This window comes from Lentzea albidocapillata (assembly GCF_000719115.1).
Taxonomy (GTDB): Bacteria; Actinomycetota; Actinomycetes; order Mycobacteriales; family Pseudonocardiaceae; genus Lentzea; species Lentzea albidocapillata.
In genome coordinates this window covers 1-111099 of record NZ_JOEA01000005.1, presented here as the reverse complement: position 1 = coordinate 111099, position 111099 = coordinate 1, and the positions used below count along the sequence as shown (strand labels likewise).

Genomic DNA, 111099 nt, shown 5'->3' with positions numbered 1-111099 from the left:
TCCTACTACACGAGGCTCGAACAGGGGCACTCCACCAGCGCCTCGCCCGAGGTGCTGGACGCGCTCGCCACCGCGTTGCGGCTCGACGAGTCCGAACGGCAACACCTGCACGTGCTGGCCAAACCGGTGAAGCAGGCACGCGTGCGCAGGCCCGCTCCCGAACGCGTCGACGAGGCGACCGGCCAGCTGCTCGCCGCGCTGCAGGGCGTCCCCGCCGTGGTGCTCGGCCTGCGCAGCGACGTCCTGGCCTGGAACAGGCTGGGCCACGCGTTGTTCGCCGGGCACCTGGACTTCGGCGCGGCAGGCCAGCCGGTACGCCCGAACATGGCGCGGCTGGTGTTCCTCGACCCGCACACCCGCGAGCTCTACGCGGACTGGCAGAGCAAGGCCAGGGCGGTCGTGGGGAACCTGCGCCTGGCGGTGGGCCGTCATCCCGATGACGCCGCGCTGCACGAACTGGTCGGGCAGCTGAGCGCGAAGAGCACCGACTTCGCCTCGATGTGGGCCGATCACCGCGTCAAAGCCTGTGCCACGGCGGTCTACGAGATGCGGCACCCGCTCGTCGGTCCGCTGACCGTGACCCAGCAGACCCTGAGCAACGGCCTGGGCCCGAGCGTCGTCGTGGCCACCGCGCTACCGGGCTCGTCCTCGCACACCGCGCTGGCGCTGCTCGCCCAGGCCACGGTCTGAACCATGCCGCGGGCCCGTCTGGTCACCTCGACCCGGCGGCCACGAGCTTTGCGGTGATGGGTTCGAGTACGGCTGTCAGCTCGTCGAGCTCGGCGGGGGAGAGGGCCTCGTAGGGTGCGGCGGCGAGTTCGTCGGTGAGGTCCTCGATGTCCTGCTGGAGCTTGCGTCCCGCGTCGGTGAACCGGCCGTCGGCATCGACGATTCCGCGCTCCCGCAAGCCGTTCATGACTTCGGCCAGCCGCTTCTCCGGCAGATGGTGGATGCGCCCGAACGACTCCGGCGGGTGGATGCCCATCGCGATCGCGGAGAGCACGTGGGCCTCGGTGCCGCCGATGCGCGCGCCGACGAGGGCGGCGATGTGCCCGTCGCCGCGGTGCTCGCGGAGCATGGTCGCGGAATGCCACAACCGGGCCACCGGGTCGCCCGGCACCTCGAGGGTGCGCATGCCGGCGTACATCATCCGGCCTTCGACGGGCGCGCTCGTCGCGGCTTTGGTGGTGAGGTCGGCGGCGCGCAGGAAACCGGGTGAGGCGGCCATCTCGTCGCCGACGATCCGGCGCAGGGAGGCCGCGCTGCCCCGTTCCCGCGCGGCGACGGACGCCTCGGGCGGGATCTTCTCCCACGCCTTCGGGATGTGCCGCGCGGCCTCACCGTCGGCGAAGCTGTAGAACGCCGCGTGCACGACCTCCGCCGGCACGCGCCCCAACGGCGCGGCGCGGCTGGCGAAGTAGCCGGACCAGTAGCCGCGGTGGCCGAGCGCGGCCAGTTCCTCGTTGCACTCGTCGGCGAAGAAGGTGACGAGGCAGATCGGCTCCAGGAGCTCGAACATGCGACGTGCCGTGCGGGTCATGGCCGCCATCGTGCCAGAGGCGCCATGACCGTTTCTCGGGTTACGCCTTGGACGTCGCGTTTGCCCGGTGCGTCACCAGCCGCGATGACGGGACCAGATCTCGCCGCCGACGACGTGGTAGCGGTCGTGCTGGGCGGCCGTCGCGCAGGCGTGGTTGGGCAGGATCCGCAGGCGCGTGCCGATCGGCAGGTCAGGTACCGGCGTGCCGTCCCGCGTACTCAGGACGCCGTGTTCCTGGCTCGCCCCCGTCATGACGAGGCCGGGGATCAGCGTGCCGCCGGCGTCGGCGACCAGGCCGTAGCCCTGGTCGACCGCCTGCGCCCGGGTGCCCCGGTCCCGCGAGGTCGCCATCCAGCCGCCGTCGGTGATCACCCAGTTGCTGTCGCGCTGGTGGCCGATCACCGTGACGGCCACGGTGAGGGCGAGGTCGTCGGTGGTGCAGACGCCGATGCCCGCCATGACGAGGTCGAAGAAGACGTAGTTGCCCGCACGGACCTCGGTGACGCCGGTCAGGTCCGTCGCGGCGTGGGCGGTGGGGGTGGAGCCGACGCTGACGATCTCGCACGGGAGGCCGGCGGCGCGCAGGACCGTGGCCGCGGCGACGGCGGTGTCACGTTCGTTCTGCGCGGCCTGGTGCAGAGCCTCTGGTGTGTAAGCGAAGTAGGACTCTCCTGCGTGGGTGAGCACACCGGCGAGGTGGTCGCCGAGTGCGCGGCCGATCTCGGGGAGCGCGGCGTCGGTGACCGCGACGCCGCCTCGGTGCCCGTCGCAGTCGATCTCGATCAACGCCGGGACGCGCAGGTTCTCCTTGTGGGCGAACGAGGTCACGGCCTCGGCCTGCGCGAGCGAGTCGAGCAGCACGGTCAGGTTCACACCACGGCGGAGGAGCTTGGCGACGCGCGGCAGCTTGTGGGGATCGATGCCCACGGCGTACAGGACGTCCCGGTAGCCGGCGTCGGCGAAGTACTCGGCCTCGGCGAGCGTCGACACGGTGATCGGCCCGCCCGCGTGCACGCGCTGCGCGACCTCGACGGACTTGGACGTCTTGACGTGCAGGCGGAGCGGGACGCCGAGTGCGGCCAGGTGGTCGCGCAGCCGTGCCGCGTTGCGGTCCAGCCGGTCGGTGTCCAGCACGGCGAACGGGGTGTCCACAGTGGTCACTGGGATGCTCCTGACGAGAGGCGGCGCAGCAGGGCGGCGGCCAGGGTGAGGTCCTGCAGGGCGAAGCCCGAGCTGTCGAACACCGTGATCTCCTCGGGTGACGTCCGGCCCGTGGCGTCACCGGCGAGCACCGCCCCGAGCGCGACGGGCGTGGCGGACTCGGCGTGCTGGAACTCGCCGATCGCACGCGACTGTTCCGGCAGGTCGCAGAACAGTGACGCGCGGCCGTACAGCGCGACGGGCAGTTCCTGCTTGCCCGGACCGTCCGCGCCCATGGCCGAGATGTGCGTGCCCGGTGCGACCCAGCTCGCGTCGAACAACGCCTGCCGGGCCGTGGTGGCGGTGACGAGCACGTCCGCCGCGGCGACTCCTGCCTCGGCGTCGGCGGGTTCGGCAGGCAGACCGGTCTGCGCGGTCACGGCGGCGGCGAACTCCAGTGCCGCGTCAGCGCGGCGGCCGACGACGAGCACTCGTTCGATCGGCCGAACCCGGCTGACAGCGCGCACCTCGTGCAGCGCCTGGTGACCGGTGCCGATGATGGTCAGCGTGCGGGAGTCGTTGCGCGCCAGCGTGTCCACGGCCAACGCGTCGGCGGCGGCCGTGCGGTAGGCGTTGGCGGCCGCCGCCTCGATCACGGCGCTGAGCCGCCCGGTGGCCGGGTCGAGCAGCACGATCGTGGAACTGTGGCGCGGGAGATCGGTGTTGTCCGGCCAGAAACTGCCGATCTTCACGCCGGTGAGCTCGCCCGCGGAACCGGACTTGAGGGTGAACCTGGTGTGCGGCAATGAGGAATGCCCGATCACGACCGGGAACGTCGATCCCGTCCCGGTGGCGAGGAACGCCTCCCGTGCCGCCTCCAGCGCCAGGTCGTCGTCGACGAGCGCCGCCGACTCGGCTTCACTGACGAAGGTGGTCACGGCTGGTCCTTCCGGAGTTCGGCGAGGTCGTTGTAGAGGCCGGTGCGGGAGATGCCGAGCCGCTTCGCGATGCGGGCGGGCGCGCCGCGCAGACTGAACACCCCGGCCTCGTTCAGCGATCGGACGAGCACCAGCCGTTCGTCGCGCCCCAGTGCCGCCACGGGCACCGCGTGCGCACGTTCGGCTCGCTCGATCAGCGATTCGACCACCTGGTCCAGGTCGCCGGAGAAGTTCGTCGTCGCGCCGATCTCCTGCGCCGCCGACAACCCGAGCAGGTCCGACAGCACGCCGGTGGCGCGGTTGATGGCCGACATGTCGATGTTGATGCACAACGCGCCGATGAGCGTCCCGTCGGCGTCACGCAACGGCAGCGTCGTGCACTTGAGCACCCGCCCGTCCTGCGCGCGGGTGAGGTAGCCGACCTCGTTGCCGGCCTCGGCTCCCGCACCCAGCACCCGCAGCCCGATCTCGCTCATCGCGTCCCCGGGCACGCGGCCGGTGACCGAGCCCGCGACCGCGACGACCGACCGTTCGGGGTCGCGGTAGTCGTGCAGCACGACCTCGCAACTGCGGCCGAAGGTCGCCGCGATGCCGTCGAGGACGGGTACCAGCGCGGCGAACACGGCGTCCGCGGTGTTGTCCGGCACGTCCGACCTCCTGTTCTGAACGAAGTGTCACGTTCTGAACAAACTGTCTCACGAAGGTGCCGTCAGTGCGGTGTGGTGCTCGCCACGGAGAGGTTCAGGGCGCGATGTACGGCGGCGCCACGCCCCAGCCCCACTTCGGCACCGGTGCCCCGTGGAACGGCGTGGCGTCGGCCGCGGAGTTCTGCACCGCGAGCCGGGTGCCCCACTCCAGGTAGGACACGAACGCCGCGCGGAACTCCGGATCGTCCGGCAGCGCCACCTCGTCCGCCGCGTCCATGATCAGGTTCAGCCAGCGGCGGCGCTGCTCCTCGGTGATGGCCCGGCCGAGGTGCTGGGCGAGCATGAACTCGTAACCGCCCCGCTCCTCGGTGTACGCGGCCGGCCCGCCGAACACCTCGCCGAGCCACAGCGCCACGTACCGCGGGTGGCCGGGGTCCATGCCGGCGAACACCGGCGCGAGCAGCGCGTCGTCCGCGACCTTCCGGTAGAACGCCTCGGTCAGCCGGAGCAGCGCCTCCGCGCCCCCGGCCCACGTGTAGAGAGAAGGTGTTGACTGGTCGTTGATCACGACGTCACTCCAGCAGCACGCGAAATGCCCGGCAAGTACGCACTTTCTGGTGAGGAGCGCCGATGTACAACTGCCCGGTCGAGCTGGCCCTCGACGTCATCGGCGGCAAGTGGCGCGCGGTGATCCTCGCGCACCTGAAGCAACGGCCGCACCACTACGGCGAGCTGCGCCGCAAGGTGCCCGGGATCAGCGAGAAGATGTTCGTGCAGCGGCTGCGCGAGCTGCAGGAGTCGGGTCTGGTGGCACGGGCCGAGGTGCCTCCGCACGTCGAGTACTCGCTCACCGGCGAGGGCCGCAGCCTCGGACCCGCCCTGCAGGCCCTCTACGACTGGGGTGTCGAGCGCGCCGCCCGCACCGGTGCGAGCATTGTGGGCACATGATCACCACACCTCTGACCGACGAACTCGTACGCGGCGCCGCCGAACTGGAAGCCACGGCGCGTGGCGTGCGCCCGCATCGTCTGCCTGCCTGGGCGCGCGATCGCTTCCCCGACCCGCAGCTGATGACCGCGGAGAGCAGGCCTTCCGGCGTGCGGGTGGTGATGGCCACCGAGGCCCGCACGATCGAGCTGGTCCTGCACCCGAGCGCGGTCTCCTACCGCGGCGTCGAGCGGCCGCGCGGCAGTGTCGATCTGGTGGTCGACGGAGAACTGGTCGCCAGCGAGCGACTCGACGGTGGCGACCACACCGAGCTCGACGTGCGGACGGGAGCGCGCGAGTTCCACGAGGGTCCGGCGTTCACCGCACGGTTCGCCGATCTCGCCGCCGGCGACAAGGTCGTCGAGATCTGGTTGCCCCACAACGAGACGGTGGACCTGGTCGCGCTGCGCACGGACGCCCCGGTGCGTCCGGCCGCCTCGGGCCGCCGGATCTGGTTGCACCACGGCAGTTCCATCAGCAGCGGGTCCAACGCGGCCACGCCGGCCCGCACCTGGCCCGCGGTCGCCGCGCGTCGCGGTGAGGTAGAGCTGCACAACCTCGGGTTCGGCGGCAGCGCGCTGGTCGACCCGTTCGTCGCGCGGGTGATGCGGGACCGCCCCGCCGACCTGATCAGCGTCAAGTTCGGCATCAACGTCGTGAACTTCGACGTCATGCGGCTGCGGGCGTTCGTGCCGGCCGTGCACGGCTTCCTGGACACGATCCGCGACGGCCATCCCGGCACACCGCTCGTGCTGATGTCGCCGATCTTCTGCGGCAGCTACGAGGACACACCGGGACCGGGCGGCATGGACCTGGAGGCGCTCGACGCGGGCAGGATCGTCTTCACCGCCACCGGTCCGCACGGCGACTCGCCGCAGCTGACGTTGCGGATCATCCGCGAGGCGCTGGCGTCGCTGGCCGAACGCCGCGAGGACGACCCGAACCTGCACTACCTGGACGGCACGCGCCTCTACGGCGAGCAGGACGCCGTTACGCACCCGCTGCCCGACGCCCTGCACCCCGACACGGCCACGCACGAGCTGATCGGCGAGCGCTTCGCGCAGTACGCGTTCGCCGGTCCGTTCGCTGCCCGGTAGGCATCAGGGCGGGCCGGGGCTCACAGGTCGGCCAGCGGTACCGGCCTGCCCAGCAGGAACCCCTGTGCCTGGTCGCATCCGAGCGTCCGCAGGATCTCCAGCTGTTCTACCTGCTCCACCCCCTCGGCGATCACGGTCATGTCGACCGCGTGCGCCATGGCGATGATGCTCGTGACGATCGCCTCCGCCTCGTCGGAGCGGCCCAGCCCCGCCGTGAAGGAACGGTCGATCTTGAGCGTGTCCAGCGGCAGGGTGAGCAGCTGCGCGAGTGACGAGTAGCCGGTGCCGAAGTCGTCGATCGCCAGCCGCACGCCCAACTCGCGCAACGCCGCGAGGGTGCGGGCGGCGAGTGCCGGGTCGCGGGTCAGGGCACTCTCGGTGATCTCCAGGCACAACGAGCTGGGGTCCAGCCCCGCCTTGTGGGTGGCGTGGCGGATCGCGGACACCAGCCACGGGTCGTCGAGCTGGCGGGCCGACAGGTTCACGGTCAGTTCCAGGCCCGGTGCCAGGTCGGCGATCTCGCGGGTGGCGGTGTGCAGCATGTGCGCGCCGACGATGTTGATCAGGTCGCTCTCCTCGGCGAGCGTGATGAACTCCACCGGGGAGATCAGGCCGTAGCGCGGGTGCGTCCAGCGCAGCAGGCCCTCGACGGCGGTGCGCTCGTCCGTGCGGAGGTCGACGATCGGCTGGTAGGCGACCCACAGCTGGTCGCTCAGGGGTGCCGTGCGGAGGTCCTGTTCCAGCTGCAGCCTGCGCTGGATTCGGTCGCGCAGTTCGACGTCGAAGAACGCGATGCGGCCCCGGCCCCTGGTCTTCGCGTGGTACATCGCCAGGTCGGCGTCGCGGAGCAGGTCGGCGCCGTCGCGCGGGTCTCCCGGTTCGGCGAGGACGATGCCGACGCTCGCGTCCACGTGCAGTTTCCTGCCGTCCACGGAGATCGGCCGGTTGAGCTCGGCGCGGACGTGGTCGGCGAGGGAGGTCGCCTCGTCGGGGCCGGTCACGCCGTAGGCGATGACGGTGAACTCGTCACCGCCGAGCCTGCCCACGACGTCGCCCCGGCGGGAGCTGCGGCTCAGCCTCGACCCGACGACCCGCAGCACCTCGTCGCCCGCGCTGTGGCCGAGGGAGTCGTTGATGACCTTGAACTTGTCCAGGTCGATGAACAACACCGCGGTGAGCCCCGACCGGTGGGCCCTGGCGGCGGGGCTGAGGCGGTTGATCGTCACCGTGCGGTTGCATAGGCCCGTCAACGCGTCGTGCGTCGCCTCGTGCTCCAGCTGGCTGTCGATCATGCGGCGCTCGGTGATGTCGGTGAACGAGATGACCGTCGCCGAGGGCGTCATCCCGTCCTGGCTCAGCGCGCGGGCGCTCAGCGACAGCCAGACGTGGGTGCCGTCGGGCCGCAGCGAGCGGAGGATCCGGCCGTGCTGCGCCTTGCCGGTGGCACGGGTGATGGCCGACGCGTACTGCGCGCGCGGGATCGGCTGCCCGGACTCGTCGTGCAGCTCGGCCAGCGACGCGGGCTGGCCGATCGCGTCCTGGGCGCGCACGCCGAGGATCCGTTCGGCGGCGGGGTTCACGGACTCGACGAGACCGGTGGCGCCGACGACCAGCACGCCCTCCTCGATGGCCGCGACCACCGAGGTGAAGTGGTGCTCGGCCCGCCTGCGCGCGGTCTCGTCCGCGCAGACCAGCACGTAGCCGTCGTCCATCCGGGCGACCGACACCCGCACCGCCAGCGCGCCGCCGTCGGGGCGCCGGTGCACCGCGTGCACCACGCCTCCCGCGTCCAGCACCTGCAGCGGGTCCAGCGGCGCACCCACCACCTCGCCGATGGACCGCCCGATCGCCTCTGCCGCGCGCCGGCCGTAGACGTTCTCCGCGCTGCGGTTCCAGCTCGTCACGACACCGTCGGAGGTGGTCGCGATGAGCGCGTCGCTGACGTGCGCGGCGAGCGCGGCCTGGTAGCGCAGGGCCGCCGCGGCCGCCTTCTGCTCGGTGACGTCCCGCATGATCACCTGGAACGCCGGCCGGCCCTCCCAGGTCGTGCGCACCGAGACCGACTCGATGTCGGTGGTGCCGCCGTCGAACCGGACCAGTACGGCGTCGGCCGGGTCGCTCGTCGCGCCCGGCTCGGTCAGCTTCGAGATCCGCCCGATCATGTCCGGCTGTGAGTCCGGGTGCACGAAGTCGGTGATCGGGCGTCCGATCACGTCGGACTCCGACCGGGCCCGCACGAACTGGACCGCCGCCGGGTTCGCGTACACCAGCAGACCCGCCTCGTGCACCACGATCGCCTCGGGGGCGAGGTCCACGAGCAGCCGGTAGCGGTCGGCGAGGTCCGCGAGCTCCTGCTGCTGGACGTGCCGCCGGGTCACGTCGGCGACTACACCGACCAGGGCACGGACGGACTCGTGGGTCGAGACGCGGGCGCGGAACTGGAGCCAGCGCGTGCCGATCGGCGTCTCGAGGGGCTGTTCCAGCTCGAAGTCCTGCCACGCCGCCGCCTTCGTGGCCACGTGCAGCGGGGCGGTCAGCTCGGCCAGCCGGGCGCGCACGGTGTCCTGGTCCGCGCCGGGCACGCCGATGACCGCGTCGAGGCCGGGCATCCAGCCGAGCTCGCCGGCGTCGAGGTCCAGCCACCACACGACGGCGGCACCGACCGAGAGCGCGAGCTCGACCAGCAGTTCCTGGTCGAAACCGGCGTCGCCGATCAGGCCACTCACGTCTCGGCCCCCAGATCCGGGTGTTGGCACTGTGAAGTCCTACTACACACTCGACCAGAGCCGCATCCGTCTGGCGTGAACATGGTGAGCCGTTATATCCGGTCGCCGGGACCGCCCGATGATCAGGGTTCGCTTCTGACAGTCCACTGTGGACGGCCGAGTGCCGTTTCGCAAGCCGGTTTACACCGTTATCCTTCTCCGAAGAGGTGTCGGCCCTCAGTCTGGGGGAGCTGGATATGGTCGCGCAAAGCATGGGCATTTGTGGAATCGGCGTGGTCAGCGCGTACGGGTGGAACCGCCGGTCGCTCTGGGACGGACTGATGAGCGGCAAACCCGCCGCGTCGATCGTCCCGGAACTGAACCGGTTCCCGGGCGACACGGTCTGGGCCGCGTACGTCGCGCAGGGTGGTGACCCGGTCGACGGGCCGAGCCGGTTCGCCCGTGCCATGCGAGCCGCCGCCAGGGAGGCGATCGACGACGCGGGTGCTCGCGGCTGGCGTCCGGGCCGGAGGGTCGGGCTGCTGCACGCGGTCGTGCTGGGCGAGGTGGACCTATGGCGCGACTTCTACGTCACGCGCGGTGGCGAGTTACCGGTGCACGACTACCTGGCGTTAATGCCGTCCACGCCGATGTCGACGTTCATGCAGGAATACGGTTTCCACGGCCCCGCCATGAACGTCTCGGCGATGTGCGCGTCGGGCAACGCCGGGCTGATCACGGCGAAAGCGTGGCTGGACGCGGGAATCGTCGACGACGTGGTGTTCGTCGCGACAGATCTGTCGCTCACCCCGGAGAACGTCTCGCACTTCGTCCGCCTGGGAGTGGCCATCGTGGACGCGGAACCGCTCGACGCGTGCCGCCCGTTCCAGGAGGGCAGCAGGGGTTTCGTGATGGGTGAGGCGTCCGTGGCGTTCGTACTCTCGCGCAGCGCGACCAACCCTTACGCGCTCACTCTCGGTGGCGCGATGTCTCACGACGCGTACCACGTGACGTCGATCGATCCGCGGCTCGACCAGGTCACCGCCTGCTTCACCGACGCACTCGACAACGCGGGGGTCAGCGCGGCGGACGTGCGCTACCTGAACGCGCACGGTCCAGGCACGGCGCAGTGTGACACCGCCGAAGCGGCGGTGCTGGACCAGCTCTTCGGCCCGGACACCGGGATCTATTCCGTCAAACCGCTGACCGGGCACTGCCAGGGCGCGGCGTCGGCGATCGAGGTCGCGGTGACGGCGATGGCGTACGACACGGGAATGATCCCGGCATCACCGGTCGTGGCACCGGCACACCCGCGACTGCTGGACGGCCCGACGCCGTTGCGCGGCGGCCTCACGATCAAGTCGTCACTCGGCATGGGCGGCCACAACTCGGTGGTGGTGCTGGCGCCTCCGGCCTGACCAGGCCCTGTGGCCTGGCCAGGCGGACCTCGTTCAGCAGGCGGGGAAGAACGCCCTGGTGCCACCGGTGGCCTGCCGGTCGCTGAACCGGCAGCCGAACCGCGGGTCGTCCGTCCGGCGCACGTCGTCACCGGCCGGCCGCTTACCCCGGTCCACCCACGTGGTCAGGTCGCGCCACGCGGTCCCGGCCTCGGCGGCGGAGAACTCGCAGTGGTCGACCGTACGGATGGCGCGCTGCACCAGCAGATGCGTGCGGCCGAAGCGGGCGGCGTCGTCGCGGTAGTCCTGCTCCATCGAGAACGGCACGAACAGGTCGCCGATCCCGTGCAGCGACACGACCGGAGCACTCGGAAGACCCTGCACGGCAGGGATCTGGGTAAGCGCCCACGTGTGCCGTGCGACGGGGTTGGCCGCGCGCACCCGTTGCACGGTCGCATTGACGTCCACCGGCGAGTTCGGCCGGTAGCGGGTGGTGACGTTCGTGGCGATCTGCAGCGGGTTCTCCGCGAGGCTGGTGCCGGCGGGGTTGGTGACCAGGCCGAACAGGAAGTTCTGCCAGTAGGCGTAGGCCGCCTCGGTGCCGGGCCGCGCGCCGCCGGACAGGGTGGCGACGAGGGCCTTGAACTGGCCGTCGCGGCCGGCCAGTGCTTCCTTGATCCGGGGCACCACGACGGTCGCGTAGTCCGGCGGCAGCGGATAGGCCCTGATGCCGGTCAGCGCCTGCGCGGCGAGGTGGTAGCTCAGGAAGTAGTCGAACAGTTCGTGGTCGCCCAGCACACCGCACATCGGCAGCGCACCCGCGTAGAACCCCGGGTACTGCTCCAGCGAACGGGCGATGACGTGCCCGCCCATGGACACACCGGCCAGGAAGACCTTGCTGGGCCGCTGCACCTTGCGCCCGAACAACGTCGCGAGCTCGCGGGTGGTCGTGACACCGGCCCGGACGTCGTAGGCGTTGCTGTAGTAGGAGGACGCGGCCCACGCGTAGCCCTCGTCGAGCCAGCGTTGCCGTAGCCCGAACGGCGGAGCGTCGACGGTGAGGACCTTGCCGTCACCGCGATAGCCGTGCGCCCACATCGCGAGCCGCCCGTTCCAGCGCGGCGGCACCTCGATGATGTAGCCCGCGTGGCTGTGCACGCCCTGCAGGACCTTCGTCGGCTTGCCGCCGACCAGTGCCGGGGCGAGAGGCGGGTTGACGATCGTGTAGCCGGGCAACGGCTGATCGCCGCCGGTGGCCGCCGCGGGCTGCGCCACGACGGACACGAGGACGAACGACAACGCGACGGTGAGCAGTCGTCTCATGTCCGGGACGCTACTAGCGGGCGGGCGTCGGCGACAGGAGTCCGTTCGGCCGTACGCGGCGACCTCGTGGATGCGCCGGTCAAGAGAAATGTTGGCCGATATGTGCCACCCCGACCATCTTGCCGGGTGCGGAGCGGCTCATTAGCGTCATTTCCAGTAAGGCCGAATTCCCTTCTGGCACAACGGTTGCCGGAACCCCCGGAGGACTCGATGGTGAGCTCGCCCGCGCGTGCGAACGCGCTGCTGTCCGTGCAGGGGCTGGTGAAGCGCTTCCCCGGCGTGACCGCACTGGGAGGTGTGGACTTCGACGTCCGCGCGGGGGAGGTCCACTGCCTGCTCGGGCAGAACGGCGCGGGCAAGTCGACGCTGATCAAGGTCCTGTCCGGTGCGCACCGCCCCGACGAGGGCGAGATCCGCTGGCGGGGCGAGGTCGTGGAGTTCGGCAACCCGACGGCCGCGATGCGCAGCGGTGTGGCCGCCATCTACCAGGAGCTCGACCTCGTGGCCGGTTTGTCGGTGGCCGACAACGTGTTCCTCGGTCACGAACTGTCCACAGCGGGCTTCAGCCGGCGGGCCGAGGCGCGCCGCAGGACCCGCGCGCTGCTCGATCGCCTGGGGCACAGGGACATCTCGCCCGACCGTGACGTCGGCCGGTTGTCCGTGGCGCACCAGCAGGTCGTCAGCATGGCGCGGGCGCTGTCGCTGGACGGGCAGCTGCTGATCATGGACGAGCCGTCGGCCGTGCTGGACCCGGACGAGGTGCGGGTCCTGTTCGGTGTCATCAGGGAGCTCACCGCCCAGGGGGTGGCGGTGATCTACATTTCGCACCGGCTGGCCGAGATCAGGGAGATCGGTGACCGGGTGACCGTCCTCAAGGACGGCCGCACGGTCGCGACGGGTCTGCCCGCACGCGAGGTGAAGACCTCGGAGCTGATCTCACTGATGACCGGGCGGGTGCTGGACAACGTGTACCCGCAGCGGGCATCTCTCGACCCGGCCGCACCCGAGGTGCTGGTGGTGCGCGGACTGGCCGACGGCGACCGCTTCGCCGGCGTGGACCTCACGGTCCGCGCCGGTGAGGTGGTCGGGCTCGCGGGTCTCGTGGGATCCGGCCGCTCGGAGATCCTGGAGACCGTCTACGGCGCGCGCAAGGCGGCCGAGGGCACCGTGGAGGTCGACGGCAGGCGCCTGCGACGAGGAAGCGTCGGCGCCGCCGTGCGCGCGGGAATGGGGTTGTGCCCCGAGGAACGCAAGAGCCAGGGCTTGCTGCTGGACCAGGCCGTGTACCGCAACATCACCGTCTCGTCGATGTCGTCGTTCGCCAAGTTCGGGTTCCTCGACGACCGCGCCGAACGGGTCCGCTCGAGCCAGTTGACCGAGGCGCTGGACGTCCGGCCGGCCGGCGTCGACCGCCTGGTGCGCGGACTGTCCGGCGGCAACCAGCAGAAGGTCGTGCTCGCGCGGTGGTTGCTGCGGGAGTGCCGGGTGCTGCTGCTGGACGAACCCACCCGCGGCGTGGACGTGGGCGCGCGCAGCGAGATCTACGAACTCGTCCGTCAGCTGGCCGACTCCGGTGTCGCCGTGGTCGTCGTGTCCAGCGACGTCGAGGAGGTCCTGGGCCTGGCCGACCGGGTCCTGGTGGTGCGCGAGGGCCGGGTGGTGCACGACGGCCCGGCCGACGAGATCGACGAGTCCCGGGTCCTCGACCTGGTCATGGAAGGACAGCCAGCATGAGCGAGGACACCGCCGTGCCCACGCAGCAGAGAACACCGGTCGCGAAGGAGTCCGGCATCTCGGCGCTGCTCGGCTCCGCGGCCGGGCGCAACACCGGTCTCGTGGTCGCACTCGTCCTGTTGTGCATCGGCGGTGTGGTCACGGCCGGCGACCGGTTCGCCGACATCGACAACGTGCTCACCATCCTGCGGCTCGCGGCGGTGATCGGCGTCGTGAGCATCGGCATGACGTTCGTGATCACCGGCGGCGGGATCGACCTGTCGGTGGGCGCGATCGTCGCGCTCTCCTCGGTCTGGGCGACAACCCTTGCCACGCAAGGGATCGCGAACGACACGCACTGGATCGTCATGGTGTTCACCGCGTTGCTGGTGGGCGGTGCGTGCGGACTGGTCAACGGCGCGCTCATCGCCTACGGCCGGGTCGTGGCGTTCATCGCGACCCTGGCGAGCCTGGCCGCCGCCCGCGGTCTCGCCGAGATCATCTCCAACCGCAAGACGCAGATCGTGAACGTGCCGGGCTTCGCCGCGTTCTTCGACGCGTCGGTGCTGGGGATACCGGTGCTCGTGGTGATCTTCGCACTGGTCGCCGTGGGCGGGTGGGTGTTGCTCAACCGGACCACGTTCGGGCGGCGGACGTTCGCCGTCGGCGGCAACCCGGAGGCGGCACGGCTCGCCGGCATCGACGTGCGGCGCCACACCGTGATGCTCTACTCGCTGCTCGGCCTGTGCTGCGGGCTCGCCGCCGTCATGCTCATCGCCCGCACCACGACCGGCAGCGCGACCCACGGCGGCCTGTACGAGCTCGACGCGATCGCCGCGGTCGTGATCGGCGGCACCCTGTTGTCCGGTGGCCGCGGCACGATCGCCGGCACCGTCTTCGGCGTTCTGATCTTCACCACGCTGTCGAACGTCTTCACCCTCAACAACCTCTCCATCTCCGCCCAGGCCGTCGCGAAGGGCGCGATCATCGTGGTCGCCGTCCTCCTCCAGCAGCGGCTCGCCCGACGCAGCGGCGCTTGACGCCGCGACCACGACCGCTGCCACCCGAGGAGAGAAACACATGCCGTACAAGAGAACCGTCAGCCTCGTCGCCGCGCTGACACTCGGTGTCACGCTCACCGCGTGCACGGGCAACACCCCCGAGCCCCAGGGCGGCGGGAACCAGAGCGGCGGTGTGAAGGTCGCCAACGACGAGCCGGGCAAGAAGGTCGTCATCGGCTTCTCCGCACCGGCCGCCGACCACGGCTGGATGGCCGCGATCACCGACGCCGCCAAGAAGGAGGCCGGCAAGTACTCCGACGTCGAGCTGCGCGTCGTCGAGGGCACCAACGACCCCAACCTCCAGATCAGCCAGGTCGAGACGTTCATCAACGACAAGGTGGACGCGATCGTCCTGCTGCCGTTCGACGGCGCGGCGCTCACCCCGGTCGCACTGAAGGCCATGAAGGCCGGCATCACCGTGATCAACGTCGACCGCCAGTTCGACAGCCCGTTCGCCGCGCGGTCCACCGTGCTCGGCGACAACTACGGCATGGGCGTGTCCGCCGGCACGTACGTCTGCGAGCGGCTCAAGGACAAGCCGGGCTCCGTGGTCGCGGAGATCGCCGGCATCGACTCGCTGCCGCTGACCCAGGACCGCAGCAAGGGCTTCGCGCAGGCGCTCGCGGGCTGCGGGCTGAAGGTCGGCAACCGCGTCGCCGCCGAGTTCACCGTGGAGAGCGGTGAGCGGGCCGCCGCGAACCTGCTGCAGGCCGCACCCAAGATCGACGCCCTCTGGAACCACGACGACGACCAGGGCGTCGGCGTCACCGCCGCCATCAAGAACTCCGGCCGCAGCGAGTTCTTCATGGTCGGCGGCGCGGGATCGGCCAACGTGATGCGCGAGATCAAGGCGGACAACGGCCCGCACAAGGCGACCGTGATCTACCCGTCCACCCAGGGCGCCGACGGCATCCGGCTCGCGCGGCTCGCCGTGCAGAACAAGAGCCTCGGCGACCTGGTCGAGGTGGAGATTCCGCGGCAGGTCCAGCTCTACGCGCCGGTCGTCACGAAGGACAACGTCGACCGCTACCTGCCGACCGCCTTCGAGTCCTGAGAAACCGAGAGGACCGCACGGTGACTGAACTTGGCATCGCGATGATCGGCCACGCCTTCATGGGAGCCGCGCACTCCCAGGCGTGGCGGGTCGCGCCGCGCTTCTTCGACCTGCCGCTGCGACCGGTGATGTCCGTGCTCTGCGGCCGCGACGCCGAACGCACCGCGGCCGCCGCCGAACGCCTGGGCTGGGCGGAGGCCGTGACCGACTGGAAGTCCGTGCTGGACCGCGACGACGTGCACGTGGTGGACATCTGCACGCCGGGTGACACGCACGCCGAGATCGCGATCGCCGCCCTGGACGCGGGCAAGCACGTGCTGTGCGAGAAGCCGATGGCCAACAGCGTCGCCGAAGCCGTCGCCATGGCCGAGGCCGCCGAACGCGCCGCACGGCACGGGGTCCGGGCCATGGTCGGGTTCAGCTACCGGCGGGTGCCCGCCCTGGGCCTGGCGCGCGACCTGGTCGCCCAGGGCAGGCTGGGGCGCATCCACCACGTGCGCGCCCAGTACCTGCAGGACTGGATCGTGGACCCGGCCGCGCCGCTGTCCTGGCGGCTGGACAAGGAGAAGGCGGGCTCCGGCGCGCTGGGCGACATCGGCGCGCACATCGTGGACGCCACCCAGTTCGTCCTCGGCGACACCATCAGCGAGGTGATGGGGACGCTGGTGACGTTCGTGCCGGAGCGTCCGCTGGCGGCCAGTCACTCCGGGCTGTCCGGCACCGCGTCCGAGGAGACCGGACCGGTCACCGTGGACGACGCGGCGCTGTTCCTGGCGCGCTTCGCCGGCGGCGCGCTCGGCTCGTTCGAGGCCACGCGCTTCGCCAACGGCCGCAAGAACGCGCTGCGCATCGAGATCAACGGCTCGAAGGGCAGCCTGGCGTTCGACTTCGAGGACATGAACGTGCTGCAGTTCTTCGACGGCACCGAGGACTCCGCCGTCGCGGGGTTCCGCCGGATCATGGTCACCGAGCCGGAGCACCCGTACGTGGGTGCCTGGTGGCCCGCCGGGCACGGCCTGGGCTACGAGCACGCGTTCACCCACCAGGCCGTCGACCTCGTGCGGGCGGTGGCCGCGGGCACCGACCCCACACCGACGTTCGCCGACGGACTGCGGGTGCAGCGCGTCCTCGCCGCCGTCGAGGCAAGCTCGGAAACCCGCACGTGGCAGCAGGTTTAGGTCGTGTCCTACAAGCCTCGTCCGGCGACAGTAGCGGCCGAGGGACCCGGAGGCGGCACCGCCGCAACACCCGAATACGCCCGGTATGAGGGCGCTGCGGCGGCACCGCCTCCGGGTCGCTCGCCCGCGCCTCTCACCGAACGAACTTGCAGGACACGACCTGAGGAGGAGACCGGAGATGGCACGTCCGATCACGCTGTTCACGGGCCAGTGGGCCGACCTGCCGTTCGAGGAGGTCTGCCGGCTGGCCTCCGGCTGGGGCTACGACGGCCTGGAGATCGCCTGCTGGGGCGACCACCTCGACCCGTGGCGGGCCGCGGAGGACGACGACTACGTCGCGGACCGGCTCGCGATCCTCGCCAAGCACGACCTGAAGGTGTGGGCGATCTCCAACCACCTCACCGGCCAGGCCGTCTGCGACGATCCCATCGACGAACGGCACCAGGGCATCCTGTCCGCCCGCAACTGGGGTGACGGCGATCCCGAGGGAGTGCGGCAGCGGGCGGCGGAGGAGATGAAGGCGACCGCGCGGGCCGCGGCCAGGCTCGGCGTCGACACCGTCGTCGGGTTCACCGGCTCGTCGATCTGGAAGGCCGTCGCGATGTTCCCGCCGGCGCCCGCCTCGATGATCGACGCGGGCTACCAGGACTTCGCCGACCGCTGGAACCCGATCCTGGACGTGTTCGACGAGGTGGGCGTGCGGTTCGCGCACGAGGTCCATCCGTCCGAGATCGCCTACGACTACTGGACCACCGTCCGGGCGCTGGAGGCGATCGGGCACCGGCCCGCGTTCGGCCTCAACTGGGACCCGTCGCACTTCGTCTGGCAGGACCTCGACCCGGTCGGGTTCCTGTGGGACTTCCGCGACCGGATCTACCACGTCGACTGCAAGGACGCCCGGCGCCAGGTCGGCAACGGCCGCAACGGGCGCCTCGGCTCGCACCTGGCGTGGGCGGACCCGCGGCGCGGCTGGGACTTCGTCTCCACCGGACGCGGTGACGTGCCGTGGGAGCAGTCGTTCCGGATGCTCAACACCATCGGCTACGCCGGCCCGATCAGCGTCGAGTGGGAGGACGCGGGGATGGACCGGCTCACCGGTGCGCCCGAGGCGCTGGAGTTCATCCGCCGCGACGCGTTCGACCCACCGTCGGCCTCGTTCGACGCCGCCTTCAGTTCCGGCGGGTGACGACCGCGAACCGCCTGCCCGTGCCGATGTGACAATTGTTCGATGGAGAGCACCTTGGGTGTCGAGGCGGGTTCGCCGGCCGCAGTGCTGCGCATGCTGATGGACGGCAGCCCGCGCACCCGAGCGGAGATCGTGGCCGCGACCGGCCTCGCCCGTTCCACCGTGCGCGCCAGGCTGGACCTGCTGGTGGCCGCCGGCCTGGTGACCGGCAGCGGCACGGGCGAGTCGACCGGAGGACGTCCGGCCGGCAGGTTCGGCTTCAACCCCTCCGCCCACCTCGTGCTCGCGGCCGAGGTGGGCGCCACCCACGCCACCGTCGCCATCTCCGACCTGGCCTGCCAGTTGCTGGCCGTCGAACAGGTGGACCTCGACGTGGCCGACGGCCCGGCCGCCATACTTCCGCTCCTGGTCACGACCTGGCGCTCGTTGCTGCGGACCGTCGGCACCGCGGAGATCGCGGGCGTCGGCATCGGCCTGCCGGGCCCGGTCGAGCACTCCAGCGGCCGCCCGAACAACCCGCCGATCATGCCCGGCTGGGACGGCTTCGACGTCCCCGCGGCGATCGCGGCGGAGTTCGACGTGCCGGTCCTGGTCGACAACGAGGTCAACCTCATGGCCCTGGGCGAGCACACCGCCTCGCACCCGGACGTGCGGCACATGATCGTGGTGAAGGCGGCGACCGGCATCGGCGCGGGCCTGATCAGCAACGGCGTCCTGCACCGCGGCGCGGCGGGTGCCGCGGGCGACCTCGGCCACATCAGGGTGCCCCAGGGCGGCGAGGCGCTCTGCCGCTGCGGCAACACCGACTGCCTGGAGGCGGTCGCCGCCGGCCCCGCGCTGGCCGCGAAGCTGCGCGACCTGGGCCACCCCGCCGACTCGACGGCCGACGTGGTCGGCCTCGTCCGGGCCGGCAACCTCGAGGCGGGCCGCGTCGTGCGGCAGGCGGGCAGGGACATCGGCGAGGTGCTCGCCGGCTGCGTCAGCATGTTCAACCCGTCGCTCGTGGTCATCGGCGGCCTGCTCGCGGAGGCGGGCGAGATGCTGCTGGCGGGCGTGCGCGAGTCGATCTACCGCCGCTCGCTCCCGCTGGCCACCGAGAACCTGCGCATCGTCGCCTCAGGCGCCGGTGTGACCGCCGGTGCCCTGGGCGCGGCGGCGATGGTGGTGCGGCACGTGCTGTCGCCGGAGGTGCTGGACGCGCGGCTGGGCGAGGTCGCAGCCGGTGCCGCCGCACCTGAGGTGCAGCTTTCCTCCAGCGCCACCTAGGCACGTCGATCACGGGCCTTGTTCTGTCCCCGAGAGCTGTCTGCCCTGGTAATGGCGGCGTTCATCCTGAAGATGGGTGTGATTTGACAGCGAAGTGCGGACTTTTGATTGACGGCCGCCAATAGTCCGACATACAGTCGCCCTATGACTGTGACCCGCGTAACACCGGGGGTGGTCACCCACCTGACCGTGGGCCAGGAGCCCACGATGGCGACTCAGCGCCTGTTGCGGCTCATGCGCACCGGCGCGACCGACCGTGCGATCGCCCGCGAGCTGGACGTCAGCCTGCGCACCCTGAACCGGCGCATCGCGCGCCTGCAGTCACTGCTCGGCGTGCAGTCGAGGTTCCAGCTCGGCATGCTCGCCGCCGAACTGGAGTGGCTCGCGGTGCCTCCGCGGGCGCGGGCCGCGGGGGAGTGAACGGCGACTCCCGTACGGGAGCCGCCGTGTCGATGGTGACTAGATGCCGCAGCTCGGTGCGGACCAGAAGCGGCTGGACCGGTGGGCGACGTGCACGTGGTCGTTGTGGCCGGTGTAGCCCGGGCCGAGGATCTCGCTGAAGCCGTGGTTGCGGGCCTGCTTGGCCAGCGCGCAGAAGCCCTGCGGTCCGGCGCCCAGGTCGACGGCGTCGCCGTAGAGGTGCCGGCTTCCGGTCGCGCCGCCGACGGCGTTGTTGCACGCGACGCTGCGGAAGCCGCCGTTGACGTCGATCGGCCTGTCTCCCATGGCGTGCCGCATCGCCTGCAGCTTCCACATGGACACCAGGGCGTTGGCGCGCGCGGTCGCCGCCGAGACGTTGCCGCCCGACCAGTCGGAGTTGCAGTTGTTCAGCTCGTCGTAGGAGAAGTTGACGGGCGTGCAGTCGTTGTCCTGCAACGCGTAGAGCTTCGTGAACGTGGCGGATCCGGCGATGCCGTCGGCGCCGAGGCCGTAGGCCTGCTGGAACCGGGTCACCGCCGCCTTGGTGGCGGGCCCGAACTGCCCGTCGAGGCCCAGCACGCCGCCGTAACCGGGATAGCCGGCCACCCGGATCTGCAGCTGACGCACGTCCTCGCCCGACGCTCCCTGCGAGAGGGTGCGTCCCCAGGTGTAACAGGCGTCGGCGGCCGTCACGGGATCCGCCTCCGCCGCTGCGGCAGGGGTGACGACCACGGCGGAGAGCAGGGCGAGGATCGGTAAGACGAAACGGAGTTTCATGACAAGCGGCACCTTTCGATCACAGGGAGGTGCAGCGTGTCGAGTTCCCGCCGGGTCTGTCAATGAGCAACCAAATGAACTTCGAGTGTGGCGAGGAGAAACCACCCGAACGGCCGTCACGACAACGCCGCCTCTGTCCACAAAGGATCGTGGCGCCCGTTGGCCCGGCCTGGCCTCCGCGCACCGGTTCGCCCGCGCATTTGTAGGCTGCTGCCCGGTGGAACGCGCGGCGGCCGGCGCGCGTCGACTCGAACGGACGCGACGCTCGGGACAACGAGGACCATGACGGAAGAGACGTTCGGGCCGTACCGGATCGAGCAACTGCTCGGTCGCGGCGGGATGGGCGAGGTGCACCGGGCCTACGACACGGCGCACGACCGGTTCGTGGCGCTCAAAAGGCTGTCGCCCGGCTACCACGACGACGAGGACTTCCGCGCCCGCTTCCGCCGCGAGGCGCAGATCGTCGCCCGGCTGCGCGAACCGCACGTCATCCCCATCCACGCCTACGGCGAGATCGACGACCGCCTCTACCTGGACATGCGGCTGGTGGAGGGCGCCGACCTGTCGGACGTGATCCGCGAGGGGACCGTCGAACCGGCACGGGCCGTGCGCATCGTCGACCAGGTGGCGAGCGCACTGGACGCCGCTCACGCCGACGGCCTCGTGCACCGCGATGTGAAACCGTCGAACGTCCTCGTGACCTCCGGCGACTTCGTGTACCTGGTGGACTTCGGCATCGCCCGCAGCGTCTCACCGGCCGCCACGAGCCTGACGGCGTCCGGCTCCGTGGTCGGCACCCTCGACTACATGGCCCCGGAACGCTTCGAGAGCGGCCCGGTGGACGGCCGCGCGGACGTGTACGCCCTGGCGTGCGTCCTGTTCGCCTGCCTGACGAGCCGCCGGCCGTTCAGCGCAGACGGCACCGCCGCCCAGATCTGGGCGCACCTCAACGAGGCACCGCCCAAGGCGTCCCCGCTGAACCCGGAGGTCCCGGCGGCGCTGGACGTCGTCATCGCGAAGGGCATGGCCAAGAACCCGGCCGACCGCTACGCCACGGCGGGCGCCTTCGCGCGGGCGGCAGCCGAAGCACTGGCCGCACCTGCGGGCGCGACACCACCCGCGACACCGCCCGCGGGACAACTCGGGTTGGCCGGCGCGACTCCATCCGCGGGACAGCCCACTCGTCCGACCCCACCAGGCCCGACCGGCTGGCCGCAGCCCGTCCCGCCGGTCCCGCAGGGCCGCCCGCACTTCCCTCAGCCGCCCACACCTCAGCCCTGGGCGCCGGTTCAGCGCGTCCCGACCGGCCCTCAGCAGGCCGTGACGCCGCTGCCGTACCCGCCGACCCGCGCCCAGTCCGGTCCCGCGTCCCCCGCCAAGAGGATCGCCCTCGCCGGCGGAGTGCTCGCGGTCGTGGCGGGCATCGTCGCGACCGTGCTGATCATCGGGAACGGCGACAGGAAGCTCGGGTCCGGCACGTCCAGCAGCACCCCGGCCAGCACGACCACGACCACGACGACCACCACGACCACGAGCGCCACCCCGACGCGGACGCCGCAGGACGACGCGCTGCTGGCGGCCCTGCCGGCCGTCTACCAGACCGCCAAGTCCTGCGTGCCCGTCGCTGCCGAGCAGGGCACGGTCGCCACCGCCCGCTGCACCACCGTGACCGTCGACGACCCGTGGGCCCCGCCGCCGGCCGAGGCCGAGTTCCGGCTGTTCGCCGACCAGGCCAAGCAGAACGCGTTCTTCCAGGACCTGGTGGCGAGCCGGGGCATTCCGCGGATGGACGAGCGCGGTGGGTGCCGGCCCAAGTCCGACCCCATCCACTACGCGCTCTTCTACCGCGACACCTCCGGCCCGCTGCCGAACGAGTTCACCACCTGCTTCCTCGACGGCGGCATCGCCCAGGTCTGGTGGGTCGACACCAAGAACCTCACCATCGGCACGCTGAAGAAGCCGGGCGACATCAACACCCTCGACAAGCTCGACCTGTGGTGGAACCACCAGATCCTGACGGTGCTCTAGGCCTGCACGCGGACGTCGAGGATCCACGTCACGCCGAACCGGTCGGTGAGCATGCCGAAGCCCGGTGCCCACGGCGCGGGGCCGAACTCCTCGACCACCGCGGCGCCGTCGGCGAGGCCCTTCCAGAGCGTGGCGACCTCCTCGACGGACTCGCCGCTCACGGAGAGGAAGAACGGCTCCGTGGTGATCGTCGTGCCGTTCGCCCGGTGGGTGGTGGGCTCGCCGTGGACGAACGGGACGGTCTCGCCGGGCACGTCGTAGGCCATGACGCGGAAGCCGTTGTCGGCGACGACCTGGCCGAAGACCACGTTCTGGGCGCCGGGCAGGCCGGCGGGCATGCCGAAGTCGGCGTAGGTGGCGATGGTGGCCTGTCCGCCGAACACCGATCGGTAGAACTCCAGTGCCTCCCTGGCCTGGCCGCGGAAGTTGAGGTGGGTGACTGCGTTGAGCGACATGGTGTCCGGTCCTTCACGAGTGGTTCTCGCCGCCGGAGGTCTCCGGCGACAAGAACCACGATGTCAGCGGTAGCGGACAGGGAACGTCCGCTTCTCCTGCCAGACTGAGAACCATGCCGACGGCTTCCTCGACGACCACCTCCGCGCGTCTGCTGGCGCTGCTGTCGATGCTGCAGGCACGCCGCGACTGGCCGGGAGGCCTGCTCGCCGAGCGCCTGGCCGTCAGCGAACGGACGGTGCGCCGTGACGTCGACAGACTGCGCGAGCTCGGTTACGTCGTGCACGCGGTCAAGGGACCCGACGGCGGTTATCGGCTCGAAGCCGGCAGTCAGATGCCGCCCATGTTGTTCGACGAGGAGCAGGCGATCGCGCTCGCCGTGGCGCTGCGGATCGCCGTGAGCGCGGGCGCCGGCATCGAGGAAGCCGCCGCACGGGCCCTGGTGACCGTGCGACAGGTGATGCCGTCCCGGCTACGCCGCCGCGTCGACGCCCTGGAGATCACCGCGGCCGGTGCAACGGCTCCTCAGGTGGACACCGGAGTGCTGCTCACCTTGAGCAGCGCCATCCGCAACCGTGAGGAACTGAGGTTCGACTACCACTCGCCGGGCCGTCCGGGCGACACGGAGCCGCAACCTCCTCGCCGCGTGCAGCCGCACCACCTCGTCGTCCGCGGCGGTCGCTGGTACCTGCTGGGGTGGAGCGACGAACGGCAGGACTGGCGCACCTACCGCGTGGACCGGATGGCGCCCCGCGTCCCCACCGGTCCCCGTTTCACCCGGCGCGAGGTGCCCGGCGGGGACGTCGCGGCGTTCCTGTCCGCTCGGTTCAAGGGCTCCAGCGGCGCCGACACCTGGCCTTGTCAGGGCGAGGTCGTTCTCGGCCTTCCGATGGCCGAGGTGGCGCTGTTCGCGGGAGACGGCACCGCCGAGGAGGTGGCTCCGGGCAGGACGAGGCTGATCGCCGGCTCCTGGTCCTGGGCTGCTCTCGCCGCCCTGCTGGCGCGCTTCGACGCCGAGATCGAGGTCGTCGGGCCGCCGGAGCTGCGCGACGCCTTCGCCGAACTGGCCGGGCGCGCGGCACGGGCGGCTGACCGGTCAGTGGAGGGGACCCGCGCCCGATGAGCGAGGCAGCCGAGGAGTACCCCCGGCTGCGTTCACCCGAGTGTCACTGCGCGGTCGGTACGGGGTGGCCCTCCGACGCCTGCACCACGACGATGCCCTGACCCGTCAACGCGAGCTGGTACGCCTCGCCGGAGCCGCGGCCGATGACGGCACCGAGCTTGGCCGTCTTGCGGATCGAGGACTGCAGCGAGGTGGACCACAGGACCGCGGACTGCATGTCGACGAACGTCGGCTGGTCCACGTTCAGCACGACCGGGGTGCCGTAGGCGGTGATGGCCAGCGCGCCGGTGCCCGTGAACGTGGTGTTGAACAGGCCGCCGCTGAGCATCGACGCGCCTTCGGTGCGGTTGATGTCCCACTTGAGCGTGCTGTCGAAGGCGAGCACGTTCTTGCCGTTGACGGTGACGCCCTCGTTCTCCAGGTACAGCACGAAGATCTCGTCGGCGTCCTGCGCGAGGAAGACGTCGCCGCTGCCCGACACCTTCATCAGCGACATGCCCTCACCGGTGAAGGCCTTCTTGAACAGCTTGCCGAGACCGCCGGCGCCTTCGTAGGCGAAGTCGACGTCACCCTGGTAGGCGACCATCGATCCCTGCTTGGCGAAGAAGAACCCGCCGCTGCCGGTGAGGTCCACCTTGAGCATGCGTTCGTTCTGCAGTTGGAAGCTTCCGGGCTCGACGGACCGCTCTTCGTGGTTGAACAGTGAGCTGCGCATGGTCAGATCATGCCGCAGGCGCGGTGAACGTGATCTTTGCCGGTAGCGTCCGGCACGGGCCCGCTCGCGTGGGCCCGTGCCGGCACGTTCTCCCGAACCGGCGTCAGGCGACGCGGCAGGAGACGCTGGGCCAGTTCCAGTTACCGCCGTGCATGATGGTGAAGCCGAACGAGTTGCCGCTGCCGTTGGGGCGTGCGGTCATCACGTTCGCGGACTCCCAGCTGGCGCTGGTGTTCCAGGTGGCGGTGATCCGCTGGGGCGAGCCGACGGTCACCGTGACGATCCAGTTGTCCGTGCCCGAGACGGTGACGTGGCCGTTGAAGCGGTCGTTCCACTTCTCGCCCTCGGAGTAGGTCGCGGTACAACCCCCGCCGCCGGGGTTGGACGTCGTGGTCGTGGTGGTCGGCGGGGTGGTGCCCGTGCCGTTGTTCAGGACGTTGAGGACCGAGGTGTAGGCGGCCTTCTTGTTGCCGTTGCCGTCGAACAGCAGCGGGGTGCCGGAAGCGCGCCAGGAGTCGGTGTCGCGGATGCCCCACACGGTGATGCCGGTGCACCGCGCCACGGCGAGACAGGCCTGGGTGACGCCCTGGTACTGCTGGGCCTGGGTGCTGCCGGAGCCTTCGATGTCGAGCTCGGTGATCTGCACGTCCACGCCGAGAGCGGCGAAGTTCTGCAGGGTGGTGTGGTAGTTGGACGGCACCGGGTTGTCGGCGAAGGCCTCGTTCACCACGTCCCAGGCGTAGATCTTGCCCCGGTAGTAGCTCGCGACCTGCGTGACGTGGTTCAGCATCGCGTTGCGCAGCGCGGAGCCGGACATGTTCTGCATCCAGCCGGGCTGCTGCGAGTGCCACGCCAGCGCGTGCCCGCGCACCCGCTTGCCCTGGTTGCGCGCCTGGTTCACGATCCTGTCGGCGTTGCCGTAGCTGAACTGGCCCTGGTTCGGCTCGGTCGCGTCCATCTTCATCTCGTTCTCGGCCGTGACCATGTCGAACTCACGGTTGAGAATCCCGGTGTAGGTCGAGTCACCGAGCTTGTTCGCGGCCACCGCGGTACCGAAGTAGCGGCCGCTCTGCTGAGCCGCCGCGCCGAGCGTGGAGGCGGCACCGCTGGCGGGTGAGGCCGAGAGGAGCGCGGCGCCCGCCGCGGCGAGGACGAGGGTGGACACGAGGGAGACCCGTGCGACTGACTTCACTGTCAGCGTCATGTTCGGCGCTTTCTGAGAGCACTCGCGAGAACGCGAGTGGAATGGGTTCGGGCGGTGCGGACTGCGCCGTGTCCACATCGCTCGATCTGAAACGCTGAACAGTATTAGCCGACGTCGTCCGACCTAACAAGATGTGCGTCGCTGCCCCCTGCGGCAGTGGTGCTGAACTGGAAGATCACTGCCGAGGGGGTGGACGCCTTTTCGAATGCGCGTCGAACGCGCAGGTGGATCGCCTGTTCGGCCGAGTGGAATTCGGCGCGATTTCGCACGTTGCGCGAGGTGTTTCGCCGACAATTGTGTGAAAGTTTCGAAACAAGTTTCGAAAGCGGCCTGGGATCACTTCCGCCAGAACAGGTGGTGGGTCACGCCGCTCGGGCTGGGCACGACGTCGAGGTGGAACCGGTCGAGCAGTTCGTCGGGCGACTTCCACAGCGGCACGCCGTGCCCGAGCTCGACCGGGGACACCGCGACGTGCAGGGTGTCGACGAGGTCGGCGTCGAGGAACGCCCGCACCGTGGTGGCGCCGCCGCCGATCCGGACGTCCTTGCCCTGCGCGGCCTCTTTCGCGAGCTTGAGCACGTCGGCCGGCTCTCCGCTCACGAAGTGGAACGTCGTGTCGGACAGGGTGAACGACGGCCGCTCGTGGTGGGTCAGCACGAAGACCGGGGTGTGGAACGGCGGCTCGTCACCCCACCAGCCCTGCCAGTCGTGGTCCTGCCACGGCCCGCGGTGCGGGCTGAACTTGTTGGCGCCCATGATCTCCGCACCGATGTTGTGCTTGAAGTCGCGGGTGAGGTAGTCGTCGAGGCCACGGCTGCCGCCGGGCTCGGTGCGGTTGGGCCAGCTCGCGGTGGCGCCCGCCCACGCGAACATGGTGCCGGGATCGGCGTGGCCGAACGGCCTTTCGAGGCTCTGGTCCTCGCCGGCACCGAACCCGTCACTCGACACGACGAAGTTCTGGACCTTCACCAGTTGGGTCATGGGGGCTTCCTTCCGTTCCTGGGTCGATGGTTGGACTGCGGCGGACGCGCCAACTCATCGGTCCAGGTCGGGAAACGTGTCAGACTTCCGAAGCTCGCCCGATCGTGTGGTCTTGGGCTACTCGTCGGGCTGGATGATCATCAGCCGGAACGTCGTCGACGGCGACTCGCGCCCGCACGTCTGCAACATGTGCCAGGCCAGGTTGCCGGGGCCGTTGTCGGCCTGCGGCAGTCGCTGCCTGCTGATGCCGAGGACGCCGTCCGGGCTGTTCCCGAGAACCTCCGGCGTGCCGACGAGCACCGCGATGCCGAACGCGAGCACGTCAGCGCGCAGGTCGTCGTCCAGGTCGTCGGTGAGCCCGATCTTGCACTGCGGCTCGTCGTTCTCGTCGGAACCGATGCCGACCAGGCCCGCGAGGCCCGCGCTGTGTGCCACGGGCACCTCGAACACGCGGATGTCCGTGCCCATCGCCAGTGCCATCAGTCTGGCTGTCGGTGTGGTGAGGAGCGGGTCGTTGATGGAGGCGCCGCCACTGCCTGCGGGGTCGTTCATGCGCTGGCTCATGATGCGTCAGATGGTACTGCGGACGGCGCCACCCCGTCGGGTGGCCGTGGTCCTGCCGGGGATCAGTCATCGTTGGAAGCGTTCCACACAACGGAAATCCACAATGGACAGACAAGTGCGCGGTGGCGTGATCCGGGTCCGCAGCTGCAGGTGTATCCGGACGCACGGCGGGTATGCGTCCCAGGGAGGTATACCGATGCGAATCCTGGTGCTGCGGGCACTCGGACTGGGCGACCTGCTCACCGCGGTTCCAGCGCTGCGCGGGCTGCGCCGGGCGTATCCCGACGCCGAGATCACGCTCGCCGCGCCCGGCTGGCTGACCGATGCGGTGGCGAGGATCGAGGCCGTCGACCGGCTGCTGCCGACCGACGGCCTCACGCACATCGGGTACGACCGCCCCGATCTCGCCGTCAACCTGCACGGACGCGGACCGCAGAGCGTCGACCGGCTGATGGCCACGCGGCCGCGGCTGCTGATCACCCACGACGAGTGGCCGGAGGATCGGCACGAGGTGCTGAGGTGGTGCGACCTCCTGGAACAGCACGGAATTCCGTGCGACGCCGACGATCTGCGGCTGCTTCCGCCCGGACCGCGAACCGAGCGGATCGTGGTTCATCCGGGCGCGAGCCACGGCGCGCGCAGGTGGCCGGTAGAGAGGTTCGCCGCGGTGGTGCGAGAACTGGACGGCCACGACGTCGTGGTGACGGCCAGCCCGCCCGAACTCGAAGCGGCGCGCCGGGTCGTGCCCGAACCCGTGTGCGGCGGCCTCGCCCAGTTGCTCGACCTCGTCGCCACGGCCGGGCTCGTGATCTGCGGCGACACCGGGGTTGCGCACGTCGCGACGGCCTACGGCACGCCGTCCGTCCTGCTGTTCGGGCCGATGTCGCCGAGCCTGTGGGGTCCGCGGACCGGGCCGCACCACGTGCTGTGGCACGGCGGAACGGGCGACACGTTCTCCTCCGAGCCGGATCCCGGTCTGCTGCGGATCACCGTGGACGAGGTCCTGGCCGCGGTGGAGGACTTCCAGCCGGTCACGGCAGGCCGAGGTGCACGACCTTGACGGTGGTCATCTCGTCGAGCAGTTCGGGCCCGTAGCCGAAACCGGTGCCGGACGCGCCGCGAGGCTGAGCCGCGCCGCCGGGAGCGCCGCCGAACACGGCGTTCACCTTCACTGTCCCGACCGGCAGCGCACGCCAGGCCTTCTGCGCGTTCTCCATCGACCGGGTCAGCACCGTCGCCGCCAGGCCGTACTCGCCGGAGCACGCCTCGCGCAGGCCTTCGTCGAACGACGGCACCACGCACACCGGCGCCACCGGGCCGAACGTCTCCTCGCGCATGATCCGCATGTCCGGCGTGCAGCCGGTCAGCACGGTGGCCGGGTAGTACGCGCCCGGGCCGGCCGGGATCTCGCCACCGATCAGTGCCCGCGCGCCCGCATCGAGGGCTTCGGCGACCTGGGCGTGCACGAACTCGCGATGCCTGTTGTCCACCAACGGTTGTGCGTCGGCTGTCCACTCCTTAGCGCGAGCGCACAGCGCGTCGGTGAACGCCTCGGCGACGTCCTGATGCACGTAGATCCGTTCCACCGACGTGCAGAGCTGGCCCGCGTTGGTGAACGCCCCGAGCGCCGCCTGCTCGGCCGCCCGGTCCGGATCGACGTCCGCGTCGACGAGCAGCGGGTCGTTGCCCCCGTTCTCCAGCAACAACTTCGCCCGCGACGCCTGAGCGATGTCACGTCCTGTCGTGGTGCTGCCGACGTGCGCGACGAGGTCGACGTTCTCGCGCACGAGCTGCGCGCCCGTCGCTCCGTCACCGATCAACGTTTGCAGCACGTCCGCCGGAAAGTGCGGCCGCAGCACCGTGTCGAGCAACATGCCGGTGTGCGGGCAGCGTTCGCTCGGCTTGTGCAGCACGGCGTTCCCCGTGACCAGCGCCGCGCCGAGCAGCCCGCACGTGACGGCCACCGGGTCGTTCCACGGTGTGAGTGCCACGACGACACCGCGCGGTTCCGGAATCATGAAGTCCACGGCCGAACCGAGCAGCGACCGCCCGCGGTGGACCGGGCCGAGCTCGGCGTACTGCTCCAGCGTGGACGCGCCCGCGAGCACACCTTCCCGTGCCGACGCGAACGGCCTGCCCGTCTCGGTCTGCACCACGATCGCCAGGTCACCGGCCCGCACCCGGAGGTCCGCGGCGGCCGCCTTCACCGCCGCACCGCGTTCGGCCGCGGGCGTGGCGGCCCACGCGGCCTGCGCTTTCCGGGCGGCCGCCACCGCTGTCTCCGTCTCGGACTCGGACGCGGCCGGGAGCCAGCCGACCAGCTGACCGTCGAGTGGGCTGTGGACGTCGATGGCGTGGGTGGCGGTCATGCGAGACGGGTACCCGGACGTCCCGGTCGAAACATGGAGGAAGCATGCCCGGACGAGAGGAACTCCCCAGCACGGTGGCGCGGTCGTCGCGGAAGGCGCAACGCACCTGGATCAAGGCCCACGACTCGGCCGTGGAGACCTACGGAGAGGGCGAACGTGCGCACCGCACGGCGTTCTCCGCGCTGAAGCACTCGTTCGAGAAGGTCGGCGACCATTGGGAAGCCAAGGACGGAAAAGGACCTTCCGACCCTCAGGCGGCCAGGAGCACGCCGGCGCAGGGCGAGACCGCCGGTGGTGTGGACGCGAACGCGAGCAAGCAACACCTGTACGACGTCGCGAAGCGGCTGAAGGTCGACGGCCGGTCCCGGATGACCAAGGACGAGCTGGTCGAGGCGATCGCCAGGGCGAACGACCGCGCGACGGCGGCCGCTCGTTCCTGAGAACGGAGAAGTGATGCGCCGGGCGCCTATTCGCGCAGGTGCCCGGGCCGGCGCCCCGGCGCTTCTCGGGGTTCGCCCAACCAGAACTGGTTACTCGTTCTGAACACAGCGTTTCAAGCCGCTTTTCCCGGCTAAATCTCCTCTATGGATCGGACCATCGAGGCGGTGCTCTTCGACCGCGACGGCACGCTTGTCCGTGATGTGCCGTACAACGGCGACCCGGCTCGCGTGGAGCCGATGCCCGGCGCTCGCGAAGCGATCATGGACCTGCGCGCACACGGACTGCGCACCGGAGTGGTGAGCAACCAGTCCGGAATCGGCAGGGGACTGCTGACCGAAGGCCAGGTGCGCGCGGTCAACGCCCGCGTTGAGGAGTTGCTCGGACGGTTCGGCACGTGGCAGATCTGCCCGCACCACCCGGATGACGGTTGTGCGTGCCGCAAACCCGCGCCTGGCCTGGTGTTCGCGGCGTGCGAGGCGCTCGGCGTGAGTCCGGAACGCACGGTGGTCGTCGGGGACATAGAGGCCGACGTGGTGGCCGCGCGCAACGCGGGCGCGACGTCCGTGCTGATCCCCACGGAGGTGACCCGGCCGGACGAGGTCGAACGCGCGCCGCGCACGGCCGCGGATCTGCGTGCCGCTGTGGGGATGATCCTGTGAGGACATTGGTGGTGCGGCTGGACAGTGACGGCGACGTGCTGCTCTCGGGTCCGGCGATCCGCGCGGCGGCCGGGGCCGGTGAGGTGGTCCTGCTCTGCGGGCCCGCCGGAGTGCGGGCGGCCGGACTGCTGCCCGGCGTCAACCGGATCATCGAGTGGGAATGTCCGTGGATCGTCAACCCGGCTCGCGAGATCCGGCCGATCGACATCGAGGCCGTGGTCGCACTGGTGCACGGGATCCGGGCCGACGTGGCGCTGGTGCTGACGTCGTTCCACCAGAGCCCGTTGCCGCTGGCGCTGTTGCTGCGGCTCGCCGGGGTGCCGAAGATCGTGGCGCGCTCGACCGACTACCCGGGCTCGCTGCTCGACGTGCGGCTGACCGGCGATCCCGATGTGCCCGAGGCCGAACGGGCGTTGCAGGTCGCGCGCGCGGCCGGGTTCGAGCTACCGCCGGGCGACGACGGCGGGCTTGCCGTGCTCGATCCGCCCAGCGCGGAACTGGTGCATGCGGAACTGAGCCACCCGTACGTGGTGGTGCACCCAGGTGCGACGGCGCCCGCCCGTACCTGGTCGCCCGACCGGTGGGCGAAGGCCGTGGTCGCGCTGAACGCGGCAGGTCATCGCGTGGTCGTGACCGGCGGACCGGCGGAAGCCGGTCTGACCGCGCACGTCGCCGGCGCGTGCGGGACAGATCTGGGCGGGCGCACCACCTTCCGCGAGCTGAGTGGCGTGCTGGCCGGTGCCGAGGCGGTCGTCGCCGGCAACACCGGCCCGGCCCACCTCGCGGTCGCGGTCGGCACGCCGGTCGTGTCGTTGTTCGCCCCGGTCGTGCCCGCGGCCCGATGGGCGCCGCACGGAAAGCATGTCCTGCTCGGCGACCAGCACGCGCCGTGCCGGGACAGCCGTGCCCGTGAATGTCCGGTACCCGGCCACCCCTGTCTCGACCTCGTGGAACCCGCCGAGGTCGTCGCAGCCGTCGCGAAGGTGACCCGATGAGGATCCTGCTCTGGCACGTGCACGGTTCCTGGACGAACTCCTTCGTCCAGGGCGACCACGACTATCTGATAGTCGGCCCTCCTGACGGCATCGGGCTCGCCGGACGTCCTTGGCGCGCGACCGAAACGGCTCTGTCCGAAGTGGACGCCGACGTCGCGGTGGTGCAGCGGCCTGAGGAACTCGGCCGGGTACCGCCCGGCGTTCCGGTGGTGTACCTGGAACACAACACGCCGAGCGCGCCGGGACAGAGGCATCCGATGGCGGACTGGGACGGGCCACTGGTGCACGTCACGCACTTCAACGACCTGATGTGGGACTGCGGATCCACCCGGACGATCGTCGTCGAGCACGGCGTGGCCGACCCCGGCCCGCTCTACACCGGTGAGCTCGCCCGCGCGGCCGCGGTCGTCAACGACCCCGTCCGGCGCGGCCGGATCGTCGGCACCGACCTGCTGCCGCGGTTCGACCCGATCGACGTGTTCGGGATGAACACCGAACCGATCGGTGGCCTGGGCGACCACGAACTCGGCTCGCTGCACCGGGAACTGGCTCGGCGCCGCGTGTACGTCCATCCCGTGCGCTGGACGTCACTGGGGTTGTCGCTCATCGAGGCGATGCACATCGGCATGCCGGTCGTCGCGCTCGCGTGCACCGAGGTCGTGCGCGCGGTGCCCGAGGACGCCGGCACGGTCTCCACGGACGTGGAGGAACTGGTGCGCGCGACGCGGGAGCTGATCGCGGATCCCGCGCTGGCGCAGGAGAAAGGGAAGAGGGCGCGCGAGTTCGCGTTGGCCCGGTACGGACTCGATGCGTTCCTGCGGAACTGGGACGACGTGGTGGAGGAGGTGGCCGGATGAGGATCGCGATGATCTCCGAGCATGCCAGCCCGCTGGCGGTGGCACGATGAGCGTGGAGAAGCACCTGAACGGACTGGCCGGCACGCTGACCGCCCTGCGGGACCAGGCGCCACGGCTCACCCGCTGGGGAAGCACGCTCGCCCGCAGGCTCACCGAGGGCGGCAGGCTGCTCGCCGCGGGCAACGGCGGGTCCGCCGCCGAGGCACAGCACCTGACGGCAGAGCTCGTCGGCCGCTACCGGCACGACCGCGCGCCGTTCTCGGCGCTGGCGTTGTGTTCCGAGACGTCGAGCGTCACCGCGATCGCCAACGACTACGGCTACGACCAGGTCTTCGCCCGGCAGATCGCGGCGCACGCGCGGCCACGGGACATCGTCGTGCTGCTGTCCACCAGTGGCCGCAGCGCGAACCTGCTGGAAGGCGCCCGCGCGGCCCGGAAGGTCGGAGCGCAGGTCTGGGCGCTGACCGGCCCGGCACCGAACCCGCTGGCCGAGCTGGCGGACGACGTCCTGGACCTGCCCGGCGACCCGTGTCACGTGCAGGAGGCGCAGCTCGTCGCGGTCCACGCCCTGTGTGAGGCCTTCGAGGCCGCCCTGCCCGCGACCCTGCGGAGGGTCTCATGAGGCTGGTGGTGGTCGGCGACTCGCTGCTGGACGTCGACGTGGAGGGCACAGCCGAGCGGCTGTGCCCGGACGCGCCCGCTCCCGTCCTCGACGTGTCCGCCGAACGGGCCAGACCAGGAGGCGCCGCGCTGGCGGCGACGATGGCGTCGCGCGACGGCGTGGACGTGACGCTGGTCAGCGCGCTGGCCGACGACGAGGACGGGCACCGGATCCGTTCACTGCTGGACGTGCCCGGTGTGTTCGGGCCTTCCGGCGCGCCCACGTCGGTGAAGACGCGCCTGCGTTGCGGAGGAATCTCGTTGGCCCGTATAGACCGCGGTGGTGGACCTGGGGAGCCCAAGGCCACCGACGAGATGCTCGACGCGGTGCTGTCCGCCGACTTCGTGCTGGCGTCCGACTACGGCCGCGGACTTCTCCGCGACGAACGGTTGCGGGCGGTGCTCACCCGCGTTCCCGTGGTGTGGGACCCGCATCCCCGTGGTCCGGCGCCGGTGCCCGATGCCCGGCTGGTGACACCGAACCTCGCCGAGGCCACGGCGTTCAGCGGCCACGCCGACCCGTTCGAGGCGGCGGAGGAACTGTTGTCGCAGTGGCGTTCGCGTGCGGTGGTGGTGACGCGGGGCTCCGGCGGTGCTTTGCTCCACTGTGGAGGGACGCCCGTCGCGGTGCCCGCGCCGAAGGTGTCCGTGCTCGACCCCTGCGGGGCGGGGGACAGGTTCGCGGCGACGGCGGCGGCGCGGCTGGCCGCGGGTGCTACACCTGATGAGGCCGTAGCGGATGCCGTTCTCTCGGCCGCGCGGTTCCTGGCCGACGGCGGTGTCTCGGGTATGGCCGGTGCGCCTCTGTCCACTGTGGACGCGGTGCGCGCTCGCGGTGGGGTGGTGGTGGCCACGGGCGGGTGCTTCGACGTGCTCCACGCCGGTCATGTCCGCATGCTGCGGGCAGCACGGGAGCTCGGCGACTGCCTTGTGGTGTGTCTCAACTCCGACGCGTCGGTGAGCAGGCTGAAAGGACCGGAGCGCCCGGTGAACCGGCAGGCCGACCGCGTGGAGGTGTTGCGCGCGTTGGGTTGCGTGGACGAGGTGGTGGTGTTCCCCGAGGACACACCGGAACGCGTCCTGCGCGACCTGCGGCCGGACGTGTGGGTGAAGGGCGGTGACTACACCGCGGAGCTGTTGCCGGAGACGGCTGTGGTGCGGCACTGGGGCGGCCGGACGGTCATCGTCCCGTACCACCGCGGCCGTTCGACGACCGAGATCCTGTCGAGGAGGGCTTGATGCTGGGTGACGTGCTGGTGACCGGAGGTGCGTCCGGACTGGGTGCGGCGGTGGTCGACGCCGTGCACGAGGCGGGCGGACGGCCCCTCGTGCTGGACAAAGCGGCGCCGTCGGCACCGCACGTGGCGGACTTCGAGTCGGTCGACCTGTCGGACACCGACGCCGCCGAACGGGCCGTGCGGGACCTGGTCTCCCGCAACGGCGGCCTGAGCGCCGTGGTGACCGCCGCGGGTGTGGACAGGTGCGGACGCCTCGACGAGGTGCCCACGGCGGAGTGGGAACACGTCGTGCGGGTGAACCTGTTCGGCACGGTCGCGGTCGTGCGCGCCGCGTTGCCGTACCTGGAGAACGGCCGGGTGGTGACCATCGCGTCCACCCTCGGGCTGCGCGCGGTCAGCGACGCCACGGCGTACTGCGCGTCGAAGTTCGGTGTTGTCGGCTTCACCCGCGCGCTGGCGGCCGAGACGGCCGGCCGGACCGGCGTGACGCTGGTCGTTCCCGGCGGCATGCGCACCCACTTCTTCGACGACCGCGACGAACAGTACAAACCGGCGGACACGGCGAAGCTGAACCCGCCGGACCGGGTGGCGGCCGCGATCATGTTCGCGTTGAGCCGGCCGGCGGGCTGTGAGGTGCGCGAACTCGTCGTGGCCCACGCGGAGGAACCGTCCTGGCCTTAGGCCGTTCTCGTCGGGGCGTTCGGTGCCGGACGTGGCGCGTGACCTGCTGGAGCGGCGCATTCCGCTGGACCGGCCGGCGGACTGACTGTGCCGCGAGCACCGGGCGTTGGCGGGTCGTATGCTGCGGGCGTGCCTCAGGTCCAGGAACAGGTCGCCGTCACGTTGAACGAGCTCACGGCGAGCCTGGTCGGCCCTCACGACGCCGAGTCGGTCCTGCGCCTGGTCACCGCCGCCTGCGAGAGCCTGCTGTCCGCGTCCGCGGCCGGGGTGCTGCTGGCCGATCCGCGCGGCGGGTTGAGCGTGGTGGCGGCCTCCGACGAGCGGGCGCGGTTCCTGGAGTTGCTGCAGAGCCAGATCGACGAGGGCCCGTGCGTGGACAGCGTGCGTGACAACGCGATGATCGCCTGTCCGGACCTGGAAGAAGGCGCTGGCCGCTGGCCGGCTTTTGCCCGTGCCGCACTCGATGCCGGGTTCCGCGCGGTGCACGCCGTGCCGATGCGTCTGGCCGGAGGCGCGGTCGGTGGCCTCAACGTGTTCTACGCGGCCGTCACCCCGTGGCAGGAGTGGGAGCAACGGCTCGGTCAGGTGCTCGCTGACCTGGCGGTACTGGGCCTGTCACAGGACGACGACCCGGCACGCACACACCGCCTCGCCGGGCAGACCCTGACCGCGCTGAACGACCGCGTGCTGCTCGCGCACGCCATCGGCATGGTCGCCGGCGCCCTCGACACCAGCACGGACGAGGCCCGCAGCCTCATCTTCGGCTACGCCGCCACGCAGCGGAGCCCCGTCCGCGACGTGGCCCGCCGGCTCACCGGCGGAAACCTCGAAGCGGCGGCGTTGCAGGCGGCTTAGTCGTCCCAGTCCGGGTCCGCGCGTCGCTCGGCTGCCGCGTCCACGACCGCGTTGACCCGCGCGACCTCCGCCTCGCGTTCGGCGTCGCTGCGACGGTCGCAGAACCACGCCGCCACGTCGTCCCGGTCACCACTCCAGGCCCGCACGACGCCGATGGCTTCGTGCAGTGCCGCCCGCCTCGTGACCGCGTCGACGAGGCGCTGTGCCGCGGCGGCATCGCCGGAACCGCGGCTGGGTGAGGTCATGCGCCCAGCCTCCTCCTCATCACCGGGAATGGCGACCCTGTGCCGCGCCCGCGGCAACCCGATCCTTGCGGTAGCGCGGAGATCGGCAGGTCGCCTACTTTTCCGGAAGCGGTGTAGGGAGCGTTTCGCCGGGTAGCTCATTGCCATGGCAGAGCGTGCTGTGGTGACCGGAGGTGCGGGCTTTCTCGGTTCGCACCTGTGTGATGCCCTTGTGGCGCGCGGCATGCGGGTGACCTGTGTGGACGACTTCAGCACGGGAGAGCCCGCGAACGTGCCGCGCGGCGTCGACCTCATGCACGTCGACGTGCGCGAACCGTTCCGGTTGCCGCCCAGCGAGCTGGTGCTGCACTTCGCGTGTCCCGCGTCGCCGTCGGCCTACCTGGCGTCACCGGTCGGCACGCTCGAGACGGGCGGGTTCGGCACCCACCACGTGCTGGAGGAGGCCAGACGGCACGGCGCACGGGTGGTCGTCGCGTCCACCAGCGAGGTGTACGGCGATCCGCTGGAGCACCCGCAGCGCGAAACCTATTGGGGCAACGTCAATCCGATCGGGCCGCGCAGCGTGTACGACGAGGCGAAGCGGTTCGGTGAGGCGCTCGCGTTCGCGTACCGGCGGGAGCATGGGCTCGACGTCGGCGTGGTCAGGATCTTCAACACCTACGGGCCGCGGATGAAGTCGAGTGACGGTCGCATGTTGCCCACGTTCTTCGCGCAGGCCCGCAAGAACGAGCCGTTGACCGTGCACGGTGACGGCACGCAGACGCGGTCGCTTTGCCACGTCTCCGATCTCGTGCGCGGCGTGCTGGCCATGGCGGACAGCGACGAGGCTGGGCCCGTCAACCTCGGCAACCCCGAGGAGGTCACGGTGCTGGAGGTCGCCAAGCAGGTCATCGAGGTGACCGGCGGCGACTCCGAGATCGTGCACGTCGGTGCGATGACCGACGACCCCCGGCGACGCAGGCCGGACGTCACCAGAGCACGGGAGCTGCTCGGCTGGGAGCCGGAGATCCCGCTGGAACAAGGACTTCGACTGATGGCGAGGGAGGCGTGATGCGGGTTCTGGGCATCAACGCGATTTTTCACGACCCCGCGGCCGCCCTCGTGATCGGCGGGCACACGGTCGCGGCCGCCGAGGAGGAACGGTTCTCCCGGCGCAAGCACGGCAAGCGGCCGGTCCCGTTCTCGGCGTGGGAGCTGCCGGAGATGGCGGCGAGGTGGTGCCTGGAGGAGGCCGGGCTCACGCCGGCCGATCTCGACGCCGTCGCGTACTCCTACGATCCGGCGCTCGCGGAGGACGACACCGCGCCGTGGGAGGCGCTGCGCACCGAATACGCCCGGCGGGCACCGCAGTTCCTGGCCACCGCGTTGCCCGGCCTGGACCCGGAGATCGTGCGGTTCGTGCCGCACCACGCCGCGCACGCGGCCTCGACCGGGCTCGCGGCACCCTTCGGCGGGAACTGCGCGGTGCTGGTGGCGGACGGGCGCGGAGAGTGCGGCTCCTACCTGGCCGGGCGGTACGAGGACCAGGCACTGGTCAGGCTCGCCGAGCAACGGCTGCCGCACTCGCTCGGCCTGCTCTACGAGGACCTGACCGAGCACCTCGGTTTCCTGCGGTCCAGCGACGAGTACAAGGTCATGGCACTCGCCTCGCACGCCGAACCGGTGCATCTGGACCTCATGCGCGAGCACATCACCACTGTCGGCGGTGGCTTCCGGATCGTGCCGATCGAGTGGAACACCCTGGCCAAGGCGCCGGACGGCGAACTGCTGCAGGAACACGCCGAACTCGCCGCCAGCGTGCAGCGCAGGCTGGAGGAAGTGCTGCTGGAGCTCACCACGTGGCTGCACGAGCAGACCGGTGAACGCAGGCTGGCGATGGCGGGCGGGGTGGCGCTGAACTGCGTCGCTAACACGCGGATCTTCGCCGAGGGACCGTTCGACGACGTGTGGGTGCAGCCGGCGGCCGGTGACTCGGGCACCGCGCTCGGAGCGGCGCTGCACGTGGCGTCGGGTGAGCCGCTGGCGCCGATGCCGGGCGCGGACCTCGGCCGGAGCTGGAGCGACGACGAGATCGAGCAGGTGCTGAAGACGGCGAAGGTCGTGTACGAGAAGCCGGCGGACCTGGCCGCGGTGGTGGCGCGGGCGCTGGCGGACGACAAGATCGTCGCGTGGTTCCAGGGGCGGTCGGAGTACGGGCCACGCGCGCTGGGCCGCCGGTCGCTGCTCGCGAACCCCTGCTTCGCGGCGAACCTGGAACGGATGAACGACGTCAAGGGCCGCGAGCAGTTCCGGCCGATCGCGCCGATGGTGCTGGAGAACCGGGCACACGAGCTGTTCGAGCGCGGACCGGTTCCCAGTCCCTACATGCTCTTCGTGCACGACGTCCGTCCTGAGTGGAGGGACCGCATCCCGGCCGTGGTGCACGTGGACGGCACCGCCCGTGCGCAGACCGTGGCGGACGACCCGCTGCTGGAACTGGTGCTGGAGGACTTCGACCGCCGCACGGGCGTGCCGGTCGTGGTCAACACCAGCCTCAACACGGCAGGGCGGCCGATGGTCGACTCCCCGCGGGACGCGCTGGAGTGCTTCGGCTCCTCGCCCATCGACCTGCTCGCGATCGGCCCGTTCGTGGTGCGGCGATGACCGGCTACACGGTCGTCATTCCCACGGTCGGCCGCGAGAGCCTCGACGTCGTGGTGAACGCGGTCAGGCACGGTGACGGGCCGCCGCCGGACGAGATCATCGTGGTGTGCGACCGGTTCGGCCGCGGACCGGCGGCCGCGCGCAACGCCGGGTGGCAGCGGGCCATCAGCGAGTGGGTGGTCTTCCTCGACGACGACGTGCTGCCGCCACCGGACTGGAAACGACGACTCGTCCAGGACCTCGTCGCGGTGGACGACGACGTGGCGGCCAGTCAGGCACGCATCGAGGTGCCGCTGCCACCGGACCGCAGGCCCACCGACTGGGAGCGCAACACCTCCGGCCTCGCCGGCGCGAAGTGGATCACCGCCGACATGGCCTACCGGCGGTCCGTGCTGCTGGAGACGGGCGGGTTCGACGAACGTTTTCCCAGGGCCTACCGGGAGGACGCCGACCTCGCGTTGCGGGTGATCGACCGCGGGTACCGGATCGTGCTCGGTGACCGGGTCACCACCCATCCCGTGCGGCGCACCGGTTTCCTCACCAGCGTGAAGCAGCAGCGCGGGAACGCCGACGACGCGTTGATGCGCAAGCTGCACGGTCCACAATGGCGGGAGAAGATCGGCGGGCATCGCGGCAGGTTGCGCGAACACGCGGTCACCACCGGCCTCGCGGTCGCGGCTGTCCTTTGTGGACTTTGTGGGAACAGGCGTGCCGCGGCCGTCGCGGCACTCGGCTGGGCCGCCATGACAGCGCGGTTCGCGGCACAGCGCATCGCTCCAGGGCCTCGTACGGCACCGGAGGTCGTGCGGATGATCGTGACGAGTGCCGCCATCCCACCGGCCGCCTGTCTGCACCGGGCCAGGGGCGAGCTCCAGGTGCGGGTGGCCCAGAACGACGAGCAAGCCCCACGAGACATGTCGGGAGGGCGAACGTGCATCGAATCGGTGTCGTTGGTGCCGGGTACGTCGGCCTGACCACGGCGGCCTGCCTGGCGCACCTGGGCCACGACGTCGTCTGCGCGGACGTGGACGAGGCGAAGGTCGAGCGGTTGCGGCGCAACGAGGTCGACCTGGTCGAACCTGGGCTCGCAGAGCTGCTGGAGCAGCATGAAATCGAGTTCACCACGGTGTTTCCGCATGAGGTGGACTTCCTGTTCGTCTGCGTTCCCACACCGGCGGGGGAGCACGGTGAAGCCGATCTCACCGCCGTGCACGACGTCGTCGCGCAGGTGCGGGAGGACACCGTGCTGGTGCTGAAGTCGACGGTTCCCGTCGGCACCGCGCAGGGCATCGCGCACCGGCCGACCGTGTCGAACCCGGAGTTCCTGCGGGAAGGCCACGCGGTCGAGGACTTCCTGCGGCCGCAACGGGTGGTGGTCGGTTCGGCCGACCGGGAGGCGGCGAGACGGGTTGCCGCGCTCTACGGCGACGTACCGGTCGTGCTCACCGACAACACCACGGCCGAGCTGATCAAGTACGCCTGCAACAGCTTCCTCGCGGTGAAGCTGTCCTTCGTCAACACCCTCGCCGAGCTGTGCGAACAGGTCGGCGCGGACATCGACGGCGTCACCGAGGGCATGCGCCTGGACGAACGCATCGGCGCCGCGTTCCTGCGGCCCGGCCCCGGCTGGGGCGGCTCCTGCCTGCCCAAGGACACCCGCGCGTTGCTCACCACGGCGCGGGACCAGGACGTCGAGTTCGCGACCCTGCGCGCCGCCGTCGACACCAACGACCACCAGGTCCGCCGCATCGCGCAGATGATCGAGGGCGACCGGATCGGACTGCTCGGCCTCACGTTCAAGGCGGGTACCAACGACCTGCGCGACTCGCCGGCGCTCGCGATAGCGCGGCTGCTGGTCGGGGAGGTCAGTGCCTACGACCCGGCGATCAGCCACGACATCGATGGCATCACCGTCGTCGGCACACCGGAGGAACTGGCGGACGGCCGCGACGTGCTGGTCGTGCTCACCGAGTGGCCGGAGTTCGCCGAGCTCGACTGGCCCGCGCTCGCGGACCGGATGACGACCCCGGTGCTGGTCGACACCCGAGGCGTCGTTCCCGCCGCCAAGGTCCGCGAGGCGGGCTTTCGACTGGTCAGCGTGGGACACCCGGACGGGCGGCATTGATCGTCGGACGAACACGGTGCGGTGACGCCGAGTAGCGCTTCGGTGAGTGGTGTTTCGAACCGCTTCTGACGGATAAATCTCCTCTATGGACCGGACTTCCCCTCTCTCGGACGGGGATCGGCTGTGCGACGGAGGTGAGGGCATGAGGATCGCGATGGTGTCCGAGCACGCAAGCCCACTGGCGGAGCTGGGCGAGGTCGACGCCGGTGGGCAGAACGTGCACGTGGCCGCGCTGTCGGAAGCCTTGGTGGCGCGGGGACACGAGGTCGTGGTCTACACGCGGCGTGACAACCGCAAGCTCCCTGCACGGATGCGCGCGAAGGCCGGCTACGAGGTGGTGCACGTACCCGCCGGACCGGCCGAGTACATGCCCAAGGACGAACTCCTGCCGTTCATGGGGGAGTTCGCCCGCTTTCTGGCCGCGGACTGGTGTGCCGCGCCGCCCGACGTCGTGCACGCGCACTTCTGGATGTCCGGCTTCGCCGCCGTGATGGCGGCGCGCGACCTCGACGTGCCGGTGGTGCAGACGTTCCACGCGCTCGGCACCGTGAAACGCCGCTACCAGCACGAGGCGGACACCAGTCCTCCCCAGCGGATCCCGATCGAGCGGATCATCGGCAAGAAAGCCGATCTGATCGCCGCGACCTGCGACGACGAGGTGAACGAGCTGGTGAGCATGGGAATCCGGCGTACCCGCACCGCCGTCGTGCCGTGCGGCGTCGACCCGGAGCTGTTCCACCCCGCCCCGGCCTCTCCCCGCCCGCGGCGGATCGTGTCGGTCGGCAGGCTGGTGCCGCGCAAGGGTTTCGAAGACCTGATCACCGCCCTGCAGACCGTGCCGGACGCCGAGTTGCTGATCGCGGGTGGCCCGCCCACCCGCAAGCTGCGAACGGACCGGGAGGCGCAGCGGTTGCTCGCGCACGCGGAGGCCCTCGGGGTCCGCGACCGGGTCCGGCTGGTCGGACAGGTGGCCCGCAAGGACATGCCCGACTTCCTGCGCTCGGCGGACGTCGTCGCCTGCGTACCGTGGTACGAGCCGTTCGGCATCGTGCCGCTGGAGGCGATGGCGTGCGGCCTGCCGGTGATCGCTTCCGCGGTCGGCGGGCTCCTCGACACCGTGGTCGACGGCATCACCGGGAAGCTGGTGCCCCCGCGAGATCCGAAACGGCTCGCGAAGGAGCTGCGGGCGTTGCTCGCGGACCGCTCCCGGCGCAACGTCTACGGCACCGCCGGGGCCGACCGGGTCTCCGCCTGCTACACCTGGGGCGAGGTCGCGCGCAGGACCGAACACCTGTACCTGCGCGTCGCCCGGCCATCGCTGGCGATGGTGCGGTGACCGCCGTGTAGATGTCGATTCACCGGGAACACCGGTTACATGGACATGTCGAAGTTGCGAGACGTAGCCACTGCCCCCGGTCCGTTCGCATCGGTCTACCTCGACGCGTCGCACGACACCGAGGACGCGGCCAAGATCGCCGATCTGCGCTGGCGGGGACTGCGGGACCAGCTGGCGGACCAGGGCGCACCGGAGAAGACACTGGCCGCGCTGGACAGGGCGGTGTCCGCGGCCGAGCCACCGGCCGGCAAGGCCGGGCGCGTGCTGATCGCGTCAGGTGCGTCCGTGCTGGTGGACCAGACGCTGCCGGTGCCGCCACCTGCCGACGTCACCCGCTACTCGTCGCTGCCGGACCTGCTGCCGCTCGCCTCCTACCTGCCGCCACCGGTGCCGCACGTCGTCGTGGTCGCCGACTCGTCCGGCGCCGACCTGCACTCGTTCGACGGACAGGTCGAACTGGTGCAGTCCGTGCGCGGCCGGCAGCACCCGCTGCACAAGGCCGGTGGCGGCGGATGGTCCCACCGGCGGATGCACCAGCGGGTGGAGGACACCGTCAAGCACAACGCGAAGCAGGTCGCCGACGAGGTCGAACGGCTGGTGGACGAGGTACGGGCCGAACTCGTGGTCCTCGGCGGTGAGGTGCAGGCGCGCAGTGCGGTGCGCACCGAGCTCGGACTCGACGACGACCTGGTCGTGGAGGTCGAGGGAACGGGACTGGCCGGGGGCACGGACGACGACGAGTTCGGCAACGCCGTGCGTGCTCTGGTCGCACAACGTCAGCAGCGGCGCGATGCCGACGTCGTCGAGCGGTTCCGTGCCGAACTCGGCCGGGACGGGCTCGCCGTCGAAGGCCTCGGGCGGGTCGCGGACGCGCTGCGCGAGGCCAACGTGGACACGCTCGTCGTCAACCCCGACGTGCTGGCGGACCAGCTGGTGTGGACGAGTGACCGGCCCGACCAGGTCGGGGCCGACGAGGCCGGCGTCCGTGAGTTCGCCGAGGAGCCGGTCGGCGTCGAGCGCAACCGCGCGGACGACGCGTTCACCCGCGCGGCGGCCGTGACCGGCGCGAACGTCGTTGCCGGCGACGACATCGAGGTGCTGCAGGGCGTCGGCGCCATCCTGCGCCACCGCCCGTAGTCGTCGTCAGACGAGGCTCGAAGAGCCTCACTCCGCACCCAGGCGGCGCCGCAGCTCGGGCAGGAACTCGGCGTCCTGACCGACCAGCGCCGCGGGATCCAGCTCGTGCGGGACAGCCGTGTTCGGCTCGCGGTCGAGCAGGTACCGGATGATCTCCTCGACCAGCGTGGGCCCGTCCGGTTCCTGCACCGCGAGATCGTCGAGAAAGCCTTGTGTCAGCACGACGTGATGAGTGGTCGTCTCCGTGCCTTCGTGCACTTCGGCGGCGTACTCGTTGTCGGCCATGGACGTGATGCGGACATCGGTGCTCATGGCGGCTGGCTACCCGTGACCAGCGGTCGGAAACGCCGCTGTCACCGTCCGTGTGCTTCGGCCTTGGACCTCGCCCGCACCCGAGCACGGCGGCGCGGGCGCGTGACCGGCGCGGGCTGGTGCGGATGTCCGGCCGGGTGCGCCACACCACGCCGCCGGTGCAGCACCCGGTGGGCGAACGCCGTTCGCCGCTGCGGGGACGCGCCGAAGAGCGAGGCCGCGCTCAGCGTCGCGAGCAACGTCACGGTGCCCGCCAGCACCAGCGTCGTGTCCGCCCCGATCCGCTCGCACAGCCAGCCGAGCAGGGGCGCGCCGACCGCACCCGCGGCGGCACCGGCGGAGCCGCTGATCGCGAGCATCCGGCCACGCATGCCGTCCTCGGAGTCGAGTTGCAGACGGGTGCTCATGGTCGTGTCGATCAGCACCGCCGCCGCGGCGATCGGCACGAGCACGACGGCGAACGCGACGGGGCTCGGCAGGAGGCCGCCGACCGCCTGGAGCAGGCTCGCCAGGGTCGCGGCCACGAGCAGGAGCCGCACGGACAGCGTGCGCCGGGCCGCCGCGAACAGCCCGCCCAGCACGGTGCCGATGGCGAACACCGACGAGAGCAGGCCGTACATCGCCGCGTCGGTGCTCATCGCCGCCATGGTGACCTGGTAGTTGCGGCCGAGGCAGGACAGGACGAACCCGAGTGTGACGAGCAACAGCAGTCGCCCGCTGCCGGTGACGTACCGCAGGCCCTCCCGCACGCCCGCCCGGCTGGGAGCGCTCGTGGCGAGGGGGTGGAACTCCGCACTGCGAATGGTCAGCACCGCGACGATGACGGCGACGAAGCTGACGCCGTTGAGCACGAACAACACCGGTGCGCCGACCAGCGCGACGAGCACCCCCGCCGTGCTCATCCCGAGGATCCGGCCGACCGAACTGATCACCGAGCCGAGCGCGACCGCGTTGGCGAGGCCGTCCCGCGGGACGATCTGGCTGCTCAGCCGGCCGAACGCGGGACCGTCGAACACGGTGACCAGCCCCGCCGCGAAGGTGAGCGCGTAGATCGGCGTCATCGGCAGCTCCGACCAGACGGCGAACGCGAGCATGCCCGCCAGCACAGCGTGCAGGGCCTGGCAGACGAGCACGATCCGGCGCACCGGGAACCGGTCGGCGAGCGCACCCGCCCACGGGCCGAGCAGAACGGCGGGCAGCGTGCTGAGCAGCACCGAGAACCCGACCGAGGTCACCGAGCCGGTGCGCTCGAGCACCACCCAGTTCACACCGATGACCTGCATCCACGAGCCCGTCACGGAGATCAGATCCGCGGCTGCCCAACGGCGGTAGTTCCGATGGCTCAGGGCGCGGAACATCGGCGGCATCGTTCGCCGCAATACACAACTCCTCGAACGGGGATTGGGCCAGACACGACACGGCCCGGACTTTGACGAGCCTACGTGCGGTCATGCCGGATCCATACGTGAGTTCCTTCACGCCGGGGGCGGCTGACGGAGGTTGTTTCCCGAGCGGTCCCAACAGATCCACAGTGGACGTCGGTTACTTACGCGGTGTCGGCACAACCGCGAATGCCCTGCGCGGTCCGGGGTACCTCCGTGGTGTCGGCCACGCGCTCTGGAGGAGGATCGGTGAACCCACAGGCAGTCGTGACGGGAGCGTCGAGCGGTATCGGGCTCGAGCTCGCGAAGGTGTTCGCGGACAACGGTTACGATCTGGTGATCGCGGCCGAGGACGACGCGATCGGCACCGTCGGCGGGGAGCTTCGAGGCCGTGGTGTCCAGGTGGACGCCGTGCAGGCCGACCTCTCGTCGTACCAGGGCGTCGAGGAGCTCGTGGCGCGGATCAGGGCGAGCGGGCGGCCGGTCGACGCGCTCGCGGTCAACGCGGGGGTCGGTGTCGGCGGAGACTTCGTCCGCGACACGTCCGTGGACGACAACCTGGAGATCGTCAACCTGAACGTCACGTCCGCCGTGCACCTGACGCACCGCGTGCTCGCGGACATGGTGGACCGCAAGGAAGGGCGCGTGCTGTTCACGTCGTCGATCGCGGCCACCACCCCAGGTCCGTTCCAGACGGTGTACGCGGCGTCGAAGGCGTTCCTCGCCTCGTTCGGGCAGGGCCTGCGCGAGGAGCTGAAGGACACCGGTGTCAGCGTGACCACGCTGATGCCCGGTCCGACGGACACGAACTTCTTCGACCGCGCGGGCATGCAGGACACCAAGGTCGCCCAGTCCGCCAAGGACGATCCGGCGCAGGTCGCGCGCGAGGGTTTCGAGGCGTTGATGAAGGGCAGGGACCACGTCGTCGCCGGCTCGGTGAAGAACAAGGCGCAGGCGCTCGCGGGCCGGGTGCTGCCGGACCCGGTGAAAGCCAAGGCGCACCGCAGGATGTCCGAACCCGGCTCGGCGGAGTCGTAACGCGGCCGACCCTGCTTGGGGCGCCGGGCTCAGCGCGGGACGACGCTGTCGAGCAGGCCCTGCGCGACCTCACGCAGCTTGACGTTCCGTTTCTGGGAGTCCTGCACGAGCATCGCGAAGGCCTCGTCCGCGGTGCACGAATGCACCGCCATGAGCACGCCCTTGGCCTGGTCGATGACCGCGCGTGAGACGAGCGCGGTCTCGAGGTGGGTGATGTGGTCGCGGGAGCGCTGCCACCGGTGGGCGTTGTCGATCGCGGCGCTGGCGGCGGTGGTGAACAGCCGCATCACGCCTTCGTCGAACGGGTCGAACGCCGCGGCGTTGTAGCTGTAGAGGTTGAGGGAACCGATGTGCTTGGCGTCGCTGTGGTCCGCGGCCGGCAGCAGGATCGGCACGGACAGGTAGGCGCGCACGCCGTGCTGCTCGGCGGCCGCGTCGAACTCGGGCCAGCTGTCCCCGTTGTCCCCGACCACGGCGCGCACGGCACGGAGCGTGCGGGCGGCCTCCAGGCACGGACCGCGGTTGGAGCTGTACTGCTTCTCGTCGATCTCGATGAGCGCGGCGACGCTGGCGGCCGCGGTCCTCGGTTGCTGAGGGTTCACGGTGACGGTGACCGCGTCGGCGTCCTGGACCGCTCTCGTGGCGGTCTCGCTGAGCCGCTGCAGCACCTCGTCGAGCGGTTCCTCGCCGGAGAAACCGTCCCGCAGCATCATCAACGCGTCGGTCGCGTCGTCGAGCCGCTCCACCGGGTCCTGCCGCTCGGCTCCGGCGGTGGGTGCGCCGTCCTGGCTCGGTGGGATCGTCAAGTCGCCCATACCGTCGTCCTCTCGCCGGAATCGAGTTCGCGGCGCTGGTCGCTCAACGCGCTCGCAGGGAATGTTAGAGCCTGCGCGATTCGGCGTGCACGCCCGCGGAAAGGCGATAGACCGAACCGGTGACGAGCCGGTGCCGGGTAGCGTTGTCCTGCCTGGCTTCCCACTACTCCGGATCAGTCTCCGGCGGAGAACGACATGCCCTTTGCCGATGAGCTGATCGGTGCTCCTGCCGTTCGTGCCCTCACCGCCGCCCTGCACACCGTGTCACCGGGAGCGCGCCTGCCCCGGCTGAGCGCGGCCGAAACCGCCCTGGCGCCGCTGGCGCTCAGGGAGCGCAGCGACCTCATCCGTGACGCGTTGCTCGCCGACCTGCCGGGCGACTACACCTCGTTCGCACGGACCGTGCGCGCGGCCGCCGGGGTGCCCTCCTTCACCGGATGGCTGATCTGGCCGGTCACCAGTGCCGTCGCCGCGAAGGCGATCGACGAGGGCGGTGTGGACGCGTTCGACGACGCGCTCGCTCTGCTGGCGGAGCTGACACCCCGGCTGACCTCGGAGTTCGCCCTGCGTGCCCTGCTCGGCCAGGATCTCGGGCGGGCACTGGACACGATCTTCCTCTGGACCCGTTCGGAGTCGGCGGACGTGCGCCGGCTCGCCTCGGAGGGCACGCGCCCGCTGCTGCCCTGGGCCGTCCGCGTGCCCGGAATCCTCGCCGGGCCCAAGGCCACGCTGCCGATCCTCGACGCGCTGTACCGGGACGAGAGCGAGTACGTCCGGCGGTCGGTCGCCAACCACCTCAACGACATCAGCCGCCGGGACCCGGAACTCGTCGTCGCGACCGCGAGCGAGTGGATGGCCGCGCCCGACGACAACACCGCACGCGTCGTGCGCCACGGTCTGCGCACGCTCGTCAAACAGGGCCATCCCGGCGCGCTGGAGTTGCTCGGGTTCACCTCCGCGCACCTGGACGTGACCGGTCCGCTGCTCACCTCCGGCACCGTGGTGATCGGGGAGACGCTGTCGTTCACGGGCTCGGTGCGCAACCTCGGCCAGGAGCCCGCGCGGCTGGTGATCGACTACGTCGTGCACCACCTCAAGGCCAACGGCACGCTCACCGGCAAGACCTTCAAGCTCACCACCCGGACCGTCGGGCCCGGTGAGACCTACGAACTCAGCCGGGCGCACTCGTTCCGGGTGCTGACCACGCGCCGCTACCACCCCGGGCGGCACGCCGTCGAGCTGCAGGTCAACGGCGTGCGTTCCGGGCGTGCCGAGTTCACCCTCGTGGCCGTCGCGGATGAGGGATAGATCAGGTGGAGGTCAGGGGGAAACCCTGATGGCAGGGCTTCCGGCCGCAGGCACTCTGGAGTCGTCAAGGACATCCGCAGTGCGAGGAGAATCATGAGCGAATCCAGGCCTGAGTCCACCCGGACCACCGTCGACTCGGTGGTCGACACCGTGCGCGGGCTGGTCAGCGAGGGTTTCAACCGTCGCGTCGTCGTGCGGGACAGCAAGGACGACGTGGTGCTCGAGGTGCCGGTGGCCCTCGGGTTGATCGCGGCGTTCGCCGCTCCGGTCGTCACGACGATCGGTGCCGGTGCCGCGCTGGTCGGCAAGTGCGGGATCTCGCTGGAGAGCCGCGAGCCGTCCGCCGGTCAGTCCGTGACGACGGTCGAGTCCGAGCGGGTGTAGCCGCGGGCGTCCCCGCGAGAGGGCGCACGACCACGACGGGGGACCAGTCGGAGAAGCTGCTGCCGCGCCGCTCGGTGCCGGCGGCGGCGCTCGGCAGGGCGTGACCCCGCTCAGCGCCCGAGACCGGCACCACGGCGCCAGACGGCACGCGTGTTGAGGGTGTCCGAGATCGTGGTGGTGGGGTCTCCGTCGACGAGCAGGAGGTCGGCGCGCAGCCCTTCGGCGACGCGGCCGCGGTTCTTCTCGCCGTCGAAGCCCCTGGCTCCGGTGATGGTGGTCGTGGTCACTCGCCCCAGTCCGGGGCCGGCGACGACGAGGACCTGCTCGACCAGGTCGGGCCCGCACTGTCACGACTGCGCCGCCGCACCTCGGGCGGACGGGGGACCTCACCCGGAACCTCGTGCTGAACCTGGTCCACGAGAGTTCCGGCGAGATGACGGTGGGCGGGCTCGCCGGCGGGATGGGGGTCGCCCAGCCTGTCGCCAGCCGGACCGTGGCCGCCTGCATCGCGGACGGCCTGCTCCGGCGTGCCGCCTCGCAGGCGGACGGCCGCCGGACGGTCCTCGAACTCACCGGCGCGGGCGAGGCCGAACGCCGCCGGTTCGCCTCCGAACAGCGCGAGACCTTCGAGCTCATCACGACCGCGTGGACGGCCGCTGAGCGCGACCAGTTCGCACGATTTCTGATCCGCTACAGCCAGGACAGTTCGAACTGGCCGAGCCGGCGAACTTCGTCCGATTCGGAGTGACCATTGCTCACCGGCAGTCCGGCGTGAATCTCGCTCGTGACGAAAAAACACAACCGGCCTTTGTCGAAAATCGCCTGCTTTTCCGTCACGGCTGATCGGCGTGGGGAGGACCACATCGGCGCTGCGGTGAGGCCGGCTGGGCGGAGCCGCACCCCCGCGCGCCGGCGGCGATGGTCGCGGGCATCTGCCGCAACGACCGCCCGAGAATGTTTCGCCAGTGTTGCGAGCGGTTATAGTGGGAGCGCAGAGTCGTTGATCGGCTCGTCCGCTCGCTTCGGCACCTCCGCGGTCTGTGAGTCCGCCCGTTGTGGCTCCGCAGCGATCTGAGGAACACGGAGTCGCATGGCAGTGACCGCGCCCATCAGTGATGATCGAGTCTCACGCCGCCGGAACGTCGCGCCGGCCGCCACGTCGGAGGGCACCCACCTGCTGGCCGGGGCCCTCGAGCGGTACGTGTGGAAGGTCGCCGAGGCCCTCGGCGTGCCGCGCGAAGGCGCCAGCTTCGAGGTCACCGACACCGCCACGGCCTACATCGCGCTCGGCTGCCGTGCGGTGGCCCATCCGGACCGCGACGTCATGCTCGTCTGGAGCGCGACGCAGGGCTGGGCGGTGTCGATCGAGACCGATCCGGCCGAGCCGCTGATCGTGCTCGGCCGCCTTTCCGGGGACATCGTGCAGGCACCGGAGGCGGTGGCGGGCCTCGTGGCCGAGTCCATGACGCGTCCCGGCGTCCGGCAGCCATCCGTGGCGGGCCCGCCTCCGATGGGGTGGTCGGACCTCGCGGAGTGCATGGAACGCTACGCACCCTGACGCCACACGATTTTCGCCAGAAGATTTCGCGTCGAATGGCGGATCTTCAATTTCCGGAACGGAAATCGTTTTTCGGCGATCATGCCGGAAATGGTGTAGTATCGATTTTGCTGAGAGCATCTCGTACCTGAGCACTCAAGCTCACGTCGCACTCGGTGAAACCTGAACCGGTCCTCCTCAGGACTGGAGACGGGAGTCCCGGCATGACGTCGGCTCCTCACCTTTCCATGGCCCCTCCGGCCGTCACGGCCACCGAGCAGCTTCGGACTCCGCTGCGATTACGGCTGCGGCCGAATGCGCTCTCCACGGGGCATGTCGACGGTGCCTGGTGGCCACGTTCCCGGGACCTCGCCGCCGAACTGCCCGCGCTGCTGACGGTGCTGGCAGTTCGGCTGGGCGAGATCCCGCGGGTGAGCTACAACCTGACCGAGTGGGACACCGCGCCACGCCAGATCGCCGTACGCGGCGTCCGGGTGCGGCTCAACGGGTTCTGGTCCAGGCCCGCGCACACCGTGGACGTCATCGCGGGAGACCGGCGCTGCCTGACCCTGCTCCTCGTCCCGCCCGACACCGAACCTTCCGCCGCCCACCACGCCATGATGTGCGCCGCCCAGCGTCAGAACGCCGACACCGCCGAGGCCCTGCTGCACGGCGCCGTGGCGAGTGAATCCACTGTGGACTTCGTGGAAACCGGCAGCACCCGCATACCCGAACAGACGTTCCGAGGAGCTCGATGACCACACAGACCTACACATCCGCGTATGAGCGCAGGCTCAAGATGGTGCAGGACGTGCTGACCGATCAGGCCCAGCTCGACGGCAAGGCGGCACAGGATCTCGCAGTGCACGTGTTGCGCGCGCTGGACCACATACCGGAGCGGGTGCGTTGAACTCGCGCCACTACGGTAATGGCGTGGCACAGCTGACGTGGGGCACCAGGCTGCTCCGCGTCGGTTGCGCGTTCACCTACCGCGCCGAGGTGCCCACGCCCGCGGTGTTCCTCGTGCGGCCGCTGTGGAGCGCGGACGTGCGGGTGAGTCAGGAGCACATGGACGTGCAGCCGGACGTCCCGATGCGGCACCACCTCGACCTGTACGGCAACCGCAACACCCGCGTCGTGCTTCCCCCCGGTCTGTCCACAGTGCACTACAACGCGTGGGTGGACGTACCGGACAGGACGGAGGACGTGGACGAGACCGTGCCGGAGACGCTGCCCGACGGTCTGCCGGACGACGTGCTGATGTACACGCTGCCGAGCCGGTACTGCGTGTCCGACGTGCTCGGTGACGAGGCCTGGTCGCGGTTCGGTGCCCATCCGCCGGGCTACGGCCGGGTGCGGGAGATCTGCCGGCACGTTCACGAGTCGCTGAGCTTCGGCTACGGCACCTCCACCGCGTTGTCCACCGCGGCCGACGTCAACGCGGCCGGTTTCGGTGTGTGCCGCGACTTCACGCACCTGGCGATCTCGTTCTGCCGCGCGCTCAACATCCCCGCCCGGTACGTCTTCGGCTACCTGCCGGACGTGGACGTGCCGCCCGGCGACGCGGCGATGGACTTCGCGGCGTGGATGGAGGTCTGGCTCGGCGACCGCTGGTGGACCTTCGACCCGCGCAACAACGAGCCCCGCAAGGGCCGCGTCGTCATCGGCAGGGGCCGGGACGCGGCCGACGTCGCCATGGTCACCACGTTCGGCGGCCCGCGGCTGGAGTCCATGGTCGTTCAGGCGGACGAGGATCTGGCGCCGACGTGGCGCTGAGCAGGCTCTGCCCGTGGCGGAGTACGGTGGGGCCACCGAGGGCACGTCGTGCAGCAGCGCCGAGACGAACTCGGCTCCCCGGCCAGGCGTACGCGCTGGCGAATCCGTTCTTCCGTTCCAGCGCCGATCATCGGAGTAACCGCATGCCTGATTCAGGAACCACCGCCCTCGACAACGACGTGACCGCCCTCGACAACGATGCGACCTGCGTGGTGTGTTCTCACCTGTGGCGCGAACACGACTCGCTGGGCGCGCGGTACTGCACCGCGACCACGGTCTCCGCGCTGACGCGAGGATGCATCTGCTCCTGAAAGTGTTGAGCACCAACGGCTTCTGAGCTACGCGGGCAGTCCGGTGCCGGCGCAACGCCGCACAGGCGGAGAGTTGTCAGCCGACGCTGAGCTCTCCGGCCAGCACCGGTGCTCCCGTGCTCGCCACCACGCCCTCGACCGTGCTGCCGGGTGCGAGTTCGACGAGGCGGAAGGCGCCGTCGGCGACGTCGAGCACGGCCAGGTCGGTGATGACGCGGGAGACGACCCCGCGTCCGGTCAGCGGCAGGGTGCACGTGCCGACCAGCTTCGGGTCACCGGCGCGGGATACGTGTTCCATCAGGACGATGACCCGGCGGGCGCCGCTGACGAGGTCCATCGCGCCGCCCATGCCCTTGACCATCGCTCCGGGCACCATCCAGTTGGCGAGGTCGCCGTGCGCGGAGACCTGCATGCCGCCGAGCACCGCGGTGTCGATGTGGCCGCCGCGGATCATCGCGAAGCTGGTGGGGGAGTCGAAGAACGACGCTCCCGGCAGCACGCTGACGGTCTGCTTGCCCGCGTTGATCAGGTCGGGGTCGACCTCGTCGTCGTAGGGGAACGGGCCGACGCCGAGGATGCCGTTCTCCGCGTGCAGCGTCACCGTGGAGCCCGCCGGCAGGTGGCCGGGGATGAGTGTGGGCAGGCCGATGCCGAGGTTGACGTACTCGCCGTCGCGCAGTTCGAGTGCGGCGCGGGCGGCCATCTGGTCGCGGGTCCAGGCCATGTCAGTTCTTCTCCTCCTGGCGGGCGCGGGTGGTGCGCTTCTCGATGTCCTTGCGGGCGGCCTGGTCCGGGGTGAGCGCGACGACGCTCTGCACGAAGACGCCGGGCAGGTGCACGTGGTCCGGGTCGATCTCACCGGCCTCGACGACGCGTTCGGCCTCCACGACGGTGAACCGGCCGGCCATCGCGGCTGCCGGGTTGAAGTTGCGTGCGGCGGCGTGGAAGACGCAGTTCCCCGCCCGGTCGACGACGGCGGCGCGCACGAGCGCCACGTCGGTGACGATGGACTCCTCCAGCACCATCTCCTTGCCGTGGAACGTGCGCACCTCCTTGGGCGGTGAGGCGAGCGCGACGGTGCCGTCCGGGTGGTAGCGCCACGGCAGGCCGCCCTCGGACACCAGCGTGCCGACGCCGGTGGGCGTGTAGAAGGCGCCGACTCCGGAACCTCCTGCGCGGAGCCGTTCGGCGAGTGTCCCTTGTGGAGTGAGCTCCACCGTCAGCTCTCCGGCCAGGTACTGGCGGGCGAACTCCTTGTTCTCGCCGACGTAGGACGCGACGACCCGGCTGATGCGGCGGTGTTCGAGCAGCAACCCGAGACCGGCGCCGTCGACGCCGCAGTTGTTGGACACGATCGTGAGGTCGTCGGCGCCCTGCTCCAGCAACGCCTCGATCAGGAACCACGGGATGCCCGCGAGTCCGAAACCGCCGACCGCGACGCTTGCGCCGGACCGGATGCCCGCCACGGCTTCGGCCGGTCCGCTGACCACCTTGTCCAGGCTCATGAGTGGCTCTCCTTCGTGAGGTGGTCGACGAGCGCCGCCGTGACGACGCCGGGTTGTTCGGCGTTGGCGACGTGGTGCACCTCGGCGACGCTCATCAGCGCACCGCCTCGAAGACCGCGGCGAGCCCCTGACCGCCGCCGATGCACATCGTCTCCAGGCCGTAGCGGCTGCCGCGGCGGCCCATCTCGTGCGCGAGCGTCGCCAGGATCCGTGCCCCGGTCGCCCCGACGGGGTGCCCGAGCGAGATGCCGGAACCGTTGGGGTTGAGCCGCTCGTCCTCCGCGTCGAGCTTCCACTCGCGCAGGCAGGCGAGCACCTGGGCGGCGAACGCCTCGTTGAGCTCGATCACGTCCATGTCGTCGAGGGTGAGTCCCGCCCGGCCGAGCGCGGCGGCCGTGGCCGGGACGGGCCCGATGCCCATGACCTCCGGCCCCACACCGGCCACGGCCCAGGACCTGAGCGCGAGCACGGGGCGCAGGCCGCGCTTCTCGGCTTCGGCGCGGGTGGTGACCACGCACAGTGCGGCACCGTCGTTCTGGCCGCTCGCGTTGCCCGCGGTGACCGTGGACTCCGGGTCGAGCTTCAGCCTGACCGGCCGCAATGCGGCGAGGTCGTCGAGCGTCGTGTCCGGACGGGCGTGCTCGTCGCGGCCGACGACGAGATCAGGTTTGCCGCGGCGGCCGGGCACGGTCACCGGCACGAGCTCGCCGGCGAACCGCCCTGCCTCGTCGGCGGCACCCCAGCGCCGCTGCGACCGCACCGCGAACTCGTCCTGCTCGGCACGCGAGATGCCGTACTCGCGGCGGAGGTTCTCCGCGGTCTCGAGCATGCCGCCCGGCACCGGGTGGAACCGGCCACCGGCCGTCTCCCTGGCCCGGTCGAGGCGGTCGACGAGCTGGACGCCACCGCTGCGAACACCGGTGCGCAGTCCCAGCGCGTAGTGCTCGACCTGCGACATCGACTCGGCGCCACCCGCCACGACGACGTTCGCCGCGCCGGTCGCGACCTGCCCCGCCGCGTAGAGCACGGCCTGCAGCCCGGACCCGCAGCGCCGGTCGATCTGGAGGCCGGGAACACCGGTGCCGAGGCCCGCGTCCAGTGCCGCGATCCGGCCGATCGCCGGCGACTCGCCGTTCGGGTAGCTCTGCCCGAGCACGACGTCGTCGACATCGCCCTCCCGCAGGCCCGTGCGGCGCACCAGCTCCGTGAGCGCGGCGGTGGCGAGGTCGGTGGCGCTCAGGGTCGCGAGGGCCCCGCCGAACCGTCCGACCGGGGTCCGGAGGGGTTCGCAGATCACGACGTCGGTCATGCCGTCGACGCTAGTGCCGGCCGGTTATATACAGAAATACTCATTTGGCGATCGCTGAGACTCTGGGAGTATCGATCGGTGGAACTTCGTCACCTGCGCTACTTCGTCGCGGTCGCCGAGGAACGGCACTTCGGCCGCGCCGCCGCGCGCCTGCACATGGCGCAACCGCCGCTCTCCCAGCAGATCCAGCAGCTGGAGGCCGAGCTCGGGGTGACGTTGCTGCACCGCACCACCCGCAAGGTCGACCTGACCGACGCCGGGGTGGTCTACCTCGAACGCGCCCGAGCCGTGCTGGCCGCGGTCGACGCCGCTGCCGCGGAGGCACGGCGAGTGGCCGACGGACTGCAGGGCCGACTCGTCGTGGGGTGCGTCGGCTCGGCCACCTACAGCCTGGTGCCCGCGTTCGCCCGTGCCCTGCGGGAGGAGCTGCCGGCGGTCGACTTCGTGTTCCGGGGCGAGATGCTGGCACCGGACCAGCTCGAGTCCCTGCTGGCCCGCCGCATCGACCTCGCCCTGCTGCGCCCGCCGGTCGAGGACCCGGCGGTGCGGGTGAGCGCGGTGCGCCGCGACCGGCTCATCGTGGCGTTGCCCGAGGACCACCGGCTCGCGCGGCGAAAGCGGCTGAAGATCGAGGACCTGCGCGAGGAAGACCTGATCGTGCACGCGTCGCGCGGCCGTTCCGTCATGCACGGGATCGTCACGGAGCTGTGCCGCTCGGCCGGGTTCGAGCCCCGGATCCGCCACGAGGTGGCGGAGACCTCGACCCTCGTCACCTTCGTGGCCGCCGGGCTCGGCGTGGCCGTGGTCCCGGAACCCGTGGCAGAGCTCGGCGTGCCCGGCACGACCTACCGTCCGCTGGCCGGGAACCAGGGCGTCGATCTCGTGGCCGCCGTGCGGGCCGACGACGACTCGCCGGTCGTCGCGAGGGCGCTCGGCCTGCTGATCCGGTGGCAGGAAAGGGCGACACCTCGGGCGCGCTGAACCGCGGGTCAGGTCTCCAGCCAGTCCGGCCGGCTGGAGGAAGCGGGGTCGAGCCGGCCGAGGATGCGTTCGTGGGCGGCGTGCAGCTGGCTCAGCTGTGCCGGGTCCAACGGGTCCACGACCAGTTCGCGGACCGCGGTGACGTGACCGGGCGCCGCTCGCTCGACGGCGTCCGTGCCGGCGGCGGTGAGGACCGCGCGGCTGGCCCGGCCGTCGTCGGGATCGGGCTCGCGGCGTAGCAGGCCACGGCCTTCGAGCCGCTTCACGACGTTCGACAGGCGCGACAGCGAGGAACTCGTGAGCTGCGCGAGCCGGCTCAGGCGCAGGGTGTGGCCGGGAACCTCGGAGAGCATCGACAGCACGTGGTACTCGAAGAAGGACAGTCCGGCGTCCCGCTCGAGCTGGGCGTCGAGGGTCGCGGGCAGCCGCGTCAGCACGCGCACCATGTCGAGCCAGGCCAGCCGCTGTTCCGCCGTCAGCCAGCGTGGGTACTCCGAGTCCGGGGTCACCTCCCCAATTTACTTGACGCTTGAACTATTCGCTCCTAGTGTCGTTCGCAGAACGTTCAAATTTGAACTAATTGGAGGTTGTCATGCGTGTTGCGGTCATCGGTGCGGGCAACGTCGGATCCGGGTTCGCCGGTGCTGCCGCCGCCGCGGGACACCAGGTCAGCGTCGCCGCCGCTCACGAGGAGAACGCGGTCAAGGTGGCCGAGCAGGTGGGCGGCACCGCCGCGGCGACCGCCGCGGACGCGTCCCAGGGTGCGGAGGTGGTGGTACTGGCGGTGCCCGCCGGCGTCGCGGCCGACGTGCTGAACGAGATCAAGGGCACGGGCGCGGTGGTCGTGGACGCCACCAACCCGCTCAACGAGACCTACAGCGACCTGACGACCAGCGGGACGAGTCACACCGAACAGCTGGCCGCCGCCGTGCCGGGAGTGAAGCTCGTGAAGGCGTTCAACACGGTCTTCGCCTCCCGGCTGGGTGCCGCGAGCGAGGGCGGCCAGCCGCTGGACGGCTACTACGCCGGTGACGACGAAGGGGCGAAGCAGGTCGTGGCGGAACTGCTGACCTCGCTGGGTTTCCGGCCGATCGACGCGGGCGGACTGCGGATGGCCCGTTCGCTGGAGGAACTGGCTTTCCTGAACATCACCCTCAACGCGCGCAACGGCTGGAGCTGGCAGAGTGGATGGCGCCTGACCGGCCCGACCGGCTGACACGGCGTCGGCACCGGCCGCGTGGGACAGCGCGTGTGGGGCAGGCTAGTTTGCGCAGGTGAGTCAACTCGATGACGTGGCCGAGCGCGACAACTGGCGGTGCTGGGTGTGCGACGAACCGGTCGACCCGGACATGTCGGTGAACGACGCGCGGGGGCCCAGTGTCGACAGCAGGACGGCCGACCGGAAGGCCAAGATCACCGAGCGGCTCGCGCACCGCGGCTGCAACAGCCGCAAGGGCGCGGTCAAGGTCGTCATCGCCTGGCCGGACCATCTGCACGTGGCCGAACCCGCGCCGCTGATCACCGTCGCCGGGCGGCTGGAACGCAAGGGGGGCCGCGAGATGGTGGGTCGCTGTCCGACCAAAAAGGACGCTCACGAGGTGGCGGAGTGGCTGGTGGACCGGTTCTCCCAGCTGGTGCCGGGTCTGCCGGTGACCGCGGCTGTCGAGGCGGGTGGCGGCCAGTTCCTCGTCGTCCTGGCCGCCGGACGCCGCTGACCGGGGATCACCTGGCCATGTGATCAGGACATGTCCCGGAGAACCTGAGTACGCCCGACGGTGTCACGCGTGAACGAACTGCGCGCGCCGGTAGACGAGAACCGTGTCGTTGACGACGCGGGTCCACCCGTACCGCGCTCGTACGCGGTCGGCGCCCGCGATGCCGAAGGCCTCCCGCCTGGTCGAGTTCGCGACCAGTTCGCGCAGGGTGAGCGCGAGCGCGGGCACGTCGCCCGGCGGCACGAGCCGGCCGGTGACGCCGTCGACGACCGCGTCCGCCAGCGCGCCCACAGCCGATGCGACGACCGGCAGGCCGTGCGCCATCGCCTCCAGCGCGAAGACCCCGGCCGGGTCCTGCCGCGGTGTGGTCACCATGAGATCGGCGGAGCGGAGCAACCCGATCACGTCGGCCCGCGTGGCGGCTCCGACCACCGACACGCGGTCCCCGACGCCGAGTTGCACCGCTAACTGCCGCAGGCGGTTCGCCTCCTGGCTGGTCTTGCGGTCGAGCGTCTCGACCGGCGCGGCGATGACGAGCCGGGCGTCGCGCACGTCGGCCATCGCGGCGACCACGGTGTCGAATCCGTGGCCGGACCGCAGTTCGCCGATGCCGAGCAGACTCACCAGGCCGGGACGGCGCTCGGTGGTGCCGGTGATCTCCCGGTCGTCCACGCCGGCGGGCACCACCGTGATCCGGGAGCGGGGCACGCCGATCCGGCACAGACCGGTCACCTGGTCGTTGCTGGTCGCCACGACGCGCCCGGCATGCCGGCAGACCAGCCGCTCGACCCGCTCCCGTTCGGGGTCCGGTTCGTCGTGGGTGTGCACGACGGGGACTTTTTGCTCGCGTGTGGCGAGCAGGGCGGCGAGGCCCGCCATCGTGCCGTGCGTGTGCGCGATGTCCGGAGGACTCTCGTGCCAGTCTCGGTCCAGAAACCGGGCCAGCTCGTTGGTGTAGGACCATGCGGCGTCCTCGGACATCGGACGGGCTTGTCCGAGAGCTACGCGCACAACCTCGTAGCCGTCCTCGGTGCGTTCACGCTCCGCGAGGTGCGCCGCGTCCTTGCGGGTGTACACGACGGCATCGTGCCCACTGCCGACCAACGCTCGCGCGAGCCCGGTGACCGCGGTCCCGCGGGCGGTTCTGCCGGTGCGACTGCTCACCAATGCGATCCGCATGCCCGTCACACCGCCTCCCCGGAACCGGCCTCCGTCGGGCTGGGGCTGGCGATCAGGTCGGCGATGAAGCGTTCGGCGAGTGCGTGCAGTTTGACGTTCTCGCGCTGCGACTGCGCCACCAGCAGCCGGAAGGCCTCGTCCGCGGTGATCGCGTGCACGGCCATGAGAACGCCTTTGGCCTGGTCGATCACGGCTCGCGACCGCAGTGCGGAGCGCAGCTGCGCGGCGAGCTTGAACGCCCGCAGATACATGCTGTGGCTGCGCAGGGCCGTCTCGACGGCGGTGCTGTAGAGGGCGAGCAGCGGAGCATCCAGTTCGTGGAAGCCGTGGCCCTGCCGGGAGTAGCCGTTGATGGCGCCGTAGTGCTCGTTGTCCACGGTCAGCGGCGCGGACAGGAAGCTGCCGATCCCGGCGGCTCGGGACTCGGTGCCGAAGGCGGGCCAGCGGTCCTGCGCCTCCTGGATCGTCGCCCGCACCAACCGGCTCGTCGCGGCCGCGTCCAGGCACGGGCCGGCGCCTGCGGCGTACTGGACGCGGTCCAGCCGCGCCACGAGGTCGCTGGTGCTCGCGGCGGTGAACGGCCTGCCGCCGTCCAGCAGTGTCACGGTCGCCTCGTCCAGACCGGGCACCGCCTGCACGACCTGCTCGCAGACCTGGTGCATCAGCATCCGCAGGTCGTCCTCGCGGCTGAGCGCTTCCGAAAGGCGCTCCAGCGCGGTCGTCACCTCGTCCAGCACGACCGGCAGCGGCCGGTCCACGTGGCTCGACGTCTCCATGGTCATTTCCTCGCCCAATGACGAGGACTCCCCAGACGAGACACAAGGCGGGAATGTTCCCACCGGCTCCTGGTCAAACCGGACAGCTCGTGCGACGACGCGGGGTGTGCTCGTCCACCGCAAAACGTATCCGAGGTGTGTGCCGCGGCTCGGCGCACGGAAGACCACAGACCGAAAGAGCCTAGCGCGTCCGGGCAACTGCTGTGGAAACGCTGCGCCGTCCCGGCGGGTTTGGAGCTGTGGCGTCAGGGAAGCCCGGTGAATCGGGTGCACGTCCGTCACCGGAGAAGTGCCGAAGGTGCGACACGAATGAACCACGACCTGCAGCTCCGCGCGTTGTCGCTCGCTTTCAGCCGAGCCGGCCTGACGCCGGAGCAGCTGTGGACGCGGTACTTCGCTCTGGGCGGGGCGGCGGGTCCGATGGAGGTCGAGGCGTACCTGCACGGCCTGATGCCGTTGCCCGCGTTGCAGCGCGACATGCTGGCGCACGCGATCAACGAGCGTTTCGACGAACTGAACTGGCCGCACCGGGTGCCCTACACCTTCCCCGCACGGGGCAGCGGCCTGCTCGACGGCATGCGCAAGGCGCCACCGGAGCGCCTGCGCGCAGCCGCAGCGCTGGCGGGCCGGGCACCGGGGGTGCGGATCGCGATCTACCTCGTCGGCTACGACCAGCAGACCCTGCACCCGCTGCATGACCCGGAAGCCGGCATGCTGGAGCCCTGCCACGAGGCCGGCGGTGACGCCTTCGACTGCACGTTGTCGCCGACAGCCGCGTCACTGGCCATCTTCGACGCCGTCGGGCACACCCCGTCCAGCGGGTTCGTGGCCGCGGCGGCACTGGCCGCCTGCCGGAGCGACCGCCGCGTGGGCCACGGACTGGTCGACCAGGCCCGCGCCATCGACGAGACGATCAGCCGCCAGTTCCCCGGCGGCGCGTTCGCCACCGGTGTCCTGGCGGAGCTCGACCTGGGCAGCGGACGGCTGCGCTACCTCAACGCCGGTCACCCGCCACCACTGCTGCTGCGGTGCGGCAAGGTCGTCGGACGCCTCACCGGTGGACGACGACCGCCCTTCGGCCTGGGGACCGGTGAGCTCGTGATCGCGGAGGAGACGCTGCAGCCCGGCGACTGGCTGGTCCTGCACACCGACGGCATCACCGAGGCACGCGACGACGCCGGGGAGTTCTTCGGCCAGACCCGGCTGACGGACTTCCTCGAACGGGAGGCCGCGGCGCGGCGCCCGCCACCGGAGACAGCCCGGCGGCTGATCAAAGCCGTGCTGGCGCACCAGAACGGTGCCCTGCGGGACGACGCCTCCATCCTGCTGGCCCGCTGGACGAAGAGCGACGAACCGGAGTTATGAGCCGCGGCAGGAGAAGTTCCGTTTGCCCGCCCCGATTTCGGGTATCTGGAGAGCCTCGATGGCGAGGTGCGAGGTGATGGCGCGTGTCCGAGGAGCCCTGCCGGGTCGGCGTTCTCGACGTCGGTTGCTTCAGCGCGCACCTGGTCGTCGTCGACCGCCACGAGGGGTCGCTGCTGCACCCGGTGCTGTCGCACAAGGTGAGGCTGCGGCTGGACCAGGCCCTCGAGTCCTCCGGGGAGATCAGCCCCGCGGGCATGACCGGGGCGCGTGCGCAACGAGACGGGCTCTTCGTCGCGCGTCAGCTCCGTGCCGCCGACCTGGAGAAGTGGATTCCCCGGCTGGCGAAACTGCCGGCGGCCGAGCGCACGCGGCTTCCCGGCATCTCCGAGCACCGCGCACACCAGTCGCTGGCCGGTGCGATCGCCGCGCGGGCGCTCATGGAGGCGACCGGTCACGACGTCGTGGACATCTGCCCGTGGTCCACCAGGGAAGGCCTGCTGATCACCCTGCTGGAGCAGCCTCCGCGGCACGCGGGCGGCGGCCTGGTCGCCGTCGCCTGACCGTCGTCGCGTGGTTCGCCGGGACGCCCTGGGGTAGCCGTGTCGGGAGTGATGCCGACTGAGGAGGGCTGACGTGACCACGACGACGCTGCCGATGCTGGAGAGCTACCCGGCGGAGATCAACGTGGACAGGGCCAAACTGGCGGCGGCGATCGACGCGTTGGTCGCCTGCGCCGAGGCGTGCACCGCATGCGCTGACGCGTGTCTGAGCGAGAGCTCGGTGGCGGAGCTGACGAAGTGCATCCGCACGGACCTGGACTGCGCGGACATCTGCGGCGCCACGGCTCGGGTCCTGTCGCGGCACACCGCATACGACGCCAACGTCAGCCGGGCGTTGCTGGAGGCGTGTGCGGTGGCGTGCAAGGCCTGTGGTGACGAGTGCTGGTCGCACGCGAACATGCACGAACACTGCCGGATCTGCGCCGAGGCCTGCCGCACGTGTGAGGCCGCCTGCCGGGACCTGCTCGCCACCATCAGCTGAGCGGAGCCTGTCCATGCAGAACGCTCTGGGACAGCGCACCTGGGTGATCGCGGAGGGGCACATCCCCGGTACCGGGCACGGCGAAGGCCCGGCCCTGGAAAGCCACGAGACCGCGTGCATCCTCAACGCCTCCGACACGGACGCGCACGTGGAGATCACCGTCTACTTCACCGACAGGGAACCGGTCGGCCCCTACCGCTTCACGGTGCCCGCGCGACGCACGCGGCACCAGCGGTTCAACGACCTGACCGACCCGCAACCGATTCCACGGGACACCGACTTCGCCACGGTGCTGCACAGCGACGTCCCGGTCGTGGTCCAGCACAGCCGCCTCGACTCCCGCCAGGCCGAGCTGGCGCTGTTGTCCACCATGGCCTGGCCGGCGGGCTGACGCGGTCGATCCACTGTGGACCGTGTTTTTGTCGTCTGTTCGGCGGGAACTCGGGCCAGGAGGACGTCGACGAAAGAGGGGAAGCGCCGTGAAGGCAGTGGTGTGGCACGGCATCGGTGACATCCGTCTGGACACCGTGCCCGATCCGAAGATCCTGGAACCGTCCGACGCGATCGTGCGGATCACCCGCAGCGCGATCTGCGGCACGGACCTTCACATGGTGCGCGGCACGATGCCGGGCATGGTGCAGGGCACGGTGCTCGGCCACGAGGCGGTCGGTGTGGTCGAGGAGGCAGGCCCGGCGGTGCGCGGGTTCACGCCGGGCGACCGGGTGGTGGTGACCTCGACCGTCGGGTGCGGCACGTGCTCGTACTGCCGGGCCGGGTACTTCGCCCAGTGCGACACGGCCAACCCCAACGGCCCGTCGGCGGGCACGTGCTTCTTCGGCGGCCCGGAGATGACCGGACCGGTCGACGGCCTGCAGGCCGAGTACGCCCGGATCCCGTTCGCGATGACGACGCTGGTGCGCGTTCCCGACGCGGTGAGCGACGACCAGGCCATCCTGCTGTCGGACATCTTCCCGACGTCGTGGTTCGGCGCCCGGCTCGCCGAGGTGGGCGACGGCGACACCGTGCTGGTGCTGGGAGCCGGTGTGGTGGGCCAGTTCGCGATCGCCTCGGCCAAGCGCCAGGGCGCGGGCCGGGTGCTGGTGGTGGACGGCATCGCGTCGCGCCTGGACAAGGCCCGGGAGCAGAACGCGGAGACCATCGACTTCAACGTCGAGGACCCGGTCGCGCTGGCGAAGGAACTGACCGGCGGCGTCGGCGCCGACCGGGTGATCGAGGCCGTCGGCGTGGACGCGCAGCGCCCGGAGCGCGGACCGGCCGCCGAGCAGTACGAGCAGCAGGCGGAGCAGTTCGAGCAGGAACGGTCCCAGGCGGCACCGGACGCGGCGCCGCGGGGCGAGCAGTGGGTGCCGGGCAACGCGCCGAGCCTGGCGCTGCGGTGGGCCGTGCAGGCCGTCGCGAAGGCGGGCACGATCGGGGTGATCGGTGTCTACCCGGCGGGGTTCGACCGCTTCCCGATCGGGGAGGCGATGAACAAGAACCTCACCCTGAACATGGGCAACTGCAACCACCGCCGCTACCTGCCGCAGTTGCTGGACCTCGTCGTCAGCGGCACCGTCGACCCCACGGCGTTCATCACCCGCCATAAGGACCCGGTCGACGCCATCGAGGCCTACAAGACCTTCGACCGGCGCGAGGACGGCTGGCTCAAGACCGTCCTGGACGTCGCGTGAGCTTCAGGCCGAGTCCCGGATGATCAGTTCGGTGGGCAGTATCAACGACGTCGGCTGCTCGCCGTTCAGCAACCGGATCAGCATCCGCGTCATCTCGCGGCCGAGTGCCTCGATGGGCTGCCGGACCGTGGTGAGGGCGGGCTGGGTGTGCTGCGCGGTGACGATGTCGTTGAACCCGACGACCGCGACGTCCACCGGAACCCGCTTGCCGCGTTCGCGAAGCACGGCCAGCGCTCCGGTGGCCATGGCGTCGGAGGCGACGAAGACGGAGTCCAGGTCGGGGTGATCGTCGAGCAGGAGCTTCATGGCGGCGGCACCGCTGGACTCGCTGAAATCGCCGTGTGCCACGCGCTTGTCGCTCAGGCCCGCGAGGACGACGGCTTCGCGGAAGCCCATGTAGCGCGACATGCCGGCGTGGGTGTCGAGTTCGCCGGTGATCGTGGCGATGTTCTTGCGGCCGGTCGAGATGAGGTGCTCGACGGCCGTGCGGGCGCCGCCCCGGTTGTCCGCGTCGACGTACCACTGGGGAGCGCGGTCGAGCGAACGTCCACCGTGGACGGCGGGCAGGCCACTGTCCTCCGCCATCTTCGACAGCGGGTCGTTCTCCTTGAGCGCCAGCAGCATCACGCCGTCCGCGCCGCGCGACTGGAGCACCTGCCCGAACCTGTCCCTGCCGCGCTGGGAGGCGGCGAGCAGGAGCATCAGGTGCAGATCCGTCTCCTCCAGCACCGCGTTGACACCGGTGATCACCTCGGCGAAGAAGAGGTTGGCGAACAGCGCCGGGTCGTCACTGGAGATCACCAGGACGACGGCACCGCGGCGCTGGCTCGCCAGTGAGCGGGCGGCGGTGTTCGGCACGTAGCCCAGGTCCGTGATGGCGTTCTGGACCGCGCGCTTCGACTTTTCGCTGACGTGGCGCGCGTTGTTGATGACGCGGGACACGGTGCCCGTCGAGACGCCTGCGCGTTGCGCCACTTCCTCCAGGGTCGGAGGTCGGGTGTTCATCTGGCGGTCTCCCTGTCTGCGTCGGCGTGCGTCGAGCGTAGCAATTCTGTAAGCGCTCACAGACCGCCGCGCCGGATCACGCCGGCGTACCAGCGGGCACTGTCCTTCGGGGTGCGCCGCTGGGTGTCGTAGTCGACGTGCACCAGGCCGAACCGCTGGGCGTAGCCGAAGGACCACTCGAAGTTGTCGAGCAGCGACCAGGCGAAGTAGCCCTTCAGCGCGACGCCGCGGCTGATCGCCTCGGCGCAGGCCCGCACGTGCCCGTCCAGGTACGCGACGCGGCCGGCGTCGTGCACCTCGTCGTCGAACGCGGCGCCGTTCTCGGTGACGTACAGGGGAACGTCCGGATACTCGCGGTCCAGCCGCAGCAACAGGTCGAGCAGGCCGTGAGGGTCGATCTCCCAGCCGATCGACGTCCGTGCCCGGCCACCGTCGAGGTGCTGGACGTGCTCGGAGCCGACGTAAGCGGACGGACGGGCTTCCGTGCCGTGGCCGACGAGCATGGGGGAGTAGTAGTTCACGCCGAGGAAGTCGATCGGCGCGGCGATCGTCTTGAGGTCGTCCTCCTGCACGAAACCGAAGTCGGTGACGGGTTCGAGGTCGCGCATGACGTCGGCGGGGTACTCGGCGAGCAGCAGGGGATCGAGGAAGATCCGGTTCTGCATGCCGTCGATGCGGCGCGCCGCGTCGACGTCCTCGTCGGCGTTCGAACCGGCCGTGACGTGGGAGAGGTTCAGCGTGATGCCGACCCGTGCGTCCGGCATCGCCTGTACCGCGAGTCCGTGGCCCAGCAGCAGGTGGTGCGCGGCGCGGATCGACGCGGCGGGCTCTTGACGTCCGGGTGCGTGCCGGCCGGTGGCGTAGCCGAGGAACGCGGAGCACCAGGGCTCGTTGAGCGTCGTCCAGTGCGCGACGCGGTCACCCAGTGCCTCGTGCACGATCTGCGCGTACTCGGCGAACCGCAGCGCGGTGTCCCGTTCCGGCCAGCCGCCGGCGTCCTCCAGCGGCTGGGGGAGGTCCCAGTGGTAGAGGGTCGGCCACGGCTGGATGTCGTTGTCCAGCAACGTGTCCACGAGCCGCCGGTAGAAGTCGAGGCCGCGCTCGTTGGCGGCACCGGAGCCGAGCGGCTGCACCCGCGGCCAGGCGATGGAGAACCGGTAGGCGCCCAGGCCGAGTTCGCGCATGATCGCGACGTCCTCGGGGTAGCGGTGGTAGTGGTCGGCGGCGACCGCGCCGCTGTCACCGTTGTCCACCTTGCCGGGGGTCGCGCAGAAGGTGTCCCAGATGGACGGAAGACGACCGTCCTCGGCGACGGCGCCCTCGATCTGGTAGCTGGAGGTGGCCGCGCCCCAGAGGAAGCCGGGTTCGAACGTGGTCATGCCTTGACCGCCCCTTCCATGATGCCGCCGATGATCTGGCGACCGAACGCGATGAACACGAGCAGCAGCGGAACGGTGGCGACCAGCGCTCCGGTGAACATGAGCGTGTAGTCGGTGTAGTAGGTGGTCGAGAGCTGCGACAGGGAGAACTGGACGGTCGGGTTGTCCGCCTCGAGCACGGCGAGCGGCCACAGGAACTCGTTCCAGGTGCCCATGAACGTGGTCAGCGCGAGGACCGCGGCGCCGGGGCGCAAGGCGGGCAGCACGATCGTCCAGAAGATGCGGAACGTGCTGCAGCCGTCGATGCGCGCGGCCTCGATGAGCTCGTCGGGCACGGCCTGCTCGGCGTACTGGCGCATGAGGAAGACGCCGAACGCGGACACCAGCGCCGGCACGACGATGGCTTCCATCCGGTTCTGCCAGCCCAGCTCGACCATGATCATGTACAGCGGGATGATGCCCATCTGCACCGGGATCATCATGGTGGCGAGGATGACGAGCAGCAATGCGTTGCGGCCGCGGAACTTCAGCTTGGCGAACGCGAAACCGGCCAGCGAGGAGAAGAACACCACCGACACGGTGACGACCGCCGACGTCAGCAGCGAGTTCCACATGCCCAGCAGGAAGTTCGCGTCCTCGGCGCCGAACAGCCTGCCGAGGTTGTCCCACAGGTTCGGGCCGGGCGCGAGCGGTGGCGGCCAGTCGCCGACCACGTCGTTGGAACGGGTCGCGACGACGAACAGCCAGTACAGCGGGAACGCCGAGAGCGCGATGCCCACGAGGAGCGTGGCGTAGAGGAGGGGCTGGGTCTTGCGCATGGCTACTTCGACCTCCGCGTGATCAGGAAGTTGACGACGCCGAGCACGGTGATCAGCAGGAAGATCATCCACGCCACGGCGGAGCCGTAGCCGTAGTCGAAGTCCCGGAACGCCTTCTCGAACATGTACATCGACACGGTCTGGAACTGGCGCAGGCTGCCGCCGGAGATGGCGAAGCTGCCCTGGCCGAAGATCAGCGGTTCGGTGAAGAGCTGCATGCCCGCGATGGTGGACATGATGACGGTGAAGACGATGGCGGGCCGGATGTTCGGGACGGTGATGCTCCAGAACTGCCTGATCTTGCCCGCACCGTCCACTGTGGCCGCTTCGTACAGGTCCTTCGGGATGGCCTGCATGGCGGCGAGGTAGATCAACGCGTTGTAGCCGGTCCACCGCCAGTTGACCATGGTGGCGATCGCGGTCCAGGACGACCACTTGTCGGCGCGCCAGTCGACCGCGTCGACGTTCACGAGGCCCAGCAGGCCGTTCACCATGCCGGCGTCGCGGTCGAAGATCTGGCTGAACACGATGCCGACGGCGGCCACGGAGGTGACGATCGGCAGCAGCACGCCCATCCGCAGGAACGTCACGCCGCGCAGCTTCTGGTTGAGCAGGCTGGCCAGCACCAGTGCCATCAGCAGCTGGGGCACGGTGGCGAGCACGAGCATGCCGAGGGTGTTGTAGACCGAGTTCCAGAAGTCGGGGTCGGCGAACAGCGTGACGTAGTTGTCGAGCCCGACGAACGCGCCGGCACCGGTGATGTCCCAGTCGTGCAACGAAACCCAGGCCGTGTACACCAGCGGGAACAGGCCGAACACCGCGAAGATCACGAAGAACGGCGCGATGAACAGGTAGGGCGACCATCTGACCTCGACGCGCGAGATCCGGTTCTTCAGCCCGGTGCGTGGTCGCCCAGGAGGTGCGCTCCCGGGCGGGGTGCTCGTGGCCGTCCTCGGCCGCAGATCAGTCGCCAACGTGTGTCCTCACGAGGTGGGAATGGCAGCCGGGGCGGACGTTCCACTCGCCCCGGCCGCCAGGTCGTTACTTGGCCAGGCGCCGGGCGTCGTCGACGGCCTTGGCCCAGGCCTCGCCGGGCTGGAGCTTGCCCTGCTCGACGGCGAGCAGCGCGTTGCCGACGCGGTCACCGATGGCGTTGTTGTCCGGGCCGAGGTAGACGGGCTTGAGCGCCTTGACGCTGTCGCCGAAGATCTTGCCGACGGGCGCGTCGTTGAAGTACGGGTTCCTGAAGTCCTGCACCGCCGGGTCGTCGATGGCCTGCGGCGAGGACGGGAAGTTGTTCTTGGCCTTGAACGCGGAGGTCTGGCCCTTGGCGCTGGTCAGGAACTTGACCAGCTCGGCGGCTTCCTTCTGGTGCGTGCTCTGCGTGGGGACCGCGAGGAACGAGCCACCGCGCACCGCGCCGTTGCCCGGCACCTTCGTGACGTCCCACTTGCCCTTGTTCTCGGGGCCGGCCTGCTTCTCGATCGTGCCGAGCATCCAGGACGGGCAGGGGATCGTGGCGAAGGTGCCGTTCTTGAAGCCGGCGTTCCACTGTGGACTCCACTGCTCGATGTCGGCCGAGAGACCGGCCTGCACCATTTCGATCGACTTGTTCCACGTCGACCTCACCGCCGCGTTCGAGTCGATCACGAGCTTGTTCGAGGCGTCGTAGTACGTGTGGTCGCCCGACTGCATCAGCATGTTCAGGTAGAGGCCGCCGGTCGAGTCGTAGAACCCGACGTCCGGGGACTTCGCCTTGAACTGCTTGCCCGTCGCGATGTAGGCGTCCCACGTCGGCCAGAGCCTGCCGACCGCGTCACGGTCGGTCGGCAGGCCGGCCGCCTCGAAGAGGTCCCTGCGGTAGCACATGCCCTGCGCGCCGACGTCCGTGCCGAGGCCGATGACCTTGCTGCCGTCCGATGTGGACGCCTGCTGCCACTTCCACGGCAGGAAGTTGCCGGAGAGTTCCTTGGCGCCGTGGTCGAGCAGGTTCACGAACTGGTCGGGCTTCGCCATGAACTGCGAGAGGATGCCCTCCTCGATCGCGACGACGTCGCCCGCTCCCTTGCCGGTGGCGAGCCACTGCTGCAGCTTCGGCGTGTAGTCGCCGAGCTTGCCGATGTTCTCTTCCTTGATCTTGATGCCGGGGTGGCTCGCCTCGTATTCCTTGTACAGCTCGTCGTAGCCGAACTGACTGAACGTCTTGACGACCAGCGTGACGTCCCCCGACGCGGAGTCGGCGGTGCCGCCGCCGCACGCGGACACGGCGACCAGCGAGCTGAGCAGAGTTGTGGCGAGCAGAGTGCGCCTCGGTCGAACGCCCATCGAAGAACCTCCAGTTGGCGGATGGTCCGCAAGCGCTAACAACTGATTTGGAGCGCTCAGCGGCCACTAGAAACACCGTTCACCTGCTGCGACGCTGCGGCTTCGGCCGGTGTGCGCCCATCGGGATCGGGGGAGACTGTGAGCGCTTACAGGACTGTAACCACGACGCCATCCGGATGTGAAGAGGTAGCCCCGGTCACATTTTGATGACGCGGGATCGTTGACACGCGGAGTCCGGTGGGTGAACATTCGCTCCGACGCTGCGGTGGTGCCGGAAGACTTCGACCCGAGAGGGCTCCGGTATGTCCGTGAAGAACAGGCTGCTTTCAGCCGGTTTGCCGCTGGTCCTGCTCGTCACGATCGCGCCTCAGGTGAACGCGGCCGAGGCCTACGAGCGGGTGCTCAACGGCAGGTTCGACAGTGTGAAGACCCCGTGGTGGAGCAGCGGAATCGCTCCATCCACTGTGGCCGATGGCAGGTTGTGTGCGCAGATCCCGGGCGGTACGGCCAACCCGTGGACGGCGATGATCGGCCAGAACGACATCCCGCTGGAGGCGGGGCAGCCCTACACCCTGCGCTTCACCGCGACCGCGACGAAGAACGTCACGGTGCGGGCGGCGGTCGCGCTCGGCGTGGCGCCGAACACCACGGTGCTGAACAAGGCGGCCGCGCTGACCGGCACTCCCCAGGCGTTCGAGTTCACCGGCACGTCCACTGTGGCCACCCGCACCGGCGGCCAGGTCGCGATCCAGGCCGGTGGTGTGTCGGCCGAGCCGTACACGCTGTGCATCGACGACGTGTCGCTGACCGGCGGCATCATCCCGCCCGGCGGCGGCTGGGACTACGGCTCACCGGTGCGCACCAACCAGCACGCCTATCCCACGGCAGGTACCAAGCGCGCCTCGATCGTGAACAGCTCCGCGACGCCGCTCGACTGGCAGCTGCGCGACGCCGCGGGCACCGTCGTCAGGAAGGGGAAGACGCAGGTCAAGGGCAAGGACGCGATGACGCGCGACGACGTGCACATCGCCGACTTCTCGGCCTACAAGAAGGCTGGAAGCGGTTACAGCCTGACCGTCGGAACCGACAGCAGCTACCCGTTCGACATCACCGACAAGCCCTACGACCAGCTGCGACGGGACTCGCTCGAGTACTTCTACCACAACCGCAGCGGCATCCCGATCGAGGCGAAGTACGTCGGTGAGGCCTATGCCCGGCCCGCGGGCCATGTCGGCGTCGCGCCCAACAAGGGCGACATCCAGGTGCCCTGCCTGCCGGGGGAGTGCGACTACTCGCTGGACGTGAGCGGCGGTTGGTACGACGCGGGCGACCACGGCAAGTACGTCGTGAACGGCGCACTTGCAGCGTGGCAGCTGATGGACACCTACGAGCGGTCGCTGTACACGTTCGACATCGAGGGCTTCCGTGATGGGCTGCTGTCCATTCCCGAGCAGGACAACCAGCGGCCCGACGTGCTGGACGAGGCACGCTGGCAGGTCGAGTTCCTGCTGAAGATGCAGGTCCCGGCCGGCAAGCCGCTCGCGGGCATGGTCCACCACAAGATCCACGACCTGGCCTGGACCGCGCACCCGATGCTGCCGCACAACGACCCGCAGCCGCGTTACCTGCACGCCCCGTCGACGGCCGCCACGCTGAACCTCGCCGCCGCCGGAGCCCGGTGCGCCCGCGTCTACCGGATCTGGGACCGTGCCTTCTCCGACAGGTGCCTCGCCGCGGCCGAGACCGCGTGGAAGGCCGCGCTGGCCACCCCCGCCAAGTACGCCCCGAAGGAGGACAGCGTCGGTGGCGGCGCTTACGACGACACCAACGTCACCGACGAGTTCTCCTGGGCCGGGGCCGAGCTCTACGCGACGACCGGCAAGCGCGAGTACCTGAACAAGGTCACCACGAAGCTGACCTCGGCGGGGTTCTCCTGGAAGGACACCGGCGGGCTGGCCGACCTCACGATCATGCGCCTGCCGCTGAAGTTCCCGCTCGACCGCGTGATCACCGCCCGGTCGCGGATCGTCGACGTCGCGGACGGCCACCTGCGGGACCTGAAGTCGCAGGGTTACCCGAACCCGTCCAAGCCCTCCGACGGCCTGTACGCCTGGGGGTCGACCAGCGCCACGCTCACCGCGTCGATGATCATGGCGATGGCCTACGACACCACGCGCGACCGCAGGTACAGCGACGCGGTGCTGGAGTCGATGGACTACCTGCTCGGCCGCAACGGTCTCAACCAGTCGTTCATCAGCGGCTACGGCGAGAAGGCCAGCAGGAACCAGCACCACCGGCACTGGGCGAACCAGGTCGACGCCAGGCTGCCGAACCCGCCGGCCGGTTCGCTCGCGGGCGGCCCCAACTCGGGCCTGCAGGACCCGGTGGCCCAGCAGAACCTGCCCGGCTGCGCCCCCGCCAAGTGCTACATCGACGAGCTGGGCTCCTGGTCGACCAACGAGGTCGCCGTCAACTGGAACTCGGCGCTCGCCTGGGTCGCGGCGTTCGCCGACACCCGCTGACCCGTCCCTCCCCACACCCGAGAACTCCCACCGCCCCCGCCCGCACAGTGCCGTGCGGGCGGGCCCGCGGTGGGCGGAAGGAAGTACGAACAGTCCCATCGAGAGGAGATCCACAGTGCGGTGGATTGCCCGTTCGACGGTCGCGGTCTGCGCGGTCATGCTGCTGTCTCCGACAACCCCTGCCACAGCAGCCAACCCGCTCGACCTGACCAGCGGTTTCTACGTCAACCCCAACTCCGCGCCCGCCACCTGGGCCCGGAACAACCCGAACGACTCCAGGTCCGCGCCGATCCAGTCCTCGATCGGCTCCAAGCCGATCGCGCGCTGGTTCGGCAACGACGCCAACATCGGTTCCACGGTCGCCAACCACGCGGGCGCGGCGGACGGGCAGGACAAGCTGCCCGTGCTCGTCGCGTACAACATCCCCAACAGGGATGCCTGTGGCGGACACTCGGGCGGTGGCGCCGGCAGCGCGTCCGCCTACCGGACCTGGATCTCCGGCTTCGCGGCCGGGATCGGGACCAAGCCGGCGGTCGTGATCATCGAACCGGACGCGCTCGCCGCCTACGGCTGCCTGACGGCGGCGCAGCGCACCGAGATGGCCGGGCTGCTCAGGTACGCCACCGAGCAGTTCAAAGCCAAGGCGCCCAACACCTACGCTTACCTCGACGCGGGCAATGCCGGATGGGGCACCCCGTCGACCATCGCGTACCGGCTGAACGAAGCCGGCGTGGCCAACATCCGCGGGTTCTCCGTCAACGTGTCGAACTACTACACGACCAGTCAGTCGATCACCTACGCCGGCTCGGTGAACAGCTTCCTGCCCGCCGCGAAGCCGTTCGTGGTCGACACCAGCCGCAACGCCAACGGGCGCAACTCCGACCCGGGCGGCTGGTGCAACCCGGCGGGCGCCAAGCTCGGGGTGACCGCCCAGCGGGGCGGAGGAGCCGACATGCTGCTGTGGGTGAAGACGCCCGGCGTCTCGGACGGCCCCTGCGGCATCGCGCCGAACACGCCCGCCGGGACGTTCAACCCTGATCTCGCCATCCGGCTGATCAACGGCACCTGATTCGAGGGCCAGGGGCACGGTAGGAGTCCAGACCCGCGTGCCCCCGGCGTTGCGGACTGTATCCGGAAAGCGCTTACCATCATAGTCGGCAGTCGGACCGAGCCGTGTACGGTAAGCCGGAAAGCGCTTTCCAAGGAGGCAAGATGGCAGTGCGCACGCTCGGCGTCGTGATGAACGGGGTCACCGGCAGGATGGGCTACCGGCAGCACCTGCTGCGGTCGGTGCTCGCGATCCGTGAGCAGGGAGGAGTGCTCCTGCCGGACGGGTCGCGCGTGCAGCTCGATCCGTTGCTCGTCGGCCGCAACGAGGACAAGCTCGCCGAGATGGCGAAGCTCCACGGCCTGACGAAGTGGACGACCGACCTCGACGCCGCGCTCGGTGACGACGCGTACCCGCTGTACTTCGACGCCCAGCTCACCGCCGTGCGCGAGAAGTCGATCATCAAGGCGATCGACGCCGGCCGGCACATCTACACCGAGAAGCCCGTCGCCGAGTCGGTCGAGGGCGCGCTGGACCTGGCCCGCCGTGCGGCGGCGGCCGGGGTGAAGAACGGCGTGGTGCACGACAAGCTCTACCTGCCGGGTCTGCTGAAGTTGAAGCGGCTGGTCGACAGCGGCTTCTTCGGCCGGATCCTGAGCGTGCGCGGCGAGTTCGGCTACTGGGTGTTCGAGGGCGACTGGCAGCCCGCGCAGCGGCCGAGCTGGAACTACCGCGCCGAGGACGGCGGCGGCATCACCGTGGACATGTTCTGCCACTGGAACTACGTGCTGGAGAACCTCTTCGGTGGGGTGCAGGCGGTGACGGCGCGGACCGCGACGCACATCCCGGCGCGCTGGGACGAACAGGGCGCCGAGTACCAGGCCACGGCCGACGACGCGGCGTACGCGATCTTCGAGCTGACCGATGGAGTGATCGCCCAGCTGAACTCGTCGTGGTGCGTCCGGGTGCACCGCGACGAACTGGTGGAGTTCCAGGTCGACGGCACGCACGGCAGCGCGGTCGCGGGCCTGCACGGATGCCGGGTCCAGCCGCGTGAGGTGACGCCCCGGCCGGTGTGGAACCCCGACCTGCGCGAGACGCAGTCGTTCCGCGACCAGTGGCAGGAGGTGCCGGACAACGGCGAGTTCGACAACGGCTTCAAGGCGCAGTGGGAGCAGTTCGTGCGTCACGTCGTCGCGGACACCCCGCACCCGTACGACTTCCTCGCGGGCGTGCGCGGCATCAGGCTCGCCGAGGCCGGTCTGAAGTCGTCGGACGAGGGCAAGCGGATCGTGCTGGGAGACGTGGCGGTATGAGCATCCTCCTGCCCGGCTCGCAGGAGCCGTACGTACTGCGTGAACCGACTCAGTGGGGCAAGCCCTCGGCGCCCATCAGGTCACGCGTGGCGTTCGCGGCGGCGCACGTCGTCGCGGACCCGTCGGGGAACAACGCCCCCGGCGAACCGGCGGTCGTCGACTGGGACAGCACGCTCGCGTTCCGCAGGCACCTGTGGTCCTACGGCCTCGGGGTCGCGGAGGCGATGGACACCGCGCAGCGCGGCATGGGCCTGGACTGGGCGACGACACAGCAGCTGATCCGCCGGAGTTCGGCCGAGGCGGTGGCGGCGGGCGGCCGGATCGCCGCCGGCGCCGGTACCGACCACCTCGCCGCCGAGGTGTCCGATGTGGACTCCGTCCTGCGCGGCTACTCCGAGCAGCTAGACGTCGTGCAGGAGGCCGGCGCGCAGGTGATCGTGATGGCCAGCAGGCAGCTGGCACGCGTGGCGTCCGGGCCCGCCGACTACCGGCGCGTGTACGACAAGCTCCTGCCCCAGGCGGAGAGCCCGGTGGTCCTGCACTGGCTCGGCTCGATGTTCGACCCGGCGCTCACGGGATACTGGGGCAGCACCGACCTGTCCGTCGCGACCGAGGCGTTCCTTGACCTGGTGCACGAGCACGCGTCGCGGGTCGACGGGGTGAAGGTGTCGCTGCTCGACGCCGAGCACGAGAAGGCGTTGCGAGCGCGTCTGCCCGAAGGCGTCCGGCTGTACACCGGGGACGACTTCAACTACCCCGAGCTGATCAAGGGTGACGGCGAGGCGGCGAGTGACGCGCTGCTCGGCATCTTCGCGGCGATCGCGCCGGCGGCGTCAGCGGCCTTGCGGGCGCTCGACGCCGGTGACCTGAGCGCGTACGACGAAGCGTTCGAACCGACCGTTCCCCTGGCGCGGCACGTGTTCGGCGCCCCGACGTACTACTACAAGACCGGGATCGCCTTCCTCGCCTGGCTTTCCGGGCTGCAGCCGGGATTCTCGATGGTCGGCGGCCTGCAGAGCGCACGGTCGCTGCCGCACCTGGTGGAGACGTTCCGGCTGGCCGACGCGGCCGGCCTGCTGCCGGACCCGCCGCTCGCGGAGCACCGGATGAACCTGCTGCTCGACGTCCACGGAGTCGCGAGATGAACCGCCTGTCGCTCAACCAGAAGACCATCAACTCCAGCACCCTGCCCGAGGCGATCGACGCGTGCGTCGCCGCGGGTATCGAGTCGATCGGGGTGTGGCGCGAGCCGCTTGCCGCGGTGGGCGTCGAACGCGGTGCCGAGCTGATCGCGCAGGCCGGGCTGAGGGTGTCCTCGTTGTGCCGTGGTGGTTTCTTCACCGGGCCCGACCGCGCGGCCGTGCTCGCCGACAACCGGAGCGCCATCGACGAGGCTGCCGCACTCGGCGCGGACTGCCTGGTGCTCGTGGTCGGTGGTCTGCCGGACGGGTCGCGTGATCTGCGTGGAGCACGGGCTGTCGTCGCCGAGGTGCTGGGAGAACTCGCGCCCTACGCGGCGGAACGCTCCGTGCGGCTCGCGTTGGAGCCCATGCACCCGATCTACTGTGCGGACCGGGGAGTGCTGTCGACGCTCGGGCAGGCGCTCGACCTGGCGGAGCGGTTCGATCCCGAGGTCGTCGGCGTCGTCGTGGACACGTTCCACGTGTGGTGGGACCCGGACCTGGAACGCCAGATCGACCGCGCGGCCGGGCGCATCGCGTCGTTCCAGGTGTGCGACTGGATCACCCCGCTACCCGCGGACACCCTGCTCGCCCGCGGTGTGATGGGCGACGGCCACATCGACTTCCGCCACATCGCCGATCTCGTGGCGAAAGCCGGTTACACCGGCGACGTCGAGGTGGAGATCTTCAACGCCGACCTGTGGGCGCGACCGGCCGACGTGGTGGTGCCGCTGATCGCCGAACGCTTCGCGGCGACATGCGCGTCCTGATCGCCCCGGACTCGTTCAAGGGCACCATCGACGCCGCCGGAGCCGCTGAAGCCATCGCTGCGGGCTGGCGTGCGGTGCGGCCTCACGACGAACTCCGGTGTCTCCCGCTCGCGGACGGTGGTGAGGGCACGCTCGCCGCCCTCACCACCGCCGGCGCGGAACTGGTTCCGGCCCGCGTGCTCGATCCGGCCGGCCGCGCGATCGACGCCCACTGGGCGTTGAAACGGGACGGAACGGCGGTGGTGGAGCTGGCCGCCGCGGCAGGCCTGCCCCTGCTCGGCGAACGTGCTCCGCTGACCGCGAGCACCTTCGGCTTCGGGCAGCTGCTGCGCGCCGCGGCCGGACACCCCGGCACCCGGCGGATCGTCGCCGCACTGGGAGGTTCGGCCACCACCGACGGCGGCGCAGGCGCGCTGACCGCCCTCGGCGCGATGTTCCGCACCACCGAGGGCATCCCGATCGCCTCCGGCGGCGGTGGCCTGACCACGATCGCCTCGGCGGACCTGTCCGCGTTGGTCCCGCCGGGCGACGTCGTGTGCCTGGTGGACGTGGACACTCCGTTGCTCGGCCCTACCGGCGCCGCACACAGGTTCGCTCCCCAGAAGGGCGCGAACGCCGACGATGTCGTCCTGCTGGAAGCAGGCTTGGCCAGGTTCGCCGATGTGCTCGGCGGCGACCGCGACGCCCCCGGCACCGGTGCGGCGGGAGGTACGGCGTTCGGACTGGCCACGGCCTGGGGCGCACGTCTCGTGCCGGGTGCGCGATTCGTCGCGGACCTCGCCGGACTGCCCGCCGCACTCGGCTGGGCCGATCTGCTGATCACCGGGGAAGGCAGGCTCGACGAGCAGAGCTGGTCCCGCGGGGGGGACTCCCCCCGGGGGGGGGGGAGCCGGCCCAGGCCTGGCCCGCACGGCTGACGTGCGGACCCGGCCTGGTTCGGGGTGGGTCAGAGTGCGACGGGCCTGCCTCCGAGGGTGACGACGAGCTTGCCGTCGGAGGCGAACGACCAGCCGAGTGCCCCGGTGTAGGAGGCGCACCGGGAACCGTTGGTGCCCGACCAGAACTGGTTGGAGGTGTCGGAGTTCCCGACGGTCTTGTCGTTGCTGCCACTGCCGCTGCGGCAGGACGTGTTGGTGCGGAAGACCGAACTGCCCGCGTCGAAGGAGAAGTTGCGTTCGGCGTTGTCGATGCTGAGGTTGTTCGACACGGTCATGGTGCCGGGGTTGCGGTTGTAGGTGAAGCCGTGCTTGCCGTTGTCGAAGGCGATGGTGCGGCGGATGACGTGGTTGACGCCGATGTCCTCGCCGCCGAGCTTGAAGCCGTTGCGGTCACCGTTGCCCGCCTGGCCGCCGTTGCTCAGTGTGCCGTTCTCGTACGCCAGGGAGTCCTCGATGGTGACGGCGCCGATCGGGCCGGTGTCGGACTTGGTGTAGAGGTCCCAGCCGTCGTCGATGTTGTTGTGCGCCACCGAATAGCGGAACACGTTGCCGGGGCCGGAGGTGAGCTTGGCGGCGAACCCGTCGGCGTCCTCCCCGTCGGAGTCGGCGTTGTCGTGCGACTCCGCGCCGAGGATGAGGTTGTTGGCGGGCCACTGCTCCTTCGGCGTGCTGGACAGCATCCGGGAGAGCTGCAGGCCGGTGTCGCGGTTGAAGCGGGTGATCGTGCGTTCGAAGATGTTGTTGCTGCCACCCACGAAGATGCCGTTGTCCCCGGCCCGTTCGACGATGACGCCCTGGACGTGCCAGTACGAGCCGTTCACGGCCAGGCCCCGGTTGGCCGGGTCCTCAGCCTGCGCCGAGAAGTTCAGCACCGGCTTCTCGCCCTGGTAGGCCGTCAGCTTCTTGCGCGCGCCCGCCGTGCCGTTGTTGGTGGGCGGGATCGTCACCGTCTGCGAGAAGCTGTACGTGCCGCCGCGCAGGAAGATCGTGCCACCCGCCGCCACCCGCGTGAGGGCGGACGTGAGCGTCGTCGGATCCGAGAGCGTGCCGGAAGCAGCGTCACGACCGGTCGGCGCCGCGTACAGCGCGTCGGCCGGCGGCACACTTGTTGTTGTCGTCGTCGTGGTGGTTGTGGTGGACGTCGTGGTGCTGGTGGGTCCGCCACCGGCCGGTGCGAGAGTCCACTGCTTGGTGGCTGCGCCATCGCAGGAGTTGGTCTGCACCAAGGCTCCTGCCGTCGTGGCGTTGTCCTTGACGTTCATGCACTTGCCACCGTTGGCGTTGACCAGGCGGTAGTTGCTCCCGCTCGCGGTCAGCGCCCAGACCTGGCTCCCGGCACCGTTACAAGCCTCCAGCTGGATCGGCTTGCCCGCGCTGGTCGACGCGTCCCGCACGCCGACGCACAGGTCGCCCGCGGTGATCCGGAACCCGCCGCTGACCTCGGTCAGCACCCAAGCCTGATCGGCGCACGCCTGCTGCCGGAGCTGCGTGCCGCTCGACGGGCTCGCCCCCGCGTCGAGGCACTGCCCGCTGCCGGCGTTCTTCAGCACGTACGTGCCCGCCGCGTTGGCGAGCGCTGCGGTGCCAGGCCAGGCCGCGAGCATGGTGACCAGCGCGACGACCGCGCCTCCGGACACCAGTCCAGCGCGCACGCGACGTTTTCTCGCCAGGCGGGCAGGCTGTTCTGAAATTCCCATGGAGACTCCGCTTCCAACACTGAACGAGAAAGAGGTCCGGCCGGATGTGAGGCCATTTCTCGTCGGATGTTAGGAGGCTCTCCGAAGGTCGGTCAACGATGAAATTTCCCGTGGTCAGAGGGTGCTCGGAGTCGAATGAATCGAATGGACAGGTCAGTATGCTTCGAATCGATCACCGGTCTGTTCGACGAATTCGGAATGGTCATGCTTGTGAACAGGAGGAGGCAGCCAAGGCGGTCGGACGGGCTATTTCCGGTTCATGACCGTGAATCTTCGCGACTTCTTCGTGGCCGACGTCGTGGTTTATCGCGAAAGACCGGGCTGATGATCGGGAACCTTGACTGGTCCCGTGCGTTGACTCTGGTGAAGCCCTGAGCCACCCAGCGGGAGGACCGGACGTGCAACTGCCGGACCACGAGCAGCAGGAACTCGACGAGATCGAGCGCCACCTCGCCGAGGACGACCCGAAACTGGCCGCCAAGCTCAACCGCCCGGCGGCCAGGGTGCCGCGCCGGACCGCGGTCGTCGCCGGAATGCTGTCGCTGCACGTCATCGGCCTGCTCGTCGTGGTGGCCGGGGTGACCTTGTCCTCCGTGGTGCTCGTCGCGCTCGGCGCCTGCGTGATCCTCGGGGTGTTCGGCGGGTTCGCGGTCCGGGCCTGGCACGAGCGCGAGAAGTAGCGGAGTTCCGGAAGCGTCGTCAGTAGCTGAACGTGGTCGCGGGCTCGTCGCCGATCCACTTCCACATCGGGATGGTGCCGTTCACCTCCGCGCCGGGAATGAGGTGGTCGGCGTCGAGGTGCTTGGCGTTGAAGCAGAGCGGGCAGACGTAGTAGCGCCCGCCGGCCGCCTCGTAGCGCTGGAGGAGGTCTCTCAGCGGTGGGCAGCCGTCGCATGCGACGCCCGCCGCGGTGCCGGTCAGTGCGAGGCGGACCGCTTCCTTGGACAGGAACATCAGCGTCTCGTGCCCGGTCTCGGCGGCGCCGATCGCGACGAGGAACGCGACGGTCACCTTCTCCGCGTCCTCGAGTCCCGTCGACAGACTGATGACTGCTTTGTTCGACATGATGTGCTCCCTGTTCGTCGGTAACCGCGACGTTAGGAGCGGGGAGGGCCCGTGTCGTCGGGCGTTCTCCCTACAGATCGAGCGGGTCGAGCAGGCCGTTGCGCAGCGCGAACAACGTCGCGGTCGAGCGGGACGAGGCGCCGGTCTTGGTGTAGATCCGCTCGATGTGGGTGCCTGCCGTCTTGCGCGAGATCCCCAGCCGTTCGGCGACCTCGCCGGTCTGCGCGCCGCGCGAGATCAGGATCAGCACCTCGACCTCGCGCGGGGTGAGCCCGGCCGGGCCCGACACCCGCCGCCGGGCGCCGTTGCCCGCGGCGGCGAGGACGGTCTCGGCCGCGTCGCCGTCGAGCGCGCCGGTCCGGATCGCGTCCCGCACCGCGCTGACGGCCTGCTTGTCGGTCAGCGCCGTTCTGTGCGCTCTCGGTTCGAGCATCGCCCGGTACGCGCACGCCGCGGCCAGCAGGCGCCCGGTCATCGGCATCGCCGCGCCGGACAGGCCGCGGTGGTAGCCGGTGCCGTCCATGCGTTCGTGGGCTGTCGCCGCGATCGCGCCCAGCCTGGCCAAGGCTGCAGGGCGGGCGAGGACGCGCTCGGTGTAGTACGAGCTGAGTCGCACGCGCTCCCAGTCGGTGGCGGACAGCGGTCCCGGCTGGTCCAGGATCGTCGCCGGTACCCCGTGCAGCCCGATGTCGTGCAGCAGGCCCGCGCGCCGGGTGGCGATGACGTCGCCGGCGGGGAGCCCCATCGACCGGGCCGCCGCGCCTGCGAGGTCCGCGACGCCACGGGAATGCCCGGCGCGCGAGGCACAGCGCAGGTCGGTGAAGTCGGCGAACGCCTCCAGCGCCGTGTCCAGCTCGCCCTCCGTCAGCGGACGCCGCAACCGTGGATCCGCTGTCAGCACGTCGATCCCGGTGCCGGCCTCGGACAGCACCTCCGGCGCGTGCGCGATGAACGCGTCGACCACGTCGGGTGCGAACTGGCGGCCTCGTCGTGCTCTGGCGACTTCGAGCGCGTCGTCGATCCCGCCGGTCCGATACCGGACCTCGACCACGTCGGCCAGGTGCAGCAGGCGGATGATCGGCGCGATGTCCGGGCCACCCACCCCCTGCGGCACCCCTCGCCCGTCCCAGCGGGTGAAGAACTGCCGCAACGCCGTCACCACGTCCGGGCCGAGCCCGAGCCGATCCGCCAGCGTCGAGGTCGTCGTGCAATGCGACTGCATGCCCCGCATGACGTTCTGGCCGCCGGTCGTCAGGATCGTCGTCGCCACCCGGAGCCGGTGCCACATCGGTCCGCCGCGACCGGCGCGGCGCAGGAAGAAGCCGAACCCCTCCAGTCCGGCGAGATCGGCCCCATAGCTGTCGGAGCGGAAGGCGATGTCGTCGCCGAACGACGCGGCCACCTCCGGTGAGTCCGCGACACAGCCGACCCAGGCGAGCATCGAGACGTAGAACAGCGACTGCCGCTGGTCCTCCGGCAGGCCCATGCGTTCGGCGAGCCGCTCCGCGATCCGCCACGACCGGAGCACGTGCTCCATCGGCTGGCCCAGCCCGAGGTCCGTCGCCAGCGAGAACGCGGCCAGCAGCTCGGCCAGATGGATCCCGGCGTCCCGGTCAGCGACCTCCATCGGCGAAGAGTAGTCGGTCCGACTGCGCGGACGTCACCATTGACTGACGAGCGAGGCGGCGGCGAACCCCAGAAACACGGCGGGGTACGCGATGTCGCGCAGCGCTTTCCGCCGCACGTGCAGTGCCACGGCCCCGACGAAGAACAACGTCAACCCGCCCGCCGCGGCGACACCGACGTGAGGCACCCCGGCGAGCCCGGCGGCCAGGCCCAGGGCGCCGGCGGCCTTGAGCACGCCGAGCGGCAGGATCCATCCGGGCGGCAGATCGAGCTTCTTCGCGTTGTCCCGCACGAACTCGGCGCTCGCGAGGTCGGCGGTGGCCGCGGCCGTGTTGAGTGCGATGGTGACCAGTTCGAAGATCATGTTCCCACTGTCGGCGGGGAACACGTGCCCGTCCAATACCCGTCGCCATAACCTGGCGGAATGGACGTGGACACGAGGCTGCTGCGCTACTTCGCCGCCATCGCCGAGGAGGGCAACCTCACGCGCGCGGCGCAACGCCTGTTCGTGTCGCAACCAGCGCTGACCAAGCAGCTCAAGCACCTGGAGTCCCACCTGGGCGTGCGGCTCTTCACGAGGTCCAGCACGGGCATGACGCTGACCAGCGCGGGCCATGCGCTCGCGGCGCGTGTGCCGGCGGTGCTCGTGGCCTGGGACGAGGCGGTGGCCGAGACGAAGGCGGCCTCCCGCGTGCTGCGCGTCGGGTTCCTGTCCAGCGCGGCGAACGAGGCGACGCAGGGCATCGTCGCGGCCTTCCGCGAGCGACGGCAGGGCTGGCGGGTCGACATGCGGCAGGCGCCGTGGTCGGACCCGACCGCGGGTCTCGCCACCGCGGAGGTGCCGGTCGCGCTGCTGCGCCTGCCGTTCCCCGGGCAGGAGTCGTTCGGCGTGCGGTCGTTGTTCCACGAACCTCGTTGGGTGGCCCTGCCTTCCACGCATCCGTTGGCGGGACGTGACGAGATCGCCTTCGCCGAACTGGTGGACGAGCCGGTCGTCGCCGCGCCCGGAGGCAACGGGGTCTGGCGCGACCACTGGCTCGCGATGTCCGAAAGGGATGGTCGGGAGGTGCGCGTCGGCGCCGTGACGGAACAACCCGACGAGTTTCTGAGCGCGATCGCCCACGGGTACGGCATCGCGCTGGTTCCGGCGTCCACCGCCCGCTTCTACGCACGGCCCGGTGTGGTGTACCGCCCGGTAACCGGCGTCAGTCCCAGCGAAGTGGGCGTGGCGTGGCAACCGGACGCGGACGAGGCCGTCACCGACTTCGTCCGGTGCTGCCTGGCACTCGCCCGCACCGACGCTGAGGCGTGACGGCTGACCAAGGCCGCGCACGTCAGGGAGTTCTACCGGCGAGTAGGACCATGGAATGCACTGTGGACGGCGCGAACCTGAGCGGCTTTCATGTCAGCAATCCTTGTGCGCCAACGGATTCGCTACCGGTGAGTAACCACCGGTCGTCACGTGACGAACCGCACCGGGCGTGCCCCTGCCCTGTCCGGCTCGGGTACTTTCGGCCTTGGTTCATCCACATGTTGAGAAGAGACGACCCGTTGACCGAGCACGCCCCGCGCCCGATTCCCGTCCTGGAAGCCGTAGCGGGCTGCGTGCCGCCCAGGGTGGTGTCGAACGAGGACCTGCCGCAGCACTGGGAGACCAGCGACGCCTGGGTGCGCAGGCGTACCGGGATCGGCACCCGGCACTGGGCGGGGGAGGGCACGTCCACGGGTGACCTCGCGCTGACCGCGGCCGAAGCCGTGCTGGCCAAGTGCGCGACCAGGTCGGTGGACCTGGTGCTCGTGACGACGTCCACGCCGGACCACCCGATCCCGGCGATGGCGCCCGCGCTGGCCGCGAAGCTGGGGCTGGCCGGGGTCGCGGCGTTCGACGTCTCCGCGGTGTGCACGGGGTTCGTGTACGGGCTGGCCACGGCGAGCGGGATGATCGCCTCGGGAATCGCCCGGCGGGTGCTGCTGGTCGCGGCCGACGTCTACTCGACGTTGATCGGCCCGGACGACCGCAGCGCCGGTGTGGTGTTCGGCGACGGAGCCGGTGCGGTGGTCCTGCGCGCGGGTGAGCGCGGCGAGCCGGGGGAGATCCTCGGCTTCGACCTGGGCAGTGACGGTGCGGGCCACGACCTCATCACCGTGCCGGGCGGCGGTGCGCGGGATCGGGCGGAGCCGGGCCGGTTCGGAGAGCAGGACCGGCACTTCCGGATGAGCGGGCGCGAGGTCTACCAGCACGCCGTCGCCCGGATGACCGAATCCTCGCTCGCCGTGCTCAAAAGCGCGGGATGGACGACGGCGGACGTCGATCGCGTTGTCGCGCATCAGGCCAACGCGCGGATCCTCTCGTCGGTCGGCAGTCGGCTGTCCATTCCGGACGAGAAGATCCTCGGCAACATCGAGAGGGTCGGCAACACCGGTGCCGCGTCCATCCCGCTCGCACTCGCGGATGCCGTGGCACGGCAGGAGATCCACGCCGGGGAGCGGGTGCTGCTGACCGCGTTCGGTGGCGGTCTCACGTGGGGCTCCGCCGTGCTCGTGTGGCCGGAAGCCGACTAGGCGCGGGTCAGCGTTTCCGCCAGGAACGGCAAGGAAAGCGCGAGGACCTCGTCGGGCGTCTGCACGTGCGGGTAGTGCCCGGCACCCTCGATGATCGCCAGCTCACCGCGTCCCCGAGGCAGGTCGGCGACGACCTTCTCGCCCTCGGCGCGCGGGTCGGCCCAGTCGGGATCGACGCTGCCCATGACGACCAGGACCGGGCAGGTGACGTTGGCCAGCTGCGCGCCGGCGTCGGCCGGGCTGGACTTGCCCATGGCCTGCAGGGCCTTCATCCGGCCGGGTTCGCGCAGCTTGGCGTCGATGCGGGCGAGCTCGGCGTCCCAGTCGGCGGGCTTGGCCGGCGTCGCCAGGTCGAGGTACTTCTTCCAGCTCTCCAGGCTTCCGCCGACCAGGACCTTCGCGAGCTGCGTGTAGCCCGCGCGGAAACGCTTGACGCGCAACAGGCCTGCGAGGTCGAGGGACTGTGCGCGGGTGAACGGCGCGAGCTCGACGACGCCGGTGATCACGTCGGGCGCGGTGGCGGCCGCGATGGTCGCGGCGCCGCCGCTGATCGACTGGCCGATGATCACGGCGGGGCCGCCGAGGTGGCGGGCGACGGCGACCAGGTCGCCCGCGATGTCGGTGCGGCTGTAGCCGTTCCATTCCACGCTCGAGTCACCGCAGCCGCGGATGTCGACGTTCGCGACCCGGTACCCCCTCGCGGCCAGCGCCGGGGCGAGGAAGCGGTAGGAGTGGCGGCTGTCGCCGATGCCGTGCGCCAGCACGACGAGAGGCCCCTGCCCGATCACGTCGTAGGCGATGGTGCCGCCGTCGATGTTCAGGTACTCGGTCATGCCGTCCTCCGCCCCAAAGCTAATGTCCTTAGCTAGAAGCTAAGCTCATTAGCTAGCGCGTGTCAACGGGTGTCAGCGTCCGGTGGTGAGTTCGTCCGGCGGATCGCATTCCCGCACGACCCACTGGTCCTTCGCGTTGTCCCAGGAGACCCGCAGCCACTCGTCGCCACGAGGAGGAAGCCGGACCTGCTTCAGCCGTTCGGTCATCTGAGGAGTCATCCGGGACGGCATCCGGAGCACGACTCGAGTGTCGTCGGAGAACAGGGTGACCGTGCCCGAGTCCTTGATCTCGTCCTTGGTCCGCTTGCGGTCCGGCCTGGACAGCAGCTCCTTGATCTTGGCGTAGACGTCCTCGCCGCCCTTGGTGACGATCGCCTGGACGAACGGCAGCAGCGCCGAGCCCGCGGCTGCTCCCATCAGGACGTCGAGCACTCCGCGATCGGACTCGTCATCGGTCATGCCGACCATGATGCCGGAGATCAACCTCCGACGTGCACGAACGGCGCCCACTGTGCGGTGGCACGGGTTTCGCGGACCTTCCGGACGGCTGTGTGGAGCGCGATCGCGGGTGACGGGGTCACGGCCAGCGCGTCGTAGTAGTGGCTTGCGACGAGCTGGGCCGTGCGGTCGCCGACCGGCCAGAGCGTTCCGATGACGTGGCGGAAGCCCGCCATGTGGAAGGCGCCGGTGATGTGCAGCGACTCGTCGGTCAGCTCCGGTGGTGCCGCGCTGGTCTCGCACGCCGACAGGAACGCGATCTCCGCGCCGGCCAGGCGCAGGCGCGCGATGTCGTTGACGCTCAACGGTTCCTCGATGTGGTCCCACAGCACCAGACGGCCTTGGCCGCCGACGCTCATGGCGTGACATGCGAAATGCACCCAGCGGTGGCGTGACAAGGCTTCCAGGACCGGTCGCCGCAGGGCGCGGTGAGCGGTGAGGACGTGCGGGCGCGGGAAGCGGGTCGCGATGTCGTCCGCCTCGTCCTGCGCGGCCGGGAGGTCCGGCACCCCCGGCGCCGACGGCACGGCCACGATCAACGGGTCGTCCGGCCGGGTGATCGCGGACGCCTTCCACACCGACACGAGGCTGCGGAGGGTCGGCGCGTAGGACGAGACGAACCTGTCCATCACGTCGCCGGCGGCGTGCAGCGGCAGCGCGGACATCGGGCCCGTCGGTATCCACCACAGCCGGGTGTGCCCGGGTTCGTTCCGGAGCGGCAGCCGCTCGATCACCGCCTGCCCCAGCCAGGACAGGGTGGAGTCGATCTCGTCCGCGGGGTCGAGGCGGAACCGCTCCGCGCGGTCCGCGAGATCGTCGAGCCTCACCTCCGGCAGGCCGACGGGCACGACGTCCCCTTCGGCGATCACCAGTGCGTCGCACCGCAGCGCGCTCACGTTCACGATGACCACCGGTCCGCGCCCGACGGCGTTCACGAGCTTCTCCACCGCGGGAGGACGCAGGAAACGCGCGAAACCCGGTAGCGACCGGATGGAGTCGACCAGGTGGTTCCACTCCTCGGTCAGCGCGTGCCTGCGTTCCCCGCTGAGCCCGGCTCCGTCGTGGAAAGAACTGTCCGGGGTGTCCAGCACGGTCCGCAGCTCGTCGAACCGCCGCGCGAGATCCGGGTGCTGTTCCTCGAGATCGGTGAGCTCGGTCCTCGCGTCGAGCGCGTGCCCGAGCATCACGCCGCGGCCCTGTTCCAGCAGTGCCACCGCGAGCCGCGGATCACCGGCCTGGATCGCGCAGGCCGCGGCGTCGGAGGCAAGCCCGGCGAACGCGGCGAGTGCCCGTTCGCGGTCGGCCTGGGTGGCGTGCCTGGGTGCGGTGCGCGGCAACAGTTCGACGGCCAGCCGGAACGCTTCCAGTGCCGCCTGCCAGTCCTGGAGCCGCACCATCTCGTACGCCCACAGCCTTGCCGCCTCCACTCGCACCCGAGGCGGGAAGCCGGCCTCCCCGGCGACCTGCCGGTACAGCGCGAGCGCCGCGGCACCGTCGCCGAGGAAGGCGAGAGCGAGACCGTGTTTCAGCATCGCGTCGGCGCGTGTGGGATGCCCGTGCGGCGTCGACCTGACCGCGTCCTCGGTGGCGCGGGCCAGCCGACGTGCCGTGCGCCGCAACCGAAGGGGAGTCCGGCCGGTGCCGGGCGCGAGCCGGTGTGGCGCCCTGCCGTTGCCGTGCGACGACACCAGTGCCAGCCGCCGGCACTCCGCCAGCACGGCGGAGCGTTCCGCGCGGTTGGGGTGACCGGCCGGGCTTTCCTTCAGTGCCTGGCGAACGAGGTCCGTCGCGGCGCGCAGGTCCTTCTGCCGTCCGGTCGCGCTGTGGCGGGCGAGCAGGACGAGCGCGAGGTTGGACTGGAACCGGGCTCTAAGTGAGCGCGTCCGCGCCCGTGGCACCACCGCGCCCGCCAGTACCGCGGCTTCGTCGAGCAGACCTATGTCCCTTGTGGACTGAAACCGCAGCCGCAGGGCTTCCGCGAGGTTGGACTTGGCGTTGACCAGGTCGTCGCTGCCCGCGTCGGCGGTGTCGACCGCCTGGCGGAACAGCACGATCGCGCTGTCCAGCGCGGAGCTGTCACCGAAGTGCAGGTGCAGGGCGAGGAGGCCGTCGGCCTGGTTGTTCAGACGTGCGGAACGCCGGCGGTGCCGCGCACTCGTCACCTCCACCGCGTGACGGCTGGCCGCGACCGCCTCCATGAGGTCCTCACGCGACCCCGTCACCCTCCACCGCAGCCGCAACGTTCCCGCGAGGTTGGCCAGGTACGAAGGCAGGCGCTCGGTGTCGCCGGGATGCCGGCCGGCCGCGTCGCGCAGCAGTGCGACGGCCTCGTCCAGATCTCCTCGGCCGCCGAGCACCTCGTAGCGCGACCACAGCGCGATGGCGAGACCGTTCGCGATGGCTCCATCCATCCGTGACGACGCCAATGCGCGGAAACCGTCGATCGCCGCCTCGAGTTGGGACTGCTGTCCCGTCCGTTCGAAAGCTTGGAAGTGTTCGCACGCACGCTCGTAGTCGCCGCCGTTCGGCCAGATCATGAGCGACGATGCCGTGCGCAGTCCGCCGCCGTGCTCGGATCGCCATGTCCCACATGGCATTCGGCCATCCACGAGCCGACGCCGAGCATCAGCGGTATGTCTCCCATCGGGGTGCTCAGCGACGGGGACCGGCCGATCGCGGGACAGGGCAGCATCCCTTCCCTCAGCACCACCGACAGGTACTCGCCGCGCACCCGTTCCACCCTGTCGTCGCCGAGCGGGAGCACGTCACCGATCCTCGTGATCGCGAGCAGGACGGCGCAGTGCGGGCAGGCGTTGCCGTCCTCGTCCGCCACGATCCGGAACGGCTTCTTCCGGTCTCCCCGGGGTGCTTCCCACTTGACGATCACGGTGCCGCCCACCTGGTACATCAGGTAGAGGTGCGTCATGTCCGGGCGAATGCCTTTCGTCACCGCGTCCGCGAAGCCGCTCACAGTGACCTTCCGCGTTCCCCGTCCGAACATCCGGCTGGCCCCTCTCGTCACGAGCCCGTCACACTACGTGACTGTCTGTGCGCGCGGATCAAAACGGAAGTGGCCGCTTCGCCAGTACCAGTGACGGCCTGCCCGCAGGTGGTCGACAACGGCGCGCTGGAGCAGCGTGCCGCGCGGCAACTGGTCGAGCGGGGTGGTCAGGCTGCGGAACACGAACCGCCGCACCTCGACGTCGGCGTCCAGCCCTTCCTGCTCCTCGTAGGGCTCCAGCTCGAACCTCCGCTGGAACCGGACGATGTTGGACTCCGCCGGCAGGTACTCCTGCAGTTGCGGGTCGAGCAACCACGAGCCGCAGGAGAACGCCGTGTAGTGCTCATCGGGGAAGTGCCGCGGGAAGAACGCGCGGGCCTCGTCGAGTGACGCCGTGACCGCTTCCGGGGTCATCGGGCCCGAATCGGGGATGTGCAGGGAAATGGCGGTGTCGCCGCGCTGGTGCTGCAGGCGGCCGAGCTCGTATACGCCGCCGCGCGCGTGCAGCGTCAGCCAGCTCTGCATGACCGGCCAGCCCTCCCCGTGCATCCGCCTGTCGACCGCGAGGTTGCGGCCCAGGTCCGCGAGCGTCGTCCACGACACGGCGTCGGCGATGCCGTGCTCGCGGTGGTACCTCGTGACGACGCCGGCCAAGGCGAGGTACGCGTACACGTAGAGGTGCCGCCAGGCCGGGCCTCGTTCGCGCGGCAGTTCCGGACCGGGGGACAGCCACTGGTGGCCGCCGAGGTCGGCCAGGACGAGGGCGATCGAGCGGTCCAGCAGCCAGCGCAGCTCCGGTGTCCACAGTGGAGAGTCGGTATCGGGCCAGCCCGCCATGACCTCGGCGGCGTCGTCGGGCCGCACCGCGAGCCGGTCGAGGATCGCGGGCGCGCCGGCCTTGGCGGGCAGCGGTGCGGACGGCCGGTCGCCGGCGAGCCGGTGCACGCGGCCGACTTCCTCGAAGGGAACTCCGAGCAGGGCGGCGGTGCGCTCCAGATCCACAAGGACGACCCTACCGGTCCGCTCCTCCGTCCAGGTGGCTCGAATGCGCTCAAAGAATTCGTCTTTTTTAGCAACGAACAATGCGTCGAACCGGCTGTTCGCGTTCCCAGTCGAACGCATTCGACTTTTCTTGACCGCACGGAGATCACCCCTCACAGTTGATGGCGGTAATAGTCGGTGCTCTGAACGGGCGTGAAAGACCGCTCGGCGCAAGCGGTCTTTCGAATTTCGCCCATCCGCGATCCTCCCTGAACTCGATGAAGAGGAGCACGCCCATGGCCGGATCAGGCCATCATCCGTCCACCTCCGCCCCCCGCGCCCGCAGACGACGTGCGGCCGGCATCACCGCCGCCGTGGCTGTTCTGCTCGGCGGTCTGGTGGCGGCCTTCAGCGCGGCGCCCGTGTCGGCGGCGACCGTCGACACCACCGCCTGGTACGTCCTGGTCAACCGCAACAGCGGCAAGGCTTTGGACGTCTACAACCTCGCCACGAACGACGGTGCGCGCATCACCCAGTGGGCCCGCAACGACGGCAACCAGCAGCAGTGGCAGTTCGTCGACTCCGGCGGCGGCCACTATCGGCTGAAGTCACGGCTGTCGGGCAAGGTCCTCGACGTCCACAACTTCTCCACCGCGGACGGCGGCAACATCGTCCAGTGGGCCGACTCCAACGGCACCAACCAGCAGTTCCGCCTCGCCGACTCCGACGGCGGCCACGTGCGGCTGATCAACCGCAACAGCGGCAAGGCCGTCGAGGTCCAGGGCGGCTCCACCGCCGACGGCGGCAACGTCGTGCAGTACAGCGACTGGGGCGGTGCCAACCAGCAGTGGCAGCTCGTCCGCGTCGGCGGCGGGACGAACCCCACCACCACGACGAGCAACCCGCCCGGCGCGTGTTCGCTCCCGTCGACCTACCGCTGGTCGTCCACGGGCCCGCTGGCGCAGCCGAAGCAGGGCTGGGTGTCGCTGAAGGACTTCACGCACGTGCTCCACAACGGCAAGCACCTGGTCTACGCCACGACGCACGATACGGGAACGAAATGGGGCTCGATGAACTTCGGGACCTTCACGAACTGGTCCGACATGGCCTCGGCCGGCCAGAACGGCATGAACACCGGCGCCGTCGCGTCCACGCTGTTCTACTTCGCGCCGAAGAACATCTGGGTGCTCACCTACCAGTGGGGGCCGACGACCTTCAGCTACCGGACGTCGAACGACCCCACCAACGCGAACGGGTGGTCGTCGCCGCAGACGCTCTTCACGGGGACCATTCCCAACTCCGGCACGGGCCCGATCGACCAGACGCTCATCGGCGACGGCACGAACATGTACCTGTTCTTCGCCGGTGACAACGGAAAGATCTACCGCGCCACCATGCCCATCGGGAACTTCCCCGGCAGCTTCGGCTCGTCCTGGACGCAGATCATGAGCGACACGACGGCGAACCTGTTCGAGGGCGTCGAGGTCTACAAGGTCCAGGGCCAGAACCAGTACCTCATGATCGTCGAGGCGATGGGGGCCAACGGGCGCTACTTCCGTTCGTTCACGTCCAGCAGCCTGAGCGGCTCGTGGACGCCGCAGGCCGCCACCGAGAGCAACCCGTTCGCCGGCAAGGCCAACAGCGGCGCCACCTGGACCAACGACGTCAGCCACGGCGACCTGATCCGCAGCAACCCCGACCAGACGAAGACCATCGACCCCTGCAACCTGCAGTTCCTCTACCAGGGCCGCGACCCGAACTCCGGCGGCGACTACGGCCTGCTGCCGTACCGGCCGGGATTGCTGACGCTGAGGTGAGCTCCGTCGGCTGACCGCACGCCTTCCGGCCGTGCGGTCAGCCGATCGACAACCGGCCGGCCTGCTCAGATCCGGGTCATGGTGGATCGGTAGCCGCCCCCGCCGGGGTAGACCCATTCCCCGGTCACCACCGTGCCGTCGGCGTTGAACGTGCCCCGGTAGTAAGCAGGGCTGCCTTTCGCGCCGCCCCAGATGGTCACCGTGTCGCCGTCCAGTTCGTAGACGTAGTCGAGGGTGTTGCCGGTCGAGTCGTAGAACCGGGACACCACGTCCGCGCCGGCGGGTTCGCCGAACGGGCGCAGGTTGCCGATCACCTCCAGGCCGGTGACCGGCTGGCCGAACTGGGTGAGCTCGACGTGCTGGAGCAGAAAGAACCGGCCGGGCATCCACTCGTACCGCACGGTGCCCTCGGCGCCGCCGGTCACGGTCCACGCGCCCACCAGCCGGTCCAGCGCCCGCAGGTCGGCGCTCGGCTGCACAGTCGTTTCGGACATCTCGTTCTCCTCGAGGTCGGTTGTCGTGTGCCGGTACCTCGGAGCCGCCGCACGGGCCTCGACACCACGCTGCTATGACTCAGGTCACATTCGGATCGTGTCGAGACGGCGGAGCCCGCGACGTGGTTGCGGCGAGCACGTCGAAGGTCGCCGCGTGCCGCCGCCCGAGCGTCGTACCGTTGCCTGGGCTTGATCGAGAGGAATCGTCGTGAAGTACCTGCTGCTCAGCTACACCCCGGCCGCCGCGTGGGACGCCGCCACCGCGGACGTCCCGTCCGAGGAGGCGCTGGCCGCGTTCGCCGTCTACCAGGAGTTCGAACGGGAACTGGTCGCGAGCGGCGAGTTCGTCACCAGCGAGGGCCTCGGTCACCCCGCGGTCAGCACCACGGTCCGCAGGACCGCGGGCGGTGTGGTGGCGACCGACGGGCCGTTCGCGGAACTCAAGGAGGTCCTCGCGAGCTTCGCCGTGATCGACGTCGCGAGCCACGAGCGTGCGGTCGAGATCGTCGCGCGCATCGTCGCCGCGCTGGGCGAGCCGATCGAGATCCGCCCGATCATGGGTGAGGACTTCGGCGCGTGACCGGGCAGGTCGAGCACCTGCTGCGCACCGAGGCGCCGCAGGTGCTCGGCGCGCTCGTGCGGCGGTTCGGCCAGTTCGACACCGCTGAGGACGCCGTGCAGGAGGCTCTGCTCGCCGCGAGCCGGACGTGGCCTGCCGACGGCGTCCCGGACAACCCGCGCAGCTGGCTGATCCGCATCGCCTACCGCAAGATGGTCGACCTGCTGCGCTCCGACCAGGCCCGGCGCCGGCGCGAGCAGGAAGCCGGTCTGGCCCTGTACGAACCGTCGCGCGACGCGGGACCGCCGGCGGACGTCGACGACAGCCTCACGTTGCTGCTGCTGTGCTGTCATCCCTCACTGCCGGTCACTTCGCAGGTGGCGCTCACCCTGCGCGCGGTGGGCGGTCTGACCACTGCCGAGATCGCACACGCCTACGGCACCACCGAGAACACCATGGGCACGCGGATCAGCCGTGCCAAACAACAACTGGCCCGCGCCGGCGCCCGGTTCACGCCGCCCGCCGACAACGACTGGACGGACCGCACGGCGGCCGTGACGCAGGTGCTGTACCTGATCTTCAACGAGGGCTACACGACGTCCTCCGGCACCGAGCTCACCCGCGTGGACCTGACCCAGGAGGCGATCCGGCTCACCCGGCTGCTCCACGGCACCCTGCCGAGCGCCGAGGTGACCGGCCTGCTCGCGCTGATGCTGCTCACCGAGTCGCGGAGACTGGCCCGCACCAGCGCCGACGGCGACCTGGTTCCCCTGGAGCAGCAGGACCGGACGCGCTGGAACGCCGAACTCGTCCAGGAAGGCACCGCGCTGATCGACAGTGTCTGGAACCGGCACGAGGCCGGTCCCTACCAGCTGCAGGCCGCGATCGCGGCAGTGCACGCCGCGGCGGAGTCACCCGAGCGGACGGACTGGCCGCAGATCGCCGCGCTCTACCTCTGGCTGGAGCGGCTGACCCCCACCGCACCGGTCCAGCTCAGCCGGGTCGTCGCGGTGGCGCACGCCTACGGCCCCACCCGCGGGCTGGCCCTGCTCGACGACCTCGACCGGCGTCACCACCTCGGCCGGAATCCCCTGACGCACCAACGGGAACGCGCGGTCAGGGCTCACCTGCTCCAGATGACCGGCGACGCCGACGGCGCCGCCGCTCTCTACCGCGAAGCGGCCGCCCTCACGGACAACCAGCTCGAACGGCGCTATCTCCACGACAAGGCCGGCCAGGTGGACCACAGCACCTGAATCCGTCCGTGTCAGTGGTTGTACATGTTTTCCAGCGCGGTGCGGCGGGTGGCGACGTCGTGGGGATCGTCGCCGAAGACGATCAGGTGCAGCGTGGTCTGGTTGATCGGGTTGTCGGTGCGGCGGGTGTCGTGGCCGCCGGTGACGAGCAGCCCTCCGCGCACCAGTGCCGGCCTCAGCGCGGCCAGCAGCGCGGAAATGGGCGCGGCGGTGGTGAGTTTCGTGGACTCCGACGGGCGGTCCAGGTCGTCGGGGCGGATGGTGTGCAGCGCCAGCAGCGGAATGGAGCCGCTGGTGATGCGGAAGTTGAGGTCGAGCATGACGAGCCTGCCGTCGTGGGTCTGGGCGCAGTCGAGGCTGCACATGCCGCGGTAGCCGACGTCGGCGGCGCGCTGGGCGATCGCCAGGCATTCGGTGAGCAGGTCGGCGGGAAGCGGGACGACGAGCCCGAAACGGCCGCCGGTGTAGACGCCCTCGGCGTCGATGCGCTGGTCGGTCACGGCGAGCAGGCGGGCCTGGCCGTCGGCGGCGACGTAGAGCTGCACGCCCCAGTTGCGGTGGATGCTCAGGTACTCCTCGACGACCACCTCGCTGAGGATGTCGGTGAACGCGGGCAGGTTCACCAGCTCCCCGGCCCGGTGCAGGTAGACGTCGAGGCTGGCGCCGTGGGCGGCGTTGGTGGCGGCCTTGAGCACCCAGGACTTCTCGGCCGGGGCGGCCTCGGCGAGCTCGGCGGTGGTGACGATCTGGCGGCGGGCCTGGAAACGCGGGTCGACGAACGTGCTGATGCTGGCCTTGTTGTTGAGGTAGCCGACGAGTTCGGCGCTCTTCACGGAGCGTTCGTCCGGGTACAGGCTCGTGGGCTGCGGGTATTCCATGGACAGCAGCAGGCCGTCGCTGAGCGCCTCGGTGACGCGGAGGGCGAACTCGGCCTCGCTGCTGAACTCGCGCGCGTCGGTGCCGACGGGCAGACCGCCGTCGCGCATGGCGGCGATCAGGTTGGGTTCGGTGCCGCCCGCGCTGGTGATCACGGGGGTGTCGGCGGCGATGGCGAGGGGGCGGGCGGACAGGACGTCGCGGGTGTTGCGGTGCCTGCTCGACGGCACCGCCGGTTCCTGGGCCGGGCGTGCGCAAACGGCGATGTCGGGGCCGTAGATGTCAGTGAGGGTCCGGGGGGCGGCCGGGGTCGGCGTGAGCGCAGAAGCGGTGATGGGAGATCTCCCTCGTGGGGTGGTGCTTGTACCCGGTCCTGGGCGTGGAGTGGTGCGAACTGACCGGGAGCGCTGAAACGCGCCTGGATCAGGCGGCGTCCGCTCCGGGGTGAAGGCGCGCCTGCGGGGGTGGCCCCGCGGCGGGCGTACCTGTCCACTGTCTCACGTTTTGCGAGGTCCGGGGTGATGCCGGCGGCGCGGGAGTTGCGGCTCACGTGCTGACCCGCTGTTCAGCGGCCGCGGCGGTCGATGGCGATCCAGTTGGTCTCCCACGTCGCTCCGCCGTCACCGGAGAACGCCTGCTCGAACCTGGCCTGGTCGGGCCCCTGGCGGAAGACGAGGAAACGCACCTTGATCGGGCGGCCGCCCAGCTGGTCGTCGCCGAGGAACTCGCCCACGCCGTCACGGAACCCGCCGAACACCGCCGGCGTGAGCACGCCGTCGCGCATGCTCGCGAAGTTCAGGCTCCACCGCTTCGCCTGGGGTTCGTACAGCCGCAGGTTGAGGCCTTCGATGCGGCCGCTCGGGCCGGCGATCTTCAGCTCGACGACGTTCGCGCGCCGGTCCATCAACGGACGCACGACGCTGGTTCCGCTGAACTGGAGCCATTCGTCGGCGGACTCCGACAACGGCTCGGCGAGCACGCGCACGGTGGTGCGCCAGCTGCCGATCTCCCAGTCGAAGTCTTGCTGGCCGTCGGTGGTCTGCGAGGCGTTCCCGGAGGAGGCGGTCGCGGCCACCAGGAGAACGGAGAGGACCGCGACGAGGATTCGCTTGTGTGGCAAGGTCATGGCCTGACTATCGGAGCGGAGTGCGGCCATGGACAAGAAGGCACCTTCGGGTAACCCCTCGCGCCCCAACCCGTTGCCCGGCTGCCCGATGGCCGCCGCGTTCGCCGCGATCGGCGGCAAGTGGAAGCTGACCCTGCTCTACTGGCTCGCCCACGACGAGACCCACTTCGCCGGCCTGCGCCGCCGCGCCGCCCCGATCACGCCCAAGGTGCTGACCGAGCAACTGCGCGAACTGGAGGCCGACGGACTCGTCGAACGCGTCGAGACCGGACCGGTTCCCGCGCCCGTCGTGTACCGGCTCACGCCTTACGGGGCAACGGTTCTGCCCGTCGTCGAAGGGGTGAGGGTGTGGGGTGAGGCTCACCTTCAGCGCTCACCGGCGGAGGCCTCTCCGGCGGTCCTGATGAGCTGCGCGGACCAGATCGCCTGAACCACCGGACGCGGCCGGAGGTGCTCCCCGCGGCGCAGGCATCTACGGTGGCCTCAGCGCTGGGACAGGGAGTTCGCTGATGGTGAGGCTGGACCGGCTGGTCAACGTGCTGGGTGGGTACGGCGTCCGGTTGTGCTGCTGCCCGGTGCCGAGGTCGGCGGAGTTGCGCGGTGTGGTGCTGCGGGATGCCACGGACGACCGGGCCGAGGTGGGCGACGTGTACCTCGCCGTCGGCGCCGGGTCGGTGGTCGAGGCGGTCCGTGCGGCGGTGTCGGCGCGTGCTGTCGTCGTGCTCGTCCGCGGTGGTGAGGAGCTCCTGGCGGACGCTGTCGCGGTGGGGGAGGCCGAGGGCGTCGCGGTGGTGCTGGCGGATCCGGCCCTGTCGTGGAGCCAGCTGGCGGGTGTCGTCTACGGCCTGGTGCTCGAAGGCCGGGAGACCGAGTCGGGGCGCGGTCCCACCGACCTGTTCGCGCTGGCCGACAGTCTCGCCGCGGCTACCGGTGGTGCCGTGACCATCGAGGACCAGCTGTCGCGCGTGCTGGCCTATTCAGGCCCGCAGCAGGAGGTCGACGCGGCGAGGCTGGAGACCATCATGGGCCGGCAGGTGCCCGCGTGGGTGCGGGAGTTGTTCGACGCGGCGGGCGTGCGGGCGCACCTGGTGGCCTCCGACGAGCCGCTCTTCGTCTCCGGTGCACCCGAGCGTGGCCTGACCGGGCGGATGGTGGTCGCGATCCGGGTCGGCCGGGAGTTGCTGGGGGCGGTCTGGGTGGCGTGCCCGGTGCCGCTGGAGGGTGCCCGGCGCACCGCGTTGACCGATGGTGCCCGGATCGTGGCGCTGCACCTGCTGCGGTTGCGGGCCAGTGCAGATCTGGAGCGCCAGGTGGAGTCGGAGTGGGTGATCCGGCTGCTGGAGGGCACGGCGGACGCCGCGACGGTGATCAGCCAGCTCGGGCTGCCGCCTGGGCCTGTCCGGGTGGTCGCGGTGCGCGCACACGTCGGAGTCGAGCGGCACACGGCCGTGTTGCTGGCGTTCGAGCAGGCGACCAGCGGGTTCGGCTGGTCGCGGCCTGGGCGCAGTGCGCTCGCGGCCAACAGCATCTACACGATCCTGCCGGGCGAGCCGGTCGGTGCGGCGCGGGACTGGCTGGCCGCGCTGAGGGCGGCGCTACCGGCGAACGTCACCCTGTCCGCTGGGATCAGCGCGGTCGCCGCGCCCGCGGACCTGCCGGCGGGCCGGCAGGAGGCGGACGAGTGCCTGGCGTTGCACGAGATGCGGGCCGGCGAGACCGCGGCGCCCGCGTACGACGAGTCGTGGGACGAGATCCTGCTGCAGCGTCTGCGCTCCGCCGCGCGGGTCGGCCGGGCGTCCGCCCGCGGGCCGGTGGCCGACCTGCGCAAACACGACGGCGAACACGGCACCGACTACGTCGCGACGTTGCGGGCCTGGCTCGAGGCGCAGGGCGATCTGGCCGCCGCCGGTGAGCGTCTCGGGGTGCACGGCAACACCGTGCGCAACCGGCTGCGGAAGATGTCCGACGTGACCACCCTCGGCCTGGACGACGCCGCCAAGCGGATCGCGATGACGATCGACCTCGCGGCGACGGTGTCGGAAACCGACAATCGCTGACCGGCGATTGTAGGGAATGAACAACCGGTTCGGACCATGTCCGAAGCATCCTGGAATCGCAACGAGCGATGACAGGAGGCAGGGATGGACGGCGCTGAACGCCTTGACGGCGGTCCGCGGTCGGCGGTGGTGGTCGGTGCGGGTGTCGTGGGCCTGTCGACGGCGTGGTTCCTCCAGGAACGCGGTGTCGACGTCACGGTGGTCGACCGGTCCGGGGTCGCGGCGGGCGCGTCCTGGGGCAACGCCGGGTGGATCGCGCCAGGCCTCGCCATCCCGCTGAACGAACCGGCGGTGCTGCGCTACGGACTGCGCTCCCTGTTCGACCCGGCCGCGCCACTGCACATCCCGCTGACCGCCGACCCGTTGCTCTGGTCGTTCCTGACGCGCTTCGCCGCCCACTGCCGGTGGTCGTCGTGGAGCAGGGTGGCGAAGGCGAACCTTCCCCTCAACGAGGAGAGCATCGAGGCCTACGACGTGCTGACCGCCAACGGCGTCGAAGCTCCCACCGTCGACGCCCCGTTCACCGCGGCCTTCACGTCCGCCCGACAGGCGCGGACGCTCCTGCAAGAGCTGGAACGTCTTGCGGTGGCGGGACAACCGGTCGAACACGTGGAACTGTCCACAGCGGACCTGCGGGATCAGGTTCCACTGGCGTCGTCCGTTCTCGCGGCCGGTGTGCGCATCGACGGGCAGCGTTTCGTCGCCCCCGGTGAGTTCGTCCAGGCGCTGGGCCGCGCTGTGGCCGCCCGTGGCGCCACGATCCGCACTTCCGAGGTGGTCGACGTCCGCGCGGACAACGCCGGGGTGATCGTGAAGACGAAGGACGGCGACGTGATCTCCGCCGACGCGGCGGTGGTGGCCACCGGCGCCTGGCTGACGGGCCTCGCGGCACGAACGGGTGTGCGCACTCCGGTTCGGGCCGGGCGCGGGTACTCGTTCACCGTGCCCGTGCGGAAGCCGGTTCACGGTCCGATTTACCTGCCGGAGGTGCGCGTGGCGTGCACGCCTTATCAGGGTGGGCTTCGAGTGGCCGGCACCATGGAGTTCCGCGACCCGGACGCGCCGTTGGACGAGGCACGGGTGGACGCGATCATCGCCTCCGTCCGGCCGTTGCTGGACGAGGTGTGCTGGGAGGACCGCACCGACGTCTGGGTGGGTGCCCGCCCGGTCACCCCCGACGGTCGCGCGCTCATCGGGGCGACCCGGACTCCGGGTGTGTACGTCGCCGGTGGGCACGGCATGTGGGGCCTGGCACAGGGGCCGGTCACCGGACGGTTGCTGGCGGAGCAGATCACCACCGGCAAGCAACCCGCCGCCCTGCGCGAGTTCGACCCGCTCAGGTGATCGCCCCGTGGAAGCCGAAGACATCGAACCGCCACTGACCGGCGGCGAGCGAGCCGAACTGGCGTGGCTGCGCAAGGAGAACGACTTCCTCCGCGTGCAGCGCGACATTCTCATGAACGTGGCCACCGGCTACGCCCATGACTTCGAAGCGGTGCTACGCCGCGACGACGGCCGCCACCACCACTGACCTCTCTCCTGTCCGTGGGAGCCGTGGGCCGCCAAACCCGGTTCATACGGACGCCCCCGCCGTCAGGGCGGTACCTCCCCCCAGACCGCCCTGACGGCACTTACTCCTGTCACGGAGGCATCAATGACGAGCACCACCCCACGCGTGTGGCTGTCACCGCAGGCGCACCACCGGCTCCGCAACGAACTGACGACCCTGCTCGCACCGGCACGTGGCGACGACGAGAGCGTTGTCCCGGATTTCGCCTCCCGGAGGGATCGAGAGGCGCGCATCCGCCAGATCAACGCCCTCCTCACCAACGCGATCGTGGGCGAGGACCCTCCGGACGACGGCGTCGCCGAACCCGGCATGGTGCTCACCGTCCGCTTCGACGACACCGGTGAGACCGAGACGTTCCTGCTCGGGGTACACGGCGCGGAACACGGCACGATCGAGGTCTACTCGCCGGACTCGCCGCTGGGAGCCGCCGTGAACGGTGCCCGCCAAGGTGAGCAGCACACCTACCGGACGCCCAGTGGCACCGCGGTCCGCGTCACCTTGCTGAACGCGGTGCCCTACGGAAGAGCGCGCGAGGCACTTCCGGCTGGTGAATGAGGAAACGCCGGGGCGCACATGCGCCCCGGCGTCGGTCGAGCGTCGAAGGTCAGCCGCGGTGCCACTTCTGGTTGGCACCGCCGACGCAGTCCCACATGTGCAGGACCGCGTCGTTGTTCGGGTTCCACTCCGCGATGTCCACACACTTGTTGGCTTGCGGGTTCACCAGGTCACGTGCGCCGTTCAGCACGAACTGCTGGGCCGGGTTGCCGGAGCAGGTCGCGAGCTGCACGGCCGCGCCGTTGGCCGTCGAACCCCACGCCACGTCCACGCACTTGTTGTTCTCGGTGCGCAGCGTGCCGCCCACGAACTCGAACTTCTGGTTCGTGCCGCCCGTGCAGTTCCACACGATCAGGCGCTGGCCGTCGGCGAAGTTCCAGTTCGGCACGTCGATGCACTTGCCGTGCCAGTCGCTGACGATGCTGCTGACCGCGGGCGGGGGAGCGGAGCCGCCGAACGGGGTGAGGATGATCCCGGCCGAGCGCGGGTCGCCGTCGTGCACCAGCGACTCCTGTGCCTGCACGTCGTCGAACGCGAACCCGTACGCCTTGCCGTCCACCATGTGCTGGTGCACCAGCCGGGAGTAGTGGTTGGTGATCGCGCCCTGGTAGAAGTCGGCCGGGCCGCCGCCGGGCTGCACGTCGATGCGGCCGAGGGTGGAGCGGTGCAGGGCGGCGCACAGGGTGCGTGCGATCGGGCCGACCACCTGGTCGTTGGGTGCGTGCAGCGCGCCGTCGCAGCCCCACACGTTCGCCGTGGACGGCTTCGCGAACGACGCCACCTGCTGACCGGCGGGGTTCGTGAAGTTCATCGTGTTGCCGGACGTGCGGCCGAAGTACTTCACGTCCGGCCGGTCACCGAACGGCTGCACGGTCAGCGTCTTGCCCGTGTACGCGTTCCACGCCTGGGTGATGTACGAGTCCAGGTAGTTGCGGTCGAAGTTGCCGACGTCGGCCGCTTTGCCCGGCGCGAGCACGCGCAGCACCGTGCCGTCCGGGCGGGACATGATCGACCCGCCCCAGCCCGCCTGGTTGCGGATGCCGTTGATGACGGCGTCCCGCCCGCCGGGCTTCAGCTCACCGGTCTTCTTCGTGGCGCCGTTCGCGCCCGTCACGGTCACCGCGTGCGGTACCGCGAACATGTCCACCTGCGAGCTGTTGAGCCACAGGCCGGCGTCGTTGTAGGTGAACTCGCTCCAGTCGAACAGGATGCCGCTGTTCGGGTCGCCGGACGCCCACGGCGCGGGCTGCACCAGGCCGTCGGGGGTCAGGAAGAACTTGAGTTTCTCGCCGAACGACATGTAGACGCGGCCCGAGATGAACCGGGGCACGCGCAGCGTGGCGGTGCCGCCGGGACCGGGACCGGCGATGGACACGTCCGGTGCGGGCGTGGGCGGGTTGCCGCCCGGCGACCACGGCGTGAAGGCGCCCGCCTGGTTGACGTAGCCGAGGCGCCCGTTGCGGATGTCGGTGCCCAGGACGTACAGGTGCACGGCCTCGGACCGGCCGCTGTTGTTGGTGACGTTCATCGGCAGCAGGTCAGGGCCGATCGCCTGTACCGGGGTGATCGCTACAGCTACCGACGCGGTCGCCGCCAGAGCGGCGAGCGCGCTCAACCACTTCGTTCGAGTGCGCATCTGACTCCTTGTGCAGGGAGCAGGTCCCCCCGACCGGCTTCAGGGCGGTCGGCGGCCTCCGGTCCGAGAAATGGTCCAGACCGGTTATGAGAGCGCTTCCATGGTTGGCGCAGACGCGGGCCCTGTCAATACCGGAGTCGTGCCGCCGGTCCGGCGGCACGACTCACCCGGTCGCCGTCAGGAGCAGACGTTCGACGTGCTGTTGTTCAGCGTGAGGTTGCGGAACGTCGTGTTCGTCCCGCAGGGACTCTCGCGCACCGACGAGTTCGTCACCGTCAGGTTCTGGACGGTGATGTCGCGGTTGTTCGGGAACTCCGAGCGCGCGGCCAGCCGGATCTCGCCGCCACCGGTCACCGTGCCGCTCTGCGCCGCGATGGTCACGTTGGTGCAGTTCTCGATCAGGACCGCGTTGTTGCCGGTGTTCGCGAGGTCGATCCGGTCGATGGTCAGCCCGCCGCTCTCGGACACGCAGAACACGCCGCGGCCGCCACCGCGGGCGCGGACCGTGCCGACCCGGATGTTCGTGGGGTAACCGGTGCCGATGCGGCCGTTGCGGTTGGCGGTGCGGAACGCCGCGTACCCGGTGCCCGCGCCCGCGTTCTCCGCGTCGACCGTGCCGACGGTGGCGTTGATGGTGTCGTTGAGCAGCAGCCCGGACTCGCCGACGTTGCGAGCGGTCACCGTGCCGATCGTGAGGCCGTCCACGCCGTAGGTCTCGACGGCGTGACTGCTCGCGCCCGACGCGAAGACGTTGTCGATCCTGATGTTGCGGCTGCGCACGCTGGTGTTGCCGCGGTTGTCGATGCGCACGCCGAGCCCGCTCGACAGCCGCAGGTCGATCTGGCCGAGCACGACGTTGTCGACGTTGCGCAGGAAGATCCCGTACAGCGGGCGGCCCGTCACGCTGAGGTGGCGCACCTCGACGTCACGGGTGCCCCTGGAGTAGATCGGGGCCTGGTCGCCGGAACCGGTGCCGGTCACGTTGATCGTGCCGCAGACGTCGATGCCGGTGTAGCTGGGCAACGAGATCCGCGAGCCCGCGCCGACCGATCCACTGCCGCGCACCAGGACCCACTGCTTCGAGGTGCGTCCGGCGGTGAGGCTGTTGAGAGCGGCCTGGACGGCCGATCGCATGTCGGTGCCGGTGTAGACGGTCCGGCTACCGTTGCGGGAGGTCCACGTGCTGCCGTTCAGCACCGCCTCGGCGTTGAACGTCCGGTCACCGCAGGCCATGACCCGCGGCGTCGCGGTGGCCGGCGCGTGACCTCCGAGCACGGCCGCCACCGCCACGGCCGCGCCGATGCGCCACCTGGTCGAGAGCATGGAAGTTCTCCTTTCGGTGTGTGCGGCGGGTTTTACTTGAGATGGTTCGACAGCGGGATGCGTTGGTCGCGCAGGGCCTTGGCCACGACACCGGCGATCTGCCCGGCTCCCGCGGCCTCGAAGTGCGTGTGGTCGTTGCAGAAGAAGGCGCCGACGGGGCCCTTGGTGTAGTCGCCGTCGTTGGGGCACAGCCTGAGCTGGTTGTAGAGCGTGTAGCTCAGCTTGTGCAGGTCGATGACGGCCACGCCGGCGGCCCTGGCCGCGTCGGCCGTCTCGGTGAGGAAGCCGCGGGTGCCGACGGCCGTGGTGCCGCTGCACCTGATCGCGGAGACCGGCGTGAGGAAGATCGGCGTGACGCCGCGGTCCTTGGCCGCCTTGGCCATCAGCCCGAGAAGTTCCTTGTAGCGCGCGCTTCCGACGTGCCGCGGGCAGTCGCGACTGCCGTCGTTGATGCCGAACTGGATCATCAGGTAGTCACCGGCCTTCATGCCGGCGGCGGGGTCCAGCATCGTCCGCCAGCGCTGGTGGAACGTCCTCGGGCTCACCACGCACTCGCCCGCCGCGTCCTTGGTGTTCTGCACGTTGGACTCGTAGAGCCACGTCTGGATGCTCCGCCCGGCCACGGCGCTGTTCACCACGGTGACGTCGGCGGTGAACAGCGGGTCGAACCGGTTGCCCCAGCCCACCGGGCAACTGGTCCGCGGGTCCGCCATCGTCGAGTCGCCGGCGAGCCAGACCTTCACGGCCGCCGCGCTGGTCGACGGCGCGTCGGCGAGGGCGCACTCGGGTTCGGCGGCCGACGCGGGACCGGCGGCGGTGAGCAGTGGAAGTACGACGAGCGCGGCCAAGGCCAGAACGCGTTTCCTCACAGGGTTCTCCAGACAGGCAGGGGGTTGTCTGATGTGGACTTCGTCAGGCCTTCGGCCAGACGATCGCGCTCGCCGGAACCGGGGCGGTGAGCCGGCGGAACGAGGCGGGCGGCAGGAGGCGCTGGTCGCGCAGGGCGGTGGCGACGAGCCGGGCGACCTCGATCGCTCCGGCGGCCTGGAAGTGCGTGTTGTCCTCGACCCCGTCCGGGTAGTTGGGCCACGGCCCGGCCGGCAGGTGCAGGAAGTACTTCTTCGTTCCCTCGACACCCGCGCGGTTCCACAACGCCGTGCTGGACGCGGTGAGGTCGATCAGGGGCACCCCCTTGGCCGCCGCGAGCTCGCGCATCGCCGCCGGGTACGCGCCGTGGGAGGGGGAGGCGGTTCCGGTGCTGGTGAAGCGGCGTCGTTCGACGGACGTGACCAGCACCGGCTTCGCGCCTCTGGCCCGGCTCCTGTCGATGTACTGGGAGAGGTAGGACTTGTACGTCGTCGACGGCTCGGTGTAGCGGGCCGGATCCTCCTTCTTCTGGTCGTTGTGCCCGAAGGAGATGAGCAGGTGGTCGCCCCGTTTCACCTTGGCCAGGACGCGGTCGAGGCGGCCCAGGTCCACGAAGCTCTTCGAGCTGGCTCCCGAGAGCGCTTCGTTCGCCGTGACGACGCCGCGGGAGAAGAACGCCGGGAGCGCCTGGCCCCACCCGGCCCGGGGAGCCAGCGCCGAGGTGTAGGTGGAGGCGGTGGAGTCTCCCGCGACGTGGACGGTGACGGGGGCCGCCGCCGCGCCGGTTCCCGCGACCGCTGTGGAGAGGAGCGAGAAGGCGATGCCGATGACGGCGGGCGTGCGTTTCAGGAGCATGGAGTTCCCTTCGAAGCCGCAGAGGTAAGCGCTTTCCCATGCAGGTCGAAGTATGGCGCTCACAGGCCGGAAAATGCGAGGAAGCGCGGAGATCTGTTGTGTTCGACGGTCGAATCGACTGCCGCGGATTCGCTCCCGCGGCAGCCGGTTCGACCTCGTGACAGTCCGATCAGGACGGTCGGCTCACCCGGCCGGCTCGCCTCACTCCAGGACGAACGTCGCGTCCGCCCGTCCCTGCGCGTCGGTGACGGCCTGCAGGTAGAGCAGTCCGCCGCTGACTCGGATGTGGCGGCCGGGGAAGTTCACCGACTCGAACGACACCGCCGAGCTCGCGGCGAGGCCTGCTCGTTGCGTGAAGCTGGCGTCGTTGCGGAACAGGGCGCTGCCGTCGCTTCGGTCGACCCACAGCTCGTTGTTGCGGTGCCGCAGGAAGTAGCCGGGGAAGTTGGTCGACTCGAGCGACACGGTGCGGGAGCCGGCCAGCCCTGCGACGAGCCTGAACTGGGAGTCGGCCAGCGGGGCCACGCCTGCTTCCAGACGCGCGCGGTACTCCCAGTGCCGCACGAAGCGGTCGGTGGCGGCATAGGACCTGAGTCTGACCGGGGTCGGCCCGTCGGCGACCGGGATGCCGAAGTCCGGTGTGCCGTCGGCCTTGTAGTAGACCTTCTGCACGCGGGTGCGGCGGTTCGGGTCGTTGAGCGGGTCGCCGTTGATGTCGCGGTAGTTGCGGTCGTGGTAGACCATGACGTCGCTGCTGCCGTCCTCGGACACCGTGAACGAGTTGTGGCCGGGCCCGTACTGACCGGTCGCGTCGTTGCTGGTGAACACGGGGTTCGGACTCTTGGTCCACGAGGCCGGGTTGAGCAGGTCCGCCGACGCCGGCGCGGTCAGCAGGCCGAGGCAGTAGTTCGCGTCGGTGGCGCTGGCCGAGTAGGTCAGGAAGACCTTTCCGTTGCGCTGCAACACCGCTGGTCCCTCCGCCACCTTGTACCCGCGGGTCTCCCAGGCGAGTGCCGGCACCGTCAGCCGGGTCACCGTGCCGGTGATCGTCCATGGGTTCGCGCCCATGCGGGCGAGGTAGAGGTTGGAGTTCGTGGCGATGCCGGGTTCCTGCTGCGCCCACGTCAGGTAGCGCACGCCGTTGTGCACGAAGGTGGAGGCGTCCAGGGCGAAGGTGTCCCACGGGGTCGTGATGCGGCCGCGCTCGGTCCACGCTCCGGTCAGCGGGTTGGCGCTCGAGCTCTCCAGCACGTACATCCGGATGCGCCAGATGTCGTCACTGCGGCCCGCCGCGAAGTAGACGTACCACTTCCCGTTGATGAAGTGGATCTCCGGTGCCCAGATGTGGGCGGCCATCTCGCCGCTGGAGTGCTTGCGCCAGATCACCGTCTCCGGCGCCGAGGCCAGTCCCTGGATCGTGGTCGCGCGGCGCAGGACGATCCGGTCGTACTCCGGAACGGTCGCGGTGAAGTAGTAGAAGCCGTCGGTGTGCTTGAAGATGTGCGGATCGGCACGCCGTTCCGCGATCGGGTTGGTGTACCGCACCGCGGGCGTCGCACCTGCCTGCGGCACGGGCATCCCGGCCACGCAGGTGACGGCGGCGAGCGCCAGCACGGCCAGGCGGAGGAGAACCGTCTTCATCGGGATTTCCTCTGTGGATGCCCCGGCCTTCAGACCGGGGAGGAAACGGACCCTGCGAAGCAGGGCAAGGGCGAGGTTTCGCCCCAGGGCGAAAGACCGTGCTCTGATCCGCTGGTGTGGCGGTTGGCGGAGCGGCTGGCTGGTAAGCCAGGCGGCAACGGGCTGTGAAGCAGAAAACTCGACCCGCGAGGGAAGAATCTCCCTGCTTCAGCTGGGAGAGATGTCAATGACTGTCCTTTCAGGCCAGTGGCGCGGTGACGGTGAAGGACGCGTCACCGGCGAACGACGAGCCGGAGGTGCGCCAGTCGACGCGCAGCTCGTAGTTCAGGTGGCGCAGGTACCGCCCGGGGTGGGAGTACGACTCGAACGACGTGCTCCCGCCGCCTGCTAGACCGGCCCGGCCGCAGAAGGTGGCGTCGCGGGCGAACACCGCGTCACCGCTGTTGGTGTCCAGCCGGACGCGGAAGCCGTAGTGCCGCAGGTAGCGGTCCGGGAAGTTCACCGAGCGCAGCGAGTAACAACCCGCGTTCGCCAGGCCGGCCACGACGGTGAACGTCGCGTCCCGGCGCGCCGTCAGGGCGCTGGACGAGCTCACCGGTTCGACGTAGCCGAGGTTGTCGCGGTGACGGACGTACCGGTCGGGGAGGTTGGCCGAGCGCAGCGACCGGGCGCCCGTGGCGACCGCCGTGCCGTCGCCGGAGTCCTCCCGCAGCACGGTGAAGTGCCGCGCGACGCCGGACAGCCCGGCCAGTTCGACCTTGGCGCCGAAGCTCGCGAGATTCGTGCTGTCCGCGTAGAAGTACCGCCGCTGGCCGTACTGGTCGAAGTAGATCCGCCACCGGCCGTCGGGCAGCCGCACGAGCGCGGGTCCTTCGAGTCCGGCACCCCAGCCCGCCCAGTTGCCCGTGCCGACGAAGGTCCACGGCCCGTTCAGCGACGTGGCGGTGGCGTGCTCGATGTACTTCGTGGTCTCGTTCTTGAGGAAGTTGTGGTACGTGCCGCCGACCTTGACCAGGAAGCTGTCGATGAAGTTCGCCGGCAGGCCGAGTGCGACCGGGTTGCTCCACGCCGAGAGGTCCGCGTTCGTCGCGGTGATCCGGTACGGGCGGAACTGTCCCGCCGTTCCGGCCGTGGACGCGGAGAAGACCACGTGCACGCTGCCGTCGGAGTCCTTGAACCACTCCGGCGCCCACGTGCTGCCGGTGGCGCCGTTGAGTCCTACCCGGACGTTGCGCAGGAACGTCCAGGACACGTAGTCCGCGCTGCGGGCGAAACCGATGGTGTCGCCCGTCCAGTTCGTCGTGTAGACGAGGTAGTAGTAGCCATCGGTGTGCCGCAGGACGCTGGGATCTCGGATCAGTCCGGACGGCGGCGTGTAGGCGTTGGCCCTGACCTGGGTGAAGCTGGTCGCGTTCGGCGAGTCGAAGACGTACATGTTCGACTCGCTGCTGTTCGTGAACGCGGTCATCAGGTAGTGCGGCACAGGGCCGGCGGCCGCCGCCACCGGACCGGTGGCGACGACACCCGCCCCGGCGGCGAACACGACCGTGAGAGCGATCAACGCGCGCCGTCGGAACGAGCGGACAGCACGCGGCAGGGGGAAACGCATGGACCGGCTCCTTGCACCATTGAGAGGAGACTCGGACAGTGAGCGTTAACACTATGTGGCAAGGTTGCTGTTCATGGCAATGGTGCTTGCCTGTGCGGACGGCGAGTTAGCGATAACAACGAGGTCCGGCGACCCGTCGTCGAAACTCCACCGAGCGTCGTTCGACGAGGATTCGACGATTCACGCGCAGCTGACCCGTGGTGTCAGCGGATGTCTGACGGAAGAACATGGGGCAGAAGTGCTTGGCGTGTGGGGGAGTGAGCCGAGTTGATCGTCGACTGTGGACCGCGGACTGCCGGTGGATCATTTGTCCTGGTCACGCCCGATCCGCGGGCTCGTTGGTAACAGGTCGATAACCGGACCCATCCGTTCCCCGAGGGGTGGCGAATCACCGATGCAACCTCCCCGTTCACCCCTTGGAGAAGTCCGTCATGAACAAGACCGTCCGCAGCACCGCTCTGGCCGCCGGCGCCATCTCGCTCGCCCTGTTCGGAGCTGCTTGCGGCTCGGGCGACATGGCCGGCAGCTCCAGCACCGCCCCGACCTCCGCCACCTCGTCCGCGCCGTCCTCGGCTGCGATGGCAGATCCGGCCAAGGACCTCGTAGGTTCCGGTTGTGCCGACTACGCCAAGCAGGTTCCGTCCGGCGCCGGTTCGGTTTCGGGCATGGCCGCTGACCCGGTCGCCGTGGCCGCGAGCAACAACCCGCTGCTCACCACGCTCGTCAGCGCGGTGTCCGGCATTCGGGCAACGCGATCAAGGTCAACGACGCCAACGTCATCTGTGGTGGCGTGAAGACCGCCAACGCCACCGTGTACCTCATCGACTCGGTCCTGATGCCTGCCTGACATCACCCGTGTGGCAACTGGGCACTCACGTCTGTGACGTGAGTGCCCCGTTCTGTGCGTTGATCCACTGTGGATTCGGCAGAACCTCGTGCGTGAGCCAATCCACTCAGCGGTCTGCTCCGAACAACAGATGTGAAGGCAACACGATCCGTCCTCATCGGCCTTGTGTCGGTGGCCGTGGCGTTGGCGGTAGGGCATCTCGTCGCAGGGCTGGTGAGTCCACTGGCCTCGCCGTTCCTCGCCGTCGGCAACACCGCGATCGACCTGACACCCCATCCGGTCAAGGACTTCGCGATCCGTACGTTCGGTGAGAACGACAAGCTGGTGCTGCTCGGCAGCATGGCGGTCGTGCTCGCGGGCCTCGGCGTGGTGGCGGGGCTGTTGTCGCGCCGCAGTCCGTGGCCCGGCACCGTCCTCGCCGCGCTGCTCGGCCTCCTCGGCATCGCCGCGGTGCTGGCCAGGCCGACGACGACCGGGTGGTCGGTGCTCGCCCCGCTGGCGAGCCTCGTGGCCGGTGTCGCCGCTTTCCGCTGGCTGTGGTCCCAGGCGGTGCCCGCGGTCGTGCCGGAGCGGCGCAGGTTCCTGCTGACGACCGCGGCGATCGCGGTCGGTGCCGGGGTCTCCGCGCTCGGCGGTCAGCTGCTCGCCGGCCGGGTGGACGTCGAGGCCTCCCGGCGTGCGATCAGGTTGCAGCCCAGGGAGAAAGCGCCGGAGATCCCGTTCGACGCCGACTTCGCCCGTGAGGGCACACCGCAGTTCATCACGCCGAACGAGAAGTTCTACCGCGTCGACACCGCGCTCACGGTGCCTCGCCTGCGCGCCGAGGACTGGCGCATGCGGGTGCACGGCATGGTGGACAACGAATTGGTGCTCACCTACGACGATCTGCTGCGGCGTCCGCTGGTGGAGAAGACGATCACGCTGGTGTGCGTGTCCAACGAGGTCGGCGGCCCGTACATCTCCACGTCGAACTTCATCGGCGTCTCCCTGCCCGACCTGCTGCGCGAAGCAGGTGTGCGTCCCGGTGCCGACCAGCTCGCGACGACCAGCGTGGACGGCTGGACGTGCGGCACCCCGGTCGACAAGATCATGGCGCCGGGCTCGAACGCGATGCTGGCGCTGGGGATGAACGGCGAACCGTTGCCGATCGAGCGCGGCTTCCCGGTCCGCATGGTCGTGCCGGGCCTCTACGGCTACGTGTCGGCGACGAAGTGGCTGGTGGACGCCGAACTCACCACCTTCGACACGTTCGACCCGTACTGGGCGCAGCGCGGCTGGGGGAAGAAGGCCCCGGTCAAGGTGATGTCGAGGGTGGACCGGCCGAAGTCCTTCGAGAGGGTGCCGGCGGGCAGGTTCGTCGCGGCGGGCATCGCCTGGGCCCAGCACACCGGCATCGACCGCGTCGAGGTCCGGGTCGACGGAGGGCCCTGGCAGGAGGCGACGCTGAGCCGCGAGGTCAACATCGACACGTGGCGGATGTGGCGCATCGAACTGGACCTCAAGGAAGGCAACCACACCGTGGAATGCCGTGCCACGGACCGGAAGGGCACCACCCAGACCAGCGAGCGCGCCGCCCCGATCCCGGACGGCGCGACCGGCTGGCACTCGATGGTGTTCACCTCGGTGGCCGGTTAGGCGTCCTTGGCGGCACGTCCGCGCAGGACCTCGAGAGCGAGGTCCGCGTGGGCGTTGAACTTCAGCTCTCCCTTGATGACAGCGAGGATCTCGCGGCCGGTGCCGATGACGAAGGTCCGCCGCTTCGCGTGCAGAGGGCTGAAGCGCCGCCAGGCGCCGAACTGCTTCGCGACCGAGCCGTCCACATCGGACAGGAGCGGGTAGTCGAAGCCGTACGTGGTGGAGAACCGGTGCTGTGCTCCCACCGCGTCCGGGCTGATCCCGATCCTGTGCGCGCCGACCTCGCCGAACTCCTCGGCCAGGTCGCGGAAGTGGCAGCTCTCCGTGGTGCAACCGCCGGACATCGCGGCCGGGTAGAAGAACAGCGCGACCGGGCCGGAGGCCAGGAAGCTCGACAGCGTACGGGGTTCGCCGGTGTCGTCGGGCAGCGTGAAGTCCGGGGCGATGTCTCCTTGTTCCATGGTGGGTCTTCGGGTTCGCGAACGGCATGGATTGGTGTGTCGGCCCACGTTTCGTAACGGGTCGACAACCAGACCCATCCGACCGCCTGGTGTTCGCGCCGGTCGACTCGGCGTTCGCGAAGATCGATGCCGCGACGATCGAGAAGCTCAAGACCGACGACGCGCTGCTGACCAAGATCCTCACGTA

At 70.2% G+C, this 111099-nt stretch carries 115 protein-coding genes (1 of these 115 only partly in view); 66 read left to right on the top strand and 49 right to left on the bottom strand.

Annotated features, from left to right (window positions below; all coding sequences use genetic code 11):
• A protein-coding gene (locus IG04_RS0107675; protein ID WP_030475847.1) for a helix-turn-helix domain-containing protein crosses the window boundary here: on the top strand, positions 1 to 690 show its 3' portion. 150 nt of this gene lie to the left of the window's left edge; the window shows 690 of its 840 coding nt (coding positions 151–840); its start codon lies off the left edge, out of view; the stop codon is at positions 688 to 690.
• Positions 691 to 712: 22 nt separating this feature from the next.
• Here the strand turns inward: IG04_RS0107675 and IG04_RS0107670 are convergent, their stop codons facing one another.
• The 5 genes from IG04_RS0107670 to IG04_RS0107650 form a co-directional block, all read right to left on the bottom strand.
• Positions 713 to 1540: an SCO6745 family protein gene (locus IG04_RS0107670; RefSeq protein WP_030475846.1), complete on the bottom strand. Its 828-nt coding sequence runs from the start codon at positions 1538 to 1540 to the stop codon at positions 713 to 715.
• A gap of 72 nt (positions 1541 to 1612) precedes the next feature.
• Positions 1613 to 2701: an alanine racemase gene (locus IG04_RS0107665; RefSeq protein WP_245815854.1), complete on the bottom strand. Its 1089-nt coding sequence runs from the start codon at positions 2699 to 2701 to the stop codon at positions 1613 to 1615.
• On the bottom strand, positions 2698 to 3618 hold the full coding sequence (locus IG04_RS0107660; RefSeq protein ID WP_030475844.1) for an ornithine cyclodeaminase family protein: 921 nt from the start codon (positions 3616 to 3618) through the stop codon (positions 2698 to 2700). The genes IG04_RS0107665 and IG04_RS0107660 overlap by 4 nt, the downstream gene beginning before the upstream one ends.
• Complete coding sequence (locus tag IG04_RS0107655) at positions 3615 to 4265, bottom strand: helix-turn-helix transcriptional regulator (protein ID WP_030475843.1); 651 nt, start codon at positions 4263 to 4265, stop codon at positions 3615 to 3617. The genes IG04_RS0107660 and IG04_RS0107655 overlap by 4 nt, the downstream gene beginning before the upstream one ends.
• Before the next feature lie 94 nt (positions 4266 to 4359).
• Entirely contained in the window at positions 4360 to 4833 is a 474-nt protein-coding gene (locus tag IG04_RS0107650; protein ID WP_211257701.1) for a group II truncated hemoglobin, read from the bottom strand.
• A gap of 62 nt (positions 4834 to 4895) precedes the next feature.
• Between IG04_RS0107650 and IG04_RS0107645 the strand changes: the two genes are divergently transcribed.
• Positions 4896 to 5213 (top strand): winged helix-turn-helix transcriptional regulator, encoded by a 318-nt coding sequence (locus IG04_RS0107645; protein WP_030475841.1) that lies wholly within the window; start codon positions 4896 to 4898, stop codon positions 5211 to 5213.
• The gene (locus IG04_RS0107640; RefSeq protein ID WP_030475840.1) at positions 5210 to 6349 is read left to right on the top strand and encodes a GDSL-type esterase/lipase family protein; all 1140 of its coding nucleotides are present in this window, start codon (positions 5210 to 5212) and stop codon (positions 6347 to 6349) included. The genes IG04_RS0107645 and IG04_RS0107640 overlap by 4 nt, the downstream gene beginning before the upstream one ends.
• A 20-nt stretch (positions 6350 to 6369) precedes the next feature.
• Here IG04_RS0107640 and IG04_RS0107635 read toward each other — a convergent pair whose 3' ends face one another.
• Entirely contained in the window at positions 6370 to 9075 is a 2706-nt protein-coding gene (locus tag IG04_RS0107635) for a sensor domain-containing protein (protein ID WP_051769174.1), read from the bottom strand.
• 251 nt (positions 9076 to 9326) lie between these two features.
• Between IG04_RS0107635 and IG04_RS0107630 the strand changes: the two genes are divergently transcribed.
• The gene (locus IG04_RS0107630; RefSeq protein WP_420843946.1) at positions 9327 to 10472 is read left to right on the top strand and encodes a beta-ketoacyl synthase N-terminal-like domain-containing protein; all 1146 of its coding nucleotides are present in this window, start codon (positions 9327 to 9329) and stop codon (positions 10470 to 10472) included.
• Positions 10473 to 10505: 33 nt separating this feature from the next.
• Here IG04_RS0107630 and IG04_RS0107625 read toward each other — a convergent pair whose 3' ends face one another.
• On the bottom strand, positions 10506 to 11774 hold the full coding sequence (locus IG04_RS0107625) for a hypothetical protein (protein WP_030475837.1): 1269 nt from the start codon (positions 11772 to 11774) through the stop codon (positions 10506 to 10508).
• 213 nt (positions 11775 to 11987) lie between these two features.
• Here IG04_RS0107625 and IG04_RS0107620 point away from each other — a divergent pair, with 213 nt between their 5' ends.
• From IG04_RS0107620 to IG04_RS0107590, 7 genes are all read left to right on the top strand, one after another.
• Positions 11988 to 13508: a sugar ABC transporter ATP-binding protein gene (locus IG04_RS0107620; protein WP_245815853.1), complete on the top strand. Its 1521-nt coding sequence runs from the start codon at positions 11988 to 11990 to the stop codon at positions 13506 to 13508.
• Positions 13505 to 14527 carry an ABC transporter permease gene (locus IG04_RS0107615; RefSeq protein WP_030475835.1) on the top strand — a complete coding sequence of 341 codons (1023 nt, stop codon included), beginning with the start codon at positions 13505 to 13507 and terminating at the stop codon, positions 14525 to 14527. Before IG04_RS0107620 ends, IG04_RS0107615 begins: the two co-directional genes overlap by 4 nt.
• Before the next feature lie 40 nt (positions 14528 to 14567).
• A complete protein-coding gene (locus tag IG04_RS0107610) occupies positions 14568 to 15602 on the top strand; it encodes a substrate-binding domain-containing protein (protein ID WP_030475834.1) in 1035 nt (344 codons plus the stop codon).
• A 41-nt stretch (positions 15603 to 15643) separates the two neighbouring features.
• Positions 15644 to 16780: a Gfo/Idh/MocA family protein gene (locus IG04_RS0107605; RefSeq protein ID WP_173849958.1), complete on the top strand. Its 1137-nt coding sequence runs from the start codon at positions 15644 to 15646 to the stop codon at positions 16778 to 16780.
• 178 nt (positions 16781 to 16958) lie between these two features.
• Positions 16959 to 17966: a sugar phosphate isomerase/epimerase family protein gene (locus IG04_RS0107600; RefSeq protein ID WP_030475832.1), complete on the top strand. Its 1008-nt coding sequence runs from the start codon at positions 16959 to 16961 to the stop codon at positions 17964 to 17966.
• Between the two features lie 42 nt (positions 17967 to 18008).
• On the top strand, positions 18009 to 19232 hold the full coding sequence (locus IG04_RS0107595) for an ROK family transcriptional regulator (RefSeq protein WP_051769171.1): 1224 nt from the start codon (positions 18009 to 18011) through the stop codon (positions 19230 to 19232).
• A 144-nt stretch (positions 19233 to 19376) separates the two neighbouring features.
• The gene (locus tag IG04_RS0107590; protein ID WP_084400802.1) at positions 19377 to 19652 is read left to right on the top strand and encodes a LuxR C-terminal-related transcriptional regulator; all 276 of its coding nucleotides are present in this window, start codon (positions 19377 to 19379) and stop codon (positions 19650 to 19652) included.
• Between the two features lie 39 nt (positions 19653 to 19691).
• On the opposite strand, the gene IG04_RS0107585 is transcribed toward IG04_RS0107590, so the two are convergent.
• Complete coding sequence (locus tag IG04_RS0107585) at positions 19692 to 20429, bottom strand: D-Ala-D-Ala carboxypeptidase family metallohydrolase (protein WP_030475829.1); 738 nt, start codon at positions 20427 to 20429, stop codon at positions 19692 to 19694.
• Positions 20430 to 20711: 282 nt separating this feature from the next.
• Here IG04_RS0107585 and IG04_RS0107580 point away from each other — a divergent pair, with 282 nt between their 5' ends.
• Positions 20712 to 22457, top strand: a complete 1746-nt coding sequence (locus tag IG04_RS0107580) for a serine/threonine-protein kinase (RefSeq protein ID WP_030475828.1) — start codon at positions 20712 to 20714, stop codon at positions 22455 to 22457.
• Here IG04_RS0107580 and IG04_RS0107575 read toward each other — a convergent pair.
• Complete coding sequence (locus IG04_RS0107575) at positions 22454 to 22912, bottom strand: VOC family protein (RefSeq protein WP_030475827.1); 459 nt, start codon at positions 22910 to 22912, stop codon at positions 22454 to 22456. The genes IG04_RS0107580 and IG04_RS0107575 overlap by 4 nt on opposite strands.
• 113 nt (positions 22913 to 23025) lie before the next feature.
• Between IG04_RS0107575 and IG04_RS0107570 the strand changes: the two genes are divergently transcribed.
• Positions 23026 to 24033 carry a helix-turn-helix transcriptional regulator gene (locus tag IG04_RS0107570; protein ID WP_030475826.1) on the top strand — a complete coding sequence of 336 codons (1008 nt, stop codon included), beginning with the start codon at positions 23026 to 23028 and terminating at the stop codon, positions 24031 to 24033.
• A gap of 43 nt (positions 24034 to 24076) precedes the next feature.
• Here the strand turns inward: IG04_RS0107570 and IG04_RS0107565 are convergent, their stop codons facing one another.
• The 4 genes from IG04_RS0107565 to IG04_RS0107550 form a co-directional block, all read right to left on the bottom strand.
• Positions 24077 to 24748 carry an AIM24 family protein gene (locus IG04_RS0107565; RefSeq protein ID WP_030475825.1) on the bottom strand — a complete coding sequence of 224 codons (672 nt, stop codon included), beginning with the start codon at positions 24746 to 24748 and terminating at the stop codon, positions 24077 to 24079.
• A gap of 103 nt (positions 24749 to 24851) precedes the next feature.
• Positions 24852 to 25952 carry an endo-1,4-beta-xylanase gene (locus tag IG04_RS0107560; protein ID WP_030475824.1) on the bottom strand — a complete coding sequence of 367 codons (1101 nt, stop codon included), beginning with the start codon at positions 25950 to 25952 and terminating at the stop codon, positions 24852 to 24854.
• A 336-nt stretch (positions 25953 to 26288) separates the two neighbouring features.
• A complete protein-coding gene (locus IG04_RS0107555; RefSeq protein ID WP_030475823.1) occupies positions 26289 to 26933 on the bottom strand; it encodes a dihydrofolate reductase family protein in 645 nt (214 codons plus the stop codon).
• Positions 26934 to 27050: 117 nt separating this feature from the next.
• The gene (locus tag IG04_RS0107550; protein ID WP_144065137.1) at positions 27051 to 27497 is read right to left on the bottom strand and encodes a hypothetical protein; all 447 of its coding nucleotides are present in this window, start codon (positions 27495 to 27497) and stop codon (positions 27051 to 27053) included.
• A gap of 196 nt (positions 27498 to 27693) precedes the next feature.
• Here IG04_RS0107550 and IG04_RS0107545 point away from each other — a divergent pair, with 196 nt between their 5' ends.
• Positions 27694 to 28557 carry a glycosyltransferase family 9 protein gene (locus IG04_RS0107545; protein WP_051769168.1) on the top strand — a complete coding sequence of 288 codons (864 nt, stop codon included), beginning with the start codon at positions 27694 to 27696 and terminating at the stop codon, positions 28555 to 28557.
• Here IG04_RS0107545 and IG04_RS0107540 read toward each other — a convergent pair.
• A complete protein-coding gene (locus IG04_RS0107540; protein ID WP_030475820.1) occupies positions 28529 to 29866 on the bottom strand; it encodes an aldehyde dehydrogenase family protein in 1338 nt (445 codons plus the stop codon). The two genes, IG04_RS0107545 and IG04_RS0107540, sit on opposite strands and share 29 nt — an antisense overlap.
• A gap of 44 nt (positions 29867 to 29910) precedes the next feature.
• On the opposite strand from IG04_RS0107540, the gene IG04_RS0107535 reads away from it, so the two are divergent.
• From IG04_RS0107535 to IG04_RS0107500, 8 genes are all read left to right on the top strand, one after another.
• Positions 29911 to 30306 carry a ChaB family protein gene (locus tag IG04_RS0107535; protein ID WP_030475819.1) on the top strand — a complete coding sequence of 132 codons (396 nt, stop codon included), beginning with the start codon at positions 29911 to 29913 and terminating at the stop codon, positions 30304 to 30306.
• 144 nt (positions 30307 to 30450) lie between these two features.
• Entirely contained in the window at positions 30451 to 30966 is a 516-nt protein-coding gene (locus tag IG04_RS0107530) for a D-glycero-alpha-D-manno-heptose-1,7-bisphosphate 7-phosphatase (protein ID WP_030475818.1), read from the top strand.
• On the top strand, positions 30963 to 31961 hold the full coding sequence (locus IG04_RS0107525) for a glycosyltransferase family 9 protein (protein ID WP_030475817.1): 999 nt from the start codon (positions 30963 to 30965) through the stop codon (positions 31959 to 31961). The genes IG04_RS0107530 and IG04_RS0107525 overlap by 4 nt, the downstream gene beginning before the upstream one ends.
• Positions 31958 to 32818: a glycosyltransferase gene (locus tag IG04_RS0107520; RefSeq protein ID WP_030475816.1), complete on the top strand. Its 861-nt coding sequence runs from the start codon at positions 31958 to 31960 to the stop codon at positions 32816 to 32818. Before IG04_RS0107525 ends, IG04_RS0107520 begins: the two co-directional genes overlap by 4 nt.
• Before the next feature lie 46 nt (positions 32819 to 32864).
• On the top strand, positions 32865 to 33440 hold the full coding sequence (locus tag IG04_RS0107515; protein ID WP_030475815.1) for a D-sedoheptulose-7-phosphate isomerase: 576 nt from the start codon (positions 32865 to 32867) through the stop codon (positions 33438 to 33440).
• Complete coding sequence (rfaE2, locus tag IG04_RS0107510; RefSeq protein ID WP_030475814.1) at positions 33437 to 34717, top strand: D-glycero-beta-D-manno-heptose 1-phosphate adenylyltransferase; 1281 nt, start codon at positions 33437 to 33439, stop codon at positions 34715 to 34717. The genes IG04_RS0107515 and rfaE2 overlap by 4 nt, the downstream gene beginning before the upstream one ends.
• On the top strand, positions 34717 to 35397 hold the full coding sequence (locus IG04_RS0107505) for an SDR family oxidoreductase (RefSeq protein WP_030475813.1): 681 nt from the start codon (positions 34717 to 34719) through the stop codon (positions 35395 to 35397). The genes rfaE2 and IG04_RS0107505 overlap by 1 nt, the downstream gene beginning before the upstream one ends.
• 129 nt (positions 35398 to 35526) lie before the next feature.
• Positions 35527 to 36252 carry a GAF domain-containing protein gene (locus IG04_RS0107500; protein WP_030475812.1) on the top strand — a complete coding sequence of 242 codons (726 nt, stop codon included), beginning with the start codon at positions 35527 to 35529 and terminating at the stop codon, positions 36250 to 36252.
• Here the strand turns inward: IG04_RS0107500 and IG04_RS0107495 are convergent.
• Complete coding sequence (locus IG04_RS0107495; RefSeq protein ID WP_030475811.1) at positions 36249 to 36497, bottom strand: hypothetical protein; 249 nt, start codon at positions 36495 to 36497, stop codon at positions 36249 to 36251. The two genes, IG04_RS0107500 and IG04_RS0107495, sit on opposite strands and share 4 nt — an antisense overlap.
• A 145-nt stretch (positions 36498 to 36642) precedes the next feature.
• On the opposite strand from IG04_RS0107495, the gene IG04_RS0107490 reads away from it, so the two are divergent.
• The 6 genes from IG04_RS0107490 to IG04_RS0107465 all read left to right on the top strand — a co-directional run bounded on the left by IG04_RS0107490 (position 36643) and on the right by IG04_RS0107465 (position 43738).
• Positions 36643 to 37548 (top strand): NAD-dependent epimerase/dehydratase family protein, encoded by a 906-nt coding sequence (locus IG04_RS0107490; RefSeq protein WP_051769166.1) that lies wholly within the window; start codon positions 36643 to 36645, stop codon positions 37546 to 37548.
• A complete protein-coding gene (locus tag IG04_RS0107485; protein ID WP_030475809.1) occupies positions 37548 to 39140 on the top strand; it encodes a carbamoyltransferase family protein in 1593 nt (530 codons plus the stop codon). Before IG04_RS0107490 ends, IG04_RS0107485 begins: the two co-directional genes overlap by 1 nt.
• Complete coding sequence (locus IG04_RS0107480; RefSeq protein ID WP_063758231.1) at positions 39137 to 40114, top strand: glycosyltransferase family 2 protein; 978 nt, start codon at positions 39137 to 39139, stop codon at positions 40112 to 40114. Before IG04_RS0107485 ends, IG04_RS0107480 begins: the two co-directional genes overlap by 4 nt.
• Positions 40072 to 41265, top strand: coding sequence for a UDP-glucose dehydrogenase family protein (locus IG04_RS0107475; RefSeq protein ID WP_030475807.1), 1194 nt, complete (start codon positions 40072 to 40074; stop codon positions 41263 to 41265). Before IG04_RS0107480 ends, IG04_RS0107475 begins: the two co-directional genes overlap by 43 nt.
• 142 nt (positions 41266 to 41407) lie before the next feature.
• On the top strand, positions 41408 to 42601 hold the full coding sequence (locus IG04_RS0107470; RefSeq protein ID WP_030475806.1) for a glycosyltransferase: 1194 nt from the start codon (positions 41408 to 41410) through the stop codon (positions 42599 to 42601).
• Positions 42602 to 42646: 45 nt separating this feature from the next.
• A complete protein-coding gene (locus IG04_RS0107465) occupies positions 42647 to 43738 on the top strand; it encodes an Rv2629 family ribosome hibernation factor (protein ID WP_144065136.1) in 1092 nt (363 codons plus the stop codon).
• A gap of 27 nt (positions 43739 to 43765) precedes the next feature.
• On the opposite strand, the gene IG04_RS0107460 is transcribed toward IG04_RS0107465, so the two are convergent.
• Complete coding sequence (locus IG04_RS0107460) at positions 43766 to 44050, bottom strand: hypothetical protein (protein WP_030475804.1); 285 nt, start codon at positions 44048 to 44050, stop codon at positions 43766 to 43768.
• A gap of 41 nt (positions 44051 to 44091) precedes the next feature.
• On the bottom strand, positions 44092 to 45408 hold the full coding sequence (locus IG04_RS0107455) for an MFS transporter (protein ID WP_084400800.1): 1317 nt from the start codon (positions 45406 to 45408) through the stop codon (positions 44092 to 44094).
• 273 nt (positions 45409 to 45681) lie between these two features.
• On the opposite strand from IG04_RS0107455, the gene IG04_RS0107450 reads away from it, so the two are divergent.
• Complete coding sequence (locus tag IG04_RS0107450; RefSeq protein ID WP_030475802.1) at positions 45682 to 46470, top strand: SDR family NAD(P)-dependent oxidoreductase; 789 nt, start codon at positions 45682 to 45684, stop codon at positions 46468 to 46470.
• A 29-nt stretch (positions 46471 to 46499) separates the two neighbouring features.
• Here IG04_RS0107450 and IG04_RS0107445 read toward each other — a convergent pair whose 3' ends face one another.
• The gene (locus tag IG04_RS0107445; RefSeq protein ID WP_030475801.1) at positions 46500 to 47285 is read right to left on the bottom strand and encodes an ANTAR domain-containing response regulator; all 786 of its coding nucleotides are present in this window, start codon (positions 47283 to 47285) and stop codon (positions 46500 to 46502) included.
• A gap of 195 nt (positions 47286 to 47480) precedes the next feature.
• Between IG04_RS0107445 and IG04_RS0107440 the strand changes: the two genes are divergently transcribed.
• Both IG04_RS0107440 and IG04_RS0107435 read left to right on the top strand, forming a co-directional pair.
• Complete coding sequence (locus tag IG04_RS0107440) at positions 47481 to 48593, top strand: DNA alkylation repair protein (RefSeq protein ID WP_030475800.1); 1113 nt, start codon at positions 47481 to 47483, stop codon at positions 48591 to 48593.
• Between the two features lie 93 nt (positions 48594 to 48686).
• The gene (locus IG04_RS0107435) at positions 48687 to 48977 is read left to right on the top strand and encodes a DUF4342 domain-containing protein (RefSeq protein WP_030475799.1); all 291 of its coding nucleotides are present in this window, start codon (positions 48687 to 48689) and stop codon (positions 48975 to 48977) included.
• Between the two features lie 110 nt (positions 48978 to 49087).
• On the opposite strand, the gene IG04_RS46335 is transcribed toward IG04_RS0107435, so the two are convergent.
• Positions 49088 to 49264, bottom strand: a complete 177-nt coding sequence (locus tag IG04_RS46335) for a hypothetical protein (RefSeq protein WP_245815852.1) — start codon at positions 49262 to 49264, stop codon at positions 49088 to 49090.
• A 113-nt stretch (positions 49265 to 49377) separates the two neighbouring features.
• Here IG04_RS46335 and IG04_RS42320 point away from each other — a divergent pair, with 113 nt between their 5' ends.
• The 6 genes from IG04_RS42320 (at position 49378) to IG04_RS46330 (ending at position 52601) form a co-directional block, all read left to right on the top strand.
• On the top strand, positions 49378 to 49725 hold the full coding sequence (locus IG04_RS42320) for a MarR family winged helix-turn-helix transcriptional regulator (protein WP_245815851.1): 348 nt from the start codon (positions 49378 to 49380) through the stop codon (positions 49723 to 49725).
• A 342-nt stretch (positions 49726 to 50067) separates the two neighbouring features.
• A complete protein-coding gene (locus IG04_RS43785; protein WP_051769164.1) occupies positions 50068 to 50535 on the top strand; it encodes a DUF6292 family protein in 468 nt (155 codons plus the stop codon).
• Positions 50536 to 50738: 203 nt separating this feature from the next.
• Complete coding sequence (locus IG04_RS42315) at positions 50739 to 51272, top strand: DUF5994 family protein (RefSeq protein ID WP_211257700.1); 534 nt, start codon at positions 50739 to 50741, stop codon at positions 51270 to 51272.
• Positions 51269 to 51424 (top strand): DUF6307 family protein, encoded by a 156-nt coding sequence (locus tag IG04_RS47115; RefSeq protein WP_169745984.1) that lies wholly within the window; start codon positions 51269 to 51271, stop codon positions 51422 to 51424. The genes IG04_RS42315 and IG04_RS47115 overlap by 4 nt, the downstream gene beginning before the upstream one ends.
• A 23-nt stretch (positions 51425 to 51447) precedes the next feature.
• A complete protein-coding gene (locus IG04_RS0107405; protein ID WP_211257699.1) occupies positions 51448 to 52290 on the top strand; it encodes a transglutaminase-like domain-containing protein in 843 nt (280 codons plus the stop codon).
• Positions 52291 to 52433: 143 nt separating this feature from the next.
• Positions 52434 to 52601 carry an RGCVC family protein gene (locus tag IG04_RS46330; RefSeq protein WP_157512878.1) on the top strand — a complete coding sequence of 56 codons (168 nt, stop codon included), beginning with the start codon at positions 52434 to 52436 and terminating at the stop codon, positions 52599 to 52601.
• A gap of 76 nt (positions 52602 to 52677) precedes the next feature.
• Here IG04_RS46330 and IG04_RS0107395 read toward each other — a convergent pair whose 3' ends face one another.
• From IG04_RS0107395 to IG04_RS0107380, 3 genes are all read right to left on the bottom strand, one after another.
• Positions 52678 to 53325, bottom strand: coding sequence for a 3-oxoacid CoA-transferase subunit B (locus tag IG04_RS0107395; protein WP_030475795.1), 648 nt, complete (start codon positions 53323 to 53325; stop codon positions 52678 to 52680).
• Between the two features lies 1 nt (position 53326).
• Positions 53327 to 54106: a CoA transferase subunit A gene (locus IG04_RS0107390; protein WP_030475794.1), complete on the bottom strand. Its 780-nt coding sequence runs from the start codon at positions 54104 to 54106 to the stop codon at positions 53327 to 53329.
• A 94-nt stretch (positions 54107 to 54200) separates the two neighbouring features.
• Positions 54201 to 55415: an acetyl-CoA C-acetyltransferase gene (locus IG04_RS0107380; RefSeq protein ID WP_030475793.1), complete on the bottom strand. Its 1215-nt coding sequence runs from the start codon at positions 55413 to 55415 to the stop codon at positions 54201 to 54203.
• 78 nt (positions 55416 to 55493) lie between these two features.
• Between IG04_RS0107380 and IG04_RS0107375 the strand changes: the two genes are divergently transcribed.
• Positions 55494 to 56396, top strand: a complete 903-nt coding sequence (locus tag IG04_RS0107375; RefSeq protein ID WP_030475792.1) for a LysR substrate-binding domain-containing protein — start codon at positions 55494 to 55496, stop codon at positions 56394 to 56396.
• An 8-nt stretch (positions 56397 to 56404) separates the two neighbouring features.
• Here the strand turns inward: IG04_RS0107375 and IG04_RS0107370 are convergent, their stop codons facing one another.
• On the bottom strand, positions 56405 to 56905 hold the full coding sequence (locus IG04_RS0107370; protein WP_030475791.1) for a MarR family winged helix-turn-helix transcriptional regulator: 501 nt from the start codon (positions 56903 to 56905) through the stop codon (positions 56405 to 56407).
• A gap of 83 nt (positions 56906 to 56988) precedes the next feature.
• Here IG04_RS0107370 and IG04_RS0107365 point away from each other — a divergent pair, with 83 nt between their 5' ends.
• Both IG04_RS0107365 and IG04_RS0107360 read left to right on the top strand, forming a co-directional pair.
• Entirely contained in the window at positions 56989 to 57612 is a 624-nt protein-coding gene (locus IG04_RS0107365; RefSeq protein WP_030475790.1) for an NADPH-dependent F420 reductase, read from the top strand.
• Between the two features lie 58 nt (positions 57613 to 57670).
• Positions 57671 to 58111 (top strand): hypothetical protein, encoded by a 441-nt coding sequence (locus IG04_RS0107360; RefSeq protein WP_030475789.1) that lies wholly within the window; start codon positions 57671 to 57673, stop codon positions 58109 to 58111.
• A gap of 63 nt (positions 58112 to 58174) precedes the next feature.
• Here the strand turns inward: IG04_RS0107360 and IG04_RS0107355 are convergent, their stop codons facing one another.
• Together IG04_RS0107355 and IG04_RS0107350 are read right to left on the bottom strand one after the other, a co-directional pair.
• A complete protein-coding gene (locus IG04_RS0107355) occupies positions 58175 to 59290 on the bottom strand; it encodes a glycosyltransferase (RefSeq protein WP_144065135.1) in 1116 nt (371 codons plus the stop codon).
• A gap of 5 nt (positions 59291 to 59295) precedes the next feature.
• A complete protein-coding gene (locus IG04_RS0107350; protein WP_030475787.1) occupies positions 59296 to 60066 on the bottom strand; it encodes a GAF and ANTAR domain-containing protein in 771 nt (256 codons plus the stop codon).
• 309 nt (positions 60067 to 60375) lie between these two features.
• Here IG04_RS0107350 and IG04_RS0107345 point away from each other — a divergent pair, with 309 nt between their 5' ends.
• The 5 genes from IG04_RS0107345 to IG04_RS0107325 all read left to right on the top strand — a co-directional run bounded on the left by IG04_RS0107345 (position 60376) and on the right by IG04_RS0107325 (position 64163).
• A complete protein-coding gene (locus IG04_RS0107345; protein WP_030475786.1) occupies positions 60376 to 61431 on the top strand; it encodes a PP2C family protein-serine/threonine phosphatase in 1056 nt (351 codons plus the stop codon).
• An 83-nt stretch (positions 61432 to 61514) separates the two neighbouring features.
• Positions 61515 to 61991, top strand: coding sequence for a Ppx/GppA phosphatase family protein (locus IG04_RS48000; RefSeq protein WP_030475785.1), 477 nt, complete (start codon positions 61515 to 61517; stop codon positions 61989 to 61991).
• 73 nt (positions 61992 to 62064) lie between these two features.
• Positions 62065 to 62472, top strand: a complete 408-nt coding sequence (locus IG04_RS0107335) for a four-helix bundle copper-binding protein (protein WP_030475784.1) — start codon at positions 62065 to 62067, stop codon at positions 62470 to 62472.
• A gap of 13 nt (positions 62473 to 62485) precedes the next feature.
• Complete coding sequence (locus tag IG04_RS0107330; protein WP_030475783.1) at positions 62486 to 62863, top strand: sensory rhodopsin transducer; 378 nt, start codon at positions 62486 to 62488, stop codon at positions 62861 to 62863.
• Between the two features lie 88 nt (positions 62864 to 62951).
• Entirely contained in the window at positions 62952 to 64163 is a 1212-nt protein-coding gene (locus IG04_RS0107325; RefSeq protein WP_030475782.1) for a zinc-dependent alcohol dehydrogenase, read from the top strand.
• Between the two features lie 3 nt (positions 64164 to 64166).
• Here IG04_RS0107325 and IG04_RS0107320 read toward each other — a convergent pair whose 3' ends face one another.
• The 5 genes from IG04_RS0107320 to IG04_RS0107300 all read right to left on the bottom strand — a co-directional run bounded on the left by IG04_RS0107320 (position 64167) and on the right by IG04_RS0107300 (position 69690).
• A complete protein-coding gene (locus IG04_RS0107320) occupies positions 64167 to 65168 on the bottom strand; it encodes a LacI family DNA-binding transcriptional regulator (RefSeq protein WP_030475781.1) in 1002 nt (333 codons plus the stop codon).
• A 56-nt stretch (positions 65169 to 65224) separates the two neighbouring features.
• Positions 65225 to 66547, bottom strand: a complete 1323-nt coding sequence (locus tag IG04_RS0107315; RefSeq protein ID WP_030475780.1) for a GH1 family beta-glucosidase — start codon at positions 66545 to 66547, stop codon at positions 65225 to 65227.
• Positions 66544 to 67365, bottom strand: coding sequence for a carbohydrate ABC transporter permease (locus IG04_RS0107310; RefSeq protein WP_030475779.1), 822 nt, complete (start codon positions 67363 to 67365; stop codon positions 66544 to 66546). The genes IG04_RS0107315 and IG04_RS0107310 overlap by 4 nt, the downstream gene beginning before the upstream one ends.
• Positions 67366 to 67367: 2 nt before the next feature.
• Positions 67368 to 68339: a carbohydrate ABC transporter permease gene (locus IG04_RS0107305; RefSeq protein ID WP_084400798.1), complete on the bottom strand. Its 972-nt coding sequence runs from the start codon at positions 68337 to 68339 to the stop codon at positions 67368 to 67370.
• A 67-nt stretch (positions 68340 to 68406) separates the two neighbouring features.
• Positions 68407 to 69690, bottom strand: a complete 1284-nt coding sequence (locus tag IG04_RS0107300) for an ABC transporter substrate-binding protein (RefSeq protein WP_030475777.1) — start codon at positions 69688 to 69690, stop codon at positions 68407 to 68409.
• 308 nt (positions 69691 to 69998) lie between these two features.
• On the opposite strand from IG04_RS0107300, the gene IG04_RS0107295 reads away from it, so the two are divergent.
• From IG04_RS0107295 to IG04_RS0107270, 6 genes are all read left to right on the top strand, one after another.
• The gene (locus IG04_RS0107295; protein ID WP_211257698.1) at positions 69999 to 72212 is read left to right on the top strand and encodes a glycoside hydrolase family 9 protein; all 2214 of its coding nucleotides are present in this window, start codon (positions 69999 to 70001) and stop codon (positions 72210 to 72212) included.
• A gap of 115 nt (positions 72213 to 72327) precedes the next feature.
• Positions 72328 to 73281 carry a glycoside hydrolase family 6 protein gene (locus IG04_RS0107290; RefSeq protein ID WP_030475775.1) on the top strand — a complete coding sequence of 318 codons (954 nt, stop codon included), beginning with the start codon at positions 72328 to 72330 and terminating at the stop codon, positions 73279 to 73281.
• Between the two features lie 143 nt (positions 73282 to 73424).
• The gene (locus IG04_RS0107285) at positions 73425 to 74576 is read left to right on the top strand and encodes a Gfo/Idh/MocA family protein (RefSeq protein ID WP_030475774.1); all 1152 of its coding nucleotides are present in this window, start codon (positions 73425 to 73427) and stop codon (positions 74574 to 74576) included.
• Positions 74573 to 75721, top strand: coding sequence for a dihydrodipicolinate synthase family protein (locus IG04_RS0107280; protein ID WP_030475773.1), 1149 nt, complete (start codon positions 74573 to 74575; stop codon positions 75719 to 75721). Before IG04_RS0107285 ends, IG04_RS0107280 begins: the two co-directional genes overlap by 4 nt.
• The gene (locus IG04_RS0107275; RefSeq protein ID WP_030475772.1) at positions 75718 to 76527 is read left to right on the top strand and encodes a sugar phosphate isomerase/epimerase family protein; all 810 of its coding nucleotides are present in this window, start codon (positions 75718 to 75720) and stop codon (positions 76525 to 76527) included. Before IG04_RS0107280 ends, IG04_RS0107275 begins: the two co-directional genes overlap by 4 nt.
• Positions 76515 to 77444 carry a glycerate kinase gene (locus IG04_RS0107270; protein ID WP_051769158.1) on the top strand — a complete coding sequence of 310 codons (930 nt, stop codon included), beginning with the start codon at positions 76515 to 76517 and terminating at the stop codon, positions 77442 to 77444. Before IG04_RS0107275 ends, IG04_RS0107270 begins: the two co-directional genes overlap by 13 nt.
• Before the next feature lie 29 nt (positions 77445 to 77473).
• On the opposite strand, the gene IG04_RS0107265 is transcribed toward IG04_RS0107270, so the two are convergent.
• Positions 77474 to 79117, bottom strand: coding sequence for an RICIN domain-containing protein (locus IG04_RS0107265; protein WP_245815850.1), 1644 nt, complete (start codon positions 79115 to 79117; stop codon positions 77474 to 77476).
• Between the two features lie 443 nt (positions 79118 to 79560).
• Here IG04_RS0107265 and IG04_RS0107260 point away from each other — a divergent pair, with 443 nt between their 5' ends.
• On the top strand, positions 79561 to 79842 hold the full coding sequence (locus IG04_RS0107260) for a DUF3040 domain-containing protein (RefSeq protein WP_051769154.1): 282 nt from the start codon (positions 79561 to 79563) through the stop codon (positions 79840 to 79842).
• Positions 79843 to 79861: 19 nt separating this feature from the next.
• Here the strand turns inward: IG04_RS0107260 and IG04_RS0107255 are convergent, their stop codons facing one another.
• The 3 genes from IG04_RS0107255 to IG04_RS0107245 all read right to left on the bottom strand — a co-directional run bounded on the left by IG04_RS0107255 (position 79862) and on the right by IG04_RS0107245 (position 82217).
• A complete protein-coding gene (locus IG04_RS0107255) occupies positions 79862 to 80227 on the bottom strand; it encodes a DsrE family protein (protein ID WP_030475768.1) in 366 nt (121 codons plus the stop codon).
• 70 nt (positions 80228 to 80297) lie between these two features.
• Positions 80298 to 81854 (bottom strand): HD domain-containing phosphohydrolase, encoded by a 1557-nt coding sequence (locus tag IG04_RS0107250; RefSeq protein ID WP_030475767.1) that lies wholly within the window; start codon positions 81852 to 81854, stop codon positions 80298 to 80300.
• A gap of 33 nt (positions 81855 to 81887) precedes the next feature.
• On the bottom strand, positions 81888 to 82217 hold the full coding sequence (locus tag IG04_RS0107245; RefSeq protein ID WP_030475766.1) for a DoxX family protein: 330 nt from the start codon (positions 82215 to 82217) through the stop codon (positions 81888 to 81890).
• 60 nt (positions 82218 to 82277) lie between these two features.
• Here IG04_RS0107245 and IG04_RS0107240 point away from each other — a divergent pair, with 60 nt between their 5' ends.
• Complete coding sequence (locus tag IG04_RS0107240) at positions 82278 to 83165, top strand: LysR family transcriptional regulator (protein WP_030475765.1); 888 nt, start codon at positions 82278 to 82280, stop codon at positions 83163 to 83165.
• 218 nt (positions 83166 to 83383) lie between these two features.
• A complete protein-coding gene (locus tag IG04_RS0107235; RefSeq protein ID WP_051769151.1) occupies positions 83384 to 84415 on the top strand; it encodes a beta-ketoacyl-ACP synthase III in 1032 nt (343 codons plus the stop codon).
• Here IG04_RS0107235 and IG04_RS0107230 read toward each other — a convergent pair.
• From IG04_RS0107230 to IG04_RS0107210, 5 genes are all read right to left on the bottom strand, one after another.
• Positions 84412 to 85248 (bottom strand): alpha/beta fold hydrolase, encoded by an 837-nt coding sequence (locus IG04_RS0107230; protein WP_030475763.1) that lies wholly within the window; start codon positions 85246 to 85248, stop codon positions 84412 to 84414. The two genes, IG04_RS0107235 and IG04_RS0107230, sit on opposite strands and share 4 nt — an antisense overlap.
• A 72-nt stretch (positions 85249 to 85320) precedes the next feature.
• Positions 85321 to 85707, bottom strand: a complete 387-nt coding sequence (locus IG04_RS0107225) for a hypothetical protein (protein ID WP_144065134.1) — start codon at positions 85705 to 85707, stop codon at positions 85321 to 85323.
• Positions 85708 to 85727: 20 nt separating this feature from the next.
• Positions 85728 to 88283 (bottom strand): CHAT domain-containing protein, encoded by a 2556-nt coding sequence (locus IG04_RS0107220; protein ID WP_051769146.1) that lies wholly within the window; start codon positions 88281 to 88283, stop codon positions 85728 to 85730.
• The gene (locus tag IG04_RS0107215) at positions 88280 to 88717 is read right to left on the bottom strand and encodes a hypothetical protein (protein ID WP_144065133.1); all 438 of its coding nucleotides are present in this window, start codon (positions 88715 to 88717) and stop codon (positions 88280 to 88282) included. The genes IG04_RS0107220 and IG04_RS0107215 overlap by 4 nt, the downstream gene beginning before the upstream one ends.
• Before the next feature lie 63 nt (positions 88718 to 88780).
• A complete protein-coding gene (locus tag IG04_RS0107210; protein ID WP_030475759.1) occupies positions 88781 to 89749 on the bottom strand; it encodes an acyltransferase domain-containing protein in 969 nt (322 codons plus the stop codon).
• A gap of 275 nt (positions 89750 to 90024) precedes the next feature.
• On the opposite strand from IG04_RS0107210, the gene IG04_RS0107205 reads away from it, so the two are divergent.
• Positions 90025 to 91545 (top strand): non-reducing end alpha-L-arabinofuranosidase family hydrolase, encoded by a 1521-nt coding sequence (locus tag IG04_RS0107205; protein ID WP_036014064.1) that lies wholly within the window; start codon positions 90025 to 90027, stop codon positions 91543 to 91545.
• A 65-nt stretch (positions 91546 to 91610) separates the two neighbouring features.
• Here IG04_RS0107205 and IG04_RS0107200 read toward each other — a convergent pair whose 3' ends face one another.
• A complete protein-coding gene (locus tag IG04_RS0107200; RefSeq protein WP_030475757.1) occupies positions 91611 to 92039 on the bottom strand; it encodes a hypothetical protein in 429 nt (142 codons plus the stop codon).
• A gap of 208 nt (positions 92040 to 92247) precedes the next feature.
• Here IG04_RS0107200 and IG04_RS0107195 point away from each other — a divergent pair, with 208 nt between their 5' ends.
• Positions 92248 to 92619 (top strand): YciI family protein, encoded by a 372-nt coding sequence (locus tag IG04_RS0107195; protein ID WP_030475756.1) that lies wholly within the window; start codon positions 92248 to 92250, stop codon positions 92617 to 92619.
• Positions 92616 to 93854, top strand: a complete 1239-nt coding sequence (locus tag IG04_RS0107190) for an RNA polymerase sigma factor (protein WP_030475755.1) — start codon at positions 92616 to 92618, stop codon at positions 93852 to 93854. Before IG04_RS0107195 ends, IG04_RS0107190 begins: the two co-directional genes overlap by 4 nt.
• Positions 93855 to 93865: 11 nt before the next feature.
• On the opposite strand, the gene IG04_RS0107185 is transcribed toward IG04_RS0107190, so the two are convergent.
• Both IG04_RS0107185 and IG04_RS0107180 read right to left on the bottom strand, forming a co-directional pair.
• Positions 93866 to 94960: an ATP-grasp domain-containing protein gene (locus tag IG04_RS0107185; protein ID WP_030475754.1), complete on the bottom strand. Its 1095-nt coding sequence runs from the start codon at positions 94958 to 94960 to the stop codon at positions 93866 to 93868.
• A 335-nt stretch (positions 94961 to 95295) separates the two neighbouring features.
• Complete coding sequence (locus IG04_RS0107180) at positions 95296 to 95856, bottom strand: hypothetical protein (protein WP_144065132.1); 561 nt, start codon at positions 95854 to 95856, stop codon at positions 95296 to 95298.
• Between the two features lie 28 nt (positions 95857 to 95884).
• Here IG04_RS0107180 and IG04_RS0107175 point away from each other — a divergent pair, with 28 nt between their 5' ends.
• The 5 genes from IG04_RS0107175 to IG04_RS0107155 all read left to right on the top strand — a co-directional run bounded on the left by IG04_RS0107175 (position 95885) and on the right by IG04_RS0107155 (position 100038).
• Positions 95885 to 96286, top strand: a complete 402-nt coding sequence (locus IG04_RS0107175; protein ID WP_245815849.1) for a winged helix-turn-helix transcriptional regulator — start codon at positions 95885 to 95887, stop codon at positions 96284 to 96286.
• A gap of 79 nt (positions 96287 to 96365) precedes the next feature.
• Entirely contained in the window at positions 96366 to 97913 is a 1548-nt protein-coding gene (locus tag IG04_RS0107170; protein ID WP_030475751.1) for a PucR family transcriptional regulator, read from the top strand.
• Positions 97914 to 97997: 84 nt separating this feature from the next.
• On the top strand, positions 97998 to 99257 hold the full coding sequence (locus IG04_RS0107165) for an NAD(P)/FAD-dependent oxidoreductase (RefSeq protein WP_030475750.1): 1260 nt from the start codon (positions 97998 to 98000) through the stop codon (positions 99255 to 99257).
• A 7-nt stretch (positions 99258 to 99264) separates the two neighbouring features.
• Positions 99265 to 99444 (top strand): CLASP domain-containing protein, encoded by a 180-nt coding sequence (locus IG04_RS0107160; protein WP_030475749.1) that lies wholly within the window; start codon positions 99265 to 99267, stop codon positions 99442 to 99444.
• 123 nt (positions 99445 to 99567) lie between these two features.
• Positions 99568 to 100038 carry a GreA/GreB family elongation factor gene (locus IG04_RS0107155; protein WP_030475748.1) on the top strand — a complete coding sequence of 157 codons (471 nt, stop codon included), beginning with the start codon at positions 99568 to 99570 and terminating at the stop codon, positions 100036 to 100038.
• Between the two features lie 49 nt (positions 100039 to 100087).
• Here the strand turns inward: IG04_RS0107155 and IG04_RS0107150 are convergent, their stop codons facing one another.
• From IG04_RS0107150 to IG04_RS0107125, 6 genes are all read right to left on the bottom strand, one after another.
• Entirely contained in the window at positions 100088 to 101674 is a 1587-nt protein-coding gene (locus IG04_RS0107150) for a glycoside hydrolase family 64 protein (protein WP_030475747.1), read from the bottom strand.
• 177 nt (positions 101675 to 101851) lie between these two features.
• The gene (locus IG04_RS0107145) at positions 101852 to 102997 is read right to left on the bottom strand and encodes a hypothetical protein (RefSeq protein WP_036014063.1); all 1146 of its coding nucleotides are present in this window, start codon (positions 102995 to 102997) and stop codon (positions 101852 to 101854) included.
• A 32-nt stretch (positions 102998 to 103029) separates the two neighbouring features.
• Complete coding sequence (locus IG04_RS0107140; RefSeq protein WP_084400794.1) at positions 103030 to 103866, bottom strand: GDSL-type esterase/lipase family protein; 837 nt, start codon at positions 103864 to 103866, stop codon at positions 103030 to 103032.
• 43 nt (positions 103867 to 103909) lie between these two features.
• Positions 103910 to 104719 (bottom strand): rhamnogalacturonan acetylesterase, encoded by an 810-nt coding sequence (locus tag IG04_RS0107135; protein ID WP_030475744.1) that lies wholly within the window; start codon positions 104717 to 104719, stop codon positions 103910 to 103912.
• Positions 104720 to 104920: 201 nt separating this feature from the next.
• Positions 104921 to 106360, bottom strand: coding sequence for a family 43 glycosylhydrolase (locus tag IG04_RS0107130; protein ID WP_030475743.1), 1440 nt, complete (start codon positions 106358 to 106360; stop codon positions 104921 to 104923).
• 238 nt (positions 106361 to 106598) lie between these two features.
• Complete coding sequence (locus IG04_RS0107125) at positions 106599 to 107969, bottom strand: glycoside hydrolase family 43 protein (protein ID WP_051769143.1); 1371 nt, start codon at positions 107967 to 107969, stop codon at positions 106599 to 106601.
• A gap of 431 nt (positions 107970 to 108400) precedes the next feature.
• On the opposite strand from IG04_RS0107125, the gene IG04_RS45050 reads away from it, so the two are divergent.
• The 3 genes from IG04_RS45050 (at position 108401) to IG04_RS0107110 (ending at position 110451) form a co-directional block, all read left to right on the top strand.
• A complete protein-coding gene (locus tag IG04_RS45050; RefSeq protein WP_276326653.1) occupies positions 108401 to 108763 on the top strand; it encodes a hypothetical protein in 363 nt (120 codons plus the stop codon).
• On the top strand, positions 108724 to 108816 hold the full coding sequence (locus IG04_RS48885) for a fasciclin domain-containing protein (RefSeq protein ID WP_276326641.1): 93 nt from the start codon (positions 108724 to 108726) through the stop codon (positions 108814 to 108816). Before IG04_RS45050 ends, IG04_RS48885 begins: the two co-directional genes overlap by 40 nt.
• Positions 108817 to 108987: 171 nt before the next feature.
• Positions 108988 to 110451 (top strand): molybdopterin-dependent oxidoreductase, encoded by a 1464-nt coding sequence (locus tag IG04_RS0107110; protein WP_338043500.1) that lies wholly within the window; start codon positions 108988 to 108990, stop codon positions 110449 to 110451.
• Here IG04_RS0107110 and IG04_RS0107105 read toward each other — a convergent pair.
• Positions 110448 to 110912, bottom strand: a complete 465-nt coding sequence (locus IG04_RS0107105; RefSeq protein WP_030475739.1) for a peroxiredoxin — start codon at positions 110910 to 110912, stop codon at positions 110448 to 110450. The two genes, IG04_RS0107110 and IG04_RS0107105, sit on opposite strands and share 4 nt — an antisense overlap.
• Positions 110913 to 110938: 26 nt before the next feature.
• Between IG04_RS0107105 and IG04_RS45045 the strand changes: the two genes are divergently transcribed.
• A partial coding sequence (locus IG04_RS45045) for a fasciclin domain-containing protein (RefSeq protein WP_248782520.1) occupies positions 110939 to 111099 on the top strand: 161 nt, incomplete at its 3' end.

Coding starts and splice junctions, on each gene's coding strand:
- IG04_RS0107670 (WP_030475846.1), bottom strand. CDS start 1,540: ATGACCCGCACGGCACGTCGCATGTTCGAGCTCCTGGAGCCGATCTGC.
- IG04_RS0107645 (WP_030475841.1), top strand. CDS start 4,896: ATGTACAACTGCCCGGTCGAGCTGGCCCTCGACGTCATCGGCGGCAAG.
- IG04_RS0107640 (WP_030475840.1), top strand. CDS start 5,210: ATGATCACCACACCTCTGACCGACGAACTCGTACGCGGCGCCGCCGAA.
- IG04_RS0107630 (WP_420843946.1), top strand. CDS start 9,327: ATGGGCATTTGTGGAATCGGCGTGGTCAGCGCGTACGGGTGGAACCGC.
- IG04_RS0107625 (WP_030475837.1), bottom strand. CDS start 11,774: ATGAGACGACTGCTCACCGTCGCGTTGTCGTTCGTCCTCGTGTCCGTC.
- IG04_RS0107615 (WP_030475835.1), top strand. CDS start 13,505: ATGAGCGAGGACACCGCCGTGCCCACGCAGCAGAGAACACCGGTCGCG.
- IG04_RS0107610 (WP_030475834.1), top strand. CDS start 14,568: ATGCCGTACAAGAGAACCGTCAGCCTCGTCGCCGCGCTGACACTCGGT.
- IG04_RS0107605 (WP_173849958.1), top strand. CDS start 15,644: ATGATCGGCCACGCCTTCATGGGAGCCGCGCACTCCCAGGCGTGGCGG.
- IG04_RS0107600 (WP_030475832.1), top strand. CDS start 16,959: ATGGCACGTCCGATCACGCTGTTCACGGGCCAGTGGGCCGACCTGCCG.
- IG04_RS0107595 (WP_051769171.1), top strand. CDS start 18,009: ATGGAGAGCACCTTGGGTGTCGAGGCGGGTTCGCCGGCCGCAGTGCTG.
- IG04_RS0107590 (WP_084400802.1), top strand. CDS start 19,377: ATGACTGTGACCCGCGTAACACCGGGGGTGGTCACCCACCTGACCGTG.
- IG04_RS0107585 (WP_030475829.1), bottom strand. CDS start 20,429: ATGAAACTCCGTTTCGTCTTACCGATCCTCGCCCTGCTCTCCGCCGTG.
- IG04_RS0107580 (WP_030475828.1), top strand. CDS start 20,712: ATGACGGAAGAGACGTTCGGGCCGTACCGGATCGAGCAACTGCTCGGT.
- IG04_RS0107575 (WP_030475827.1), bottom strand. CDS start 22,912: ATGTCGCTCAACGCAGTCACCCACCTCAACTTCCGCGGCCAGGCCAGG.
- IG04_RS0107570 (WP_030475826.1), top strand. CDS start 23,026: ATGCCGACGGCTTCCTCGACGACCACCTCCGCGCGTCTGCTGGCGCTG.
- IG04_RS0107565 (WP_030475825.1), bottom strand. CDS start 24,748: ATGCGCAGCTCACTGTTCAACCACGAAGAGCGGTCCGTCGAGCCCGGA.
- IG04_RS0107560 (WP_030475824.1), bottom strand. CDS start 25,952: ATGACGCTGACAGTGAAGTCAGTCGCACGGGTCTCCCTCGTGTCCACC.
- IG04_RS0107555 (WP_030475823.1), bottom strand. CDS start 26,933: ATGACCCAACTGGTGAAGGTCCAGAACTTCGTCGTGTCGAGTGACGGG.
- IG04_RS0107550 (WP_144065137.1), bottom strand. CDS start 27,497: ATGAGCCAGCGCATGAACGACCCCGCAGGCAGTGGCGGCGCCTCCATC.
- IG04_RS0107545 (WP_051769168.1), top strand. CDS start 27,694: ATGCGAATCCTGGTGCTGCGGGCACTCGGACTGGGCGACCTGCTCACC.
- IG04_RS0107540 (WP_030475820.1), bottom strand. CDS start 29,866: ATGACCGCCACCCACGCCATCGACGTCCACAGCCCACTCGACGGTCAG.
- IG04_RS0107535 (WP_030475819.1), top strand. CDS start 29,911: ATGCCCGGACGAGAGGAACTCCCCAGCACGGTGGCGCGGTCGTCGCGG.
- IG04_RS0107530 (WP_030475818.1), top strand. CDS start 30,451: ATGGATCGGACCATCGAGGCGGTGCTCTTCGACCGCGACGGCACGCTT.
- IG04_RS0107520 (WP_030475816.1), top strand. CDS start 31,958: ATGAGGATCCTGCTCTGGCACGTGCACGGTTCCTGGACGAACTCCTTC.
- IG04_RS0107515 (WP_030475815.1), top strand. CDS start 32,865: ATGAGCGTGGAGAAGCACCTGAACGGACTGGCCGGCACGCTGACCGCC.
- rfaE2 (WP_030475814.1), top strand. CDS start 33,437: ATGAGGCTGGTGGTGGTCGGCGACTCGCTGCTGGACGTCGACGTGGAG.
- IG04_RS0107505 (WP_030475813.1), top strand. CDS start 34,717: ATGCTGGGTGACGTGCTGGTGACCGGAGGTGCGTCCGGACTGGGTGCG.
- IG04_RS0107495 (WP_030475811.1), bottom strand. CDS start 36,497: ATGACCTCACCCAGCCGCGGTTCCGGCGATGCCGCCGCGGCACAGCGC.
- IG04_RS0107490 (WP_051769166.1), top strand. CDS start 36,643: ATGGCAGAGCGTGCTGTGGTGACCGGAGGTGCGGGCTTTCTCGGTTCG.
- IG04_RS0107485 (WP_030475809.1), top strand. CDS start 37,548: ATGCGGGTTCTGGGCATCAACGCGATTTTTCACGACCCCGCGGCCGCC.
- IG04_RS0107480 (WP_063758231.1), top strand. CDS start 39,137: ATGACCGGCTACACGGTCGTCATTCCCACGGTCGGCCGCGAGAGCCTC.
- IG04_RS0107470 (WP_030475806.1), top strand. CDS start 41,408: ATGAGGATCGCGATGGTGTCCGAGCACGCAAGCCCACTGGCGGAGCTG.
- IG04_RS0107465 (WP_144065136.1), top strand. CDS start 42,647: ATGTCGAAGTTGCGAGACGTAGCCACTGCCCCCGGTCCGTTCGCATCG.
- IG04_RS0107460 (WP_030475804.1), bottom strand. CDS start 44,050: ATGAGCACCGATGTCCGCATCACGTCCATGGCCGACAACGAGTACGCC.
- IG04_RS0107455 (WP_084400800.1), bottom strand. CDS start 45,408: ATGTTCCGCGCCCTGAGCCATCGGAACTACCGCCGTTGGGCAGCCGCG.
- IG04_RS0107445 (WP_030475801.1), bottom strand. CDS start 47,285: ATGGGCGACTTGACGATCCCACCGAGCCAGGACGGCGCACCCACCGCC.
- IG04_RS0107440 (WP_030475800.1), top strand. CDS start 47,481: ATGCCCTTTGCCGATGAGCTGATCGGTGCTCCTGCCGTTCGTGCCCTC.
- IG04_RS0107435 (WP_030475799.1), top strand. CDS start 48,687: ATGAGCGAATCCAGGCCTGAGTCCACCCGGACCACCGTCGACTCGGTG.
- IG04_RS43785 (WP_051769164.1), top strand. CDS start 50,068: ATGGCAGTGACCGCGCCCATCAGTGATGATCGAGTCTCACGCCGCCGG.
- IG04_RS42315 (WP_211257700.1), top strand. CDS start 50,739: ATGACGTCGGCTCCTCACCTTTCCATGGCCCCTCCGGCCGTCACGGCC.
- IG04_RS47115 (WP_169745984.1), top strand. CDS start 51,269: ATGACCACACAGACCTACACATCCGCGTATGAGCGCAGGCTCAAGATG.
- IG04_RS46330 (WP_157512878.1), top strand. CDS start 52,434: ATGCCTGATTCAGGAACCACCGCCCTCGACAACGACGTGACCGCCCTC.
- IG04_RS0107395 (WP_030475795.1), bottom strand. CDS start 53,325: ATGGCCTGGACCCGCGACCAGATGGCCGCCCGCGCCGCACTCGAACTG.
- IG04_RS0107390 (WP_030475794.1), bottom strand. CDS start 54,106: ATGAGCCTGGACAAGGTGGTCAGCGGACCGGCCGAAGCCGTGGCGGGC.
- IG04_RS0107380 (WP_030475793.1), bottom strand. CDS start 55,415: ATGACCGACGTCGTGATCTGCGAACCCCTCCGGACCCCGGTCGGACGG.
- IG04_RS0107365 (WP_030475790.1), top strand. CDS start 56,989: ATGCGTGTTGCGGTCATCGGTGCGGGCAACGTCGGATCCGGGTTCGCC.
- IG04_RS0107355 (WP_144065135.1), bottom strand. CDS start 59,290: ATGCGGATCGCATTGGTGAGCAGTCGCACCGGCAGAACCGCCCGCGGG.
- IG04_RS0107350 (WP_030475787.1), bottom strand. CDS start 60,066: ATGGAGACGTCGAGCCACGTGGACCGGCCGCTGCCGGTCGTGCTGGAC.
- IG04_RS0107345 (WP_030475786.1), top strand. CDS start 60,376: ATGAACCACGACCTGCAGCTCCGCGCGTTGTCGCTCGCTTTCAGCCGA.
- IG04_RS0107330 (WP_030475783.1), top strand. CDS start 62,486: ATGCAGAACGCTCTGGGACAGCGCACCTGGGTGATCGCGGAGGGGCAC.
- IG04_RS0107320 (WP_030475781.1), bottom strand. CDS start 65,168: ATGAACACCCGACCTCCGACCCTGGAGGAAGTGGCGCAACGCGCAGGC.
- IG04_RS0107315 (WP_030475780.1), bottom strand. CDS start 66,547: ATGACCACGTTCGAACCCGGCTTCCTCTGGGGCGCGGCCACCTCCAGC.
- IG04_RS0107310 (WP_030475779.1), bottom strand. CDS start 67,365: ATGCGCAAGACCCAGCCCCTCCTCTACGCCACGCTCCTCGTGGGCATC.
- IG04_RS0107300 (WP_030475777.1), bottom strand. CDS start 69,690: ATGGGCGTTCGACCGAGGCGCACTCTGCTCGCCACAACTCTGCTCAGC.
- IG04_RS0107285 (WP_030475774.1), top strand. CDS start 73,425: ATGGCAGTGCGCACGCTCGGCGTCGTGATGAACGGGGTCACCGGCAGG.
- IG04_RS0107280 (WP_030475773.1), top strand. CDS start 74,573: ATGAGCATCCTCCTGCCCGGCTCGCAGGAGCCGTACGTACTGCGTGAA.
- IG04_RS0107275 (WP_030475772.1), top strand. CDS start 75,718: ATGAACCGCCTGTCGCTCAACCAGAAGACCATCAACTCCAGCACCCTG.
- IG04_RS0107270 (WP_051769158.1), top strand. CDS start 76,515: ATGCGCGTCCTGATCGCCCCGGACTCGTTCAAGGGCACCATCGACGCC.
- IG04_RS0107255 (WP_030475768.1), bottom strand. CDS start 80,227: ATGTCGAACAAAGCAGTCATCAGTCTGTCGACGGGACTCGAGGACGCG.
- IG04_RS0107250 (WP_030475767.1), bottom strand. CDS start 81,854: ATGGAGGTCGCTGACCGGGACGCCGGGATCCATCTGGCCGAGCTGCTG.
- IG04_RS0107245 (WP_030475766.1), bottom strand. CDS start 82,217: ATGATCTTCGAACTGGTCACCATCGCACTCAACACGGCCGCGGCCACC.
- IG04_RS0107240 (WP_030475765.1), top strand. CDS start 82,278: ATGGACGTGGACACGAGGCTGCTGCGCTACTTCGCCGCCATCGCCGAG.
- IG04_RS0107235 (WP_051769151.1), top strand. CDS start 83,384: ATGTTGAGAAGAGACGACCCGTTGACCGAGCACGCCCCGCGCCCGATT.
- IG04_RS0107230 (WP_030475763.1), bottom strand. CDS start 85,248: ATGACCGAGTACCTGAACATCGACGGCGGCACCATCGCCTACGACGTG.
- IG04_RS0107225 (WP_144065134.1), bottom strand. CDS start 85,707: ATGACCGATGACGAGTCCGATCGCGGAGTGCTCGACGTCCTGATGGGA.
- IG04_RS0107220 (WP_051769146.1), bottom strand. CDS start 88,283: ATGATCTGGCCGAACGGCGGCGACTACGAGCGTGCGTGCGAACACTTC.
- IG04_RS0107205 (WP_036014064.1), top strand. CDS start 90,025: ATGGCCGGATCAGGCCATCATCCGTCCACCTCCGCCCCCCGCGCCCGC.
- IG04_RS0107200 (WP_030475757.1), bottom strand. CDS start 92,039: ATGTCCGAAACGACTGTGCAGCCGAGCGCCGACCTGCGGGCGCTGGAC.
- IG04_RS0107180 (WP_144065132.1), bottom strand. CDS start 95,856: ATGACCTTGCCACACAAGCGAATCCTCGTCGCGGTCCTCTCCGTTCTC.
- IG04_RS0107175 (WP_245815849.1), top strand. CDS start 95,885: ATGGACAAGAAGGCACCTTCGGGTAACCCCTCGCGCCCCAACCCGTTG.
- IG04_RS0107170 (WP_030475751.1), top strand. CDS start 96,366: ATGGTGAGGCTGGACCGGCTGGTCAACGTGCTGGGTGGGTACGGCGTC.
- IG04_RS0107165 (WP_030475750.1), top strand. CDS start 97,998: ATGGACGGCGCTGAACGCCTTGACGGCGGTCCGCGGTCGGCGGTGGTG.
- IG04_RS0107155 (WP_030475748.1), top strand. CDS start 99,568: ATGACGAGCACCACCCCACGCGTGTGGCTGTCACCGCAGGCGCACCAC.
- IG04_RS0107150 (WP_030475747.1), bottom strand. CDS start 101,674: ATGCGCACTCGAACGAAGTGGTTGAGCGCGCTCGCCGCTCTGGCGGCG.
- IG04_RS0107145 (WP_036014063.1), bottom strand. CDS start 102,997: ATGCTCTCGACCAGGTGGCGCATCGGCGCGGCCGTGGCGGTGGCGGCC.
- IG04_RS0107135 (WP_030475744.1), bottom strand. CDS start 104,719: ATGCTCCTGAAACGCACGCCCGCCGTCATCGGCATCGCCTTCTCGCTC.
- IG04_RS0107130 (WP_030475743.1), bottom strand. CDS start 106,360: ATGAAGACGGTTCTCCTCCGCCTGGCCGTGCTGGCGCTCGCCGCCGTC.
- IG04_RS0107125 (WP_051769143.1), bottom strand. CDS start 107,969: ATGCGTTTCCCCCTGCCGCGTGCTGTCCGCTCGTTCCGACGGCGCGCG.
- IG04_RS45050 (WP_276326653.1), top strand. CDS start 108,401: ATGAACAAGACCGTCCGCAGCACCGCTCTGGCCGCCGGCGCCATCTCG.
- IG04_RS0107105 (WP_030475739.1), bottom strand. CDS start 110,912: ATGGAACAAGGAGACATCGCCCCGGACTTCACGCTGCCCGACGACACC.